The 111,845-nt window shown below is 72.2% G+C and carries 100 protein-coding genes and 1 pseudogene (1 of these 101 running past the window's edge); 38 read left to right on the plus strand and 63 right to left on the minus strand.

What is annotated here, in order from left to right:
- Window positions 1-238: 238 nt before the first annotated feature.
- Window positions 239-385 carry a hypothetical protein gene (locus tag ACZ6Y1_RS22785; protein WP_469632640.1) on the minus strand — a complete coding sequence of 49 codons (147 nt, stop codon included), beginning with the start codon at window positions 383-385 and terminating at the stop codon, window positions 239-241.
- 287 nt (window positions 386-672) lie between these two features.
- Here ACZ6Y1_RS22785 and ACZ6Y1_RS22790 point away from each other — a divergent pair, with 287 nt between their 5' ends.
- On the plus strand, window positions 673-1,884 hold the full coding sequence (locus ACZ6Y1_RS22790; RefSeq protein WP_469632642.1) for a pyridoxal phosphate-dependent aminotransferase: 1,212 nt from the start codon (window positions 673-675) through the stop codon (window positions 1,882-1,884).
- A 142-nt stretch (window positions 1,885-2,026) separates the two neighbouring features.
- Window positions 2,027-2,434 carry an SCO4983 family protein gene (locus ACZ6Y1_RS22795; protein WP_469632645.1) on the plus strand — a complete coding sequence of 136 codons (408 nt, stop codon included), beginning with the start codon at window positions 2,027-2,029 and terminating at the stop codon, window positions 2,432-2,434.
- Window positions 2,435-2,669: 235 nt separating this feature from the next.
- Here ACZ6Y1_RS22795 and ACZ6Y1_RS22800 read toward each other — a convergent pair whose 3' ends face one another.
- Window positions 2,670-3,092, minus strand: a complete 423-nt coding sequence (locus ACZ6Y1_RS22800; protein WP_469632648.1) for a hypothetical protein — start codon at window positions 3,090-3,092, stop codon at window positions 2,670-2,672.
- A 143-nt stretch (window positions 3,093-3,235) separates the two neighbouring features.
- Here ACZ6Y1_RS22800 and ACZ6Y1_RS22805 point away from each other — a divergent pair, with 143 nt between their 5' ends.
- The 4 genes from ACZ6Y1_RS22805 (at window position 3,236) to ACZ6Y1_RS22820 (ending at window position 7,875) form a co-directional block, all read left to right on the plus strand.
- Complete coding sequence (locus ACZ6Y1_RS22805; protein WP_469632651.1) at window positions 3,236-4,321, plus strand: hypothetical protein; 1,086 nt, start codon at window positions 3,236-3,238, stop codon at window positions 4,319-4,321.
- Between the two features lie 23 nt (window positions 4,322-4,344).
- A complete protein-coding gene (locus ACZ6Y1_RS22810; protein WP_469633109.1) occupies window positions 4,345-5,523 on the plus strand; it encodes a toxic anion resistance protein in 1,179 nt (392 codons plus the stop codon).
- Window positions 5,524-5,672: 149 nt separating this feature from the next.
- On the plus strand, window positions 5,673-7,268 hold the full coding sequence (locus ACZ6Y1_RS22815) for a substrate-binding and vWA domain-containing protein (RefSeq protein ID WP_469633112.1): 1,596 nt from the start codon (window positions 5,673-5,675) through the stop codon (window positions 7,266-7,268).
- Entirely contained in the window at window positions 7,255-7,875 is a 621-nt protein-coding gene (locus ACZ6Y1_RS22820; RefSeq protein WP_469632653.1) for a hypothetical protein, read from the plus strand. Before ACZ6Y1_RS22815 ends, ACZ6Y1_RS22820 begins: the two co-directional genes overlap by 14 nt.
- Window positions 7,876-7,988: 113 nt before the next feature.
- Here ACZ6Y1_RS22820 and ACZ6Y1_RS22825 read toward each other — a convergent pair whose 3' ends face one another.
- The gene (locus tag ACZ6Y1_RS22825; protein ID WP_469632656.1) at window positions 7,989-9,830 is read right to left on the minus strand and encodes a phosphoenolpyruvate carboxykinase (GTP); all 1,842 of its coding nucleotides are present in this window, start codon (window positions 9,828-9,830) and stop codon (window positions 7,989-7,991) included.
- A 211-nt stretch (window positions 9,831-10,041) separates the two neighbouring features.
- On the opposite strand from ACZ6Y1_RS22825, the gene trhA reads away from it, so the two are divergent.
- On the plus strand, window positions 10,042-10,719 hold the full coding sequence (trhA, locus tag ACZ6Y1_RS22830) for a PAQR family membrane homeostasis protein TrhA (RefSeq protein WP_469632659.1): 678 nt from the start codon (window positions 10,042-10,044) through the stop codon (window positions 10,717-10,719).
- Between the two features lie 36 nt (window positions 10,720-10,755).
- On the opposite strand, the gene ACZ6Y1_RS22835 is transcribed toward trhA, so the two are convergent.
- The 10 genes from ACZ6Y1_RS22835 to ACZ6Y1_RS22880 all read right to left on the minus strand — a co-directional run bounded on the left by ACZ6Y1_RS22835 (window position 10,756) and on the right by ACZ6Y1_RS22880 (window position 24,419).
- Window positions 10,756-11,520 carry a hypothetical protein gene (locus ACZ6Y1_RS22835; RefSeq protein ID WP_469632662.1) on the minus strand — a complete coding sequence of 255 codons (765 nt, stop codon included), beginning with the start codon at window positions 11,518-11,520 and terminating at the stop codon, window positions 10,756-10,758.
- A gap of 80 nt (window positions 11,521-11,600) precedes the next feature.
- A complete protein-coding gene (locus ACZ6Y1_RS22840) occupies window positions 11,601-11,867 on the minus strand; it encodes a protealysin inhibitor emfourin (protein ID WP_469632665.1) in 267 nt (88 codons plus the stop codon).
- A gap of 3 nt (window positions 11,868-11,870) precedes the next feature.
- Entirely contained in the window at window positions 11,871-12,890 is a 1,020-nt protein-coding gene (locus ACZ6Y1_RS22845) for a M4 family metallopeptidase (protein WP_469633115.1), read from the minus strand.
- 242 nt (window positions 12,891-13,132) lie between these two features.
- Window positions 13,133-15,556 (minus strand): galactose oxidase-like domain-containing protein, encoded by a 2,424-nt coding sequence (locus ACZ6Y1_RS22850; protein ID WP_469632669.1) that lies wholly within the window; start codon window positions 15,554-15,556, stop codon window positions 13,133-13,135.
- Window positions 15,557-15,601: 45 nt separating this feature from the next.
- Window positions 15,602-16,768 (minus strand): glycosyltransferase, encoded by a 1,167-nt coding sequence (locus ACZ6Y1_RS22855; RefSeq protein ID WP_469632672.1) that lies wholly within the window; start codon window positions 16,766-16,768, stop codon window positions 15,602-15,604.
- Between the two features lie 5 nt (window positions 16,769-16,773).
- Entirely contained in the window at window positions 16,774-18,477 is a 1,704-nt protein-coding gene (locus ACZ6Y1_RS22860; RefSeq protein ID WP_469632675.1) for a phospholipid carrier-dependent glycosyltransferase, read from the minus strand.
- Entirely contained in the window at window positions 18,474-19,916 is a 1,443-nt protein-coding gene (locus tag ACZ6Y1_RS22865) for a glycosyltransferase (protein WP_469632679.1), read from the minus strand. The genes ACZ6Y1_RS22860 and ACZ6Y1_RS22865 overlap by 4 nt, the downstream gene beginning before the upstream one ends.
- A 275-nt stretch (window positions 19,917-20,191) precedes the next feature.
- Window positions 20,192-22,246, minus strand: coding sequence for a thioredoxin domain-containing protein (locus ACZ6Y1_RS22870; RefSeq protein WP_469632681.1), 2,055 nt, complete (start codon window positions 22,244-22,246; stop codon window positions 20,192-20,194).
- Window positions 22,247-22,293: 47 nt separating this feature from the next.
- On the minus strand, window positions 22,294-23,604 hold the full coding sequence (locus ACZ6Y1_RS22875) for a recombinase family protein (protein WP_469632684.1): 1,311 nt from the start codon (window positions 23,602-23,604) through the stop codon (window positions 22,294-22,296).
- A 62-nt stretch (window positions 23,605-23,666) separates the two neighbouring features.
- Window positions 23,667-24,419, minus strand: coding sequence for a DUF4344 domain-containing metallopeptidase (locus ACZ6Y1_RS22880; RefSeq protein WP_469632688.1), 753 nt, complete (start codon window positions 24,417-24,419; stop codon window positions 23,667-23,669).
- A gap of 159 nt (window positions 24,420-24,578) precedes the next feature.
- Between ACZ6Y1_RS22880 and ACZ6Y1_RS22885 the strand changes: the two genes are divergently transcribed.
- Window positions 24,579-27,914, plus strand: coding sequence for a tetratricopeptide repeat protein (locus ACZ6Y1_RS22885; protein ID WP_469632691.1), 3,336 nt, complete (start codon window positions 24,579-24,581; stop codon window positions 27,912-27,914).
- Window positions 27,915-28,704: 790 nt separating this feature from the next.
- Here ACZ6Y1_RS22885 and ACZ6Y1_RS22890 read toward each other — a convergent pair.
- Complete coding sequence (locus tag ACZ6Y1_RS22890; protein WP_469632694.1) at window positions 28,705-28,929, minus strand: hypothetical protein; 225 nt, start codon at window positions 28,927-28,929, stop codon at window positions 28,705-28,707.
- A gap of 2 nt (window positions 28,930-28,931) precedes the next feature.
- The gene (gene mca / locus ACZ6Y1_RS22895; protein WP_469632697.1) at window positions 28,932-29,813 is read right to left on the minus strand and encodes a mycothiol conjugate amidase Mca; all 882 of its coding nucleotides are present in this window, start codon (window positions 29,811-29,813) and stop codon (window positions 28,932-28,934) included.
- Window positions 29,814-29,921: 108 nt separating this feature from the next.
- Here mca and ACZ6Y1_RS22900 point away from each other — a divergent pair, with 108 nt between their 5' ends.
- Together ACZ6Y1_RS22900 and greA are read left to right on the plus strand one after the other, a co-directional pair.
- The gene (locus tag ACZ6Y1_RS22900) at window positions 29,922-30,332 is read left to right on the plus strand and encodes a DUF4307 domain-containing protein (RefSeq protein ID WP_469632699.1); all 411 of its coding nucleotides are present in this window, start codon (window positions 29,922-29,924) and stop codon (window positions 30,330-30,332) included.
- 245 nt (window positions 30,333-30,577) lie between these two features.
- A complete protein-coding gene (gene greA, locus ACZ6Y1_RS22905; protein WP_469632702.1) occupies window positions 30,578-31,075 on the plus strand; it encodes a transcription elongation factor GreA in 498 nt (165 codons plus the stop codon).
- Window positions 31,076-31,165: 90 nt separating this feature from the next.
- On the opposite strand, the gene ACZ6Y1_RS22910 is transcribed toward greA, so the two are convergent.
- The 3 genes from ACZ6Y1_RS22910 to ilvA all read right to left on the minus strand — a co-directional run bounded on the left by ACZ6Y1_RS22910 (window position 31,166) and on the right by ilvA (window position 34,461).
- A complete protein-coding gene (locus ACZ6Y1_RS22910) occupies window positions 31,166-32,023 on the minus strand; it encodes an ABC transporter permease (protein WP_469632707.1) in 858 nt (285 codons plus the stop codon).
- Entirely contained in the window at window positions 32,020-33,060 is a 1,041-nt protein-coding gene (locus tag ACZ6Y1_RS22915) for an ATP-binding cassette domain-containing protein (protein ID WP_469632710.1), read from the minus strand. Before ACZ6Y1_RS22915 ends, ACZ6Y1_RS22910 begins: the two co-directional genes overlap by 4 nt.
- Before the next feature lie 168 nt (window positions 33,061-33,228).
- Window positions 33,229-34,461, minus strand: coding sequence for a threonine ammonia-lyase (gene ilvA, locus ACZ6Y1_RS22920; RefSeq protein WP_469632714.1), 1,233 nt, complete (start codon window positions 34,459-34,461; stop codon window positions 33,229-33,231).
- Window positions 34,462-34,677: 216 nt separating this feature from the next.
- On the opposite strand from ilvA, the gene ACZ6Y1_RS22925 reads away from it, so the two are divergent.
- Genes ACZ6Y1_RS22925 through ACZ6Y1_RS22935 form a run of 3 tightly spaced genes read left to right on the plus strand, consistent with a single transcriptional unit; the run spans window position 34,678 to window position 35,911 of the window.
- Window positions 34,678-35,199, plus strand: coding sequence for a MarR family winged helix-turn-helix transcriptional regulator (locus ACZ6Y1_RS22925; RefSeq protein ID WP_469632716.1), 522 nt, complete (start codon window positions 34,678-34,680; stop codon window positions 35,197-35,199).
- A 53-nt stretch (window positions 35,200-35,252) separates the two neighbouring features.
- Window positions 35,253-35,660 (plus strand): sigma factor-like helix-turn-helix DNA-binding protein, encoded by a 408-nt coding sequence (locus ACZ6Y1_RS22930; RefSeq protein ID WP_469632718.1) that lies wholly within the window; start codon window positions 35,253-35,255, stop codon window positions 35,658-35,660.
- Window positions 35,657-35,911, plus strand: a complete 255-nt coding sequence (locus tag ACZ6Y1_RS22935; RefSeq protein WP_469632720.1) for a hypothetical protein — start codon at window positions 35,657-35,659, stop codon at window positions 35,909-35,911. Before ACZ6Y1_RS22930 ends, ACZ6Y1_RS22935 begins: the two co-directional genes overlap by 4 nt.
- 248 nt (window positions 35,912-36,159) lie before the next feature.
- Here the strand turns inward: ACZ6Y1_RS22935 and ACZ6Y1_RS22940 are convergent, their stop codons facing one another.
- The gene (locus tag ACZ6Y1_RS22940) at window positions 36,160-37,317 is read right to left on the minus strand and encodes a cystathionine gamma-synthase (protein ID WP_469632723.1); all 1,158 of its coding nucleotides are present in this window, start codon (window positions 37,315-37,317) and stop codon (window positions 36,160-36,162) included.
- 87 nt (window positions 37,318-37,404) lie between these two features.
- Here ACZ6Y1_RS22940 and ACZ6Y1_RS22945 point away from each other — a divergent pair, with 87 nt between their 5' ends.
- Window positions 37,405-38,514 carry a hypothetical protein gene (locus tag ACZ6Y1_RS22945; RefSeq protein WP_469632726.1) on the plus strand — a complete coding sequence of 370 codons (1,110 nt, stop codon included), beginning with the start codon at window positions 37,405-37,407 and terminating at the stop codon, window positions 38,512-38,514.
- 77 nt (window positions 38,515-38,591) lie between these two features.
- Entirely contained in the window at window positions 38,592-39,254 is a 663-nt protein-coding gene (gene msrA / locus ACZ6Y1_RS22950) for a peptide-methionine (S)-S-oxide reductase MsrA (protein ID WP_469632729.1), read from the plus strand.
- 14 nt (window positions 39,255-39,268) lie between these two features.
- Here msrA and ACZ6Y1_RS22955 read toward each other — a convergent pair whose 3' ends face one another.
- A complete protein-coding gene (locus ACZ6Y1_RS22955) occupies window positions 39,269-41,449 on the minus strand; it encodes a sulfatase-like hydrolase/transferase (RefSeq protein ID WP_469632732.1) in 2,181 nt (726 codons plus the stop codon).
- Window positions 41,450-41,586: 137 nt separating this feature from the next.
- A complete protein-coding gene (locus tag ACZ6Y1_RS22960) occupies window positions 41,587-42,633 on the minus strand; it encodes an NAD(P)-dependent alcohol dehydrogenase (RefSeq protein ID WP_469632735.1) in 1,047 nt (348 codons plus the stop codon).
- Window positions 42,634-42,814: 181 nt separating this feature from the next.
- Between ACZ6Y1_RS22960 and ACZ6Y1_RS22965 the strand changes: the two genes are divergently transcribed.
- Complete coding sequence (locus ACZ6Y1_RS22965) at window positions 42,815-43,702, plus strand: helix-turn-helix transcriptional regulator (protein ID WP_469632738.1); 888 nt, start codon at window positions 42,815-42,817, stop codon at window positions 43,700-43,702.
- On the opposite strand, the gene ACZ6Y1_RS22970 is transcribed toward ACZ6Y1_RS22965, so the two are convergent.
- The 3 genes from ACZ6Y1_RS22970 to ACZ6Y1_RS22980 all read right to left on the minus strand — a co-directional run bounded on the left by ACZ6Y1_RS22970 (window position 43,692) and on the right by ACZ6Y1_RS22980 (window position 46,580).
- Window positions 43,692-44,639, minus strand: a complete 948-nt coding sequence (locus ACZ6Y1_RS22970; RefSeq protein ID WP_469632742.1) for a GNAT family N-acetyltransferase — start codon at window positions 44,637-44,639, stop codon at window positions 43,692-43,694. The genes ACZ6Y1_RS22965 and ACZ6Y1_RS22970 overlap by 11 nt on opposite strands.
- 194 nt (window positions 44,640-44,833) lie before the next feature.
- Window positions 44,834-46,105, minus strand: a complete 1,272-nt coding sequence (locus ACZ6Y1_RS22975) for a L,D-transpeptidase (protein ID WP_469632745.1) — start codon at window positions 46,103-46,105, stop codon at window positions 44,834-44,836.
- A gap of 133 nt (window positions 46,106-46,238) precedes the next feature.
- A complete protein-coding gene (locus ACZ6Y1_RS22980) occupies window positions 46,239-46,580 on the minus strand; it encodes a hypothetical protein (RefSeq protein ID WP_469632748.1) in 342 nt (113 codons plus the stop codon).
- Between the two features lie 107 nt (window positions 46,581-46,687).
- Here ACZ6Y1_RS22980 and ACZ6Y1_RS22985 point away from each other — a divergent pair, with 107 nt between their 5' ends.
- A complete protein-coding gene (locus tag ACZ6Y1_RS22985) occupies window positions 46,688-47,005 on the plus strand; it encodes a hypothetical protein (protein WP_469632750.1) in 318 nt (105 codons plus the stop codon).
- An 82-nt stretch (window positions 47,006-47,087) separates the two neighbouring features.
- Here the strand turns inward: ACZ6Y1_RS22985 and hutH are convergent, their stop codons facing one another.
- The 5 genes from hutH to ACZ6Y1_RS23010 all read right to left on the minus strand — a co-directional run bounded on the left by hutH (window position 47,088) and on the right by ACZ6Y1_RS23010 (window position 53,475).
- The gene (gene hutH, locus ACZ6Y1_RS22990) at window positions 47,088-48,629 is read right to left on the minus strand and encodes a histidine ammonia-lyase (RefSeq protein WP_469633118.1); all 1,542 of its coding nucleotides are present in this window, start codon (window positions 48,627-48,629) and stop codon (window positions 47,088-47,090) included.
- Between the two features lie 156 nt (window positions 48,630-48,785).
- Window positions 48,786-49,901 (minus strand): GGDEF domain-containing protein, encoded by a 1,116-nt coding sequence (locus ACZ6Y1_RS22995; RefSeq protein WP_469632753.1) that lies wholly within the window; start codon window positions 49,899-49,901, stop codon window positions 48,786-48,788.
- A 98-nt stretch (window positions 49,902-49,999) separates the two neighbouring features.
- On the minus strand, window positions 50,000-50,800 hold the full coding sequence (locus ACZ6Y1_RS23000) for an enoyl-CoA hydratase/isomerase family protein (RefSeq protein ID WP_469632756.1): 801 nt from the start codon (window positions 50,798-50,800) through the stop codon (window positions 50,000-50,002).
- Between the two features lie 478 nt (window positions 50,801-51,278).
- A complete protein-coding gene (locus tag ACZ6Y1_RS23005; RefSeq protein WP_469632760.1) occupies window positions 51,279-52,433 on the minus strand; it encodes an adenylate/guanylate cyclase domain-containing protein in 1,155 nt (384 codons plus the stop codon).
- 178 nt (window positions 52,434-52,611) lie between these two features.
- Window positions 52,612-53,475: a biotin--[acetyl-CoA-carboxylase] ligase gene (locus ACZ6Y1_RS23010; RefSeq protein WP_469632763.1), complete on the minus strand. Its 864-nt coding sequence runs from the start codon at window positions 53,473-53,475 to the stop codon at window positions 52,612-52,614.
- Between the two features lie 362 nt (window positions 53,476-53,837).
- Between ACZ6Y1_RS23010 and ACZ6Y1_RS23015 the strand changes: the two genes are divergently transcribed.
- From ACZ6Y1_RS23015 to ACZ6Y1_RS23030, 4 genes are all read left to right on the plus strand, one after another.
- Complete coding sequence (locus ACZ6Y1_RS23015) at window positions 53,838-55,433, plus strand: acyl-CoA carboxylase subunit beta (RefSeq protein WP_469632765.1); 1,596 nt, start codon at window positions 53,838-53,840, stop codon at window positions 55,431-55,433.
- An 18-nt stretch (window positions 55,434-55,451) separates the two neighbouring features.
- Entirely contained in the window at window positions 55,452-55,661 is a 210-nt protein-coding gene (locus tag ACZ6Y1_RS23020; RefSeq protein WP_469632768.1) for an acyl-CoA carboxylase epsilon subunit, read from the plus strand.
- An 81-nt stretch (window positions 55,662-55,742) separates the two neighbouring features.
- Window positions 55,743-55,877 (plus strand): morphogenic membrane protein MmpB, encoded by a 135-nt coding sequence (gene mmpB / locus ACZ6Y1_RS23025; protein WP_376661733.1) that lies wholly within the window; start codon window positions 55,743-55,745, stop codon window positions 55,875-55,877.
- Between the two features lie 22 nt (window positions 55,878-55,899).
- Window positions 55,900-56,517 (plus strand): Maf family protein, encoded by a 618-nt coding sequence (locus tag ACZ6Y1_RS23030; protein WP_469632771.1) that lies wholly within the window; start codon window positions 55,900-55,902, stop codon window positions 56,515-56,517.
- Here ACZ6Y1_RS23030 and ACZ6Y1_RS23035 read toward each other — a convergent pair.
- Window positions 56,498-56,944 carry a hypothetical protein gene (locus ACZ6Y1_RS23035; RefSeq protein ID WP_469632774.1) on the minus strand — a complete coding sequence of 149 codons (447 nt, stop codon included), beginning with the start codon at window positions 56,942-56,944 and terminating at the stop codon, window positions 56,498-56,500. The two genes, ACZ6Y1_RS23030 and ACZ6Y1_RS23035, sit on opposite strands and share 20 nt — an antisense overlap.
- A gap of 374 nt (window positions 56,945-57,318) precedes the next feature.
- Here ACZ6Y1_RS23035 and ACZ6Y1_RS23040 point away from each other — a divergent pair, with 374 nt between their 5' ends.
- The gene (locus ACZ6Y1_RS23040; protein ID WP_469632777.1) at window positions 57,319-59,082 is read left to right on the plus strand and encodes an acetyl/propionyl/methylcrotonyl-CoA carboxylase subunit alpha; all 1,764 of its coding nucleotides are present in this window, start codon (window positions 57,319-57,321) and stop codon (window positions 59,080-59,082) included.
- A 276-nt stretch (window positions 59,083-59,358) separates the two neighbouring features.
- Here the strand turns inward: ACZ6Y1_RS23040 and ACZ6Y1_RS23045 are convergent, their stop codons facing one another.
- Complete coding sequence (locus tag ACZ6Y1_RS23045) at window positions 59,359-60,309, minus strand: DeoR/GlpR family DNA-binding transcription regulator (RefSeq protein ID WP_469632780.1); 951 nt, start codon at window positions 60,307-60,309, stop codon at window positions 59,359-59,361.
- A 177-nt stretch (window positions 60,310-60,486) separates the two neighbouring features.
- Window positions 60,487-61,926, minus strand: a complete 1,440-nt coding sequence (locus tag ACZ6Y1_RS23050; protein ID WP_376662091.1) for an NAD(P)H-quinone dehydrogenase — start codon at window positions 61,924-61,926, stop codon at window positions 60,487-60,489.
- Between the two features lie 239 nt (window positions 61,927-62,165).
- Here ACZ6Y1_RS23050 and ACZ6Y1_RS23055 point away from each other — a divergent pair, with 239 nt between their 5' ends.
- The 3 genes from ACZ6Y1_RS23055 (at window position 62,166) to ACZ6Y1_RS23065 (ending at window position 65,258) form a co-directional block, all read left to right on the plus strand.
- Window positions 62,166-62,603, plus strand: a complete 438-nt coding sequence (locus ACZ6Y1_RS23055; protein ID WP_469632783.1) for a gamma-glutamylcyclotransferase family protein — start codon at window positions 62,166-62,168, stop codon at window positions 62,601-62,603.
- A gap of 143 nt (window positions 62,604-62,746) precedes the next feature.
- The gene (locus ACZ6Y1_RS23060) at window positions 62,747-63,553 is read left to right on the plus strand and encodes a purine-nucleoside phosphorylase (protein WP_469632786.1); all 807 of its coding nucleotides are present in this window, start codon (window positions 62,747-62,749) and stop codon (window positions 63,551-63,553) included.
- Between the two features lie 58 nt (window positions 63,554-63,611).
- Window positions 63,612-65,258: a phospho-sugar mutase gene (locus ACZ6Y1_RS23065; protein ID WP_469632789.1), complete on the plus strand. Its 1,647-nt coding sequence runs from the start codon at window positions 63,612-63,614 to the stop codon at window positions 65,256-65,258.
- 1,728 nt (window positions 65,259-66,986) lie between these two features.
- On the opposite strand, the gene ACZ6Y1_RS23070 is transcribed toward ACZ6Y1_RS23065, so the two are convergent.
- The 3 genes from ACZ6Y1_RS23070 to afsQ1 are packed head-to-tail and all read right to left on the minus strand — an operon-like array spanning window position 66,987 to window position 69,767.
- Window positions 66,987-67,613, minus strand: a complete 627-nt coding sequence (locus ACZ6Y1_RS23070) for a hypothetical protein (RefSeq protein WP_469633120.1) — start codon at window positions 67,611-67,613, stop codon at window positions 66,987-66,989.
- Complete coding sequence (locus tag ACZ6Y1_RS23075) at window positions 67,606-69,093, minus strand: sensor histidine kinase (RefSeq protein WP_469632792.1); 1,488 nt, start codon at window positions 69,091-69,093, stop codon at window positions 67,606-67,608. The genes ACZ6Y1_RS23070 and ACZ6Y1_RS23075 overlap by 8 nt, the downstream gene beginning before the upstream one ends.
- Window positions 69,090-69,767 carry a two-component system response regulator AfsQ1 gene (afsQ1, locus tag ACZ6Y1_RS23080; RefSeq protein WP_469632796.1) on the minus strand — a complete coding sequence of 226 codons (678 nt, stop codon included), beginning with the start codon at window positions 69,765-69,767 and terminating at the stop codon, window positions 69,090-69,092. The genes ACZ6Y1_RS23075 and afsQ1 overlap by 4 nt, the downstream gene beginning before the upstream one ends.
- 184 nt (window positions 69,768-69,951) lie before the next feature.
- Between afsQ1 and ACZ6Y1_RS23085 the strand changes: the two genes are divergently transcribed.
- Window positions 69,952-70,647 carry a SigE family RNA polymerase sigma factor gene (locus ACZ6Y1_RS23085; RefSeq protein ID WP_469632798.1) on the plus strand — a complete coding sequence of 232 codons (696 nt, stop codon included), beginning with the start codon at window positions 69,952-69,954 and terminating at the stop codon, window positions 70,645-70,647.
- A 121-nt stretch (window positions 70,648-70,768) separates the two neighbouring features.
- Here the strand turns inward: ACZ6Y1_RS23085 and ACZ6Y1_RS23090 are convergent, their stop codons facing one another.
- Window positions 70,769-71,557, minus strand: coding sequence for a uridine kinase family protein (locus ACZ6Y1_RS23090; protein WP_469632799.1), 789 nt, complete (start codon window positions 71,555-71,557; stop codon window positions 70,769-70,771).
- On the opposite strand from ACZ6Y1_RS23090, the gene ACZ6Y1_RS23095 reads away from it, so the two are divergent.
- A complete protein-coding gene (locus ACZ6Y1_RS23095; protein WP_469632802.1) occupies window positions 71,556-71,909 on the plus strand; it encodes a hypothetical protein in 354 nt (117 codons plus the stop codon). The two genes, ACZ6Y1_RS23090 and ACZ6Y1_RS23095, sit on opposite strands and share 2 nt — an antisense overlap.
- Window positions 71,910-72,016: 107 nt before the next feature.
- On the opposite strand, the gene ACZ6Y1_RS23100 is transcribed toward ACZ6Y1_RS23095, so the two are convergent.
- The 3 genes from ACZ6Y1_RS23100 to deoC are packed head-to-tail and all read right to left on the minus strand — an operon-like array spanning window position 72,017 to window position 75,313.
- A complete protein-coding gene (locus ACZ6Y1_RS23100) occupies window positions 72,017-72,916 on the minus strand; it encodes an aldehyde dehydrogenase family protein (RefSeq protein WP_469632804.1) in 900 nt (299 codons plus the stop codon).
- Window positions 72,909-74,345: an aldehyde dehydrogenase family protein gene (locus ACZ6Y1_RS23105; RefSeq protein WP_469632805.1), complete on the minus strand. Its 1,437-nt coding sequence runs from the start codon at window positions 74,343-74,345 to the stop codon at window positions 72,909-72,911. Before ACZ6Y1_RS23105 ends, ACZ6Y1_RS23100 begins: the two co-directional genes overlap by 8 nt.
- 5 nt (window positions 74,346-74,350) lie before the next feature.
- Window positions 74,351-75,313 carry a deoxyribose-phosphate aldolase gene (gene deoC, locus ACZ6Y1_RS23110; protein ID WP_469633123.1) on the minus strand — a complete coding sequence of 321 codons (963 nt, stop codon included), beginning with the start codon at window positions 75,311-75,313 and terminating at the stop codon, window positions 74,351-74,353.
- A gap of 294 nt (window positions 75,314-75,607) precedes the next feature.
- Here deoC and ACZ6Y1_RS23115 point away from each other — a divergent pair, with 294 nt between their 5' ends.
- The 3 genes from ACZ6Y1_RS23115 (at window position 75,608) to ACZ6Y1_RS23125 (ending at window position 77,212) form a co-directional block, all read left to right on the plus strand.
- Complete coding sequence (locus ACZ6Y1_RS23115) at window positions 75,608-76,258, plus strand: PH domain-containing protein (protein ID WP_469632807.1); 651 nt, start codon at window positions 75,608-75,610, stop codon at window positions 76,256-76,258.
- 131 nt (window positions 76,259-76,389) lie between these two features.
- On the plus strand, window positions 76,390-76,974 hold the full coding sequence (locus ACZ6Y1_RS23120) for a VanZ family protein (RefSeq protein WP_469632810.1): 585 nt from the start codon (window positions 76,390-76,392) through the stop codon (window positions 76,972-76,974).
- A gap of 37 nt (window positions 76,975-77,011) precedes the next feature.
- A complete protein-coding gene (locus ACZ6Y1_RS23125) occupies window positions 77,012-77,212 on the plus strand; it encodes a PspC domain-containing protein (RefSeq protein ID WP_469632813.1) in 201 nt (66 codons plus the stop codon).
- Window positions 77,213-77,238: 26 nt separating this feature from the next.
- Here ACZ6Y1_RS23125 and ACZ6Y1_RS23130 read toward each other — a convergent pair whose 3' ends face one another.
- From ACZ6Y1_RS23130 to ACZ6Y1_RS23140, 3 genes are all read right to left on the minus strand, one after another.
- Window positions 77,239-77,988 carry a hypothetical protein gene (locus ACZ6Y1_RS23130; protein ID WP_469632816.1) on the minus strand — a complete coding sequence of 250 codons (750 nt, stop codon included), beginning with the start codon at window positions 77,986-77,988 and terminating at the stop codon, window positions 77,239-77,241.
- A 121-nt stretch (window positions 77,989-78,109) separates the two neighbouring features.
- Window positions 78,110-78,376: a hypothetical protein gene (locus ACZ6Y1_RS23135; RefSeq protein ID WP_469632820.1), complete on the minus strand. Its 267-nt coding sequence runs from the start codon at window positions 78,374-78,376 to the stop codon at window positions 78,110-78,112.
- A 139-nt stretch (window positions 78,377-78,515) separates the two neighbouring features.
- Window positions 78,516-79,664: an adenosine deaminase gene (locus tag ACZ6Y1_RS23140; protein ID WP_469632823.1), complete on the minus strand. Its 1,149-nt coding sequence runs from the start codon at window positions 79,662-79,664 to the stop codon at window positions 78,516-78,518.
- A 114-nt stretch (window positions 79,665-79,778) separates the two neighbouring features.
- Between ACZ6Y1_RS23140 and ACZ6Y1_RS23145 the strand changes: the two genes are divergently transcribed.
- Both ACZ6Y1_RS23145 and ACZ6Y1_RS23150 read left to right on the plus strand, forming a co-directional pair.
- The gene (locus ACZ6Y1_RS23145; RefSeq protein ID WP_469632826.1) at window positions 79,779-80,501 is read left to right on the plus strand and encodes an alpha/beta hydrolase; all 723 of its coding nucleotides are present in this window, start codon (window positions 79,779-79,781) and stop codon (window positions 80,499-80,501) included.
- Between the two features lie 74 nt (window positions 80,502-80,575).
- Window positions 80,576-80,947 (plus strand): cupin domain-containing protein, encoded by a 372-nt coding sequence (locus ACZ6Y1_RS23150; protein ID WP_469632829.1) that lies wholly within the window; start codon window positions 80,576-80,578, stop codon window positions 80,945-80,947.
- Here ACZ6Y1_RS23150 and ACZ6Y1_RS23155 read toward each other — a convergent pair.
- Window positions 80,923-82,059 carry an ATP-grasp domain-containing protein gene (locus ACZ6Y1_RS23155; RefSeq protein WP_469632831.1) on the minus strand — a complete coding sequence of 379 codons (1,137 nt, stop codon included), beginning with the start codon at window positions 82,057-82,059 and terminating at the stop codon, window positions 80,923-80,925. The genes ACZ6Y1_RS23150 and ACZ6Y1_RS23155 overlap by 25 nt on opposite strands.
- A gap of 266 nt (window positions 82,060-82,325) precedes the next feature.
- On the opposite strand from ACZ6Y1_RS23155, the gene ACZ6Y1_RS23160 reads away from it, so the two are divergent.
- Complete coding sequence (locus tag ACZ6Y1_RS23160) at window positions 82,326-83,390, plus strand: helix-turn-helix transcriptional regulator (protein ID WP_469632834.1); 1,065 nt, start codon at window positions 82,326-82,328, stop codon at window positions 83,388-83,390.
- On the opposite strand, the gene ACZ6Y1_RS23165 is transcribed toward ACZ6Y1_RS23160, so the two are convergent.
- Together ACZ6Y1_RS23165 and ACZ6Y1_RS23170 are read right to left on the minus strand one after the other, a co-directional pair.
- Complete coding sequence (locus ACZ6Y1_RS23165; protein ID WP_469633126.1) at window positions 83,387-84,424, minus strand: hypothetical protein; 1,038 nt, start codon at window positions 84,422-84,424, stop codon at window positions 83,387-83,389. The genes ACZ6Y1_RS23160 and ACZ6Y1_RS23165 overlap by 4 nt on opposite strands.
- A gap of 68 nt (window positions 84,425-84,492) precedes the next feature.
- Window positions 84,493-85,458 (minus strand): LysR family transcriptional regulator, encoded by a 966-nt coding sequence (locus tag ACZ6Y1_RS23170; protein WP_469632837.1) that lies wholly within the window; start codon window positions 85,456-85,458, stop codon window positions 84,493-84,495.
- Window positions 85,459-85,556: 98 nt separating this feature from the next.
- Here ACZ6Y1_RS23170 and ACZ6Y1_RS23175 point away from each other — a divergent pair, with 98 nt between their 5' ends.
- Window positions 85,557-86,858, plus strand: coding sequence for an MFS transporter (locus ACZ6Y1_RS23175; protein WP_469632840.1), 1,302 nt, complete (start codon window positions 85,557-85,559; stop codon window positions 86,856-86,858).
- Window positions 86,859-86,952: 94 nt separating this feature from the next.
- Window positions 86,953-87,942, plus strand: a complete 990-nt coding sequence (locus ACZ6Y1_RS23180) for a sigma-70 family RNA polymerase sigma factor (protein WP_469632843.1) — start codon at window positions 86,953-86,955, stop codon at window positions 87,940-87,942.
- Between the two features lie 72 nt (window positions 87,943-88,014).
- Here the strand turns inward: ACZ6Y1_RS23180 and ACZ6Y1_RS23185 are convergent, their stop codons facing one another.
- The 14 genes and pseudogenes from ACZ6Y1_RS23185 to ACZ6Y1_RS23250 form a co-directional block, all read right to left on the minus strand.
- Window positions 88,015-89,910, minus strand: coding sequence for an FG-GAP-like repeat-containing protein (locus tag ACZ6Y1_RS23185; RefSeq protein WP_469632846.1), 1,896 nt, complete (start codon window positions 89,908-89,910; stop codon window positions 88,015-88,017).
- A 220-nt stretch (window positions 89,911-90,130) separates the two neighbouring features.
- A complete protein-coding gene (locus ACZ6Y1_RS23190; protein ID WP_469632850.1) occupies window positions 90,131-90,439 on the minus strand; it encodes an STAS domain-containing protein in 309 nt (102 codons plus the stop codon).
- 50 nt (window positions 90,440-90,489) lie between these two features.
- Window positions 90,490-91,083 (minus strand): Uma2 family endonuclease, encoded by a 594-nt coding sequence (locus ACZ6Y1_RS23195; RefSeq protein WP_469632853.1) that lies wholly within the window; start codon window positions 91,081-91,083, stop codon window positions 90,490-90,492.
- A gap of 98 nt (window positions 91,084-91,181) precedes the next feature.
- On the minus strand, window positions 91,182-92,459 hold the full coding sequence (locus ACZ6Y1_RS23200) for a thymidine phosphorylase (protein ID WP_469632855.1): 1,278 nt from the start codon (window positions 92,457-92,459) through the stop codon (window positions 91,182-91,184).
- Window positions 92,460-92,546: 87 nt separating this feature from the next.
- Window positions 92,547-92,936, minus strand: coding sequence for a cytidine deaminase (locus tag ACZ6Y1_RS23205; RefSeq protein WP_469633129.1), 390 nt, complete (start codon window positions 92,934-92,936; stop codon window positions 92,547-92,549).
- A 5-nt stretch (window positions 92,937-92,941) separates the two neighbouring features.
- Window positions 92,942-94,207 carry an ABC transporter permease gene (locus ACZ6Y1_RS23210; protein WP_469632858.1) on the minus strand — a complete coding sequence of 422 codons (1,266 nt, stop codon included), beginning with the start codon at window positions 94,205-94,207 and terminating at the stop codon, window positions 92,942-92,944.
- Complete coding sequence (locus ACZ6Y1_RS23215; protein WP_469632861.1) at window positions 94,204-95,319, minus strand: ABC transporter permease; 1,116 nt, start codon at window positions 95,317-95,319, stop codon at window positions 94,204-94,206. The genes ACZ6Y1_RS23210 and ACZ6Y1_RS23215 overlap by 4 nt, the downstream gene beginning before the upstream one ends.
- Window positions 95,316-96,992 carry an ABC transporter ATP-binding protein gene (locus ACZ6Y1_RS23220; RefSeq protein WP_469632864.1) on the minus strand — a complete coding sequence of 559 codons (1,677 nt, stop codon included), beginning with the start codon at window positions 96,990-96,992 and terminating at the stop codon, window positions 95,316-95,318. The genes ACZ6Y1_RS23215 and ACZ6Y1_RS23220 overlap by 4 nt, the downstream gene beginning before the upstream one ends.
- Before the next feature lie 144 nt (window positions 96,993-97,136).
- A complete protein-coding gene (locus ACZ6Y1_RS23225; protein ID WP_469632867.1) occupies window positions 97,137-98,192 on the minus strand; it encodes a BMP family lipoprotein in 1,056 nt (351 codons plus the stop codon).
- Window positions 98,193-98,435: 243 nt separating this feature from the next.
- Entirely contained in the window at window positions 98,436-99,728 is a 1,293-nt protein-coding gene (locus ACZ6Y1_RS23230) for an amidohydrolase (protein ID WP_469633132.1), read from the minus strand.
- A gap of 137 nt (window positions 99,729-99,865) precedes the next feature.
- Window positions 99,866-101,059: a hypothetical protein gene (locus ACZ6Y1_RS23235; protein WP_469632871.1), complete on the minus strand. Its 1,194-nt coding sequence runs from the start codon at window positions 101,057-101,059 to the stop codon at window positions 99,866-99,868.
- A 65-nt stretch (window positions 101,060-101,124) separates the two neighbouring features.
- Window positions 101,125-102,036 (minus strand): N-acetylneuraminate synthase family protein, encoded by a 912-nt coding sequence (locus ACZ6Y1_RS23240; RefSeq protein ID WP_469633135.1) that lies wholly within the window; start codon window positions 102,034-102,036, stop codon window positions 101,125-101,127.
- Between the two features lie 426 nt (window positions 102,037-102,462).
- Window positions 102,463-102,927: pseudogene (locus ACZ6Y1_RS23245) on the minus strand (acylneuraminate cytidylyltransferase family protein); the annotation flags it as partial.
- On the minus strand, window positions 102,831-104,159 hold the full coding sequence (locus ACZ6Y1_RS23250; protein WP_469632874.1) for a DUF6716 putative glycosyltransferase: 1,329 nt from the start codon (window positions 104,157-104,159) through the stop codon (window positions 102,831-102,833). The gene ACZ6Y1_RS23250 and the pseudogene ACZ6Y1_RS23245, both read right to left, overlap by 97 nt.
- Window positions 104,160-104,335: 176 nt before the next feature.
- Here ACZ6Y1_RS23250 and ACZ6Y1_RS23255 point away from each other — a divergent pair, with 176 nt between their 5' ends.
- On the plus strand, window positions 104,336-105,322 hold the full coding sequence (locus tag ACZ6Y1_RS23255; RefSeq protein WP_469632878.1) for a glycosyltransferase family 2 protein: 987 nt from the start codon (window positions 104,336-104,338) through the stop codon (window positions 105,320-105,322).
- Window positions 105,322-106,671: a polysialyltransferase family glycosyltransferase gene (locus ACZ6Y1_RS23260; protein WP_469632880.1), complete on the plus strand. Its 1,350-nt coding sequence runs from the start codon at window positions 105,322-105,324 to the stop codon at window positions 106,669-106,671. The genes ACZ6Y1_RS23255 and ACZ6Y1_RS23260 overlap by 1 nt, the downstream gene beginning before the upstream one ends.
- A gap of 5 nt (window positions 106,672-106,676) precedes the next feature.
- Here the strand turns inward: ACZ6Y1_RS23260 and leuE are convergent, their stop codons facing one another.
- Window positions 106,677-107,327 carry a leucine efflux protein LeuE gene (gene leuE, locus ACZ6Y1_RS23265; protein WP_469632883.1) on the minus strand — a complete coding sequence of 217 codons (651 nt, stop codon included), beginning with the start codon at window positions 107,325-107,327 and terminating at the stop codon, window positions 106,677-106,679.
- Window positions 107,328-107,372: 45 nt separating this feature from the next.
- On the minus strand, window positions 107,373-108,956 hold the full coding sequence (locus ACZ6Y1_RS23270; RefSeq protein WP_469632886.1) for an acyl-CoA mutase large subunit family protein: 1,584 nt from the start codon (window positions 108,954-108,956) through the stop codon (window positions 107,373-107,375).
- Between the two features lie 418 nt (window positions 108,957-109,374).
- On the opposite strand from ACZ6Y1_RS23270, the gene ACZ6Y1_RS23275 reads away from it, so the two are divergent.
- On the plus strand, window positions 109,375-110,241 hold the full coding sequence (locus tag ACZ6Y1_RS23275) for a L,D-transpeptidase family protein (RefSeq protein ID WP_469632889.1): 867 nt from the start codon (window positions 109,375-109,377) through the stop codon (window positions 110,239-110,241).
- 304 nt (window positions 110,242-110,545) lie between these two features.
- On the opposite strand, the gene ACZ6Y1_RS23280 is transcribed toward ACZ6Y1_RS23275, so the two are convergent.
- Window positions 110,546-111,598 carry a hypothetical protein gene (locus tag ACZ6Y1_RS23280; protein ID WP_469632891.1) on the minus strand — a complete coding sequence of 351 codons (1,053 nt, stop codon included), beginning with the start codon at window positions 111,596-111,598 and terminating at the stop codon, window positions 110,546-110,548.
- Window positions 111,598-111,845, minus strand: partial view of an RNA polymerase sigma factor gene (locus ACZ6Y1_RS23285; RefSeq protein WP_469633138.1) — the 3' end only. The gene runs 493 nt beyond the window's last position; 248 of the gene's 741 nt are visible here — the last part of the coding sequence; its start codon lies off the right edge, out of view — the gene reads right to left on this strand; the stop codon is at window positions 111,598-111,600. Before ACZ6Y1_RS23285 ends, ACZ6Y1_RS23280 begins: the two co-directional genes overlap by 1 nt.

The raw sequence follows: 111,845 nt of genomic DNA on the forward strand, positions 1-111,845 counted from the left end.
CGGGACGGCCTGTCAAGGGTGGAGCGCAGCGACATCGCGAAGCGACGCGACGAAGGAGCGCCCTTGACAGGCCGGCCCGACGCGGAAGGACGATGAGACCGACGGGAAATCCCCAACCCTTCCTCGCTGCCGACCGGCCGGGGCGCCGACACCGCCCCCTTCCGGTCAGCTGTTCTCCCCCGCCCCGCTGATGCCCCCGCCCGCTGCTGCCCCCGCCCCCACCCACCCTCCTCGCCGCTCAGTGGCCGGACCGCAGGACCAGCATCAGGAGCACGAAGCACATCGTCCCCGCCAGCATGAGGCCCCCCGCCAAGGCCATGATCATCGTGCCGATGCGTTCGGCGCGCAGGCCGTGGTCCTCGGGCTTCCACTCATGCTGATTCATGCCCCCCAGCCTCCCGGCGGGAGCCGGCCGCCGCATGAGTGCCCGTACTCAGTCCCCGTACTCAGGGGTGACGAGCGCAGTGACGAGCGCAGTGACGAGCGCAACATCCCGCGCCGTTTCCCACGCCCGCCCACACCCATTCCGCAGGCCGGAACGCGGGCCCGCCCCGGATTCCAAGGGTGTGTGGCATCACCGCCTGCCCATCGTGCCAAACGGGACATATCACCCCTTCGCGTTCGGCCTAAATGGCTCAGCGGGCGACCGTCGGGACCCCGTAAGCTCCCGTCATGCAGGTGATCCAGTCAACGAAACTCGCCAATGTCTGCTACGAGATCCGCGGACCCGTCCTCGAAGAGGCGATGCGGCTCGAAGCAGCAGGTCATCGCATCCTCAAGCTCAACACCGGCAACCCCGCGGCCTTCGGCTTCGAGTGCCCGCCGGAGATCCTTGAGGACATGCTCCGCAACCTGGGCAGCGCCCACGGTTACGGGGACGCGAAGGGGCTGCTCTCCGCGCGCCGCGCGGTCATGCAGCACTACCAGACCAAGGGCATCGAGCTGGACGTCGAGGACATCTACCTCGGCAACGGGGTCTCCGAGCTGATCCAGATGTCGATGCAGGCGCTGCTCGACGACGGTGACGAGGTCCTCGTCCCCGCCCCGGACTACCCGCTGTGGACCGCCTCCGTCTCGCTGGCCGGCGGTACGGCCGTGCACTACCGGTGCGACGAGCAGTCCGACTGGATGCCCGACCTCGCCGACATCGAGCGCAAGGTCACCGACCGCACGCGCGCGATCGTGATCATCAACCCGAACAACCCGACCGGCGCCGTCTACGACGACGAGATGCTGCGCGGGCTCACGGACATCGCCCGCCGCCACAACCTGGTCGTCTGCTCGGACGAGATCTACGACCGGATCCTGTACGACGGAGCCACGCACACGAACACGGCCGCCCTCGCGCCGGACCTGCTGTGCCTGACCTTCAACGGGCTCTCGAAGAACTACCGCGTAGCGGGCTACCGGGCCGGCTGGATGGCGGTCTGCGGCCCGAAGAAGAACGCCGCCTCGTACATCGAGGGCCTCACGATCCTGGCGAACATGCGCCTGTGCGCGAACATGCCCTCGCAGCACGCCATCGCCACCGCCCTCGGCGGCCGGCAGTCGATCGAGGACCTGGTCCTGCCGGGCGGGCGGATCCTGGAGCAGCGCGACGTCGCGTACGACCTGCTCACCCAGATCCCCGGGGTGACGTGCGTGAAGCCGAAGGGCGCGCTGTACGCGTTCCCGCGGCTGGACCCCTCGGTGTACAAGATCAAGGACGACCGGCAGATGGTCCTGGACCTGCTGCGGGCCGAGAAGATCATGGTCGTGCACGGTACGGGCTTCAACTGGCCCGAGCCCGACCACTTCCGGATCGTGACGCTGCCGAACGCCGTGGATCTTGCCGATGCGGTGACGCGTATCGGGAAATTCCTCGACGGCTACAGCCAGCCGTAGGCAAATCGACGCGATCGGCGGACGCGCGGCGGACGCACGGCAGACGCTCGGGACCACGCACCCAAGCGATCAACAGGATTGAGCTCAACTTTAGAACGGATCCAATGTAGGATGGTCTCCTGACACCGCAGGAGGCCACCTCATGTACGAGCCGATCCGCACGAAGTCGTCGGTCGTCCACCGCATGGGCGCCGCCGCCGCCGAACCCAGCACGGACTACCCGCAGCGCAGCCGTGCCGAGGCGCTGGACATCCAGCTCGCCGGGCACCTTGCGGCTCTGCTCGCCGTGACCGACGAGCTCGGCCTCGACGAGAGCGCCGCGGAGATCGCCGCCCAGGTGACGCGGCTGCGCGGCGCCGAGCCGGCGCGGGCCCCGCGGGGCGTCGCGGCGGCCTCGCCGGCGCTGCACCGGCGCGCGCACGACCTCGCGGCGCGCGCGCTCCTCGTCGCCGCGTCCCGCGCCGACACCACCGTCGCGATCCTCGCCGCCGAGCGGATGGACGCGCATGCCGCCGCGCTGGGGTCCCAGGACCTGGCCGGCGCCCTCTGACGGCCCCGGTCCGGGGCCGCGGAGGCTCCGGACCGGGCGCCACGCCCCTGCGGGGGCTTTGCGCCGCTTGCCGGGGCTCGGCCCCCGAACCCGCGCCTCGAACGCCGGCGGGGCTGGAGATGCCGCTGCGCGGCACCCTGGGGCTCCGCCCCAGACCCCGCTCCTCAAACGCCGGAGAGGCTGGATGTGCCCCGGAGGGGCTGGACGCCAGCAGCCCGGCAGGCCAGCCGCGCGGTCAGTCGGTGCGGGTGAATTCCGCTGCGGTGACCCCGCACCACGGGGTCGTCGACGGCGGCCAGACCGGGCCCAGGGCTTCCGCGTACTCCGTCGCGCCCGGGGCGACCCCCGGGATCTTCACCAGGGACTGCGCCGCCCGGCCACCCGCCTCCGCGGCGGCGCGGTCGCGGAACTCCACCGTGACGACGTACGCCCCCGTTCCCTCCGCGCGGCCCGTCGCCTCCACCGACGCCGTGATCCTGCGGCCCGCCGGATCGACGCGGCACCCGGTGACCCGTACGTACTCCAGCGCCTGCCGGGGCGCGGCCTCCCGCTGGCCCCCGCCGCTCGCCCACACGTACAGCCCCAGCGGGGCGAACACCAGCAGGCCCGCCAGTGTCACCAGACCCACCAGCCAGCCCTGCCATTTCAACGCGCTCACGCCCATGCTCCGATCCTCCTCGGCGACCGCCCCGCCCACCAGCACCACCGGGCCCACACAGCATTTCGAAGTGGGACCGCCCCGTCACCTGACGTTCATTCAACTCAACGCGGAATGTGGGTTTCCGCGAGCACGCTGCACCCGTGAGACGCATACTGGGAATCGTCCTGGGCCTCCTCCTGATCGGCGGCGTCGCAGCCGTCGTCCTTCTCAAGGGGCAGGACCCGGAATCCACGGCAACGAAGACCGTGCGTGGCGTCATCGGCTCGGAGAAGTCCGACTTCTTCCGTGACCCGGACGTCGTCAAGGCCCTTGCGGACAAGGGCTACACCGTGAAGGCGGAGTCCTCCGGCTCCTGGGCGATGGACAAACTCGCCCTCAAGGATTTCGACTTCGCCTTCCCCAGCAGCAGTGAGCCCGCCAAGGAGGTCGAGGCCGCCGCGGGGATCCAGGGAGCCCAGGAGGCCAAGCCCTTCTTCTCTCCGCTCGTCGTCATCGCCCGCCCGAGCGCCGCGAAGGTCCTCGCCGACGGCGGCCTGGTGAAGATGAACGGCAAGAACACCGGGACCCTGCTCATGGGCCCCTTCCTCAAGGCGGCCGACGAGGACCGCAACTGGCAGCAGCTCCCCGGCGCCGCCGCCTTCCCCGAACTGGCCGGCAGGGTGTTCATCAAGACGACCGACCCCGCCACCTCCAACTCCGGCGCCCTCTTCCTCGCCCTCGCCTCCAACGTCGCCAACGGCAACACGGTCGTCGCCGACGACGCCGGGATCGAGCGCACCGCGCCGCTGATGCGCAAGCTGATCTCGGTCCAGGGCGCCCTGGAGCCCAGCACCGACGGCCCGTTCCGGGCCTTCGTCAGCGGCAGCGGCGAACCCCTGATCCTGGCGTACGAGTCCCAGGTGGCCTCGATGCTGCTCCAGCACCAAGGAGCGGGTGCCGCCGACAACATGGTGGTGCTGTACCCGGACACCACCGTCAACTCGGCGCACACCTTCGTCCCGCTGAACGAGAAGGCCCGTGACCTCGGCGCCCTCCTCACCACCGACCCCCGGCTGCGCGAGCTCGTCATGCAGCGCGGGTTCCGCCCGCAGGAGGGCGCGGCCCAGTTCGCCGCCGCCACCACGCCGCACTCCGGCCACCTCAACCCGGGCCTGACCGGCATCCGCCAGGTCGGCACGCCCACCGTCAAGATCCTGATGGCGCTGGCACAGCGCGCCAAGGGCTAGGGGGAATCACGACCATGACACTCATGCCTCCCGAGGACGGCACCTTCGTCCTCAGCGCTCCCGAGCCCGTCGCCCCCGTCCGCCGCGAGCAGGCCTCCGGCCTGGTACCGCTCCAGGACGGGGTACGCGAGGAGATGGCCCGCCGCGCCGACGAGTACGTCGGCCGGCTCGCCGGGATCGATGCCCGCTCCCCCGAGTTCGCTACGCGGATCAGCGAGATCACCGGGCTCGGCACGGCCGACATCCGCAGCGCCGCCCAGCAGTCCAACCGGATGCTGGAGCGGGCCGTGCGCTCCCTCGGCGCGGACGGCGGCGGCGACGCCCAGGCCCGGGTCGCCGGGTCCCTCGTCGAGCTGCGGCGCACCGTCGAGGACCTCGATCCGCGGGACGCCCCCGCGAAGGGCCTGGGCAAGCTGTTCTCGAAACTGCCGGGCGGCAACCGGTTCCGCGACCACGTCGCGAAGTACGCCTCCTCGCAGGCCACCCTGAACCGGATCGTCGGCGCCCTGCGCGGCGGCCAGGACGAGCTGCGCCGCGACAACGCGGCACTGCACACCGAGCGGGCCCGGCTGTGGGAGACGATGGGCAAGCTGCAGGAGTACGCGGTGCTCACCGAGGCCCTGGACACGGCCGTCGGGCAGCGGATCGCGGAGACCGAGCCGACGGATCCGGCGCAGGCCGACGCGATGCGGTCGGACGTGCTGTTCCCCGTCCGGCAGAAGCACCAGGACCTGCTGACGCAGCTCGCGGTGTGCGCGCAGGGCTACCTGGCGATGGACGTGGTCCGGCGCAACAACGAGGAACTGATCAAGGGCGTCGACCGGGCCGCGACGACGACGGTGTCGGCGCTGCGGATCGCGGTGATGCTGGCCTCGGCCCTCGACCACCAGAAGAAGGTGGTCGAGCAGGTCAACGCGTTGCGGGGGACGACGGAGGAGCTGATCCGGGGGAACGCGGAGATGCTGTCCTCGCAGAGCGGTGAGATCCAGCGGATCGCGGCGGATCCGGCGGTGGGGGCGGAGACCCTGCGGGTGGCGTTCGCGCAGATCTACAAGACGCTCGATGCGATCGACACGTTCAAGGTGCAGGCGACGGAGAGCATGGCGGCGACGGTGGAGTCGTTGACGGACGAGCTGCGGACCGCTTCCGGTCATCTGGCGCGGGCGCGGACCGCCTCTGGCCTTGAGGGGGGTGCGCGGTGAGCGGCGCCGAGCAGGAGGGGCGGCCGCTGCGCGGGGCTCTCCCCCACCCCGCCCCTTCCCGAAACCGGGGCTCCGCCCCGGACCCCGCTCCTCGAACGCCGGAGGGGCTGGATTTCGCCCCGCAGGGCGGACAGAAGCGGCGAAGCCGGTTGTGGCGGCGGGTGCTGGCGGCGGCGCTGGCGGTCGTCGGGATGGTCGCCGCCTCCGGGTGCAGTTCCGACAAGCCCGACGCGCCGAAGCCCTCGGTCTACAAGGACGGCACGCTGCGCGTGCTGGCCTCCAGTGAGCTCGCCGACATGAAGCCCGTGCTGGAGCAGGCCAGGAAGGCCACCGGGGTCACCGTGGAGCTCAACTGGTCCGGGACGCTCGATGCCGTGGAGCAGGTCGCCTCCGGGAAGGCCGACGGGAAGTACGACGCGATCTGGCTGTCGTCCAACGACTACCTGCGGCTGCGGCCCGAGGCCGCCGGGAAGCTGGCCAACGAGACCCCGGTGATGTCCTCGCCCGTCGCCCTCGGCGTCAAGCCGGAGGCGCTGGCCCGGCTGGGCTGGCAGCCCGGGGAGGTCACCTGGTCCAAAGTGCACGAGGCCGTCGCCGCCGGGAAGCTGACGTACGGGATGACGGACCCGGTGCGTTCCAACTCCGGTTTCGCCGCCCTGGTGTCGGTGGCCTCGGGCCTCTCCGGCGCGCAGGCCGCGCTGACCGACGCGGACGTGAAGGCGGCGCAGCCCAAGCTGAAGGAGTTCTTCTCCGGGCAGAAGCTGACCTCCGGCTCCTCGGGGTGGCTGGCCTCCGCCTACGCCAAGCGCGCGGACGTCGACGCCCTGGTCAACTACGAGTCCGTGCTGCTCTCCATGAACCGGGACTCGAAGACGAACCTGCAGGTGGTCCGGCCCTCGGACGGTGTGGTCACCGCGCACTACCCGCTGACCCTGCTGACTTCGGCCCCGGCCGGGGCCCGCGAGTCGGGGCGGGTGCTGACCGACTACCTGCGCGGGCCCGAGGCGCAGCAGGCGATCACCGGGCAGACCTTCCGCCGCCCGGTCGCCTCCGGGGTGTCCCCGGCGGCGGGGCTGGGCGCGGACAAGCGGCGCGAGCTGCCGTTCCCCGGCTCGCGGCAGGTCGCCGACGGGCTGCTGGCCTCGTACGAGAACGAGCTGCGGCGGCCCTCGCGGACGGTCTACGTGCTCGACACCTCGGGTTCGATGTCGGAGGAGGACCGGATCGGGCGGCTGAAGGCGGCGCTCACCGATCTGACGGGCACGGGGACTTCGGAGACCGGGCACCGGTTCCGGGACCGTGAGGAGGTCACCCTGCTGCCCTTCGGTTCGAAGGTGAAGTCGACCCGTTCCTACGTGGTGGAGCCGGGCAGGCAGCAGACCGCCCTGGACGCGATCCGCGCCGACATCAACGGTCTGAGGCCGGAGGGGGGTACGGCGGTCTACAGCAGTCTGGAGGCCGCGTACGAGCACATCGGCAAGGGCGGCCAGGACGCCTTCACCTCGATCGTGCTGATGACGGACGGGGCGAACACGGAGGGGGCGGGTGCGAAGCACTTCGACTCCTTCTACGCGGGGCTGCCCGAGGCGCGGAAGGGGACGCCGGTCTTCGCGGTCCTCTTCGGGGACTCGGACCGCAAGGAGCTCACCCACATCACCGAACTGACCGGCGGGCGGCTCTTCGACGCCACCGGGGGCAACGGTTCGCTGGACGGAGCGTTCGAGGAGATCCGTGGCTACCAGTAGTGCCCGTGGCGGGAAGCTGCTCCCTTTCCTGGAGTCGAAGAAGAACCTGGCCGGCAGCGCCTGCGGCGTGGCCGGTGTGGGCCTCGCGCTGACCGGGGCGGCCGGCGGGTGGTGGCCGGTGGTGGTGGCCGGGCTGTACGGGGCGGGCGCGCTGATCGCCCCGCCCGAGCGGACGGCGCCGCCGCCCTTCGATCCGGACGCGGAACTCGGCGTACTGCGCGAGGACTTCGCGCTGCTGCGCAGCTACCTGGCCGGGGTGGAGCTGCCGCAGGCGGCCGGGGACCGGCTGACCGGGCTGATGGGCTTCTACGAGGCGCTGCTCGATCCGGGGTGGGTGGCGCAGGTCCTGGCCGCCGATCCGGAGTCGGTGTACGCGGTGTCGCGGGCGGTGCGCCGGGACGTGCCGGAGTGCGTGGACACCTACAACCGGACGCGCTGGTGGGCGCGGCTGACGCCGGGCGGCGAATCGCCCGAGCGTCAGCTGGAGCGGCAGCTGGACCTGCTGCACGCGGAGGCGGAAAGACTGACGGCCGACCTCCGCGAGGCGGAAGCCGGCCGTCAGCAGTCGCACACGGCCTATCTGGAGGAGCGCGGACAACACTCCTGAAGAAGACCGGGTGCTGCGATGGGGGCCGCTTGGTCGGGGGCTCCCACAGCGGTGGGCGCCGCTTGGTCGGGGGCTCCCACGTTCTCGGTCCCGGTGCTACCGGGCTCGGGCTCTCAGCCCAGGCGCTCGACGAGCGCGTGGTACTGGTCCCACAGTTCCTTCGGCGTGTGGTCGCCGTAGGTGTTCAGGTGCTCGGGGACCAGGGCGGCCTCCTCGCGCCAGACGTCCTTGTCGACGGTGAGGAGGAAGTCCAGGTCCTCGGCGGGGAGGTCCAGGCCGTCGAGGTCGAGGGAGTCCTTGGTCGGCAGGATGCCGATGGGGGTCTCGGTGCCCTCGGCGGTGCCGTCGAGGCGGCCGACGATCCACTTCAGGACGCGGCTGTTCTCGCCGAAGCCGGGCCACACGAACTTGCCCGCGTCGTTCTTGCGGAACCAGTTCACGTAGTAGATCTTCGGGAGCTTGGACTGGTCCTTGTCCGCGGCCACCTTGACCCAGTGGGCCATGTAGTCGCCCATGTTGTAGCCGCAGAACGGCAGCATGGCGAAGGGGTCGCGGCGCAGCTCGCCGACCTTGCCCTCGGCGGCGGCGGTCTTCTCGGAGGCGATGTTCGAGCCGATGAAGACGCCGTGGTTCCAGTCGAAGGACTCGGTGACCAGCGGCACTGCGGAGGCGCGGCGGCCGCCGAAGAGGATCGCGGAGATCGGGACGCCCTTGGGGTCCTCCCACTCGGGGGCGATCGTCGGGCACTGCGAGGCCGGGACGGCGAAGCGGGCGTTGGGGTGGGCGGCCGGGGTCTCCGATTCCGGAGTCCAGTCGTTGCCCTTCCAGTCGATGAGGTGCGCGGGCGTCTCCTCGGTCATGCCCTCCCACCACACGTCGCCGTCGTCGGTGAGCGCGACGTTGGTGAAGACGGTGTTGGCGTACATCGTCTTCATGGCGTTGGCGTTGGTGTGCTCGCCGGTGCCGGGGGCGACGCCGAAGAAGCCGGCCTCGGGGTTGATCGCGTAGAGGCGGCCGTCCTCGCCGAAGCGCATCCAGGCGATGTCGTCACCGATGGTCTCGACCGTCCAGCCGGGGATGGTCGGCTCCAGCATGGCCAGGTTGGTCTTGCCGCAGGCGGACGGGAAGGCGGCGGCGACGTACTTCGTCTCGCCCTCGCCGGCCGGCGGGGTGAGCTTGAGGATGAGCATGTGCTCGGCGAGCCAGCCCTCGTCGCGGGCCATGACGGACGCGATGCGCAGGGCGTAGCACTTCTTGCCGAGCAGGGCGTTGCCGCCGTAGCCGGATCCGTAGGACCAGATCTCGCGGGTCTCGGGGAAGTGCGAGATGTACTTGGTGGTGTTGCACGGCCACGGGACGTCCGCCTGGCCCTCTTCCAGGGGGGCGCCGAGGGTGTGCACGGCCTTGACGAAGAAGCCGTCGGTGCCGAGCTCGTCGAGGACGGGCTTGCCCATGCGGGTCATGGTGCGCATGGCGACCGCGACGTAGGCGGAGTCGGTGATCTCGACGCCGATCGCGGAGAGCTCGGAGCCGAGGGGGCCCATGCAGAAGGGGACGACGTACATCGTGCGGCCCTTCATGGAGCCGCGGAAGATGCCCTTCTCTCCCGAGAAGAGGTCCTTCATCTCCGCCGGGGCCTTCCAGTGGTTGGTCGGGCCCGCGTCCTCCTCCTTCTCGGAGCAGATGAAGGTGCGGTCCTCGACGCGCGCGACGTCGGAGGGGTCGGAGGCGGCGTAGTACGAGTTCGGGCGCTTGGTCTCGTCGAGCTTCTTGAACGTGCCCTTGGCGACGAGCTCCTCGCACAGGCGCTCGTACTCGGCCTCGGAGCCGTCGCACCAGACGATGCGGTCGGGCTGGGTCAGGGCAGCGATCTCGTCCACCCAGGAGATCAGCTCTGTGTGGTCGGTGGGGCTTGTCGGACCGGAAGTGGTGGGAGCCGCGTTGTCGCGCGCCACGATTGCTCCTTGTTGAGGGGTTTGTTTGGTGTGTGCCCCGTGGGGGCTGCGACCCGGACGCTTCGCGCTCCGCTCATCCGGTGTCGACCGCACTCATCTGATCATCCGGTGGATGTGCGCATATGTCCAGAGGGCCTCTCACGTGAGCATCGCCACGTCCGTCAATCTTCCGTAAAGAGGACCCAGGGAAAGCTACGGACCCGTAGGTAGCATGTCGTTCATGACTTCTGACGCCGCCGCCGCAATGGCAGAGCCGGAGGCCAAGCCGCTGATGCGCGGCTGGCTGCACACCGGAATGTTTCCCGCAGTGGTGATCGCGGGCCTGGTGCTGATGGCCTTCACCGACTCGACGAAGGCCCGGGTCGCCTGCGGCGTCTACATCCTCACGGCCTGCCTGCTCTTCGGCGTCAGCGCCGTCTACCACCGCGGTACGTGGGGCCCGCGCGGCGAGGCGATCCTGCGCCGGCTCGACCACGCCAACATCTTCCTGATCATCGCGGGCACGTACACGCCGCTGACCGTGCTGCTGCTCCCGCCGTCCACCGGGCGCACGCTGCTGTGGGCGGTGTGGATCGCGGCCGCCGCCGGCATCGCGTTCCGCGTCTTCTGGGTCGGCGCCCCGCGCTGGCTGTACACCCCCTGCTACATAGCGATGGGCTGGGCGGCCGTCTTCTTCCTCCCCGACTTCATGCGCACCGGCGGTATCGCCGTGCTGGTGCTGGTGGTCGTCGGCGGTCTGCTCTACAGCGTGGGAGGGGTCATCTACGGGATGAAGCGGCCCAATCCCTCCCCCCGCTTCTTCGGTTTCCACGAGGTCTTCCACTCGCTGACCCTCGCGGCCTTCGTGGCGCACTACGTCGGCATCTCGCTCGCCGCCTACTCGCACTGACCGGCGCCGGCCCGCCCGGAGCGGCCTCGGCCCCGGTCAGGGCGACAGGTCGCGGGCGAGGGCGGTCAGCACCGTCCGGGTCTTGGTCTCACCGGCCAGTGGCAGGACGAGACCCCGCTCCTTGAGGGCTCCGCCGAGCCGGTCCTGGACCCCAGCCGCCTCGCCGAGGTCCGCGCGCAGCGACACCTCCAGGAACCGCAGCCCGTTGCCGGTGGTCCACTCCTCGATCGCCACGAAGCCGGGCAGTCCGTCCCACTCCTGCTTCCACTTGACGGCGTGCACCGGGCCGAGCGCCGTCAGGCCGTCGAGGTCGTCCACCGCCGTCCCGGCGGCCTCCAGCAGCTCCAGCTGCGGATCGGTGAGCGTCCCGTCCAGCCCGCCCGCCTCGGCGTCGAGCGCCGCCGCGAAGTCCGCCTCTGCCTCCAGCGAGGCCGACAGGACGGGTGTGAAGAGGGGTCCGGCCCGGTCCTCCTCGGCCCTGAACTCCCAGTCCTCCTCCTCACGCTCCTCCTGCCAGTCGTGCGGGAGCGGCGGGCAGGGGCGCAGTTTCACGGTGAGGTCGGCCTTCCGCTTGGAGCCCGGCCCCTCCTCGTCCCGTCGCAGACGCAGGATGAGACCCCGGTCCAGCAGGGGGAGCGAGACTCCGGCGCCCGGCGCCTTCTTCGGTCGGTCCCAGAAGTGGATGACGCGGGCGCGCCCCTCGTCCCGGTCGAGCTCCAGGGCGCCGAACGCCGCCTCCGCCTCCCCTCCGGCAAAGCTGATCTTGATCTCTGCGGCCGTGGCCGTGGGCGACTGCCTCATGATTTCGTTATCCCATGACGGGCCGGGGCCCGCATTCCGGTGGGCCGCCCCTTCGGCGCACCGGAATGCGGGTGGCCCGGCTAGGCGCCGTCGCGCAGGACCCGTTCCACCAGTTCCTCCTGTTCATCGGTGATCTTCGGGTCGGCGAACTCGACCGTACGGTCGTCGACGGTCACGGAGTAGCGGTAACCATCGGGTACGACCGTGGCGGGTCCCGGTCCCGTCTGGGCGAGGACCGCGGTCGCGAGGCGCTCCAGCTCGGCCGCGTCGGACCGGCCCGTCGTCTCCAGCTCGGCCTTGAGCGGGAAGCCCGCGAAGCCGCCGCTCCTGGTCACGCGGATGCGCACGGCTCAGCCATGGTGGTTGCCGTTGACGCCGACGTGGGCCCACGCCTTGAGGACCGCTTCCAGCTCCAGCCCCTGACCGAAGCGCTTCCTCGTGGCCTCGACCGTGGCCTGGGCGAACTGCCGGAAGGTGGCGCGCCTGGGCAGTTCGCCGGAGGTGAGGGTGTCGTACCAGATCTGCCCCGGCTTCTCCCAGGCGAAGCCGCCGATCTGGGTCGCGATCAGGTAGAACGCGTGGTTGGGGATACCGGAGTTGATGTGGACGCCGCCCTCGTCGAAGTCCACCTCCTGGAACTTGTCCATGTGGTCCGGCTGCGGGTCGCCGCCCGGCCAGACGCGGTCGTCGGTGAAGGCGGTCCCGGGCGCCTTCATGGAGCGCAGGGCCTGCCCCTGCACCAGAGGGGTGAAGATGCCGGCGCCGATGAGCCAGTCGGCCTCTTCCGCGTTCTGGCCGCGGGCGAACTGCTTGACCAGGCTGCCGAAGACGTCGGAGACCGACTCGTTGAGGGCTCCGGACTGGCCCTCGTAGACCAGGTCGGCGGTGAACTGCGTGACACCGTGTGTCATCTCGTGGGCGACGACGGCGGGATCGAACGTGAAGTCGTTGTAGACCAGCCCGTCCCCGTCGCCGAAGATCATGGCTTCGCCGTCCCAGAGGGCGTTGTTGAACTTGCGCCGGAAGTGGACGGTCGCGTCCAGCGGCAGGTTGGCGTCGTCGATCGAACGACGGCCGTAGACCTGCTGGAAGAAGTCGAAGGTGAGGCCGAGGATGTTGTAGGCCCGGTTGACCGTGCCGTCCAGCACCGGGTCCTCACCCTCCGCCCTGACCTGATCGCCGGGCAGGATCCTGGTGTTGTGGGTGTCGAAGACGGTCCGCTGGAGGACGGCCGGGCCCGTCGGGACCGCCCCCTCCACCTCTCTGGGCGCGTCCTTCCGCTTCTGGCGGAGTTCGGCGCTGGCCGCGAGGGTCTTCTCGGCGGCCTCGCGGATCCTGGGGTCGTCCCATTCCGTCAGTCTTTCGAGCATGTAGGGCGGCAGGATGCCGCAGACGCAGCGCTCGGATTCCGTTGCTCCGTGTTCCCCGCTGACGGGGATGCGAGTGGTGTCCACGTCGAACGAAGGTGGCGGCCCCGGACCGCGGAGGTCACGCACCGCCCCGGGTTCTCACCCTCACGCGCCGTCCGATTGGCCCGGATGGTCCTGTACGCGGGAGGGCCCGGCCGCCGGATGCGGCCGGGCCCCCGTCCTGCGCGTGCTTCGCGGGCCCGCTAGCAGGTGTAGCCGTCCCGGTCCTGGTCGAGGCGGAGCGGGTCGCTGCCGTTGACCTTCATCCGCTTCGGGTACTGGTGGGCGGCCAGCCAGTCGCAGCGGGCCTTCGTCGTCTCCTTCACCTCGGCCGGGAAACGGGTCGGCACGCACACGTTGACCGTGCCGTAGTGCCGGTCGCAGCCCGCCACGGTCGGCGCCACCGGGGCGGAGTCCCGGGGGGCCGGGTTCTCCTTCGGGGCCGCCAGCTCGTTCGCGAAGGTGTGCTCGTGCGCGGTCGGCTGCTCGGCGGCGGCCGCCGCCGCGAGCGCGGGCGGACCGCCCAGGTGCACCCACTGCGCGATGGAGGGTACGCCGTTCGCGTCGACCGCGAAGAGCATGTACCAGCCGGGCGGCGCCAGGTTCGGGTTGCTGGTGACGTTGAGGTCGACGGTGGTGCCGTTGACGACCGTCATCGGCAGGTCCACGAACCGCTGGTTGGGGTCCGAGGAGTGGGTGACCGCCGCCGGCCGGATCAACTCCGCTTTGGCGACCGCCCGGTTGACGGTGATCCGCTGCGTGTCCCCGTACACCCACTGGTTGTCGATCACCGAAGTGATCTGCGGGCGGGCGCCCTTGAACAGGTACGGCGGGGTGTAGATCGACACGTTGTGGTTGTAGGTGCCGTTGCCCGGGTTGTCGCCCACCGACATGACCCGGCCGTCGGGCAGCAGGAACGAGCCCGAGTGGTAGGTGCGCGGGATCGGGTCGGCGGCCAGGCCCGCCTGGTAGGTGTTGGTGACCGGGTCGAAGAACGAGGCCTCGTAGACCGGGTCGGCCCGGTCGTGCAGCCCGCCGCCCGTCTCCAGCACCTTGCCGTCCGGGAGCAGCACCGCGGACACGAACATCTTGCCCTCGGCGCCGGTCTGCGGCCGCTTGCCCTGGCCCTGGTCGACCTGCCCCTGCGGCAGGTCGGGGCCGGCCGTGTAGGCGGGGCTCGCCGCCTTCAGGTCGATGATGTCGGTGAGGCGGTTGGCGGCCGGGTTGCGCTCGTTGTTGCCGCCGCCGATGGTCAGGACGCGCTGGTCCTGCGCGGGCGGCAGCAGCACGCTCGCCGACTCGTCGCGCTCGTCCTTGTTGCGCAGGCCGGGCACGTCGGTGATGGTGTTGGCGTCGTAGTCGTAGACCGAGGCGCCGGTGCCGGGCGTGCCGTTGCCGAAGGTGTGGCTGCCCGAGTAGAAGAGCCGCCCGTCCTGCATGAGGATCATCGACGGGTACAGACCCCAGTACGACCAGGTCTGGTTGACCTCGTTCATCGGCAGCCACTTGTTCTGCGCCGCCGAGAACTTCTCCGCGGTCACGTTGCCCGTGGAGTCCTCCTTCAGACCGCCGAAGGAGATCACGTCACCGTTGCCGAGGATGGTCGCCGACGGGTACCAGTGCCCGCCGTTCATGTCGTTGGTCTTCGTGTACGTCTCGGTCGCCGGGTCGAAGGTGTACGAGTCCTTCAGCCCCTGGTAGCCGATCTTGCCGTCGGCCGAGGGGTACCCCTTGTTGCCGCTCATCACCAGGACCCGGCCGTCGGACAGCTGGACGTGACCCGAGCAGAACATGTCCACCGGCGTCGGAATCGTCCTGACCGTCCCGTTCACCGGGTCGTAGACGGCGGAGGTGAAGGTGCCCGCGTTGAACTGGGAGATGTCGTTGCCCGACCCGGCGATCAGCAGCACCTTGCCGTTCTTCAGGACGACGGCGTGCATCGAGCGCACCGGGTTCTTGGTGGCCATCACCTCCCACTTGCCCTTGGCGCACTCCTCCGCCGTGCCCGAGCAGGCCGGCTGCGGCGGGACCGCGCCCACCTCCTCCAGCGCGTAGTCGTCGGTGGTGAGCGTGCCCACCCCGTAGACCGATATGCCCCACGCGATCTTGTCGGTGTTGGGCGGGACCGCCGGCGTACGGACCTCCGTTCGCGCCCACGCCGCGCTGACCGGCGGGTTCTGCAGGTCCGTCCAGTACTGCCAGCCCGCCGTCGTGTCGTGGCGGAACACCGTCACCGACACGTCCGGGGTGTCCGACTTGTACCAGGCGGACAGGTCGTACTGCCTGCCCGGCACCACCGTCGGCGCGCACGCGGCGTTCTCGGTGACCAGGGCCTTGCGGTCGCCGGAGACCCGTCGGGTGAGCGTGACCTTCATCGCCTTGGTGCCCGAGTGCGCGTCCGCGACGGTCGCGAAGGTGAAGTCGTTGTCGCCCCAGCCGGACTTGTTCCAGCAGGACGGCATGTCGGAGCCGGGTGCACCGGCCGTCTCGAAACCGGGATTGGAGAGCAGATTGGGCGCACCGGCCGTGGCCTGCTGCGATGCTGTCATCAGCAGGCCCGCGGTCATCGCCCCGACGGTCAGCAGTGCGGCCCGCCGCCCTGCCCTCCGCCGGATCTTCGGACGCATGAAAAGTTCCCTTCTGTGCGGCTCGGCCGGGCTCCTGGAACGCCGCTACGGCTTGGGCGCCTTGCGCGGCAGGTAGACGAGGGCCTCCGTCGCCGCGAACCGCAGGACGAAGGTGGTGACCAGCGCGAGGGCCGTGGCCGGCAGCACAGCCATCCCCAGCTTCGCGACGAACACCGCGATCAGCGGGATGCGCAGCAGCAGGTCCGCGTTGGCCAGCAGCGCGAACCGGCCGACCCGGTCCGCCCAGTGCCGGTGCCGCCTGCGGTCACGGAAGAGCAGCACCTCGATGAGTACGAAGTTCCACAGCACTCCCGCCTGGTTGGCGAGGATCTCCGCCGGGAGGTAGTGCATGCCCGCGTGCGTCAGCAGCCACAGCGCCGCCAGGTTCGGCACGAACCCGGAGAGCCCGATCAGACCGAAGCCGATCATCCGGGCCAGCGGTGTCGCCGAGCGCAGCGAGGCCAGGTGCGCCAGGAAGCGCATGCCCTCACGGGCGGTGGACTTGGACTCGCCGGAGAAGCGGTCCTGGAAGACGAACGGCACCTCGGCGACCTTGCCGGGGCGGCAGCGCACGGCCAGCTCCAGCAGGATCTTGTAGCCGAGGGGCCTCAGGGCGTCCGCGGTGACGACGGAGCGCCGCATCGCGAAGAAGCCGCTCATCGGGTCGCTGATCCCGCGCAGGGCGCGCGGGAAGAGACCCTTGGTCAGCCAGGTCGCGCCCCGCGAGACGGCGATCCGGTAGCTCCCGGCCAGTCCGGCCCGGCTGCCGCCGCTGATGTAGCGGGAGGCGACGACGAGGTCCGCGCCGGTGCGCTCGCCCTCGCCGACGAGTTCGGGCACCAGGTGGGGCGGGTGCTGGAGGTCGGCGTCCATGACGACGATCCAGTCGGTGTCCGCCCGCCGGATCCCCTCGACGACGGCGCCGCCGAGGCCGCCGTCGGGCACCTCGCGGTGCAGGACCGACACCCGGAAGGGGTGGTCGGCGGCCGCCTTCTCGATGACGGCCGGTGTGTCGTCCGTGGAGTCGTCCACGAACAGCACGTCGCAGGGCAGGTGTTCGGGGAGTGCGTCGCCGAGCCGGCGCAGCAGCTCCGCGACGTTCCCCGACTCGTTGAAGGTCGGGACGATGAGGGTGACGCTGCCCGTCGCGGTCCCCGCAGCGGTGAGATCCGCTGCGACCGGGGCGGGCAGGGACCGCAGGTCCTCGGTCATGGTGGTCAGCTCCCGGTCGGGTGGTCGGCGGAGGCGGTTCCCGCGGCACGGCCGGCGGCGTCCGTCCTGCGGATCTCGATGCGGTCCTCGCCCTCGCCGAAGACGGCCACGACGGTCGAGTGCTCCAGCGCCGCCTTCACGTTCGGCAGGTCCGCGGCGTCACGGCGCACCGTCGGCGAGGAGACGACGTAGTCGATGTCCCGCCAGCCCCGCGGCATCGTCCGGGTCACGGCCGGGTCGAGGTCGGCCTTGTAGAACCAGATGGCCCCGACCCCCGGCTCGAAGCCGCGGTGCACGGCGTCCAGCCAGAGGGCGTCATCGAGCAGGACCCGGGTGTGCTCGGGGTCGGGCACCTCGCGGCCCAGCCAGGCCGCGGCCTGCCGGTACGGGGCGTTCGCGTCGGCGGTGAGCGCGGTGCGGTTGCCCTCGTACCAGCGTGGCAGCACGTACACCACGGCGGAGACCGCGAGCACGACGGTCAGCGCCCAGCGGGCCCACAGCAGTTCACGCCGCTCCTGCGGTGCCCGGCGGCGGCGCAGCACGGCGTGCGTGACGCTGGCGGCGCCGCCGGCGAGGACGAGCGCGAGGAACGGCAGGGCCTGGATCACGTACATCGCCGGGAGGTAGCCGGAGCCCCGCATGGCGACGAGCGCCAGGATCACGCAGGCCAGTGCGGGGCCGGCGAGCGCCCGGGCGGTCACGGACCAGCGGACGGTGACGATCAGCAGCACGGCGCCGGCCAGCCCGCCGAGCGGCAGGACCGTGTCGTAGTACAGCCAGGACCGGAACACGCCGTTCGAGCCGGTACCCGGGGTGAGGATGAAGCCGGAGCCCGGCCGGCTCATCTGGTAGGTGATGCCGTCGATCAGCGAGACGTGCCCGGCGCCGGGCAGCAGCTCGCTGTTGAGGAGGGCGTACAGCGGATAGGAGAGGCCGATCAGCGCGCAGGCGGTGATGGCGCCGGTGACGGCGAACTTGCGGGTGTCGCGGTGGCTGTGGCGCCACATCGTCACCAGCAGCGCCGGCAGCACCACCAGCATCGTCTCCTTGGTGAGGACGGCGGTGGCCGCGGCCAGCCCGGAGGCGAAGTGGTGCCACAGGTGCCGGCTCGGGGACGCGGCCAGGCAGAAGGCCAGCAGCATCCACATCACGGCGAGGTTGTCGAGGAAGATCTCGCGCTGGAGCACCACGGAGAGCGGCGACAGCCCGAACAGGCCCATCGCCAGCCCGGCCGCCCAGCGCGGCAGCCACAGCCGGCGCGCCAGCACGTACATCAGCACGGCACTGGCCGCCGAAACCGCGAGCATCGCGAACCGCATCGTCGCGACGGTCATCGAGTCGGGCGCGAAGAGGGACGGCAGGTACGTCAGCGCCGCCAGCTGTATCCAGCCGAGCGGCGGGTGGTCGTACCAGTACGTGTAGTGCGCCAGCCCGTCGCCCTGCTGGACGGCCCACGCCTGGGCGAGGTAGGTGCCCTCGTCGTCGCTGAGCGTCGGGAAGTCGGTGATGTTCCAGCCCTGTACGAGGACGATCACCAGCAGCAGCACGCCGCACAGCAGCAGATCGGGGCGGGAGGAACGGAAACGCACCATCGGCCGGAGCGGCGCGGGCCGCACCCCGAGGCCGCCGGCCGGGCCGCGCCGCTGCGCGGGGACGGTGGCACCGGCCGGGGACCGGGGGTCGGTGGCCGTGGGCAGGGTGGCGGTCACTGGCGGCCGTCCTCTCGGATCGCGGTGGCGGTGGCGGTGGCGGCGGCGGCCGGGGCGGTGGCGGCGCCGGCGGCCGGGGCGGCGGTGGAGCCGGCCCCGACGGCGGCCGGGGCGGCGGCGCGCCGGCCGGGGGCGGTCACCGGCGCGGTGTCCGCGGTGGCCACGGCGTCCGCGGTGGCCGCGGCGTCCGCGGTGGCCGCGGCGTCCAGATGCGCGCCCGTGTGGCTCGTCAGCTCCCACTCGTTGCGGCCCCGGTGCTCGCGCCAGACCGCGCGGATCGCCGCGCCCGCCAGCATCACCTGGTAGAAGGGGCCGCCGACGACGAGCTTGACGTAGTGCACGAAGCGCACGGGCAGCCCGTACTGGCGGCCGAAGTCGTGCAGTCCGACGACCTCGAAGACGAAGGTCACCATCGCCGCGAGCATCGGGAGGAAGGTGACGAACGCGATCCCGACCGGCACGTCCAGGAAGACCGCGACGGCGAAGTTCACCGGGATGATCACCCCGGACGCGGCCTGCATGAAGGGGGTCATCAGCGTGTAGCGGGCCAGCCAGCGCCGGCCGCGGCCGGGCAGCTGACGCCAGTCCTTCTTCCGGTAGACCTGCAGGAAGCCCTGGTTCCAGCGGGTGCGCTGCTTGAGCAGGCTCATCAGCGAGCCGGGCGTCTCCTCGCGGGTGACCATGTCGGAGTCGTAGGCGACGACCACCTTCTTGCCGACGGACGACAGCCGCACGCCCAGGTCGCAGTCCTCGGCGAGGCAGTTCGGATCCCATCCGTCGGCCTCGCGCAGCACATCGGTGCGGACGAAGACGGTGTTGCCGCCGAGCGGGATGAAGCCCTTCTCGGCGTGCAGGTGGAGGCGGGAGCGGAACCAGAAGAAGTACTCCAGGCAGTTGCGCAGGCTGTACCAGCTGGAGTGGAAGTTGATGAGCTGCACCCCGCCCTGGACCACGTCGGCGCCGGTGGATCGGAAGGCGTGGTCGACGTGGGCGAGCAGCTCGGGGTGGACCTGGTCCTCGGCGTCGAAGACCCCGACGATGTCGCCGCGGCAGTGCGGGAGTGCGGTGTTGAGCGCTTTGGGCTTGTTCTTGGTCTCGTGGTGGTCGACGACGACCCGCACCCGGTCGGGTGCACGGCCCGCGGCGCGTTCCGCGACCTCCGCGGTCTCCGGGTCGTCGTGCCCGACGATCACGATGATCTCGTAGTCGGTGTGGCTCGACTCCAGCAGCCGCTCGATGGTGTGCTCCAGGACCGCCTGCTCGTGGCGGGCCGGCAGCAGCAGCGAGAAGGACAGGCCGCCGCCCCCGTCGGGGCGGTCGAAGCGGGTCGAGGCGAGCACCTCGGGGGTGCGCCACGCGTGCATCTGCCACCAGAGCGTGAACGCGGCGATCCCGAAGAGCGCAAGCGAAATGACCGAAATGAACACAGCGGTGAACAAAACGTCCCCCCACAGGCGTGCCGCAACCCCGAGCGGCGATCGTCAACCCCCCGGAAGCTCACGGCGGGCCCCCATGCCCGCCGCCCCCAGCTTCCGCTTGCCCCTCGCGTGCGCGCCCCCCAGCGCGCCGTCACAGTGGCCGTTCCGGCCACACTCCAGCAACCCTCGAAGGGATGAGATTAGGCGGTGAACATGACACTCAGGTGCTGGCTGGATAAAAAAGGGGTTACCGAACTCCGGTACACACAAACGGAATTGGCGCTACTCCCGCCACTTCAGGGACGAACCGTACCCAACTGCTGCCCCAGTTCGGCCGGATCGGTCGTAGGCCGCGCGCAGACGAAGTGCCGGCACACGTACGCCGTCGGCAGGTCGCGCACAAGTGTGCGCTCGGCCAGCAGGGGGAACTCGCCGCCGCTCCCGTCCGCCACCCGCGGCAGCCCGACCGCAACCACCGCCCCGGGAGCCGTCCCCAGCAACGCCGCACGGTGCAGGGCCGCCCGGGCCGGGTCCTCCGGATGGCCGACGACCGCCACCTCGCGCGGCCCGTCCAGCAGCGCCTCGGCGACCGCCAGGCCGTGCCCGATGAACCGCGGCGCCCGCGGCCCGAGCGCGTGCACCACGCCCAGCGCCCGCTCGGCCGCCGTACGGTGGGCCTCCGAACCGGTGTGCGCGGCGTACGACAGCAGCGCACCGGCGGCGGCGGTCCAGCCCGACGGGGCCGCGGTGTCGGTCGGGTCCTGGGGGCGGCGGATCAGCTGCTCCGCGTCGTGCGCGGTGTCGTACAGCGACCCGTCCTCGGCGGTGAACCCGTCCAGGACCAGGTCGAGGAGGAAACCGGCGAACTCCAGCCACACCCCCTCGCCGGTGACCGCCGCGAGCGCCAGGAAACCGTCGGCGACGTCGCCGTAGTCCTCCAGCACCCCCGCGTTGGCGCCGACCTGCCCGTCCTTGCTGGTCCGCGCGAGGCGCGCGCGACCATCCATGTGCACCCGCACCAGCAGATCGGCGGCCTCGGTGGCCCGCTCGACGAGGTCGGGCCGCTCGAAGTACGCCCCGCACTCGGCGAGGGCGGCGATGGCCAGCCCGTTCCAGGCCGCCACGACCTTGTCGTCCCGCCCGGGCGCCGGCCGCCGGTCCCGCGCGGCGAGCAGCCGCCGCCTGATCCCCTCCACCCGGACGGCGTCCACCACGGGCCCGTCCTGCGGGAGTTGCAGCACCGACTTCCCGTGCTCGAAGGTCCCCTCCTCGGTCACCCCGAAGTATGCGGCGGCCAGGTCCCCGTCCTCCTCGCCCAGCACCTCGCGCAACTGGGCACCGGTCCAGGCGTAGTAGGCCCCTTCCACGTGCTCGCCGCTGTCCGGGTCCTCACTGTCGGCATCGAGCGCTGAGGCGAAGCCGCCGTGTTCCGTGCGCAGTTCACGCACCATGAAGTCCGCGGTCTCCAGCGCGACACGGCGGGCGAGATCGGAACCGGTGGCCCGCCACAGGTGCGCGTAGACCCGACAGAGCAGCGCATTGTCGTACAACATCTTCTCGAAGTGCGGGACGACCCACTCCCGGTCCACGGAGTACCGCGCGAACCCTCCCCCGAGCTGGTCGTAGATCCCGCCCCGCGCCATGGCCTCACAGGTGTCCGCGGCCATCTGCAGCGCACCCTCCGACCCGGTGCGCGCGTGGTGCCGCAGCAGGAACTCCAGCACCATGGACGGCGGGAACTTCGGCGCCCCGCCGAACCCGCCGCGCACGGCGTCGTACTCCCGCGTCAGCCCGAGCAGCGCCTGCCCGAGCTCCTCGGGCCCGGGCGTGCCGGCCTTCCCGTAGTCCAGCTGCCGCCCGGCCAGGTCCCGCGCGATCTTCCGCGCGACCTCGTCGACCTCCGCGCGCCGCCCCTCCCAGGCGGTACGCACCCCTTCGAGGACCTGCAGGAAGGAGGGCATCCCGTGCCGCGGCTCGGGCGGGAAGTAGGTCCCGAAGTAGAAGGGCTCGGCGTCGGCGGTGAGGAAGACGGTCATCGGCCACCCGCCCTGCCCGGTGGCGGCCTGGACGGCTTCCATGTAGACGGCGTCGATGTCGGGGCGCTCTTCGCGGTCGACCTTGATGTTGACGAAGTGCTCGTTCATGTAGGCGGCGGTCACTTCGTCTTCAAAGCTTTCGAAGCTGAACCGATGGCACCAGTGGCACGAAGAGTAGCCAACACTCAGCAGTACGGGCACTCCCCGCTCCCGCGCCTCCGCGAATGCCTCCGGCGACCAGGGCCACCAGTCGACGGGGTTGTCGGCGTGCTGGAGCAGGTACGGCGAGGTCTCGTTCGCGAGGCGGTTCGGCATACTCCCATCCTGCCGCACCTCCCGACGCCCGGCCCATGACGGGGCCATCAGGCCGCCGGTTCGGCGGCCCCTGTGCGATCAGCCCACTTCCATACCGGAACCACGCGCGAGTAGTCCCAGCTCCGGCAGCCCTTCCTCCCGGGCTTGACCACGAGGTGCGAGAAAACCGAGGCGATCACCTTCCGCTTCTCCTCGAACCCCATCCCGCCCGACTGCCATCGGAGCCGAATCGGCTCCGGCAGTCGTACCCGACCCTGTCCGTCGTCGGGAAAGAGCAGCTTCCCAATCGCATCCTCCGCGAGGGGACCGCTAATGGCGCATCGCCCGCAGCCACGGCCCGACACACAGATGTAGTTGTACGGGCTCTTCAGACTGCGGGTGCTCTTGCCGCCTCCCATGAGCTGATCACACCGGCCGCCACCCACAAGCTCCGCCCCGCAGCGCAGGAACCCGCTCGCGAGATACTTCGGACCCGCCTTGCGATCGGTCAATCTCGGGCTGAGTGGCCCCCGGTGCATGTACAAGCTCCCAGCCGAGAACGTCGAACAGACAGCCTTCCACCGCTCAGGCGGGACAATGGCCTGCCACCCCCCGACCAGCGGACTCCCCGTGGCCGGATCGATCAACAGCGTCCCTCGGTTGGCACGGAAGCCGCACACCCTCGGTGCCGTGATGATCTGTGTGACCGCCGCCGGATTCGGGCGACCACCGCGCGTTCCCCTGACACCCAGAGCAGCCCACTCTCGGGCCACCTCGCCCATGGAGCCACCGGCGATGCGGTGCTCGATCGCCTTGCGGACGAGCTCCGACTCCACCGGGTGCAGTGTCTGCCGGTCCTCCAGCCACCCGAAGGGCCGCGGCCCGCTGTGCGGCAATCCGTCCATGGCGCGGGACCAGTGCCAGTCCTTGACCCGGCGGCTGCGCACCTCCCCCTCGGCGACGGCACCCTGAAGGCATTCCGCGCCCTTCAGGAGACCGGCCTTCGTGTACGGGTCCCGCAAGCCGTCCCTGTCGACGTACACCCGCCCCGGCGCCGAGGTGAGCGCCGCCATGAAGCGAATGAAGTCCTCCGGCTTCCGGTACAACCTGTCATCCGCGACGGCCACGACCCCGTGCAGTGGACCCGCGGTGAAGGCGTGCCCTCGATGCAGGTCGGCGAGGAGGTGATCGAAGCCGGGTCGCTCCCGGTCTTCCTTGGTCGCGCTGCACGCGTTGTCCGTATAGGTGGCGACCACGACGCAGCCGTGCTCACGGGCCGTGCGTTCGTTGATGCGGTGCTGGTGACGCACGCCGCGCGCGTCGCGTTGAGGGGTGTCCTGCGACGTCCGGGCGTACGAGGCGACTGGTATCCGGTCCATGGTGCGCTCCCCCATCGAGAGTTGTTGCGATACTCGCTCAAACTCACGAACCGACGATCGGGTTACGCCCTGATAAGTCGGTTCAGATCCCTGACCCAAGCGTCACGGCTCGCGGCCCACGTCGCCGCGCAGTGGGCGCGGGGTGGGGTGGTCAGGTCCGGGTGGCGGGTGGGGGTGGCGCCCTGGACCGCGCAGCGGTGGGATTCGGCGCGGGTGGCCGGTGGGGCGTGTTCGTCCGAGGGGTCCGGGCCGGGGCCGGCCGCGGCGGCGAGGTCGTAGGCGCGGGCGGCGGTCAGGAGGGTGGTGTCGCCCCCGGGGGTGCGCAGGAGCATCAGCTGGGCGAAGCGGTCGGCGGCGTCCTCCTCGGCCCGGTCGTCGAGTGCCAGGTCCAGGGCGTCGGCGAGGGCGTGACCCGCCTCGTGGTGGATCGTCTCGCGGACGACTTCGGCGAGGTCCCCGTCCGGGTCCGGTGATCCGGCGCGCTCGAACAGTTCGCGGTCCTCGGCGAGGTCGTCGTAGCAGAGTTCCACGAGGTGCTCGGCCGGGTCGTAGCCGGTGCCGTCGCCCGCGCAGGAGCGGACGGCGACGGTGACCCGGTACGGGAGGCGGAGGTAGGCGTTGAGGTCGGACAGCACGGGCTCGACGAGTTTCCGGTCGCGCAGCCAGCGGGCCGCGGCCCCGTCGGCGGGGGCCGGCTCCTCGTAGCGGATCGCGAACTCCGCGCCGGGGTGCGGCTGTCCGGTGCATCCGGGCAGGGGCAGGAGGAGCGCCGCGAGTGCCGTCGCCGCCGCCGTACGGGTGTTCCGTGCCGTCATCAGGTCCCCCGTTCCTGCCCGCCCCATCGACGCGGGGCGACCGCGGGTCGGTTCCGGAAGTGGCCAACTCCCTCTGATCTAGCTCAAGTTCCCTCGCGCAATCGACCGTACCGGCGGACACTTGTGGCACGTTGCCGGAGCTCTCTCAGGGGGATGCCGATGCGGGACAGCCATCGCGGTGAGGCCGAGCGGCTGTTGGTGCGGGCCGTCGACGAGGAGGCCCGGCGGGTGGGTGCGGGAGCGCCGGCCGTCGATCGGGCGGCTCTGCTGGCACGGGGCAGGGAGGCGCTGGACGCGCTCGCCGCGAGTGCGGCGCCCGAGTACGAGGCGTACGTGCGGGCCCTGGACGAGGCCGCGGCCGGGGACGAGTCCCTCGGGGAGGCCTTCCGGCGGGGGAACACCTCGACGGCGGTGCTGGTGACGGCCGTCGCCGCGGCCACGGCCGTCGGGACGGACCTCGCCCTCGGGGTCGCCGCCGGGACCGCGCTGACCACCGGGGCCGTCGTGGGTATCGCCGGGGCGGTGGCGACCGTGGCGAAGGTGACGGCCCTGCACCTGCCGGCCGCGAACCGGCGGGCCGGTGAGCTGGGCCGGCCGGGCGGGCCGGAGCAGTTGCGGCTGCAGTGGCTGTCGGCGCTGGAAGTGCGCGGGATCCGGCCGTTCCTGGAGGCCCAGCGGAAGGTGTCCGCGGCGGCGGCCCGGGCCCCCCGACCCGCGGCGCCGCAGCTGCGCGGCACCGACCGCAGTGCGGAGGCCCGGCGGCGCAGTGCGCTGGAGCAGTCGTTCGGGCAGCTGCCGGATCCGTCGGGGGTGTTCGCGGGCCGGCGGGCGGAGCTGACCCGGATCGCGCAGTGGGTGCAGGCGGCGCGGGCCAGCACGGAGACCCGGCCGGTGGTCGTGGTGCTGCACGGCGAACCGGGGGTGGGCCGCACGGCCCTGGCGCTGCGGGCGGCGCACGGTCTGCGGGACCAGTTCAAGGGCGCGTGTGTGGTGGACCTGCGGGGCGGCGGCGGGGCGACGGGCGCGGGCGGGGGCACGGAGGCGCCGCTGTCGACGCGGGAGGCGCTGCTGCACCTGCTGAACCGGTTGGGCGCGCCCCGTGAGCAGTTGCTGTTCCGTGAGGGCGCTTCGGCGGAGCAGCAGGTGCGGCGCCTCGGCGAGCTGTACCACCAGCATCTGCAGGGGCTGGCGGTGACGGTGGTCCTGGACGACGCGGTGGACGCGGAACAGGTGCGGGTGCTGGTGCCGGAGCGTTCGGAGAGCCTGGTGCTGGTGACGGCGCGGGAGCCGCTGGAGCTGCCCGCGGACCTTCCCGCCTGGGTGCACCAGCTTCCGGTGGAGCGGCTGGGGCCGCAGGACGCGGCGGAGCTGGTGCGGGCGGTGCCCGCGGCGGAGGGTGCGGGCGGGGCGGCGGGTGAGGCGGCCCCGGAGGCCGTCGCGGCGGTCGTGCGGCTGAGCGGCGGGTTGCCGCTGGCGCTGCGGCTGCTGGGCCCGTCGGTACGTGCGGGCGTGCTCCCCGGAGCCGAGGCCGGGGGCGAGGTCGAAGCCGGAGCCGGGGCCGGGGCCGGGGCCGGGGCCGGCGGTGCGCATCCGGTGGAGACCGCGCTGCGGGTCGCCGACGCCCGGCTCGCGGAGCCGGCGCGGCAGTTGCTGCGGCGGCTCCCGCTGGCCGGGCGGGCGTCCCTCGGCGGTGCGGCGGCGGCCGCGCTGGCCGACGTACCGGAGCAGGCGGCGCTGCGGCTGCTGGAGGAGCTGTGGGAGGCGGGGCTGATCGAGCGGGTGCGCGGTCAGCGGTTCCGGATGCACGACGCGGTACGCGCGTACGCGGCGGCGCGGCTGGCCGCGGACGAGGACCGGGAGTCGGCGGTGGCGGCGCACGAGCGGCTGATCCGCGTGTACGCGCAGCTCGCGGACTCGGTGATCCGGATGGTGGACGGGAAGATGTCGACGCGGGCCAACCAGTTCGGGGTGCACGGTTTCACCTCGCTGGACGCGGCGCTGCGCTGGCTGGACGACGAGTCGAGCTTCATCACGGCGGCGCTGCGGCATTCCGAGGGCGTGGACCAGCAGGCGGTGCTGGATCTGCTGGGCGCGCTGTGCGACTTCTGCCTGCTGCGCGGGGACCTGTACCGGCTGGGTGAGATCGACGAGCTGACGCAGGCCGTGGCGGCGGCCGGCCGGGCCGGGGACGCGAGCGCGGAGGAGGGCGGGGCCGGGGACGGCGGGGACCGGCAGGGGCGGCTGGTGCGGTCGGTGCAGTGGCGTACCGGTATCGCGGCCCGGCAGCTGGGCGAGCTGGACAAGGCCCGTACGACGCTGACCTCGGTGGTCGACCAGTACATGGAGGCGCACCAGGAGGCGGGGGCCGCGATGGCGCTGGTCTCGCTGGGCATCACGCTGCACCACCAGGGCAATCTGCCGGAGGCGGCGGCCCGCATCCGCGAGGCCCTCGTCCTGCAGGAGCCGGCGGAGCTGGCGGGCGACCGGGCGTGGGGTCTGCACGCGCTGGCGGCGGTCGAGCGGGACCTGGGGCGGCTGGCGGAGGCGACGGCGCTGCTGGAGCGGTCGCTGGCCCTGCACCGGGAGAGCGAGAGCGTGCACGGCGAGGCGTGGGCGCACTTCCAGCTGGGTCAGGTGCGCCTGCGGTTCGGCGACGTGGCGCGGGCGGAGTCGGAGCTGCGGCTGGCGCTGGACCTGTACGGGCGCACCCGCGACGACCGCGGTGAGGCCTGGGCGCTGACGCAGCTGGGCCGGGCCCGGGTGGTGGACGGGGATCCGGGGGCTGCGCTGGAGCGGCTGCGGGACGCGCTGGCGCGGCACCGGGAGGCGGAGGACGCGCGCGGTGAGGCGTGGACGCTGTACCACCTCGGACAGGCGCTGGAGGAGGCGGGCGAGCGGGACCAGGCGGTACGGGAGCTGGAACGGGCCCGCACGATGTTCTCGCGGATGCGGGACGTGTACGGGCTGGCGCACGCGCGGCACCACTCGGGCCGGGTGACGCGGGACCAGCGGGCGGCGCAGACGGGCAACCTGCGCAACTCCGGCTTCGCGCGGCAGCTGCTGGTGGACGCGCGGGCGGACTTCCGGCGGATCGGGCTGGCCCACGGCGAGGCGTGGACCTGTCTGGAGCTGGCCGTGGTGGACGCGGGCAACGGGCGGGTCTCGCAGGCGCTGGGGCTGTGCGAGGAGGCGGTACGGCTGTTCATCTCGTACGGGGACCGGCGCGGGGAGGACTGGGCGCGGTTCCTGCGGTGCACGATGCTGCCGTACGCGGTGCCGGCCGCGCCGGAGGAGGCGCGGGCGGAGCTGGCCCGCCTGTCGGCTGCGCCGCATGGCGCGCGGGACGGGCGGCTGGAGGACTGCCTGGAGACGTACGGGGTGATCCTGGGCCGGGGCGCGGACCCGGCGGAGGGCTGGCAGGCGTGGCGCCTGGGCCTGGTCCCGGACCTCGTGGCCCGCGAAATCATGGGCGTCCCGGGCCCGACCCCACCGTAAGCCCGACCCTTGCCTATGCACCCCGCCGGCGCTTGAGGCCCGGGGCCGGGGCGGAGCCCGATCCAGCCCCGCCCGGCGTCCGAGGCGCGGGCCCAGGCGGAGCCCGATCCAGCCCCGCCGGCGCTTGAGGCGCGTGCCCGGGGCGGGGCCCAATCCAGCCCCGCCCGGCGTCCGAGGCGCGGGCCCGGGCGGAGCCCGATCCAGCCCCGCCCGGCGTTCGAGGGCCGGCCCGGGGCGGAGCCCAATCCAACCCCGCCCGGCGTCCGAGGCGCGGGTCCAGGCGGGGCCCGATCCAGCCCCGCCGGCGCTTGAGGCGCGGGGTCTGAGGCGGAGCCCAATCCAGCCCCGCCCCGCGTTCGAGGCGCGGGGCCGGGCGGGCCCGATCCAGCCCCGCCGGCGTTTGAGGCGCGGGGTCTGGGGCGGAGCCCCAGGGAACGGTGGAAGGGCGGGTAGGGGACCGGCTCCGCGCAGCGGCACCCCGGCCCGGCCCGCCGGCATCGGCACCCCGGCCCGGCCCGCACGCAGGGACCGCCGGGCCCGGCCGCGCGCCGGGGCACCTCCTCGGGCGTCGAACCTGCAGAGGCACCGGCAAGCAGGGCGTGGTTGCGTTCGACGCCCTGCGGGGGCACCCCGCCGCACACCCGACCCCGACGGCGGGGGGGGGGTAGCAGCGGGGCCGACCCCGACGAGCAACCGCGTTCACGCCTTGCGGGAGCCGGCCGGGCACGCGTACGGCGCCCCGCGAGCCGCACCCCGCCGCGCCGCCGGGCGTGAAGCGCGGGCCGGGGTTCTACGGGGTCCGGGGGGACTCCGCCGGCGCGGAGGCCGGTTCCGGGGTCTCCTCGAAGTTCACCCGGCCCATGTGCCGGTTCATCGACTTCATCAGGGCCCACGTCCCAAGGGCGAGGACCGCGAACACGATGAACCCCAGGATTCCGGGGGTCACCTTGTTCTTGTCGAACGTGTCGGCCGCCAGCGGAAGGAACTGGGTGATTGCTGCCTGGGTAGCGCTCATGGCTATGCATTCTCCCGGATGCCGGCGAAGAGGTCGGACTCGGGGAGGGAAGTGTCGACGAGCGACTTGGCCAGCTCGTACTCCTCCGTCGGCCAGACCTCCTTCTGGATGTCCATCGGGACGCGGAACCAGCCGCCGTCCGGGTCGATCTGCGTGGCGTGCGCGATGAGCGCCTTGTCGCGGATCTCGAAGAAGTCGGCGCAGGGGATGTGGGTGGTCAGGGTCCGCTCCTTGCGCTCGAACTCCTTCCACCGCTCCAGCCACTCGCCGTAGGGGGACTCCATGCCGCGGGCGAGGAGGGCCTCGTGCAGGGCGACGGTGCGGGGCTTGTTGAAGCCCTGGTTGTAGTAGAGCTTCTGCGGCTGGTACGCCGGGCCGAACTCGGCCTCCGGGTACTTCTCGGTGTCGGCCGCGCCCTCGAAGGCCACCATGGAGATCTTGTGGGTCATGATGTGGTCGGGGTGCGGGTAGCCGCCGTTCTCGTCGTACGTCGTGACGACCTGCGGCTTGAACGCGCGGATCTTCTTCACCAGCGCGCCGGCGGCCTCGTCGACGTCCGCGAGGGCGAAGCAGCCCTCGGGCAGCGGCGGCAGCGGGTCGCCCTCCGGCAGGCCGGAGTCCACGTATCCGAGCCATTCCTGTTCGATGCCGAGGATCTGGCGGGCCTCGTCCATCTCCTTGGCGCGCACCTCGTGGATGTTCTCCTCGATGTACTTGTCGCCCTGGAGCTTGGGGTTCAGTACGGATCCGCGCTCGCCACCGGTGCAGGTGACGACCATCACGGGGATCCCTTCGGACACGTACTTGGCCATGGTGGCCGCGCCCTTGCTCGACTCGTCGTCGGGGTGGGCGTGGACGGCCATCAGTCGAAGCTGCTCGGTCAAGACAGGATCCTCTGTGATTCGGCGCGACGGTCGGCTTCTATAGTGACCGAACCGGGGGACGGAAAATTCCGGGGGTGCCTCACCCTTCCCCAGCGAGAGGAATCGATCATGAGCGGCGTGCGCGAGGGGCTGCCCGAGGGCCGGTACGGCCGGTCGGCGGACGAGCGTGCGGACCGGAAGCTCAAGATCGTCGGGTCGGTCCTGGGCGTCGTGCTGCTGGGTGTGATCGGCTGGATCGGCTGGGACTACATGGCCGGTCAGAGCGTCAGCGCCGAGGTGATCAAGTTCCAGGTGGTCTCCGACACCGAGGTGAAGGTGCACCTGGAGGTGCGCAAGGACGCCTCGCGGACCGGGGTGTGCACGCTGACCTCGCAGGACAAGGAGCACGCCGAGGTGGGCCGTGCCGACTTCACGTTCGCGCAGTCCGCGTCGCGGGTGGACGAGGTCGTGTCGCTGAAGACCACCGGGCGGGCTGCGGTGATCGAGCTGGTCGGCTGCCAGCCCGCCGCCGGGGGCTGACGGGTCCGCTCGCCGCGTCCGGGCGTCGGGTTCGTCACTCCGGCTCGTCCGCCACGCCCGGGTGGGTCATCCTGGAAGTGCGGGAGCCGCCGAGCCGCCCGCCCGGGCGAGGACGGCCCGGCCGGGCCTTCCCCGGACATCACGGAGGCGCTCGGGTCCTCCCCCTTTTCTTCCCGAATTGTTAGGCTCGTGGTTTCGCCCGCCGCTGGCGGCCATGTAGTCCCCTGTACCGACGAGGAGCACCCGTGACCCAGACGAGCGAGAGCGTCACCTGGCTGACCCAGGCGGCGTACGACCAGCTGAAGGCAGAGCTGGACTACCTCTCTGGTCCCGCACGCACGGAGATCGCCACGAAGATCGCAGCCGCCCGCGAGGAGGGCGACCTGCGCGAGAACGGCGGTTACCACGCGGCCAAGGAGGAGCAGGGCAAGCAGGAACTGCGCGTCCGCCAGCTCACGCAGCTCCTGGAGAACGCCAAGGTCGGCACCGCCCCGGCGTCCGACGGCGTGGTGGCCCCCGGCACCGTCGTGAAGATCGCCTTCGACGGCGACGAGGACGACACGATGGAGTTCCTGCTGGCGTCGCGCGAGTACGCGTCCGCGGACTTCGAGACGTACTCCCCGCAGTCCCCGCTGGGCAGCGGTGTGATGGGCAAGGCGGTCGGCGAGGACGCCGAGTACGAGCTGCCGAACGGCAAGACGGCCTCGGTCCGGATCCTCGACGTCAAGCCCTTCACCGGCTGATCACCCTGCCTCTTGCGCCGATGCCCGGCCGGACAGCTGACTGTTCCGGCCGGGCATCGGCGTTCGCGCGTGCGGTACGTGGCCCGTGCGCTACGCCGTCGCCGAGCGGTACTTGCGCACGGCCAGGGTGCGGAAGGCCGCGATGATCAGCACCGACCAGAGGATCGAGGCGATCACCGGGTGCTGCATGGGCCAGGCGTCCGGGACGGGGTAGCCCTCCGGGAGGTTGCCGAAGAGCACGCGGGCGGCCTGGACGGTGGCGCTGAAGGGGTTCCACTCCGCGATGGTCTGGAGGAAGGACGGCATGTTCTCGGACGGCACGAAGGCGTTCGAGATGAACGTCAGCGGGAAGAGCCAGATCAGCCCGCCCGAGGTGGCCGCCTCCGGGGTGCGCACCGACAGGCCGATGAGGGCGCCGATCCAGGAGAAGGCGTAGCCGAGCAGGAGCAGCAGGGCGAAGCCGGCGAGGACCTCTCCGAAGCTGGTGTGGGTGCGCCAGCCGACGAGCAGCGCGACGACGGCCAGGACGACGAGGGTGACCGAGGTCTGGACGAGGTCGGCCAGGGTGCGCCCGGTCAGGACCGCGCCGCGGGCCATGGGCAGGGAGCGGAAGCGGTCGATGAGGCCCTTGTGCATGTCGTCCGCGATGCCCGCGCCCGCGCCGGCGGTGGCGAAGGTGACGGTCTGGGCGAAGATGCCCGCCATCAGGAACTCGCGGTAGGCCTGCGGCGAGGTGCTGCCGCCGACGCTGATCGAGCCGCCGAAGACGTAGCTGAAGAGCACGACGAACATGACCGGCTGGATCAGCCCGAAGATGATCATCTCGGGGATCCGGGACATGCGGATCAGGTTCCGCTTGGCGATCACCAGGGAGTCGGCCGCGCTCTGGACGACGCCGCCGCGCGGGCGCGGTGCGGTCAGTTCCGGGGTGCGGGAGGTGAGGGTCACTTCGCCATCTCCTTCCGCGCCGCCCTGCGGCCCTGGGCGCCGGCCGCGCCGCTCTCGCCCGCGCTCGCGTGGTCGTCGCCGTTCTCGTCCGCCTCGCGTTCGGCGGCGTGACCGGTCAGGGATATGAACACGTCGTCGAGGGTGGGGCGGCGCAGGCCGATGTCGTCGATCTCGATGCCCCGGCCGTCGAGTTCGCGGATGACCTCGGCGAGCAGCTTGGCCCCGCCGGAGACCGGCACGGTCAGCTTGCGGGTGTGCTCCTCGACCGTGGTCTCGCCCTTGCCGAAGGCGGCGAGGACCTCGCGGGCGGTGGTGATGTGGTCGCGTTCGTGGACGACGACCTCCACGCGCTCGCCTCCGGTACGGGCCTTGAGCTGGTCGGACGTACCGCGGGCGATGACCTTGCCGTGGTCGACCACGCAGATGTCGTGCGCGAGGTGGTCGGCCTCCTCCAGGTACTGGGTGGTGAGGAGCAGGGTGGTGCCGCCCGCGACCAGCTCCTTGATGATCCCCCACAGCCGCTGCCGGTTGCGGGGGTCGAGGCCGGTGGTCGGCTCGTCCATGAACATCACGGGCGGGCTGACGACGAGGGCCGCGGCGAGGTCGAGCCGTCGGCGCATGCCGCCGGAGTAGGTCTTGGCGGGGCGGTCGGCCGCGTCGGAGAGCTGGAAGCGTTCGAGCAGTTCCTCGGCCCGGGCCTTCGCCGCCCTGGCCCTCATCTGGTAGAGCTGCCCGACCATCTGGAGGTTCTCGCGGCCGGTGAGGTATTCGTCGACGGCGGCGAACTGGCCGGAGAGACCGATGGCCCGCCGTACCTCGTTGGGGTGTTTGAGCACGTCGATCCCGGCGACGACGGCCTTGCCGCTGTCGGGCCGGAGGAGGGTGGTCAGGACGCGTACGGTCGTGGTCTTGCCCGCGCCGTTCGGGCCGAGCAGACCCAGGACGGTGCCTTCGGGGACATCGAGGTCCACGCCGTCCAGAGCCCGTACATCACCGAAGGTCTTGACCAGACCCTCGGCGTAGATGGCGCCTGGCATACGGATTCTCCCAGTGCGATTCGGGCCAGCAGAATCAGTGCAATCGGTGCAATCAGCGGGTTACTACGCAGATCATATGGGTGCCGCGCAGCCTCCGCCCGGCCGAACGGGGGATTTCCCCGTTCACCCGAGCGCACGCTATCGCGTCATATCGCGTACTACCAGTGGTCAGTCCATCACCGTGTAACCGGCGCTGTGCAGCGAGCGCGCGACCTCCGCGCAGTGCTCCGGCCCCTTCGTCTCCAGCTGCAGCTCCACCTCCACCTCCGTGAGGCCCAGCCGCGGGTCGGTCCGCACGTGACTCACGTCCAGCACGTTCGCGTCCACCCCCGACAGCACCCCCAGGAGTCCGGCCAGGGCCCCCGGCCGGTCGGCCACCCGCAGCCGCAGCGACAGGTACCGGCCCGCCGCGGCCATGCCGTGCCGCAGGATCCGCTGGAGCAGCAGCGGATCGACGTTGCCGCCGGACAGGACGGCCACCACCGGCCCGTCGTCGTACCGTTCGGGTTCGCTCAGCAGCGCGGCGACCGGACTGCACCCGGCCGGCTCGACCACCAGCTTCGCCCGCTCCAGGCAGAGCAGCAGGGCGCTGGAGAGCGCGTCCTCCGACACCGTGCGGACGTCGTCGAGGAGCTCGCCGATGATCCTGAAGGGGACGTCCCCGGGGCGGCCGACCTTGATGCCGTCCGCCATCGTCGTCGGGTTGTCGATGGACACCGGGTGCCCGACCAGCAGCGAGGGCGGGTACGCGGCCGCGCCCGCCGCCTGGACGCCGATGACCTTCACGTCGGGCCGCAGCGCCTTCACCGCCACCGCGACACCGGCCGCGAGACCGCCGCCCCCGATGCCGACGAGGATGGTCCGCACCTCCGGGCACTGCTCCAGGACCTCCAGGCCCACCGTGCCCTGGCCCGCGATGATGTCCCGGTGGTCGAAGGGGTGGATGAACACCGCCCCCGTGCGGTCGGCGTAGTCCTGGGCGGCCGCGAGGGTCTCGTCGACGACCTGCCCGTGCAGGCGCACCTCCGCGCCGTACTCCCGCGTCGCCGCCACCTTCGGCAGCGGCGCCCCGACCGGCATGAACACCGTCGAACGCACCCCGAGCAGGGAGGACGCCAGCGCCACGCCCTGCGCGTGGTTGCCCGCACTGGCCGCCACGACACCGGCCGCCCGCTGCTCCGGGCGCAGACCCGAGATGCGCACGTACGCGCCGCGCAGCTTGAAGGAACCGGTGCGCTGGAGGTTCTCGCACTTGAGGTGGACCGGTGAGCGCGTGAGGGAGGAGAGGTACCGGCTGCCCTCCATCGGGGTGATCCGGGAGACGCCGGACAGCATCTTCTGGGCTCCGCGGACGTCGTCGAGGATGACCTGCGGAACGGGATGGGGCACTCGGTAGACCATGCCGCCAGTCTCCCAGCCCGCGGACGGCCCGGCTCCGGCCGCGGACCGCTCCCGGCAGGGGTCCCGACAAGGGGCGAAATCTCGCCATCCGGGACACCTCCGGGCGGTCGTCCCGGACCGGCCGTATCAGTTCTCGTACGGGGCGTACGAGCCGCCGCACGGCCGCGTACTCTGTCCCCCATCCTTGTCGGACCCACGCGAAGAGAGCCCACGGCCATGCCTTCCTACCCGGCCAATTCCGACCTGCCCGCGGCGCCGGACGCGCCCGCCGGAGCGGGTCTCCTCGACGCGCTCCAGCACCAGGTCGCCGTCTTCGCGCGCCGCGCCGAGCAGACCCGCCTGGGCGGCGTCGGCCAGGCCCGCAACTCCATGGACCGGGCCGCGTACCTGCTGCTGAACCGGCTCGACCTGGAAGGCCCGATGGGCGTCAAGGCGCTCGCCGGCGGCATGGGCATCGACTCCTCCACCGTCACCCGGCAAGTCGCGCCGCTCGTCGACAGCGGCCTGGTCAAGCGGACTTCGCACCCGGAGGACGGGCGGGCCGTGGTCCTCGCGCTGTCCCCGCGGGGGCTCGCGCGGCTGGAGGAGGTCCGTTCCTCGCGGCGCGAGCTGATGGCACGGGTCACGGAGGGATGGAGCGAGGGGGAGCGCGAGTCGTTCACGACGCTGCTGACGCGCTTCAACCTGTCGCTGTCCGAGCTGATGGCCGCCGTGGCCGACGCCGGCCCGGCCTCCTGACGTACGTCATACCCCTTGACCTGGACGGTCCCGCTGCCCGCACTATGTGACCCATGCGGGCGGTGGAGCAACGCTTGGGCCCCTACGCGGAGTTCGAGGCCTTCGTCGCGGGTGCGGCGGGGCGGCTCCTGCACGTCGCGGTCCTGCTGACCGGTGAACCGGAGGCGGCCCGACGGCTGCTGGCGGGCGCGCTGGCCCGGACGTACGCCGACTGGCGGCGCGTGCGCGGGGACGACCCGTACGACTTCACCCGCCGGGAACTGTGCGCCGCGTTCGCCCGTACCGGCCGGCGCCACGTCCGGGGCACGGGGCTGCTGGCCCGGCTGAGCCCGCTGGAGCGGCTCGTACTGGTGCTGCGGATCTACGAAGGGGTCGCGGAGGAGGTCACCGCGGCGCAGCTGGGGCTGCCGCCCGAGCGGGTCCGCGTGCTGTGCAACCGGGCCGTGGCGGAGCTGCGGTGAGCGGCTTCCCGGACCGCAGGGAGGCCCGGGTGCGGGACCTGATGGAGGGCCCGTACCCGGTGGTCCCGCCGGGCCTCGCCGCGGGCGCGGCGGCGCGCGGGGGCCGCATCCTGCGCCGCCGGCGGGCCCTGCGGCGCGTCGGCTGGGCCGTCCTGCTGGCGGCGCTGGCCGCCTTCACGATCTGGGCCGCCGCGACCCGGCCGTGGGCCCTCCCCCCGAGCGACATCTCCCCGCCGCTGGAGGGCTGGTAGAACCCCGAGGCCCCGCCGGCGTTTGAGGCGCGGGGCCCGGGGCAGCGCCCCGGCAGCGGCGCCGCACGGGCTCCAGCCGCCGCCATTTCAGGCCCAGGGGCCCGGGGACAGCGGCCCCGCACGCCTCCAGCCCCGCCGGCGTTTGAGGCGCGGGGCCCGGGGCAGCGCCCCGGCAGCGGCGCCGCACGGCGACACCGCGCCCACCCCCGCCGGGCAGCCGGGGCGGAGCCCGGCGGGGGTGCGGGGCGTCAGCCCAGGGCCTGGGTCAGGTCCGCGAGGAGGTCGTCCGCGTTCTCGATGCCCACCGACAGCCGCACCAGGTCCGCCGGAACCTCCAGCGCCGACCCCGCCACCGACGCGTGCGTCATCCGCCCCGGGTGCTCGATCAGCGACTCGACGCCGCCCAGCGACTCACCGAGCGTGAACAGCTTCGCCCGGTTGCAGACCTCGACCGCCGCTTCCTCGCCGCCGACGACCTGGAACGACACCATGCCGCCGAAGTTCCGCATCTGCTTGGCCGCCACCTCGTGCCCCGGGTGCTCCGGCAGGCCCGGGTAGAGGACCTTGTGCACCTTCGGGTGCCGCTTCAGCAGCTCGACGACCTTCGCCGCGTTCTCCGCGTGCCGGTCCATCCGGACCGCCAGCGTCTTGATGCCGCGCAGCACGATCCACGAGTCGAAGGGCCCGGCCACCGCGCCCATCGCGTTCTGGTGGTAGGCCAGTTCCTCACCGAGCGCCGCGTCCGCCGTGACCAGCGCGCCGCCGACGACGTCCGAGTGCCCGCCCATGTACTTCGTCAGCGAGTGCACGACCACGTCCGCGCCGAGCGCGAGGGGCTGCTGGAGGTAGGGGGAGGCGAAGGTGTTGTCCACGACCAGCTTGGCGCCGGCCGTCCGCGCGATGTCGGCGACGACCGCGATGTCGGTGATGCCGAGGAGCGGGTTGGAGGGGGTCTCGACCCAGATGACCTTGGTCTTCGGGGTCAGGGCCGCGCGCACGGACTCCGCGTCGGAGGTGTCGGCCACCGACCACTCCACGCCCCAGCGGGAGACGACCTTCGCGAAGAGGCGGAAGGTGCCGCCGTACGCGTCGTTCGGGATGACCACGTGGTCGCCCGGGGAGAGCAGCGTACGCAGCAGGCAGTCCTCCGCGGCGAGGCCGGAGGCGAAGGCGAGCCCGCGCCGGCCGCCCTCCAGCGCCGCGAGGTTCTCCTCCAGCGCGGTGCGGGTCGGGTTCGCGCTGCGGCTGTACTCGTAGCCGCCGCGAAGTCCGCCGACGCCGTCCTGCTTGTACGTGGAAACCTGGTAGATCGGGGGTACGACCGCGCCGGTCAGCGGGTCCGCCGTGTTGCCCGCGTGGATCGCGCGGGTCTCGAAGCTCTGGTGCTCGTGGCTGTCGTCGCTCATGGTCAGATGCTATGCCCCGGCGCGGGGTACGGCCCCAGGTCAGCCCCCTGTTGGCATCCGGCCATGTCGGTCTGGTTCGCTTGTGGCATGGAGATTCTGTGGTTCCTGTTCGCGGTCGGCTGGCTCGCGGTCATCGTCGCTGTGTTCGTACGGCGCAAGCGCGGCGGCGGCTTGCGCCTCGTCGAGCCGGGCAGCCCTGACGCTGCGGATCCGGCGGACTACGGTTTCGACCGGCAGGAGGACCTCGACATCCGGGTCCCCGGGCCCGACCAGGACCTGATGGACGCCCTCGACAACGTGCAGCGCACCGGCCAGTGGCAGGCGGCCTCCCAGCTGCTCGCCGGGACCCCGGTCGAGGGCGAGCAGCGCTGGCAGCGCGTGCAGGCCTTCGGCGGGGCCGCGGCGCTGGAGCTGGTGCGGGAGCCGGGTGTGGGCGCGCAGTGGCTGAAGGGCTGGCGGCTGGAGGCGGAGAAGGACGCGGGCGGCGCGCAGGTGCACGCGGAGCTGCTGGTGCAGCAGGCGTGGCGGGCCTCGGGCGGGGTCGGCTCCGACGACCACCGGATCATCCTGGAGGAGGCCCGCGAGGCGTGCCGCAAGGCCGCCCTGCTGGCGCCGGGCGACCCCGTCCCGTACATCACGGAGCTGGCGATCGCGCGGGGCCTCGGCTACTCGGAGGCCGAGTTCGACGCGCTGTGGGCGAAGGTCATCGACCGGGCGCCGGCGCACATGGGCGCGCACCTGGCGGCGCTGCACTACTGGTGCGAGAAGTGGCACGGCTCGCGGGAGAAGGCGGACGCGTTCGCGCACGCGGCGGCGGCGCGCGCCCCGCAGGGCTCGCTGCTGGCGGCGCTGCCGCTGTTCTCTGTGTACGAAAACCTCCCGGACGTGGTTCTGACCGGCGGTTTCTACCAGAGCGCGGTGGTGACCCGGGCCGTGGAGGGCGCGCTGTACGCGGTGCACCAGGCGCGGCCGGACGACCCGATGCTGGCGCACGTGCGGCACATGCTGCTGTCGTTCCTGGTGAACATGGAGCGGTGGGCGGAGGCGATGGAGCAGGTCCGGCACGTGGACGGCTACGTGGGCGCCCTCCCGTGGTCCGCCTCGCCGGACCCGGCGGCGCACTACGCGGTCTTCCGCGCCCTGGCGGTGGCGGGCTACGAGGCGAACGGCGGCTCCCCGGCCACTCTTCCCCAGTAGGTGCGGATGACGGGGCGTGCGGCGCGGGAATCCCGGCACGCCCCGGTCCGTTGAGGGGGTACCGAAGGAGGCGACCCATGTTCTCGTACCGCCGCACGCCCGAGCTCCCCACCCGCGAGGAGGCCCTGACGGGCCGCGCGGAGCCGCTGTTCACGCTCCCCGACCGGCACACGGTCCTCGGCAACCCGCTGGCCGGCCCCTACCCCGCCCACCTCGAAGTGGCCGACTTCGGCCTGGGCTGTTTCTGGGGCGCGGAGCGCAAGTTCTGGCAGACCCCGGGGGTGTGGACCACCCTGGTCGGCTACCAGGGCGGCTTCACCGAGAACCCGACGTACGAAGAGGTCTGCTCGGGTCTGACCGGCCACACCGAGGTCGTCCGGGTCGTCTTCGACCCGTCCCTCGTCTCCTACGAGACGCTCCTGAAGGTCTTCTGGGAGTCCCACGACCCCACCCAGGGCTTCCGCCAGGGCAACGACGTCGGCACCCAGTACCGCTCGGCGGTCTACACCCACTCCCCCGCCCACCAGAAGACGGCGGAGGCCTCCCGCGACGCCTACCAGAAGGTCCTGACGGGTTCGGGCTACGGCCAGATCACCACGGCCGTCCTCCCGGCGTCGGAGCGCCCCTTCTGGAACGCGGAGGCGTACCACCAGCAGTACCTGGACAAGAACCCCGGCGGCTACTGCGGCATCGGCGGCACGGGTGTGAGCTGCCCGATCGGTGTGGCCGCCGCGGAGTGATTGACGCCCTGTGACTAGACCACCGTCACGTACGGCAGCGCCCAGGACGTGTGGTCGTAGGAGGTGCGGGCGTTGGCGTCCTCCACCACCAGGTGGAGGACGCGGACGCCCGTCACGTCCAGGTCGATGCGGGCCGGGCCGCCGGCGCCCGTGAGGGTGGCGGTGGTGTGGAGGGTGCGGCCGTCGCCCCGGACGATGGCGCGGGTGGCGCCGACGGAGGACTGCTTCGTCGAGAAGTCGTCGATGCCGACGAGCGCGGTGAAGCGGGACACTCGCCCGCCCAGGTGGTAGACGATCTCCGAGGGGGCGTGGACGCCGAGGCCCTTGGGGTACGTCACGCCGCCGAAGGCGATCGGGGTGCCGTCGCCCGCCGCCTGCTTGCCGTTGGAGCGGTCGATCTCGACCGGCCCCCAGCCGTTGGTGGCCGAGACCCACGGGAGGTCGCTGAGGTAGCCGTCCCGCGCGGGCGGGGCCGGGAGCGGGGCGTAGCGGGTGGGGGCCGTGAAGGCGAGGGCGGACGAGGTGGTGGCCCGCGGGGTGAGCAGCGCGGCCGTCGTCGAGGGGGCGGTCACCCGCCAGGTCGTGGTCAGCGCCTCGCCGGGTGCCAGGGAGGTCGCGGTGGCCGGTGAGGCCGGGGTGGCCGTCCAGCCCGCGGGGGCCGGAAGGGTCACGGCGACGTCCGGCCAGGGGCGGGCGGTGCCGTTCGAGACGGTCGTGGTGACGGTGCCGGCCGAGGCGTCCGCGAGCGCCGTCAGGCCCCACGCGCGGCGCACGTAGGTGTCCGCCCACGAGGCGCGCAGGAGGGTAGTCAGGGCCGAGACCACCGACGGGTTCGCCGCGGCCACGTCGTTCTTCTCGGCGAGGTCCGTCTTCAGGTCGTACAGCTCGAACGCCCACTGGGCGTCCGGCACGGTGCGGTCCCGCGCCGGGGCGAACCGTACGGCCTTCCACTGGTCCTTGCGGATGGCCTCGGCCACCTGCTTCGCGCGGCCACCGTCCTGGGTGTTGGCCCGGCTGGTGACGCCCTGCTCGTCCCGGTACCAGTACAGGTGGTTGTGGAGCGGTGCCAGATCCGGCCGGCCGGTCAGGACCGCGGCCGCCGAGAGGCCGTCGATGTCGGAGGGGGCCGGTGCGCCGCCCGCGAGTTCGGCGAGGGTGGGCAGGACGTCGTGGAGCGGGGTGGGGCGGGCGCTCGTGGTGCCCGCAGCGATCCGGCCGGGGGCCCAGGCGATGAGCGGGACGCGTACGCCGCCCTCGTACAGGTTGCGCTTGTAGCCGCGCAGCGGGCCGTTGGCGTCGAAGAGGTCGGGGTTGACGCCGCCCTCCTCGTGCGGGCCGTTGTCGGAGGCGATCAGGACCACGGTGCGCTCGGCGATGCCGAGGGCCTTCAGCCGGTCGACGACCGCGCCGACCTGCGCGTCGAGGTGGCTGATCTGCGCCGCGTGCGCCTTGTTGGCCTGGGTCCAGGACTGCGAGGCGTACGCGCCGGTGTCGGGGATCTCGCTGGGGGCGTGCGGGAGGTTCGGGGCGAGGAAGAGGAGGAAGGGGTCGGTGCCGGCCGCGTGGGCGTCGATGAAGGCGAAGGCGCGTTCGGCGATGGCGTCGGGGGCGAAGGTGCCCGCCGGGACGGTCTCCTTGGCGCCGTTGTGCCACAGGTACGCCGGGTAGTACTCGTGGGCGTGGCTGTGGTCGATGTACCCGTAGAACTCCTCGAAGCCGCGCGCTCCCGGGTGGCTGGGCTGGTCCGCGACCTCGGGGCCGAAGCCCCACTTGCCGAACAGGCCCGTACGGTAGCCCCGCGCGCGCAGCACCTCCGCGAAGGTGGTGTCCCCGGGGCCGAGGCTGCCCTGGCCGCCGCTGGACGGGTTGGCGCGGACGGCGCAGTGGCCGGTGTGCAGGCCGGTGAGCAGGGCGGCGCGGGAGGGCGCGCAGACGGCGGCCGCGGAGTAGGCGTCGGTGAACCGGAGTCCCTCGGCGGCGAGCCGGTCGATGCGCGGGGTGCTGATCAGCTTCTGCCCGTACGCGCCCAGGTCGCCGTAGCCGAGGTCGTCGGCCAGGACCACCACCAGGTGGGGGAGACCGGCGGGGGCGGTGCCGTCCGCCGCGGCCGCCGGGGCCGCCGCCGGGAGCTGCGGAAGGGTGGCGAGGCCGACGGCGGCCGCGGAGCCGGCGAGGAAATTGCGGCGGCTGGGCATGGGAACTCCTCGGCGGTGGAAGGGCGTTGGAGTGATCATCCGCGGCGCGCGGCGCCGGGACCATGCACGGGGCATGAAGAGCGTGTGACACCGGGCGCGGGCGCCGCCGCACCCCGCCCGGCCGGGCCGGTCCCGGGTCAGATCGTGGAGGTGTCGATCACGAAGCGGTAGCGGACGTCGCTCGCCTCCACCCGCTCGTACGCCTCGTTGATCTGCTCGGCGGCGATCACCTCGATCTCCGCACCCAGCCCGTGCTCCGCGCAGAAGTCCAGCATTTCCTGGGTCTCGGCGATCCCCCCGATCATCGACCCGGCGAGGGTCCTGTTGCCGCTGATGACGGAGAACAGGCTGAGGGAGACGGGCTCCTCCGGGGCGCCGACGTTGACGAGCGCGCCGTCGACCTTCAGCAGGCCGAGGTAGGCGTCCAGGCGCAGCGGCGCGGAGACCGTGGACAGGACCAGGTCGAAGGTGCCGGCCAGCTTCTCGAAGGTGGTCTCGTCGCCGGTGGCGTAGTAGTGGGAGGCGCCCAGCCTGAGACCGTCCTCCTGCTTGCGCAGCGACTGCGACAGGACGGTGACCTCCGCGCCCAGGGCCGCGGCGATCTTCACGCCCATGTGGCCGAGGCCGCCGAGGCCGACGATCGCGACCTTCTTGCCGGGGCCCGCCTGCCAGCGCCTGAGCGGGGAGTAGAGGGTGATGCCGGCGCACAGCAGCGGGGCGGCGGCGTCGAGGGCGAGGCCGTCGGGGATGCGGACGGCGTAGTTCTCGTCGACGACGAGATGGGTGGAGTAGCCGCCGTACGTGGGCTCGCCGTTCCTGTCGCGGGCGTTGTACGTGCCGGTCGCGCCCTGGACGCAGAACTGCTCCTGCCCGCCCAGGCAGTACGCGCACTCCCGGCAGGAGTCGACGAAGCAGCCGACGCCCACCCGGTCCCCGACCGCGAACCTGGTGACGCCCGGGCCGGCTTCGGTGACGACACCGGCGATCTCGTGGCCGGGGACCATGGGGTAGATGCCCTCGCCCCAGCCGTCGCGGGCCTGGTGGATGTCGGAGTGGCAGATGCCGGCGTACTTGATGTCGATGAGGACGTCGTGCTCGCCGACGGGGCGGCGCGGGACGGTGGTGCGCTCCAGCGGGGCCTTGGGGGCCGGGGCCGCGTAGGCGGCGACCTGGGTGACGGACATGGGTGGGGTGCTCCTCGTCGGCGGTGGGGATCGGGGTGTCGCTCCCCGGTGACGTCGTCCACACTGCCCGCCGGGGCGGCGGACACCCAGCACCCTGCTCTTCCTAGGACTGGCGTGCCTACCAATGGCGGGGTCAGGCTCGGCCCCGCACCCGCATCCGCCCTCCCGGGATACTGGCGGCATGGACCAGCTTGATCAGCGTGCCGAGCTCGGTGAGTTCCTCCGCTCCCGGCGGGCTCGGCTGCGCCCTGCGGATGTGGGCCTGCCGGACTACGGGCGTCACCGGCGGGTGCCGGGGCTGCGCCGCGAGGAGCTCGCGCAATTGGCGGGGGTGTCCGTCGCGTACTACACGCGGCTGGAGCAGGGCGCCGGGCACAACGTGTCGGCGGAGGTGCTGGACGCGATCGCGCGCGCCCTGCGGCTGGACGGCACCGAGCGGGCGCACCTGACCCATCTGGCGCGCCCGAGGGCGCGCAGGCGCCGCCAGGGGCACCGCCCGCAGCAGGTGCGGCCGGAGCTGCGGACGCTGCTGGACGCGATGGACGGCGTACCGGCGTATCTGGTGGGGCACCGGCAGGACGTCATCGGCTGGAACCGGCTGGCGGCGGCGGTCTTCGGAGACTTCGGGAGGCTGCCGGCGGCGGAACGGAACCTGGTGCGGCTGGTGTTCCTGGACGAGTCGACCGCCGAGCTGTACCGGGACTGGGAGTGCCGGGCGTGCGAGGTCGTCAGCAATCTGCGGATGTACGCCGGGCGCAACCCGGACGACGAGCAGCTGTCGGCGCTGGTCGGGGAACTGTCGGTGAAGAACGAGGAGTTCAGGCGGCTGTGGGCGGCGCACACCGTGGCGGACAAGACGCACGGGGTGAAGGTGCTGCGGCATCCGCTGGTGGGTGAGCTGCGGCTGTCCTTCGAGACGCTGCGACTCCCGGACGACCCGGGGCAGTCGCTGGTGGCCTTCCACGCGGCGCCGGGCTCCCCGTCCGCGGACGCGCTGCGGCTCCTGGCGTCCTGGTCTGCCCCCGGGGAGGGGGCCGACCAGGACCGGGACCCCGCTGCTACAGCTTGAGCTGGTAGTAGGCCGTACCGCGTTCGCGCCGGTAGCCGAGGGCCTCGTTCACCCGGCGCATGGGGGTGTTCTCGTCGGCGACCGTCGTGGCGATCTGCCGCAGGGCGGGATGGCGGTGCACGGCCAGCGTCTGCATGTGCCGCTTCACGGCCCGGCCGAGGCCGCGGCCCCGGTGGGCGGGGACGACGACGGTGTCGTACTGGAGTGCCCGCGGGCCGGCCGGGTCGGGCAGGACCAGTTCCGTGTAGGCCGCGACCTCGCCTTCCGGGGTCACGGCCGCGACGGTGGTCAGCTCGCCGCCGCGGTCGAGGATCAGCTGCTGCGCCGCGTGGAGCCTGCTCGCCGTCCAGGTCTCCGTCCGCTCGTCCACGTCGCCGGTGGGCGCGTCCTCCATCGCCCCGTGGGCGTGGGCGAGCGGCCCGGCCCAGTCGTCCGGGGCGAGGCCGTGCCAGACCTTCAGCTCGTACCCGGGGACGGGCTCCTCCCGCACCTGGGGCCGCGTCACTTCCTGTACGTACCAGGCCATCGGCAGGACGTTCTCGAAGCCGAGGGACTCCGCGAAGGCCTGCCCCGGGCCTCCCAGGTCCACCATCGTGGAGACCGAGGTGCGGCCGTCGGCGAGGAGTTCCTCCCGGACCCGCTGCCACAGGGCCGTGCCGGTGCCCCGGCGGCGGGCGTCGGGGTGTACGGCCAGCACGTCGAGGAACGCGGTCTTGGCGTTGGCCTCGTCGCTGAACAGGAGCAGCCCCGCCACGGCGGCGCCGTCCGCGGACGCCCATCGTGCGGCGCGCCCGCGCGCCGGTGCCACGCGCAGCCGGCCGCCGACCTCGACGCGGGAGGGCGGTGGCAGGTCGGTGGCCGCGGCGGCGGCCAGGACGGCGAGCCAGGCGTCCACTTCGGGGTCGGTCGGGGGCACGGCGAGGGATCGGATCGTCATGCCGGGACCCTAGAACGGCGCCCGCCCCGCCGGCCGGGGATTTTCCGCCGCCGGGCGCGCCGCGCCGCCTGAGCCTGGGCGACGGCCACGGCCACGGCCACGGCCACGGCCACGGCCACGACAACAAGGAAGGCGGGGACCCCGTTCGGGATCCCCGCCTTCCTCGGCGGTTCATTTCGGGCGGATCACGGTCGTCAGACCGCGGAGCCCGCCTTCCAGTCGGCCCAGCTCATGTTCCAGCCGTTGAGGCCGTTGTCGGGCGTGATGGTCTTGTCCGGGGAGTTGATCACCGTCACCACGTCGCCGATGAGCGAGTTGTCGTAGAACCACGCCGCCGGCTGGTTGGGGTCGTTCGCGCCCTTGGCGTCGTTCAGGCCGACACAGCCGTGGCTGGTGTTGACGCTGCCGAAGACCGAGTCCGCTCCCCAGTAGTTGCCGTGGATGAAGGTGCCGGAGGTCGACAGCCGCATCGCGTGCGGGACGTCCTTGATGTCGTACTCGCCCTTGCCCTCCTCGTTCTTGAAGCCGACGGTCGAGCCGTCCATCCGGGTCTCCTTGAACTTCTCGGAGATGACCATCTGGCCGTTGTAGGTCGGGTTCTGCGGGGAGCCCGCCGAGATCGGGATGGTCTTGAGGACCGCGTCGTCCCGGGTGACCGTCATCTTCTTGGTCTTCGTGTCGACCGTGGAGACCTGCTTGCGGCCGATCTTGAAGGTGACGGTCTTGTTCTGGACGCCCTGGACGCCGGGCGCGCCCTGCACGCCTTCGAGCGCGAGCTTCATCGTGACGGTGGAGTTCGCCTGCCAGTAGTTCTCGGGGCGGAAGTCCAGGCGCTGCGGGTTGAACCAGTGGCCGACGACTTCCTGGCCGCTGCTGGACGTGACCGTGATCGCCGACTGGACGGCCTTCTTGTCCTTGATCGGCTTGTTGAAGGTGATCGAGACCGGCATGCCGACGCCGACCGTCTGGCCCTCGTCCGGGATGAACGAGCCGACGAAGCTGTTCTCCGGGGAGACCGTGGTGAACGAGGCGTTCTCGTGGGCCTCGCGGCCCGCCTCGTCCTTCGCGGTCGCCGACAGGGCGTACTTCGTCGAACGCTTCAGCGCGCCGTCGGGCTTCCAGCTCTTGCCGTCGGCGGCGATCTTGCCGGCGACGGCGGTGCCCTCGGAGGTCTTGAGCTCGACGGCCGTGAGCGTGCCGTCACTGACGGCGACGGTGGTCGCGTCGTTGAGACCGACGTTGGTGGCGCCGTCCTTGGGCGTGATCGTTATCTTGGCCTTGGAGGCGTCCTTCGCCGCCGCGGCGTCGACGTCCGCCTGGGACTTGCTGCTCTCGCCCGCGTTCGGCTTGTCACCGCCCCCGCCGTCGTTGCACGCCGAGAGCACCAGTACGCCACCGAGCACGGCGGATATGGCCATCAAAGACCTTCTCCGCCGCTTGCTGTCCGTCCTCACACGCCACTCCATCGTTGCCGGAGACCCCGGGGCTGCCGTCCCGGGGTTGGGCCGGGCAGGGGGAGATCACCCCTGCCCCGCCCTGACAACGCGCTAACTCCGCGGATCGGTTCCACATTCCCTTCGGATGTGGGCAACCACACGGTCAGACGTTGTCGGGTTGTTCGTCGAAGTCCCCATCTTCCTCGTCGATGTCCCACTCCATGGACTCGGGGTCGTATTCGACGGGCTCGCTGCTCCAGGAGGCCTGCGCGAGCTCCACCCCCGGGATGTCCGCGACCAGGTCAGTGGGGTCGACGAGGTAGGCCAGGGCCTCCGATTCGTCCTCCCGTACGGCGGCTTCGGCGTGGCCGCGCTCCTCGTCCGGCATGAACTCGTCGGCCTCGATGTGGGCGAGCGCGGCTCCGGTCAGTGCCTGGGCGTCCGGCACCTCCAGCACCAGATCGACCCGAAGCCGTACATAGCGTGATGTCTCAGTGGGGTTCATACGACGGAGAGTAAGCCCGCGGAACCCCCGGCTTTCCCACGACCCGCCCCTTTCCGTAGCATCACCGCACACGGCCAATTCGCTGCTTCCACAAGGGGGATCGCACCGTGTCCGCACGCCGTCCGCTGCTCACCGCTCTCGGAGCGACCACCCTCCTCGGCGCCCTGTGGTTCGTGCCCTCCGCGGGCGCCGCCGCACCCGGGCCCGCGACGGGCCGCTCCGGCGCGCCGACCGCCGCCAACGCCCCTACCACCGCCCCGCCGGCCGCGCGCCGGGATTCCGCTACGGCTCCGCAGCTGGAGTCCGTCTCGCTCGCCGACACCGGCTCCGTCGACACCACGCCGTACCTCCTGGGCGGCACGCTGTTCCTCGGCGCCGGGGCCGGCTTCGTGGCCTTCTCCGTGCGCCGCTCCCGCACCTTCTGACCCGGCCCGCTCACGTACGCGAAGAGCCGCCCGGGCAACACCCGGGCGGCTCTCACGCTCGTCCTCGTACGCTCACGCGTCCTCAGGCCAGCGGACCGGTCTCCGTCTCCACGGCGGCGACGAGCGCGCCGCTGCGGACGAACGCGTCGGCGGCGGCCAGGTCCGGGGCGAGGAAACGATCCGGCCCGGGGCCCTGCACACCCGCCGCACGGGCGGCCGCGATCGCCGCCCGGCTGGCCGGGGCGGCGGTGAGCCCGTAACGCAGCTCGATGGCCCGGGTGGCCGCGTACAGCTCGATCGCGATGATCCGCGTCAGGTTGTCGACGGCGGTACGGAGCTTGCGCGCGGCCGACCAGCCCATCGAGACGTGGTCCTCCTGCATGGCGGAGGACGGGATCGAGTCGGCCGAGGCCGGCACCGCGAGCCGCTTCATCTCGCTGACCAGGGCGGCCTGCGTGTACTGGGCGATCATCAGACCGGAGTCCACGCCGGCGTCGTCCGCGAGGAACGGCGGCAGGCCGTGCGAGCGGTTCTTGTCGAGGAGCCGGTCGGTGCGCCGTTCGGCGATCGACCCCAGGTCCGCGGCGGCGATGGCCAGGAAGTCCAGGACGTAGGCCACTGGCGCGCCGTGGAAGTTGCCGTTCGACTCCACGCGCCCGTCGGGCAGCACGACCGGGTTGTCGACGGCGGAGGCGAGCTCGCGGGAGGCCACCAGGGCGGCGTGCGCCATGGTGTCGCGGCCGGCGCCGGCCACCTGCGGGGCGCAGCGCACGGAGTACGCGTCCTGCACGCGCGGGGCGGACTCCTCCTGGAAGTGCCCGGTGAGCCCGGAGCCCTTCAGTACGGCCAGCATGTTGGCGGCGGAGGCGCCCTGGCCGGGGTGCGGGCGGATGGCGTGCAGCTCGGGCCGGAGCACCTTCTCGGTGCCGAGCAGCGCCTCCAGGGTGAGCGCGGCGGTGATGTCGGCGGAGGTGTAGAGCTTGCGCAGGTCGGCGAGGGCCATGACGAGCATGCCGAGCATGCCGTCGGTGCCGTTGAGGAGGGCGAGGCCCTCCTTCTCGCGGAGCTCGACCGGCTCGATGCCGGCCTCGGCCAGCAGTTCGCCGGCGGGGCGGACGGTCCCGTCCGGGCCCTCCGCGTCGCCCTCGCCCATGAGCGCGAGCGCGCAGTGGGAGAGCGGCGCGAGGTCGCCGGAGCAGCCGAGGGAGCCGTACTCGTGGACGACGGGGGTGATGCCGGCGTTCAGCAGGTCGGCCATGGTCTGGGCGACGGAGGGCCGCACGCCGGTGTGGCCGGAGGCGACGGTCTTGAGCCGGAGGAACATCAGCGCCCGGACGACCTCCCGCTCGACGCGCGGGCCCATGCCGGCGGCGTGCGAGCGGACGATGTTGCGCTGGAGCTGGGCGCGCAGCTCGGGGCTGATGTGCCGGGAGGCGAGTGCACCGAAGCCGGTGGACACGCCGTAGACCGGCTCGGGCTTGGCGGCGAGGCCCTCGACGATCTCGCGGGCGCGGGCGAGCGCGTCGAGCGCCTCCGCGGACAGCTCGACGCGGGCGTTGCCCCGGGCTACGGCGATGACGTCCTCGGCGGTGGTCCCGGACGTCCCCACCACGACAGTGTGCATATCCATATTCAGCAGCGTACGGACTGAATCGCGCCATGTCACTAGTGACTTCCACCAGGACCCCTTACGGCCGCAGCCGGCGAAGTCCGGCCCCTCCGGTGTCTGAGGAGCGGGCTCCGGGGGCGGAGCCCCAGGGCCCGGGCGCGGCCCGGGGGGTTAGGGACGGCCCCGGAAGCGGCGGCGTTCGCCCGAGGCGGCCTCCGCGGCGGCGTCCGCCAGGGGGACCACCGCGGTGTCGCGCCCCGCGACGACCGGCTTCGCGGAGCGCGCCGCCTTCGCCTTGTACTGGGCGGCGTCCGCCAGCCGGAACAGCCGCCGGGAGGACTTCACCGGCCCGATCGGATCCCCGGTGGAGGCCACCCCGCACGCCACCCCCTCCCCGAGCTCCAGCTCCGCCGCCCGCGCGCACAGCTCGTCCGTGACCCGTACGACCTCGTCCGCGCTCGGCCCCACCCCCACGAGGCAGAACTCGTCCCCGCCCAGCCGCGCCGCCAGCGCGCCGGGGAGTATGGCCCCGCACAGGCTCAGCACCGACCCGAACCGCTCCAGCAGCCGGTCGCCCATCGCGTGGCCCAGGGTGTCGTTGACCTTCTTCAGCCCGTTCAGGTCGCACACGACGAGGCTCACCACCACCCCCGTGCGCCGGTGCTCCTCCAGCGCCTCGTCGAGCCGCATGTCGACGGCCCGCCGGTTCGCGAGACCGGTCAGCGGGTCCGTGAAGGCCAGGCGCCGGGCCTCCTCCAGCCGCTCGTTCTGGGCCAGCCCGGCCGCCACGACGGCCGCCAGTACGGTCGCGAACTCCGCGTCGTCCGCGTCGAAGCCGGGCAGCCCCTCGTCCCGGGCCACGTACAGCTCGCCCCAGGCCCGCCCGCTGAGGACGACGGGCGCGACCACGCAGGTCCCGCGCCCCCGGCGGCGCAGGGCGGCGCCCCGGCGCCCCGGGCGGTCGCCGGCTGCGCTCTCGACCCAGGCGTGGGGGCCGCCGCCGCCCGCCCAGCGTTCGTGCAGGAACTCGGTGATCTCGGGGAAGTCGTGCACGGGGTAGGACTCGTCCTCGGGGAACTCCTCCTCCCCCTCCCGCCGCTCCCCCTCGTTCACGAGCACCCGCAGGCGCCCCCGCTCCCGCTCCCACGCGGAGATCGCGGCGAACGACCCGTCCAGCGCCACCCGCGCGCCCCGCGCGGCCGCCCGCACACTGTCCCGCGGCGTCGAGGCCGCGGCCATCGCCTGAGCGAGGCCCACCACTGCTCGCAGCCGCCCGTCAACTCCCATCACCACAGGTTAGGGACTTTTGTCCGATTAGTAACAGTCGGCGCGACGTGAGGTGCCGGGAAGATCACGAACACTGGAGGGGCGCGGTCAGTCGGCTCTCACTCCCCCGGCCAGTTCGGCTTGCGCTTCTCGTTGAACGCCGCCACGCCCTCGGCCCGGTCCCCGGAGAAGGCCACCGTCCGCCAGGCCGCGTCCTCGATCTCCAGGCCCGCCGACAGGTCCATCCCGTGCCCCAGCCGCAGCGCCCGCTTGGCCGCGCGCAGGCCCACCGGGGAGTTCGCCGCCATCCGCGCACCCAGGGCGAGGGCCTCGGCCCTGTCGCTCCCGGCTTCGACGACCGAGTCCACCAGACCCAGCGACAGCGCCTCGGCCGCCTCCACCCGGCGCGCAGTGAAGATCAGCTCGGCCGCCCGCGCCGCCCCGACCCGGCGCGGCAGCAGCTGCGTACCGCCGCCGCCCGGGATCACGCCCACCGACACCTCGGGCAGGCCCACCACGGCCGTCTCGTCGGCCACGATCACGTCGCAGGCCAGGGCCAGCTCGAAGCCGCCGCCCAGCGCGAAGCCGTGCACGGCGGCGATCGTCGGCATCGGCAGCTCCAGCACGCCCCCGTACGCGCCGCGGGTGGTGGGGCGCTGGCGCACGAGCTCGGCGTCGGACAGCGAGTTGCGCTCCTTGAGGTCCGCGCCGACACAGAAGGCCCGCTCGGCGGTGGAGGTGAGCACGACGACCCGCACGGACGGGTCCGCCGCGAGGGCGGCGCAGGCCGCGCCGATGGACCGGGCCATCTCCGTGGACACGGCGTTCATCGCCTTGGGCCGGTCCATGGCGAGCTCCGCGACGTGCCCGTCGCCTTCCCGCCGTACCGCGACGAACTCTCCGAAGCGCTGCTCAGACATGCCTGCGACCCTCCCGGTTAACGAGCGTTATCACCGCACTGTAGTCCGCGTTCCCACCCCCTTCCAGCCCCACCGGCCCTCAAGGCGCGGGATCGACCCGGCCTCGCCGACGCCCGAGGCGCGGGCCCGATCCAGCCCCACCGGCGTCCGAGGGGCGGGGCCTATCCAGCCTCGCCGGCGTTTGAGGCGCGGGGTCTGGGGCGGAGCCCCAGGGAACGGTGGAAGGGCGGGTAGGGGACCGGCTCCGCGCAGCGGCACCCCGGCCCGGCCCGCCGGCATCGGCACCCCGGCCCGGCCCGCACGCAGGGACCGCCGGGCCCGGCCGCGCGCCGGGGCACCTCCTCGGGCGTCGAACCTGCAGAGGCACCGGCAAGCAGGGCGTGGTTGCGTTCGACGCCCTGCGGGGGCACCCCGCCGCACACCCGACCCCGCCGGCGCGCGGTAGGAGACCGGCACCCGCCACGCAGCCGGGGACGACTCAGCCCCGCGTCCGCGGCTTCCTGCGGCTCAGGGACCACGGCTCCACCACACCCAGCCCCCGCACCGGCCGCTGCCACATCGGCTGGAGCGCGAACCGGTAGGACCCGCCGCCCTCCTCGGCCTCGGCCTCCTTCTCCGAGACCGGCGCCGCCCCGGTGCGGCCCAGTTCCTCGGCCATCGCCCCGTCCACCAGCACCGCGTCCTTCGGCGCTATCGAGGTCAGCCGGCTCGCCAGGTTCACGGTGGTCCCGAAGACGTCGCCCATGCGGGTCGTCACCGTGCCGAAGGCGATCCCGACCCGCAGCTCCGGCATCTGCGGGTCGACTTCCATCGTCTCGATCAGCCGCAGCGCGATCTCCGCCGCCGTCGCGGCGTCGTCGGCGGCGTACAGGACCTCGTCACCGAGGGTCTTGATCAGCCGGCCGCCGTACGCGGCCACCAGGTCCGCCGAGGTCGTCTCGAAGGACTCGACCAGCTCGCCGAGCTCCTCCTCCTCCAGGCGCCGCGTCAGGCGGGTGAAGCCCACCAGGTCGGCGAAGCCCACCGCGAGGCGCCGGTCGACCATCTCCTCGTCGTCCGCCACCTGCACCACCCGCCCCGTCGCGGCCGCCAGCTGGCGCCGCCACACGTAGACGAGGAACTCCTCCAGCTCCGGCAGCAGCAGCTCGACCAGCGGGTACGTGACCTCCGTACGGGTCATCCCCGGCTCCGGCGGCTCCGTGAGCCCTTCCAGGAAGGAGTCGATCTGCCATTCGGCCAAGCGGGCGGTGGTCTGCCCGGTGGACCGCGCCACCTGCACCGCCATCGGCTCGGACAGCAACCCGGCCTCCACCAGACCGGCGAGCCGGCGCAGCGCCAGTACGTCCGCCTCGGTCAGGGCCTTGGCCTGACCGATGTCGGCGAAGCCCATGGCCCGCCAGAAGCGCGACGCCAGTTCCATCGACACGCCCGCGCTGCGGGCCGCCTGGAAGGGCGTGTACCGGCGCTCGGCGCCCAGGATCAGCTGTTCCAGCCGGATGGCGAGCGGATCCGCCGTCGGCTGGACCGTGTGGTCGACCTCGTGGTGCGGGGTGTGCTGGTCCCGCCCGATCGGGGTGCCGTGGCCCGAGGGCCCGGGGGCGGGCGCGCTGGACGTAGAGTCGTCGACGGTCAAGGGCCGCCTCCTGTCCATTCCGTACGCACTGCCCTGCCGAACCGGTGGTCACCACGAGTACCGGGATCGCCTAAACCATACGGCAGGTGTGCCGTAGCTCACTCCCCGGTCGGCGGGGAATTCCGCGCCACGGGCGCGAGCGGCCCGCGCCCGCGCCCGAGCGGGAAGAACCCCGAGGTCAGTGGACGGACCGGAGGTGCACCACATCACCCGCGGTGACCGCCTCGTGGCGGTCCTCGGAGGTGCGGATGACCAGGCGTCCCTCCGCGTCGACCGCTTCGGCCGTTCCGGTGAGGGTGCGCCCGCCCGGGAGCTCCGCCCGGACGTGTCGGCCGAGCGTCGCGCAGCCCGCCGCGTAGGTCTCCTGGAGCCCGCTGGCCGCCGGGTCGCCGCCGGCCGCGCGCCAGTTTCCGTACCACTGCTCCAGCGAGCGCAGTACGGCCCTCAGCAGCGGGTCCCGGTCGGTGACGGCCGCCTTGGCCAGTGCCAGCGAGCCGGCCTCCGGCACCGGCAGCTCGTCCTCGGTCAGCGTCACGTTGAGCCCGATGCCGATGACGACCCCGTCGGCGACCCGCTCGGCGAGGATCCCGGCGGTCTTGCGCTCCTCCCCCTCCACGGTGACGAGCAGGTCGTTGGGCCACTTGAGTGCGGTGTCCACGCCCGCCGCCCGGGACAGCCCCGTCGCGGTGGCCACCCCGGCGAGCAGGGTCAGCCACCCCCAGCGCTCCTGCGGCACCGCGTCGCCCGGCTTGAGCAGTACGGAGAAGAACAGCCCCGACCGGGCCGGCGCGACCCAGCTCCGGTCGAGCCGCCCGCGGCCCGCGGTCTGCTCCTCTGCGACGAGCACGGCCCCGTCGGCGAGCTGCGCCGCCCGGGCCGCGAGATCGGAGTTGGTCGACCCGGTGGCCGCGACGACCTCCAGGGAGGACCACAGCCCCCCGTCGGTGACGAGGGCCCGCCGCAGGGCCTCTGCGTTCAGCGGCGGCCGGTCGAGGCTCGACCAGCGTCCGCCGGGAGCTCCTGCTGATGCGTCTGACGGCATGATCGGACTCCAAATGTCACTGTGTGCAACCCGTTGACCCGAGATCGCGTTCGGATCTTGACCGACCCTAGCTTCCGGCCTGTAGGGAATTCTCCGGCAAAGCGGGCTTCCGCGTTCCGTTTCTACCTCGACGACACACGAGCGCCTCGTTCCGGGCCCCGGAGGAAGCGACACGAGGCCCCGGCCGGCGATGGCGGGATCGCCTTCCCCTAGGGAAGGGAGCGGGGCCAAGCAAGCCAATGCAGGTGTGTCAAACGCCGCACTGCCGAGCGCCATGCCCGCCGATACGCTACGCACCAGTAGCCAGCAGTAGTCAATCAATTGACCAGGCCGTTGACACCACGCAGGGAGCCGCGACCCCGATGCCAGAACCGTCAGAGCCGATCGACATGCACACCACCGCGGGCAAGATCGCGGATCTGCAGCGCCGTATCGAGGAAGCCACTCATGCCGGTTCCGCCCGTGCGGTGGAGAAGCAGCACGCCAAGGGCAAGCTGACGGCTCGTGAGCGAGTGGCCCTGCTGCTCGACGAAGGGTCCTTCGTCGAGCTCGACGAGCTCGCCCGGCACCGTTCCACCAACTTCGGGCTGGAGAAGACCCGTCCGTACGGCGACGGCGTCGTCACCGGCTACGGCACGGTGGACGGCCGCCCGGTGGCCGTGTTCTCGCAGGACTTCACCGTCTTCGGCGGGGCCCTCGGCGAGGTGTTCGGCCAGAAGATCATGAAGGTCATGGACTTCGCGCTGAAGACCGGCTGCCCGCTCGTCGGCATCAACGACTCCGGCGGCGCCCGCATCCAGGAAGGCGTCAGCGCGCTCGGCATGTACGGCGAGATCTTCCGCCGCAACGTGCACGCCTCCGGTGTCATCCCGCAGATCAGCCTGGTCGTCGGGCCCTGCGCCGGCGGCGCCGTCTACTCCCCCGCCATCACCGACTTCACGGTCATGGTCGACCAGACCTCGCACATGTTCATCACCGGCCCGGACGTCATCAAGACGGTCACCGGCGAGGACGTCGGCTTCGAGGAGCTCGGCGGGGCGCGGACCCACAACAGCACGTCCGGCGTCGCCCACCACATGGCGGGTGACGAGAAGGACGCCATCGAGTACGTGAAGTCCCTGCTCGCGTACCTGCCGTCGAACAACCTCTCCGAGCCGCCCGCCTTCCCCGAGGAGGCGGACACCGAGGTCAGCGACCTCGACCGCGAGCTGGACGTGCTGATCCCCGACAGTGCGAACCAGCCGTACGACATGCACACTGTGATTGAGCACGTGCTGGACGACGCGGAGTTCCTGGAGACCCAGTCGCTCTTCGCGCCGAACATCCTGACCGGCTTCGGCCGGGTCGAGGGCCACCCGGTGGGCATCGTCGCCAACCAGCCGATGCAGTTCGCCGGATGCCTGGACATCAACGCCTCCGAGAAGGCCGCGCGCTTCGTGCGGACCTGCGACGCCTTCAACATCCCGGTGCTGACGTTCGTCGACGTACCGGGCTTCCTCCCGGGCACGGACCAGGAGTACAACGGAATCATCCGGCGCGGCGCGAAGCTGATCTACGCCTACGCCGAGGCCACCGTCCCCCTGATCACCGTCATCACCCGCAAGGCCTTCGGCGGCGCCTACGACGTCATGGGCTCCAAGCACCTCGGCGCGGACCTCAACCTGGCCTGGCCGACCGCCCAGATCGCCGTCATGGGCGCGCAGGGCGCGGTGAACATCCTGCACCGCCGCACCATCGCCGAGGCGGAGGCCAACGGCGACGCGGAGGCGACCCGGGCCCGGCTGATCGCCGAGTACGAGGACACGCTGCTGAACCCGTACACGGCGGCCGAGCGCGGTTATATCGACGCGGTGACCATGCCGTCCGAGACCCGGGCGCACGTGGTGAAGGGACTGCGGCAGCTGCGCACCAAGCGGGAGTCCCTGCCGCCGAAGAAGCACGGGAACATCCCCCTCTAGGACCGGGAGGCAAGTCCAGTGGTCATCAAGGTCGTCAAGGGGAACCCCACCCCGGAGGAGCTGGCCGCCGCACTGGCGGTGGTCCAAGCGCGCGCGGCGGTGCTGGCTTCGGCACCGTCGGGCGCTCCCCGGGTCGCGGACGAATGGTCGCGGCCGGCCCGGGTGGCGCGCCGCCGCGTGCCGCACCCGGGGCCGCGCGCCTGGGGCCGTACGTACTGGCCCGCGTGAGCGGATCTGATGCGAAAGGACGGTGGCGCCTGAGTACCCGTACTCAGGCGCCCCGCCCGTCCGCGGGGCCAGGATCGGGGCATGCTCTGGTCCGACCCTGAGAACGAGCCGCCCAAGGACATGCGCGACGCGCAGGCGATGGTCCGGCGGATGACGGTGGTGCTGCTCCTCGCCATGCTCGTGGCGGTCTACGTCCTGGGCGTAGGACCTTTCTGAGGGCTGTCCCCGTCGGCCTACGATGGCGGGCATGACGACGCCTTCCCCCCGCCAGCTCGTGCTCGCCTCCGCCTCCCCCGCCCGTCTGAACCTGCTGCGGCAGGCGGGGCTCGCCCCGCACGTGATCGTCAGCGGTTTCGACGAGGACACCCTGAACCACGACGAGCCCGCGGCGCTGGCACTGGCGCTGGCCGAGGCCAAGGCGGCGGTCGTGGCGGGCCTGGACGAGGCCTCGGGCGCGCTGGTCATCGGCTGCGACTCGGTGCTGGAGCTGGACGGCGAGGCGCTGGGCAAGCCGGCGGACGCCGAGGAGGCCACCGCGCGCTGGAAGTCGATGCGCGGGCGGTCGGGCGTACTGCGCACCGGGCACTGCGTGATCGACACGGTGAGCGGCCGTCAGGTGTCGGCGACGGCCTCCACGACGGTCCACTTCGGCGAGCCGACGGACGCGGAGGTCGCGGCGTACGTGGCCAGCGGCGAGCCGCTGCACGTGGCGGGGGCGTTCACCCTGGACGGTCTGTCGTCGCCGTTCATCGAGGGCATCGACGGGGACCACGGCAACGTGATCGGGCTGTCCATGCCGATGCTGCGCTCGCTGCTGGGCGAACTGGGTGTATCCATCACGGATTTGTGGGCCTGAGCTCCCCGGGCGCCGCGCCCCGTCCGGCCTGCGGCGCCCGGTCCTCGTAGAGGAGCAGGGTCAGCACCAGCAGGCACAGGATCAGCATCATCGCCGCGAAGGCGGTCCAGCCGACCAGTACGACGGTGAGGATGCCGAGCACTCCGTGGGTGACGGCGGCGGCGACGATCACGATGCGCGCGAAGCGGCCGGGCCTCCGGTCGCGGATCGCGGCGGAGGCGGCGAACACCGCGCACAGCAGGAGGAAGGCGCCCATGCCCGCCCCCAGCCCGTAGGTTGCCTTGGACATGACATCCGGGTCGCTGCCCGCGATGGACATCGACTGGTTCTCCGTGGTCCGGCCCAACACGAGGTGGACGAGTACCAGCACTGCCGCTTCCGCGACCAGTACGATCGCGGCCAGTCCGGCCACGAGTCTGCGCAGCACCCCGCCCCCACCCCCACGCGTCACGAGCCCGTTCGACGCCTGGAGGCTACTAACGGGTAAACGTGCGGACAAGGGGTCCGGGCCGCTTCGTTACGCGAGTGCCCCGGCACAGCGATCAAGCAAAGAAAAGATGGACCGTTCGTAGGGACTCGACAAAGAATCACCCGGGGCGGCTGACCCGCAGGACAGAGACCTCGGCTACTCGACGGGGTTACTGTGCAGTCGGGGATCCCCCTGACCTGGGGCGCCACAAGGGTTCTCCAGCGGGACGCTGCTCGCATCACACTCTGTGTGGGCAAGCTCACCACTGGGGAAGGGTCGAAAGGCCGTGTGGGCTGTCCCTAAACTCAGCTTGTTTCAAGGAGGGAGCCATCGTGCGCAAGGTGCTCATCGCCAACCGTGGCGAAATCGCTGTCCGCGTTGCCCGGGCCTGCCGGGACGCCGGGATCGCGAGCGTAGCCGTCTACGCCGATCCGGACCGGGACGCTCTGCACGTCCGCGCGGCCGACGAAGCGTTCGCGTTGGGCGGTGACACCCCGGCCGCGAGCTACCTGGACATCTCCAAGGTCCTGCAGGCCGCCGCCGACTCCGGTGCGGACGCCATCCACCCGGGCTACGGATTCCTGTCCGAGAACGCCGACTTCGCGCAGGCCGTCATCGACGCGGGCCTGACCTGGATCGGCCCGCCCCCGCAGGCCATCCGCGACCTCGGCGACAAGGTCGCCGCCCGCCACATCGCCCAGCGCGCCGGCGCCCCGCTCGTCGCGGGCACCCCGGACCCGGTCTCGGGTGCCGAGGAGGTCGTGGCGTTCGCCAAGGAACACGGCCTGCCCATCGCGATCAAGGCCGCCTTCGGCGGCGGCGGACGCGGCCTGAAGGTCGCCCGCACCCTCGAGGAGATCCCCGAGCTCTACGACTCCGCCGTCCGCGAGGCGGTGGCCGCGTTCGGCCGCGGAGAGTGCTTCGTCGAGCGCTACCTCGACAAGCCGCGCCACGTCGAGACCCAGTGCCTGGCCGACTCCCACGGCAACGTGGTCGTCGTCTCCACCCGCGACTGCTCGCTCCAGCGCCGCCACCAGAAGCTCGTCGAGGAGGCGCCCGCGCCGTTCCTGAGCGACGCTCAGAACGCCGAGCTGTACGCCGCCTCCAAGGCCATCCTGAAGGAAGCCGGCTACGTCGGCGCCGGCACGGTGGAGTTCCTGGTCTCCGCGGACGGCCTGATCTCCTTCCTGGAGGTCAACACCCGCCTGCAGGTCGAGCACCCCGTCACCGAAGAGGTCGCCGGCATCGACCTGGTGCGCGAGATGTTCCGCATCGCCGACGGCGAGGAGCTCGGCTACGGCGACCCGGTCCTGCGCGGTCACTCCTTCGAGTTCCGCATCAACGGCGAGGACCCGGGCCGCGGCTTCCTCCCGGCCCCGGGAACGGTCACCAAGTTCTCCCCGCCCACCGGCCCCGGCGTCCGCCTGGACACCGGCGTGGAGTCCGGCAGCGTCATCGGCCCCGCCTGGGACTCCCTGCTCGCGAAGCTGATCGTCACCGGCGCCACCCGCGAGCAGGCCCTGCAGCGCGCGGCGCGCGCCCTGGCGGAGTTCGAGGTCGAGGGCATGGCCACGGCCATCCCGTTCCACCGCGCGGTCGTCACCGACCCCGCGTTCGCGCCGACCGACGGCAACCCGTTCACGGTCTACACCCGCTGGATCGAGACCGAGTTCGTCAACGAGATCCCGGCGTTCACGGCCCCGGCCGCGGAGGACACCGAGGACGAGCCGGGCCGCGAGACGGTGGTCGTCGAGGTCGGCGGCAAGCGCCTCGAGGTCTCCCTGCCGTCGTCCCTGGGCATGACCCTGGCCCGCACGGCCGCCGCGGGCGGAGCCAAGCCCAAGCGCCGCGCGGCCAAGAAGTCCGGCCCGGCCGCCTCCGGCGACACCCTCGCGTCCCCGATGCAGGGCACGATCGTCAAGGTCGCCGTCGAGGAGGGCCAGCGCGTCGAGGAGGGCGAGCTGATCGTCGTACTCGAAGCCATGAAGATGGAGCAGCCGCTGAACGCGCACCGCTCGGGCACCATCGTCGGCCTGACGGCCGAGGTCGGCGCGTCCCTCACCTCGGGCGCGACGATCTGCGAGATCAAGGACTGACGCCCTTGGCCCACGGGTGAGGCCCGGGACCCCTTCGGGGGTGCCGGGCCTCACCCGTGCTCGGACACCGCCGTACGCAAGCGCGCCACCCCTCCGGGGGCTCCGCCCCGCGCCCCCCGCGCCTCAAACGCCGGTGAGGCCGGGACATGCCGCAACGCGGCCGGCTCCAGCCCTGCAGGGGCAAGCCCAGCGCCTCGCGGCGATTGAGGCGCGGGGTCCGGGGCAGAGCCCCGGCAGCGAGGCCGCACCCGCGACCCGGGGCCGGTCACACCGCGGCTAGCGGCGCCGCATGTCCGCCACCCGTGCCCGCTCCGTCCCCGGCTGGGGTTCCGGGAGCAGGCCCGCCGTGCGGAGCTGGGCCGTCGGGCCGCCGCGGCGCTGGACCGGGAGGGGGGACTCCCGGCGGGGGCGGCGCGTCGGCATGCCGTCCACCGGGGCCCCCGCGGAGGCGCCCGCCACCGTGATCTGGACCCCCTGGTCCGCCAGGGCCTGGAGTTCCGTGGCCGCCCGGTCGTCGTGCGGCGGGGGCTCGTCCGTCACCAGGCGGGTCATCACGTCCGTCGGCACCGTCTGGAACATGGTGTCGGTGCCCAGCTTGGTGTGGTCCGCGAGGACCACCACCTCCGACGCCGCCTGGACCAGCGCGCGGTCCACGCTCGCCGACAGCATGTTGGAGGTGGAGAGGCCGCGCTCCGCCGTCAGGCCGCTGCCCGACAGGAAGGCGCGGGAGACCCGCAGGCCCTGCAGCGACTGTTCCGCACCACTGCCGACCAGCGCGTAGTTGGAGCCGCGCAGGGTGCCGCCGGTCATGACGACCTCCACCCGGTTGGCGTGCGCCAGCGCCTGGGCGACGAGCAGCGAGTTGGTCACGACGGTGAGGCCGGGCACCCGCGCGAGCCGGCGGGCCAGCTCCTGGGTCGTGGTGCCCGCTCCGACGACGACGGCCTCGCCCTCTTCGACGAGGGAGGCCGCGACATCGGCGATGGCGGTCTTCTCCGCCGTCGCGAGATGGGACTTTTGCGGGAAGCCGGATTCACGGGTGAAACCGCCCGGCAGCACCGCACCGCCGTGCCGGCGGTCGAGGAGTCCTTCTGCCTCCAGTGCCCGCACGTCCCGCCGTACGGTCACTTCGGAGGTCTGGACGACGCGGGCGAGCTCCCGGAGCGACACCGCTCCGTTGGCCCGCACCATTTCGAGGATCAATTGGCGACGTTCTGCAGCGAACACGAAACTGACAGTAACCCCAACGACCGTCTGGTTTCAGCTCCTTGCGCCGGAATACCGAAGTTGTCCATATGGCGGGGCGACTAGTGGTATACGCAGCCCGAGACTTGGGTGAACGTCCGGCCACGCCACTGCGCCCCGCCCTCAACTTCCCTGTGGTGTGCGGTGGTTGGAGGCGAATCAGGCCTCCCCGGCGGCCTTCCGCGTGTGCAGCTGGCGGGCCACCTCGGCGATCGACCCCGACAACGAGGGGTACACCGTGAACGCGTTTGCGATCTGCTCGACCGTCAGGTTGTTGTCGACCGCGATCGAGATCGGGTGGATCAGCTCGCTGGCGCGCGGCGAGACGACCACGCCGCCCACCACGATCCCGGTGCCCGGACGGCAGAACAGCTTCACGAAGCCGTCCCGGATGCCCTGCATCTTCGCGCGCGGGTTGCGCAGCAGCGGGAGCTTGACGACCCGGGCGTCGATCTTGCCGGCGTCCACGTCCGCCTGCGTGTAGCCGACGGTGGCGATCTCGGGGTCGGTGAAGACGTTCGAGGAGACCGTCTTCAGGTTCAGCGGGGCCACCGCGTCGCCGAGGAAGTGGTACATCGCGATGCGGCCCTGCATGGCGGCGACGGAGGCCAGCGCGAAGATGCCGGTCACGTCGCCCGCCGCGTACACGCCGGGCGAGGAGGTGCGGGACACCTTGTCGGTCCAGATGTGACCGGACTCCTTGAGCCGGACCCCGGACTCCTCCAGGTTCATGTCCTTGGTGTTCGGGATCGCGCCGACGGCCATCAGGCAGTGCGTGCCGGTCAGCACGCGGCCGTCCGAGAGGGTGACCTCGACGCGGTCGCCCACCCGCTTGGCGGACTCGGCGCGGGAGCGTCCGACGACGTTCATGCCGCGGCGGCGGAAGACGTCCTCCAGCACGGCGGCCGCGTCGGGGTCCTCGCCCGGCAGCACCCGGTCGCGCGAGGACACCAGGGTCACCCGGGAGCCGAGGGCCTGGTACGCACCGGCGAACTCGGCGCCGGTGACGCCGGAACCGACCACGATGAGCTCCTCGGGGAGCTCCTCCAGGTCGTAGACCTGGGTCCAGTTCAGGATGCGCTCCCCGTCGGGCATCGCGTCGGGGATCTCGCGCGGGGTGCCGCCGGTCGCGATCAGTACGGCGTCGGCGGTCAGGATCGTCTCGGTGCCGTCGGCGGCGGTGACGATGACGTCCCGCGTGCCGTCGATGCCCTGCGGGCCGCCGAGCTTGCCGCGGCCGCGGATGACGCGGGCGCCGGCCCGGGTGACGGAGGCGGTGATGTCGTGGGACTGGGCGAGCGCGAGGCGCTTGACGCGCCGGTTCACCTTGCCGAGGTCGACGCCGACGACCCGCGCGGCCTGCTCCAGCGGCGGGGTGTCGTCCGCGACGACGATGCCGAGCTCCTCGTACGACGAGTCGAAGGTCGTCATGACCTCGGCGGTCGCGATGAGCGTCTTGGAGGGCACGCAGTCGGTCAGGACCGACGCCCCTCCCAGACCGTCGCAGTCCACGACGGTCACCTCCGCACCGAGTTGGGCGCCCACCAGGGCTGCCTCATACCCGCCGGGTCCGCCGCCGATGATCACGATCCGGGTCACGAAAAGTCCGCCTCACGTCTACCCGGCCGGCTGCCGCCCCGGCCGGTGTTCCGGGGGGTCTCCCCGGGGGATGCATTCCGTGCTCCATTGTCCCGCACGCATCAAGGTGCTTCGCGCCCGGTCCCTCTCCGGGACTCCATCCGGGGTACCCCCGCGCCGCGACGGGCCCGGGCAGCGGTACCCCGCCGGGACGGCAGCCGGAACGCGTCCACCGGCGCCCCTCCCGTACCCTCGGACTCATGTCGCTCTACGCCGCGTACGCCGGCAACCTCGACCCGCGGCTGATGACGCGCCGCGCCCCGCATTCGCCGCTGCGCGGCACGGGCTGGATCAACGGCTGGCGGCTGACCTTCGGCGGCGAGCAGATGGGCTGGGAGGGCGCACTCGCCACGATCGTGGAGGCGCCGCGCCAGCAGGTCTTCGTGGCCCTGTACGACATCGCCCCGCTGGACGAGGACTCGATGGACCGCTGGGAGGGTGTCGGCCTCGACATCTACCGCCGCATGCGCATCCGCGTCCACACACTGGACGGCGAGGAGGCCGCCTGGTGCTACGTCCTCAACGGGTACGAGGGCGGACTGCCCTCCGCCCGCTACCTGGGCGAGATCGCCGACGCGGCCGAGTCCGCGGGCGCCCCCCACGACTACGTGATGGAACTCCGCAAGCGCCCCTGCTGACGCCCCTGCCCGCGCCTCCCCCCTCCTGACCAGGCACGCAGGGCCACCCGGGGACGATTCGGCGGAAACGACAAGGCAACGATCCGAACACCGTGAGCTGTGCCATCTACGCGCGTAGGCCGGAAGCGGCTACGCTCGTCAGCGTGAACGCATCTGTTACCGACCCCTTCGCCGCCGCCGACGCCGCCGCCGCCCGCCTGAGCGAGCTCACCGGCGTCGAATCCCACGATGTCGCCCTCGTCATGGGCTCCGGCTGGGCCCCCGCCGCCGAGGCCCTGGGCGCGCCCGAGGCCGAATTCCCGGTCACCGAGCTGCCCGGCTTCCCGCCGCCCGCCGTCGAGGGCCACGGCGGCAAGATCCGCTCGTACAAGATCGGCGACAAGCGCGCGCTGCTCTTCCTCGGCCGGACCCACTACTACGAGGGCCGCGGCGTCGCCGCCGTCGCCCACGGCGTCCGCACGGCCGTCGCGGCCGGCTGCAAGACCGTCGTCCTGACCAACGGCTGCGGCGGCCTGCGCGAGGGCATGAAGCCCGGCCAGCCGGTCCTGATCAGCGACCACCTGAACCTCACGGCCACCTCGCCGATCGTCGGCGCGAACTTCGTGGACCTCACCGACCTCTACTCGCCGCGCCTGCGCGCGATGTGCAAGGAGATCGACGAGACCCTCGAAGAGGGCGTCTACGTCCAGTTCCCCGGCCCGCACTACGAGACCCCGGCCGAGATCAACATGATCCGCGTCATGGGCGCCGACCTGGTCGGCATGTCCACCGTGCTGGAGGCCATCGCCGCCCGTGAGGCCGGCGCCGAGGTGCTCGGCATCTCCCTGGTCACCAACCTGGCGGCGGGCCTGTCCGGCGAGCCGCTGAACCACGAAGAGGTCCTCCAGGCCGGCCGCGACTCGGCCGCCCGCATGGGCACGCTCCTCACGCAGGTCCTCGCCCGCATCTGATCGACTGGTCGACGTACGAGGCAGACCACGGAAGGTCACGAGAGGTAAGGCGGAAGCAGTGCAGGAACAGGACGACCTGATCACCCGGGCCCAGGCCTGGCTGGCGGAGGACCCGGACCCGGAGACCGCGGCCGAACTCGCCGCGCTCATCGAGGCGGGCGACACCGCGGAGCTCGCGGACCGGTTCTCCGGCACCCTGCAGTTCGGCACGGCCGGGCTGCGCGGTGAGATCGGCGCGGGTCCGATGCGGATGAACCGCTCGGTGGTCATCCGGGCCGCGGCGGGCCTCGCGGCCTACCTGAAGGCACAGGGCCACGACGGCGGCCTCGTCGTCGTCGGCTACGACGCCCGCTACAAGTCCGAGGACTTCGCGCGCGACACCGCGGCCGTGATGACCGGCGCCGGGCTGCGTGCGGCCATCCTGCCCCGCCCGCTGCCGACGCCCGTCCTCGCGTACGCCATAAGGCACCTGGGCGCCGTCGCCGGCGTCGAGGTCACCGCGAGCCACAACCCGCCCCGGGACAACGGCTACAAGGTCTACCTCGGCGACGGCTCTCAGATCGTCTCCCCCGCGGACGCCGAGATCGCGGGCCACATCGCCCGCGTGACGACGCTCGACTCGGTCGACCGCCCCAAGGACGGCTGGCTGCAGCTCGACGAAGAGGTCCTGGAGGCCTACCTGGCCCGCACGGACGCCGTCCTGACCCCCGGCTCCCCCCGGGGCGTGCGGACCGTCTACACGGCCATGCACGGCGTCGGCAAGGAGGTCGTCCTCGCGGCCTTCGCCCGCGCCGGCTTCCCCGACCCGGTCCTCGTGGCCGAGCAGGCCGAGCCCGACCCTGCCTTCCCCACCGTCGCCTTCCCCAACCCGGAGGAACCGGGCGCGATGGACCTGGCCTTTGCGAAGGCCGCAGAGGTCGGCCCGGACATCGTGATCGCCAACGACCCGGACGCCGACCGCTGCGCGGTGGCCGTCCCGGACAACGGCGGCTGGCGCATGCTGCGCGGCGACGAGGTCGGCGCGCTCCTGGCGTCCCACCTGGTCCACAAGGGCGCGCAGGGCACGTTCGCGGAGTCGATCGTCTCCTCCTCCCTGCTCGGCCGTATCGCGGAGGCCGCGGGCCTGCCGTACGAGGAGACCCTCACGGGCTTCAAGTGGATCTCCCGCGTGGAGGGCCTGCGCTACGGCTACGAGGAGGCCCTCGGCTACTGCGTGGACCCCGAGGGGGTCCGCGACAAGGACGGCATCACGGCCGCGCTGCTCGTCGCCGAGCTGGCCTCGGAGCTCAAGGAGCAGGGCCGCACCCTGACCGACCTGCTGGACGACCTGGCCATGGCCCACGGCCTGCACGCCACCGACCAGCTCTCGGTCCGCGTCTCGGACCTGTCGGTCATCGCCTCGGCGATGGCGGCCCTGCGCGCCGAGCCGCCGACGTCCCTGGCGGGCCTGCGGGTCGTCTCGGCGGAGGACCTCGCGGTCGGCTCGCCGGCCCTTCCGCCGACCGACGGCCTGCGTTACTACCTCGAGGGCGACTACAAGGCCCGCGTGATCGTCCGCCCGTCGGGCACGGAGCCGAAGCTGAAGTGCTACCTGGAGGTGGTCGTCCCGGTGGCCGAGGCCTCCGACCTCGCCCCGTCCCGCACCCGCGGCCAGGAAGTCCTGGACGCCATCAAGAAGGACCTGGCGGCAGCAGCGGGCATCTGACCCTGCCCGCAAGCCCCAACAGCGGCCCCCTGAGCCTTCGGACTCGGGGGGCCGTTGGCGTGGGGGGCGTCGGCGGGGGGCGTCGGCGGGGGGCGGGCGTACGCCGCCCATCGCGCGGCCCGCCCATCACCCCCTCGACCCCGCGCCCCGGATCGGCGCCTGCCCACCCACCCCCCGGTGCGGGGTGGTGGCCCGGCGGCCCTCACCGGGCCGGAGGCGAACAGCCGACCGGCACCGGGCGACGGCGGTGCCCCGCCCGGTCGGCAGCGAGGAAGGGTTGGGGGTTTCCCGTCAGTCCCATCGTCCTTCCGCGTCGGGCCGGCCTGTCAAGGGCGCTCCTTCGTCGCGTCGCTTCGCGATGTCGCTGCGCTCCACCCTTGACAGGCCGTCCCGCCACGGAAAGACAAGGACTGTCGGGAAACCCCCAAAAGAACGGGCCGGGCGGAAGAGGCCATAAGCGGCCCAGCCAGAGATGCGCGAGGCGGTCGAGGTGGGGGCGCGCTCCCCCTCGGGCCGTCTGTCCGGGCCTCGGGGCCGGGCAGACGGCCGAGACCCCTCCCCACCTCGGCCACAAGAGCCTGACCGGCAGGAAGGGCGCGTCAAATCGCTACGCGCTCCTCACGTCTCGGCGTCTGACCCCCGTCCGGGGCTGGTCACGCCCCAGATCGCTACGCGCTCCTCTTCGACGGCGTCCGACGACCGCCTGGGGCCGGACATAGGCCGCAAAAGGCCCCTTCAGGCCCTCAATGACGGCGCCTGCGAGCAGCCTTGGGTGGAAAACGCCCCAAACAGCGGCCAGACCGAGGTGTACTCGGGTCAGACACCCGAGTGCACGGAAAGACCCATCGAAATGCCCCAATTGAGGCGATATGGGGATGGGTTTGCGGTGACGGCCTCGCCCTGTGGCGGATTCAGCTCGGCCAGGCCGAGGTTCCTCCCTGCTGCCCCCTTCCCGGGCCCCTTTTGCCTCCTCTTGCGTCCCCCTCGTCCCCCTCAGCCCCAGACGGGGGCCGGACGCCGTCGTCGAGAAGCGCGTAGCGATCTGGGGCGGCCTATGTCCGGCCCAAGACGACCGTGGACGCCGTCAAGGAGGAGCGCGTAGCGATCTGGGGCGAGATCAGCCCCGGACGGGGGCCAGACGCTGAGAAATGAGGAGCGCGTAGCGATCTGGTGCGCCCTTCCTGCCGGTCAGGCTCTTGTGGTCGAGGTGGGGAGGGGTGCCGGCCGTCTGCCCGGCCCGCAGGGCGAACAGGCGGCCCGAGGGGCCGCGCCCCCCCTGGACCGCCTCGCGCATCGCTGGCCGGGCCGCTTATGAGTTGTTCCGCCCGGCCCGTTCTTTTGGGGGTTTCCCGGCAGTCCTTGTCTTTCCGTGGCGGGACGGCCTGTCAAGGGTCGCCGCAGGCGATCGCGAAGCGACGCGACCGCAGGGAGCGCCCTTGACAGGACGGCCCGACGCGGAAGGACTATGGGACTGACGGGAAACCCCCAACCCTTCCTCGCTCCCGACCGGCCGGGGCACCGCCGTCGCCCGGTGCCGGTCGGCTGTTCGCCTCCGGCCCGGTGAGGGCCGCCGGACCACCACCCCGCACCGGGGGGTGGGTGGGCAGGCGCCGATCCGGGGCGCGGGGTCGAGGGGGTGATGGGCGGGCCGCGCTACGGGCGGGCCCGCACATGGCGGCCCGCCCCCTGCGCGGCGTACGACGCCCCGGCCCCCGCCGCCCCCGCCCCTCACCCCGCCGTGGCGGGCGTGCGGGCGATTTCGCCCAGCGTCGGGACCGACTCCGGGCGGGAGCGGACGGCGTCCGTGCATTCCCACGTGCGGGGCGGGTCCGCGTCCGGGCCGCCCAGGGTGACCGGCCGGCCCGGGCCCGCCGAGACCGTCTCGTTGCCCGCCAGCGTGCACACCAGCTGCGACAGCGCCACCGGCGGGAGGTCCTCCGGCTTGCGGCTCAGCCGTACCGTGCCCGCCGGGTCCCCGGCCCTCGGGACGGTGGCCGTCAGCTGGTCCGGGACACCGGTCGTGAAGCCGGCGTCCCGTTCCTGCGCGGACAGCGGCTTCTCCAGCGCCTCCAGCAGCGCCTGCGCGATGATCGACACCTGGTCCTTCAGCGCTCCGCGCTTCTCCGGCACCGCCACGACCCGTTCCACTCCGACGAGCTGCGATCCGCAGACCAGTTCCACCGTGGCCCGGAAGCCCTGCGCCCCGCCCTGCGCGCTCGGCTGCGCCGGGGTGTCGCAGGACACCCGGGAGGGCGCCGGGCCGACGTCCACGGGCACGGTCGTCGCCCGGATCCCGCATCCCGACAGCGTCACGGCGGCGAGCACGGCCGAAGCCACCGGCAGCGCCCTACGCATCCTGCTCACCCGCCAGTACCTTCCCCACGTCCATGGGCAGCCGCAGCGTGAACAGCGCGCCTCCCCCGGCCACGTTGGCGGCGGTGATGTCGCCGCCGTGAATGTGCGCGTTCTCCATGGCGATGGACAGGCCGAGACCGCTGCCGTCCGACTTGGGGCGGGACGCGCTCGCCTTGTAGAAGCGGTCGAAGACGTGCGGCAGGACCTCCTCTGGGATGCCCGGGCCGTTGTCCTGGACCGCGATGACCAGCCACTCCTCCTCCACCGACACCGACACCCGCACCGGCGAGCCGCCGTGCTTGAGCGCGTTGCCGATGAGGTTGGCCAGGATGACGTCGAGGCGGCGCGGGTCGAGGCGCGCCACGATGTCGCGTCCCGCGTCGAGTTCGACCGCGTCGAGCCAGGCCCGGGCGTCGATGCAGGCCGTGACCTGGTCGGCGACGTTGACGTCGTCCAGTACCAGCTTGGCCGTTCCCGCGTCGAAGCGGGTGACCTCCATCAGGTTCTCCACCAGGTCGTTGAGACGGCGCGTCTCGCTGACGACCAGCGCCACCGCCGGCGCGATCATGGGGTCGAGGTCGTCGACCTCCTCCTCCAGCACCTCGGCGACGGCGGTCAACGCGGTCAGCGGCGTCCGCAGTTCGTGGGACATGTCCGCGACGAAGCGCCTGCTCGCCTCCTCCCGCGCGCTCATGTCGGCGACCTTCTTCTCCAGCGCCTCCGCCGTCTTGTTGAAGGTGTGGGAGAGGTCGGCGAGTTCGTCCGTGCCGCGCACGTCGAGCCGGGTGTCGAGTTCGCCCTCGCCGAGCCGTCGCGCCGCGTCGCCGAGGCGCTGTACGGGCTTGAGCACGGTCCTGGCCGCGGCCTGCGCGAGCAGCGCCGAGCCGAGCAGGGCGACGATCGTCGCGATCGTGAGGGACCAGCCGAGCGCGTTGAGGTCGTCGCGTTCCTGCGCGAGCGACTTGTACATGTAGCCGGTCGGCCCGCCGCCCACGACCCGCGTCCCGCCGACCAGGTAGGGGTTGCCGTTGGGCTTCGTGCGCTGCCAGTACATGTGGTACTCGGCGTCGTTGGCCGAGGTGGTCTTCTGACGGTCGTTCACCGCGTGCTGGAGCGACTTCGGTACGTCCTCCAGCCCGAAGGAGTCGGAGCCCGCGGAGCCGGTCACCTGGCGGTGGTCCTTGGTCTCGTCGACCAGCAGCACGCTGTAGCCGGGGCTCTTGCCCGCCATGAGTTCCGCGGTGCGCTGGAGCTCGTCGGCCGTGGGGTCGGCGGGCAGGGCGGCGGCCCGGTCCTGCATCTCCCGCCGGAAGTCGCCGAGGGCGGCGTCCTGGGTGCGGGTGAGGACCGCCTCGCGGTTGAGCCAGTACGCGATCCCGGAGGCGGAGACCGCGGCGGTGAGTGCGACCAGCGCGAAGACGATGAGGAGCCGCAGCCGCAGGCTGGTCCAGCGCCGGCCCGCGAGCAGCGCGCGGATCACTGCGGGGAGTCCAGGCGGTATCCGACGCCCCGGACCGTGCGGATCAGGGTGGGCGAGGACGGTACGTCCTCGACCTTGGCGCGCAGCCTCTGCACGCACGCGTCGACGAGCCGCGAGTCGCCGAGGTAGTCGTGTTCCCAGACGAGGCGCAGCAGTTGCTGGCGTGACAGTGCCTGTCCGGGCCTGCGGCTGAGCTCCAGCAGCAGGCGCAGCTCGGTCGGGGTGAGCTGGAGGTCCTCGCCGTTCTTGGTGACCGTCATGGCGGCGCGGTCGATGACGAGGGAGCCGAAGCTCGCGGAGTCGCTGGACTCGCGCTCGCCACGGCGCAGCACGGCCCGGATGCGGGCGTCGAGGACCCGCCCCTGGACGGGCTTGACCACGTAGTCGTCGGCACCGGACTCCAGCCCGACGACCACGTCGATGTCGTCGCTGCGCGCGGTGAGCAGGATGATCGGCAGCTGGTCGGTGCGGCGGATCCGCCGGCACACCTCGAAGCCGTCGATCCCGGGCAGCATGACGTCCAGCACGATCAGGTCCGGCCGCTGCTCGCGCAGCAGTTTCAGGCCGTCCTCGCCCGTCGCCGCGGTGACCACACGGTGGCCCTGGCGTGACAGGGAGAGTTCGAGGGCCGTGCGGATGGCGTCGTCGTCCTCGATCAGCAACAGGAAAGGCACGGGCTCATTCTGTCCCATCGGCCGTCGGGAGTTCGACCGTCGGGAGGACGTGATCTGCGCGGAGGCGCTGTGACAGTGCTGTGACAGTCGACGGACACCCCGGTTAAGTCGGCCGGGCAGGCTTCTGTCAACGCACCGAGCACAACGGTCCGAAGCAGACACACTCCACGACGGGGGGCGCGAGATGAACACGCTGCACAGCACCACGACCAGCGCGGTTGTCACGCGGCTGCACGATGTGAACCGCCGGGCGGGTGTCCGATCGGTGGCGGTCGCCCGTCCCCGGCCGGCGCACGTCGTAGCCATTGACGCTCAGAAGTACGAGGCGGTTCCCGCGCAGCGCACCCCGTCCTCGACGTCCGAGGCGGAGTTCACGGCGTACGTCCAGGAGCGGCGTGCCGCCCTGTACGCGACGGCCTTCCACCTGACCGGTGACCGGCACGAGGCCGAGGACCTGCTGCAGAGTGCGCTGTTCTCGACGTACCGCGCCTGGGACCGGATCAGTGACAAGGCGGCGGTCGGCGGCTACCTGCGGCGGACCATGACGAACCTGCACATCAGTGCCTGGCGCCGGCGCAAGCTGAACGAGTACCCGACGGAGGAGCTGCCGGAGACGGCCTCCGACACGGACGCGATGCGCGGTACGGAGCTGCGTGCGGTGCTGTGGCAGGCGCTGGCCCGGATCCCGGAGCCGCAGCGCACGATGCTGGTGCTGCGCTACTACGAGGGCCGTACGGACCCGGAGATCGCGGAGATCCTCGGGATCAGCGTCGGCACGGTGAAGTCCAGCATCTGGCGCTCGCTGCGGCGGCTGCGCGAGGACGAGGCGCTGAGCTTCGGCGCCGACGAGGCGGAGTCCTTCGAGGAGCTCGTCGCCTGAGAGACCAACGGCCGGGGGGCCGTCCTGCGGGGGTGGGACGGCGGCCATGGGGGGAGAGCGCGGGATCGGTCGGACGGGGGTCCGATCGGTCCCGCGCTTCCATGTGTGCGGCCGGGGCCGCTCAGGCGGCCTGTGCGGCGGCGCTCGGTGCGCGGTGGCGGCCGGCGGCGGCTGCGGCGAGGCGGCCGAGTGCCTCGTCGGGGCCGCAGGCGTGGGCGCCGAGGGCGGTGTGCCGGGCCACGATGCCGCGCTCGGCGCGCATCAGGCGCCAGCCCCTGCGCAGCAGGAACGGCAGGGACTTGCGGCCTTCGCGCAGGTCGCGGGCGAGGCGGCGGCGGAAGGTGGTGGAGGGCCGGCCGCGCAGGCAGATCGCGTCGGCGAGGAGGCCGAGTTCCTGGCAGCGTGCGGCGATGTCGGCGGCGAAGATGCCCTCCGCGATGAACAGCGGGGTGCGGGAGATGTCCAGGGTCTCGGCGCCGGTGCGGGAGCTGGTCGCGATGTCGTAGACCGGGACCTCGGTGCGGCCGGTGCGGCACAGTTCGGCGACGGCCGCGACGGCGACGTCGGCGTCCCACGAGCGCGGGGAGTCCCAGTCGATGTCGGAGCTGCCTTCGACCAGGGGCAGGGTCGGGTCGTCGCCCTCCTTGTAGAAGTCGTCCAGGCGCAGCACCGGCAGGCCCGAACGGGCGGCCAGCGAGGACTTGCCGGAGCCCGAGGGCCCGGTCAGCAGTACGACGCGTGTGGGAAGGGGAGATGAACAGCTCACGGGAGACCAGTGTGAGGCATGACCGGGCGTATCGACACACTGCCGACAGCCCCTGCGACCCGTCTCACATGGCGGGTTGGAATCCGGGAAGCCGCCTCGACTACTCTGTGTGCGCACGCGACTACGACCACAGGCGGGAACCATGGCACGTCACGCAGCTTCCGACCCATCGCCGAAGCGGCTCCGCTCCGCCGGGCTGACCCTCTCCATGGCCGGTGCGGCCCTGGCGATGGCCGCCGGCGGGGCGCAGGCCGGTGAGCTCGACGTCCCGGCCGCGCTGGCCGGGGTCGCGAACCCGGTCTCCCATCTCAAGGTCAACCCGCTCGCCAACACCGGAGTGGACCCGCTCGACAACGGGGTGGCCACGCAGGTCGCGGACTTCCCCGCGGTCGGCACGGACATGGTCACCGGCAGCCTGACCCGCGGGTCCTCGGTCGGCGAGCTGCCGACGGCCGCGGTGTCCTCGCTGCTGGGGCCGGTGCTGCCGAAGGCGTAGCCGGACACGGGAAGGCCCCGGCAGGCGGGGGAACACTGCCGGGGCCGGTCTCGGGGGGCGCCGTACCAGGAGGACGGTCCTGGTACGGCGGTCCCGGTGGGGCGGTCCTAGTACGAGGATCCGCCCGAGCCCAGCGACCCCGTGGGGTGCCAGACGGTCTTGGTCTCCAGGAAGGCCGTCATGCGCGCAGTGCCCGGGTCCGCGTTCCAGTCGTCCACAGGCTGTGGACGCAGGACGCGCTTGAGGTTGTCCGCGGCGGCGATCTCCAGCTCCTTGGCCAGGGCCGTGTCGGCGCCGGCCAGGTCGATCGCGTTGACGTCCTGGTGGGAGGCCAGGTGGGGGCCCATCTCGGCGGCCTTGCCGGACAGGATGTTGACCACGCCGCCCGGCAGGTCGGAGGTGGCGAGCACCTCGCCCAGGGAGAGCGCGGGGAGCGGGGCCTTCTCGCTCGCGATGACGACGGCCGTGTTGCCGGTCGCGATCACGGGGGCGATGACCGAGACCAGGCCCAGGAAGGACGAGGCCTGGGGGGCGACGACGGTGACGACGCCGGTCGGCTCGGGGGTGGAGAGGTTGAAGAACGGGCCGGCGACCGGGTTGGCGCCGCCAACGACCTGGCCGATCTTGTCGGTCCAGCCCGCGTACCAGACCCAGCGGTCGATGGCCGCGTCCACGACGGCGCCGGCCTTCGACTTGGACAGGCCCTCTGCCTCGCCGACCTCGCGGACGAACTGCTCGCGGCGGCCCTCCAGCATCTCGGCGATGCGGTAGAGGATCTGGCCCCGGTTGTAGGCGGTCGCGCCCGACCAGCCGCCGAAGGCCTTGCGGGCCGCGACGACGGCGTCACGCGCGTCCTTGCGGGACGACAGCGGGGCGTTGGCCAGCCAGTTGCCCTTGGAGTCGCTCACCTCGTACACCCGGCCGCTCTCGGAGCGGGGGAACTTGCCCCCGACGTACAGCTTGTAGGTCTTGAAGACGTTCAGACGGTTCGCAGCAGACTCAGACATCGAGGTAGCCCTCCAGGCCGTGGCGGCCGCCCTCGCGGCCGAAGCCCGATTCCTTGTAGCCGCCGAACGGCGAGGTCGGGTCGAACTTGTTGAACGTGTTGGCCCAGACGACGCCCGCGCGGAGCTTGCCCGCGACCGCGAGGATGCGGCTGCCCTTCTCCGTCCAGATGCCGGCGGACAGGCCGTACTGGCTGTTGTTGGCCTTGGCGACGGCCTCGTCGGGCGTGCGGAAGGTCAGTACGGACAGCACGGGGCCGAAGATCTCGTCGCGGGCGACGGTGTGCGCCTGGGTGACGTTCGTGAAGAGCGTCGGGGCGAACCAGTAGCCGGCGGACGGCAGCTCGCAGGCCGGGGACCAGCGCTCCGCGCCCTCGGCCTCGCCGGTGTCCGCGAGCGCGGTGATCCGGGCGAGCTGCTCGGCGGAGTTGATCGCGCCGATGTCGGTGTTCTTGTCGAGCGGGTCGCCCAGGCGCAGGGTGCTCAGGCGGCGCTTGAGGGAGTCCAGCAGCTCGTCGTGGATCGACTCCTGGACCAGGAGGCGGGATCCGGCGCAGCAGACCTGGCCCTGGTTGAAGAAGATGCCGTTGACGATGCCCTCGACGGCCTGGTCCACGGGTGCGTCGTCGAAGACGATGTTGGCGCCCTTGCCGCCCAGTTCGAGGGTGACCTTCTTGTCGGTGCCGGCGACGTGGCGGGCGATCTTCTTGCCCACGGCCGTCGAGCCGGTGAAGGCGACCTTGTTGACGTCCGGGTGCTCGACGAGGGCCGCGCCCGCGTCGCCGTAGCCGGTGAGGATGTTGACGACGCCCTTGGGCAGGCCCGCCTGGCGGCAGATGTCCGCGAAGAACAGGGCGGAGAGCGGGGTCGTCTCGGCCGGCTTCAGCACGACCGTGTTGCCGGTGGCGAGCGCCGGGGCGATCTTCCACGCGAGCATGAGCAGCGGGAAGTTCCACGGGATGACCTGGCCGGCCACACCGAGGGGGCGCGGGTTCGGGCCGTAGCCGGCGTGGTCGAGCTTGTCGGCCCAGCCCGCGTAGTAGAAGAAGTGCGCGGCGACCAGCGGGAGGTCCGCGTCGCGGGTCTCCTTGATCGGTTTGCCGTTGTCCAGGGTCTCCAGGACGGCCAGCTCGCGGCTGCGCTCCTGGATGATCCGGGCGATGCGGAAGAGGTACTTGGCGCGCTCGGAGCCGGGCAGCGCGGACCACTTCTCGAAGGCCTTGCGGGCGGCCCTGACGGCGCGGTCCACGTCGGCGGCACCGGCCTGGGCGACCTCGGAGAGGACCTCCTCGGAGGACGGCGAGACGGTCTTGAAGACCTTGCCGTCGGCGGCGTCGGTGAACTCGCCGTCGATGAAGAGCCCGTAGGAGGGGGCGATGTCGACGACCGAGCGGGACTCGGGTGCCGGTGCGTAGTCGAAAACAGATGCCATGGTGATCAGTCCACCGTCACGTAGTCGGGACCGGAGTAACGGCCGGTGCTCAGCTTCTGGCGCTGCATCAGCAGGTCGTTGAGCAGGCTGGAGGCGCCGAAGCGGAACCAGTGGTTGGTCAGCCAGTCCTCGCCCACGGTCTCGTTGACCAGGACGAGGAACTTGATCGCGTCCTTGGTGGTGCGGATGCCGCCGGCCGGCTTCACGCCGATCTGGATTCCGGTCTGCGCCCGGAAGTCGCGTACGGCTTCGAGCATGAGCAGGGTGTTGGCCGGGGTGGCGTTGACCCCCACCTTGCCGGTCGACGTCTTGATGAAGTCGGCGCCGGCGAGCATGCCGATCCAGGAGGCACGGCGGATGTTGTCGTAGGTCGACAGCTCGCCGGTCTCGAAGATGACCTTCAGGCGGGCGGCGCTGCCGTCCTCCCGGACGCAGGCCTCCTTGACCGCCTTGATCAGCTCGTACGTCTCCAGGTAGCGGCCGGCGAGGAAGGCGCCACGGTCGATGACCATGTCGATCTCGTCGGCTCCGGCGGCGACGGCGTCACGGGTGTCCGCGAGCTTGACGGGCAGCGCGGCGCGGCCGGCCGGGAACGCGGTGGCGACGGAGGCGACCTTGACGTCGGCGCCGTTCAGGGCGGCCTTCGCGGTGGCCACCATGTCGGGATAGACGCAGACGGCGGCCGTCATCGGGGTCGTGCGGTCGGTCGGGTCGGGATTGACGGCCTTGGCGGAGAGCGCCCGGACCTTGCCCGGGGTGTCCGCGCCTTCCAGCGTCGTCAGGTCGATCATCGAGATGGCCAGGTCGATGGCGTACGCCTTGGCCGTCGTCTTGATCGAACGGGTTCCGAGCGAGGCCGCGCGGGCCTCCAGGCCGACAGGGTCTACGCCGGGCAGCCCGTGCAGGAAGCGGCGCAGCGCACTGTCGGACGTCGTCACGTCGGCGAATGCGGAGAGGGTGGTGGGCATGGTCACCACATGAGCATATCTACGCGCGTAGCGGCCTGTCACCCCCCACCGCTGCACATCTGCGCGGACCCGGCCCCATCCGGGCGCGGCGGGGGTCCCGGCCGCGCCCGGTCGGCGGACCGCTGACCTCCGCTTTTCCCGTCGCGCGGCACGGCCGGGAACCCGGTCGTGCGGCGCGGACAGGATCCGTGAATTTCTCTTCGGCAGTCCGCCGGACCCGGGTCCACCGGCCCCGCGGCGTCATCCTGTACGCCGATCTCGTCAGCTGAGACGGCGTGGGGCAGAATCGACCGCATGAGCAGCCAGCAGCCCCCTGATGAGCCTGTGTACGCGGACCGGGTCTACCGCTCCCCCATGGCCGTGGTCACCGGCGTGCTGCTGCTGGCGCTCACCGCCTGGCTGTGCGGGGACGCGGTGGTGCGCGGCACGGGGAACACCCCGTGGATCGCGCTGGCCCTCGCGCTGTGCGCCGTCCCCCTGATCGTGGCGTTCACGATCCGCCCGGCCGTCTTCGCCAATGCCGACCGGCTGCGCGTGCGGAACCCCTTCCGGGTCATCGAGCTGCCCTGGGCGTCCGTGGACGCCGTGCGCGCCGGGTACTCGGCGGAGGTGCTGGCCGAGGGTTCGAAGTTCCAGCTGTGGTCGGTGCCCGTCTCCCTGCGGGAGCGCAAGAAGGCGAACCGGCAGCAGCTCAGCCGCCGCGGCGGGCTCACCGGGCGGGGGCTGAACGCCTCCGACGACAAGGACAAGACCACCGCCGCCGCCTCCGAGGGCCCGCAGCGGGCCCGGGCCGACCAGGTGGTGGACGAGCTGCGGGAGCTGGCGGAGCGCGGCGCCTCACGGGCCGGTGCGCAGGGTTCCGTGCGGGTGCAGTGGTCGTACGAGATCATCGCTCCGGCCGTGGCCGGAGCGGTGCTGCTGATCGTCCTGATCGCCCTGCGCTGAGCCCGGCGCGGCTGCGCAGGGGTGCGCCGGTGCGGTCGCCGGCGTGCGTTCTCAGCGGATTCTCATACATTCCCCGGCGAGCCCGCCCGGCCGGCGGAACCGGCGCCGCCGCATGGCGCGTCCTCGCAGGTGTGCAGCGCAATGAGGCCGGCGAAAGCACCGGCACCGCCCCCGCCGTCTCCCTTCGGCTCCGGCTCCTGGCCGCGGCCCTGCTGGCCGCGCACCTCCTGGTCGTCGGCTGGCTGACCCTCCGCCCCCTCGACGTGCCGTGGGCCGCGGCCGCCAATCTGACCCCGCTGGAGGGGATCAGGGCGGCCTTCGCGGCCGGGCCCCTCGAAGGTGCCCGGCGGCTCGGGGAGGGGCTGGCCCTGCTGGCCCCGCTCGGGGTGCTGTTGCCGCTGGTCAGCGGGAGGCTCGCGCCGTCGGCGCTGTCGGCGTGGTCCTCGCTGGTGCGGACCGCCGCCGCGGGCGCGCTGGTCTCGGCGAGCATCGTGATGTTCCAGACCGCCGTCCCCGGGCAGGTGGTCGACGTGGACTCGGTGCTGCTGAACACCGTCGGCGTGGTGCTCGCCCACGTGGCCGTCGTGCCGGCACTGCGGGCCCGGGCGCGGGTGCGCCGCTCACGCGCCGCTTATCAGGGGGCGACCCCGAAAATTACCAGGGTCGGGCTCGGCCCCTGGACCGACGTCCTGTCAGCGGTTCCCCGGGAGTATTGAGACATCGCAATCGAGCGATCCCGACGAAGGAGAACCCATGAGCGCCATTGTCCGCCCCCGTGACGGCCGAATGATCGGTGGAGTGTGCGCGGGGCTGGCGCGCCGCTTCGGAATCTCGGCGAACACGATGCGCGTCATATTCGTGGCCTCGTGCCTGCTGCCCGGTCCGCAGTTCCTGATCTACCTGGCGCTCTGGCTGCTGCTGCCGAACGAGAAGCCCGCGTCCACCGCCTGGTAGCGGACGCGGGGTGACCCGGGGAGGGGTCAGGCGGCTCGCTTGATCTTCTCCAGTTGCTTGTCCGCCACTTCCTGGGGCACCCGCACCTGCTTCTGGCCGGAGGCCACGTCGAGGGCCATCAGCCGCACGACGGTGTCGCCCTCGCGCACGACGACGAGGTGGACCTGGGCGGAGACGCCCTGGCCGGCCGCGGTCGTGGTCCAGCTGACGCTCTCGTCGCCCGCCGTGCGGTAGTCGGCGGCGCGGACGTCGCGGTAGCCGGCGGTCTGCTTCTCGACGGTGGCGGAGAAGCCCGTGCCGCAAGCGGCCACGGCGGCCTTGAGCCGGGAGATGAGCGCCTTGGCATCGCTCTCGGCGTAGGAGCTGACGGAGGCGGAGACGGCGAGGCCGAGCTGCTTCTGGGAGCCGATGCCCCGGTTGACGGTCTCGCGCGCCGCAGGGTCCGGCTTGTCGCCCATGATGTCGGCGAGCGGCTGGCAGGCCTTCTTGTCGGCCTGCGGCTGGCCGTCCGGGGCGTTGGGGTTCTTGCCCTGGGCGGAGATCTGGTAGCCCGCGAGATCGCCCTGTTGCAGCGCGGACCGTTCCAGCCTGCTGCCGGCGCCCTCGGCCGGGGCGGAGCCCGCCGGGGCCGGTGCGGAGGCCGATGCGGCGGGCGTGCCCGGGGACCCCTTCGGGTCCGGGGTCCTGCCGCCCGCGGGGGCGTCCGTACTGCTGCATCCCACGGCCGCGAACAGCAGGGCGGGGAGCAGCGCGACCGTCGTCGCTCGTGCCTTCATGCGCATGACCGGAACCTCATACCCCGTACCTGGATGGGCAGTTGGCGATGATCGTGGCATACGACGCGGCGTGGCGCCCACCCGCTCAGACGGGTGTGCGCCACGGGTACGCGCGTACGGATCAGGCGCCGAGACCGCTGGTCGGCAGACCGCCGAGCAGGCCGGTCACCGGACCGAGCGCGGCCGCCGGGTCGCTGGACTGCTGGCCTTCCTCGGCGCCCATGTGCTGCTGGCTGGTGAGGCCCTGGACAGCGGTGGTGGCGGTGCCCAGCGTGTCGGTGAGGCCGACGGCCGGCACGGCGGCGGCCGAGGCGGTGCCCGCGGCGACGGCGGCGAAGGCGGCACCGAGGGCGGCGACACCGAGGGTCTTGGCAGCTGACTGCTTCATGAAGGATCGTCCTTGCGACGGGGAATTGGGCGGCTCCGCAAACTAGTCACTTCAAACCCCGGCCCGCAAACATCCGTAAATACGAGAAAGCGCCCGGGAATTGCTCCTCCCGGGCGCTTTCAGTACGTCAAGCCGTGGCCTACGCCGAGACGGAACCGCTGGTGGAGGCGGTCTGCTGGAAGAGCCACTCGGACTTCAGCTCCGCATAACCCGGCTTGATCACCTCGTTGATCATGGCGAGTCGTTCATCGAAAGGAATGAACGCGGACTTCATCGCATTGACGGTGAACCACTGGATGTCGTCCAGGGAGTACCCGAAGGCGTCGACCAGGTGCTCGAACTCGCGACTCATGCTGGTGCCGCTCATCAGGCGGTTGTCGGTGTTGACCGTGAGCCTGAAGTGCAGCTTCCGCAGCAGACCGATCGGGTGCTCGCCGTACGAGGTGGCCGCGGCCGTCTGCAGGTTCGAGGTCGGGCACATCTCCAGCGGGATGCGCTTGTCCCGGACGTACGAGGCCAGCCGGCCCAGCGTCACGGAGCCGCCCTCGGCGACCTCGATGTCGTCGATGATGCGCACGCCGTGACCGAGGCGGTCGGCGCCGCACCACTGCAGGGCCTGCCAGATCGACGGCAGACCGAAGGCCTCGCCCGCGTGGATGGTGAAGTGGTTGTTCTCGCGCTTGAGGTACTCGAAGGCGTCGAGGTGGCGGGTGGGAGGGAACCCGGCCTCGGCGCCGGCGATGTCGAAGCCGACGACGCCGTGGTCGCGGTAGCGGTTGGCCAGCTCCGCGATCTCCAGCGCGCGGGCGGCGTGGCGCATCGCGGTCAGGAGGGCGCCGACGCGGATGCGGTGGCCGTTGGCCTTCGCGCGGCGCTCGCCCTCGCGGAAGCCCTCGTTCACGGCCTCGACGACCTCTTCGAGGGTCAGCCCCTTCTCCAGGTGCTGCTCGGGGGCGTAGCGGATCTCGGCGTACACGACGCCGTCCTCGGCCAGGTCCTCGGCGCATTCCGCGGCAACCCGGTACAGGGCCTCCTTGGTCTGCATGACCGCGCAGGTGTGCGCGAAGGTCTCGAGGTAGCGGGGCAGGGAGCCGGAGTCGGCGGCTTCGCGGAACCAGATGCCGAGCTTGTCGGCGTCGGCCTCCGGCAGGTTCTCGTAGCCGACCTCGCGGGCCAGCTCGATGATGGTCCCGGGGCGCAGGCCGCCGTCGAGGTGATCGTGCAGGAGCACCTTCGGGGAGCGGCGGATCTGGTCCGGGGTCGGCAGGGTGGGGGTGTCGCTCGTCATCTGGGCACTCTAGCTCCTACGCGCGTAGAGCGGGATGCCGACGGCGTCCGCCGATATGTAACAGTGACCGCGCGGACGGATGGCGTACACCTCCGCGTCTGAGACTGTTCCGCCATGGCACAGCATGCGCCGCCGGCGCGCGGGGCCCGTCTGGGACGGGTGGCCGGCGCGAACGGCTCGGTATCGACGGTCAGTGGTGTGGTGCTCCTGCTCCCCGGGGCGTCCAGATGGTTCCCCGGTCCGCTGCGCCCGCTCGGGCGGGCCCTGGCCCGGGCGGGCGCGGCGGACGGGCTGGTGGCGCACACCGTCGTGCACGGCGGGCAGGCCTCCCGGGAGGAAGAGGCGCGGTGGGCCGCGGAGGAGGTGGGGCGGCGGTACGGGGACGTGCCGGTGTGCCTGGCCGGATACGACGCGGGAGGGCTGACGGCGCTGCGGGCGGCGGGGCACGGGGCCGTCAACTCCGTTCTGCTGATGGCCCCTTCGTTAGGGGACGCGGCCGGCGCCGACTCCCCTGAACCGGTGAAACAGCTGTCGGGGCGGCAGGTGCTGATCGTCCACGGCACCAACGACGCGCGCAGCGACCCCGAGGGGTCGTTCCGGCTGGCGGCGCGGGCGAAGAAGGCGAATCGTTCTACCTGCCGGTTCGAGGTGCATTCGGACGGGCACCGGCTGGACGGGCACCGGGCGGAAGTGGTGGCGCTGGCCGTGGACTTCGTCCTGGGCGCCCTGGGTTCGGGCCACTACTCCCGCCCGGTGACGGACGCCTTCGCCGCTCCCCCGCCGCTGGGTCTGCGGATGCCGCTGGCCTCCGGGTTCGGGCGGTCGCTGAGGGGGTGAGCGGAGGGGGTGCCCCGGGCGTACCGTGAGGAATGGACTCGGGGTGCTGTTCCTCTCCCGGAGGGCGATGGGCCATGAGCGGACTGCGGTACACGAACTTCGACAAGCCGGACGAGACGCGGCCTTTCGAGGCGGGCACGGGCAGGCTGGACCTGTTCAACACCGAGGGCGGCGCCGTGGGGCGCGCGGTCTTCGAGCCCGGCTGGCGCTGGTCGACGCACGTCAAGCCGATCGCGGGCACGGACAGCTGCCAGTCCGCCCACACCGGCTACGTGGTCAGCGGCCGGATGAAGGTCGTCATGGACGACGGGGAGAGCGGCGAGATCGGCCCCGGAGACTTCATCCAGATCGCGCCCGGGCACGACGCCTGGGTGCTGGGCGACGAGCCGTGCGTCGCGCTGGACTGGACCGGATACGTCGACTACGCGAAGCCGGCGTCCGGCTGAGGCGCCCGCCGGGCCGGCAGGCCCTGGCCGCGGCTCCGCCCGAGGAGCGCGACCGCGCGGTCCAGGGTGCGGGCGAGGCCTATCGCCGTGGGGCCGGCCGCGAGGACGTACGCGTGGTGCAGCGCGCCCGTCGGGGCGCGGTGGACCACGGCGCCCGGCGGGATCTCCAGCTGCACCCGGACCACGCCCGGCACCCGCCGGGCCGCGGCGAGCCCGGGGTGTACGCCGCCGGGCAGCGGGCCGGGCGGGAAGTCCACGTACCGCAGTCCGGCGTGGGTGGCGCGCGGGCTGCGCACCGGGTCGGGCAGGCCCAGCCCGGCGGCGAGGGCCAGGCCGAGGACGTCGGTGCCGTTCCCGAGGCGGAGCAGCCGGGCGAGTTCCTCGCCGCCGGGGCGGGCGTGGGCCTCGACCAGGCGGGGGCCGTGCGCGGTGAGGATGACCTCGGTGTGGGAGGGGCCGTCGCGGTGCCCGGCGAGGTCGAGGACCGCGCGTACGAAGGTGCGTACGGCCTGCGCGGTCGCGGGGTCGAGGGCGACGGGCAGGTCGTGGCCGGCGGCGGTCAGGCAGGGGCCCGGGCCGGTGCGGCGGCGGGCCCAGCCGAGGATGCGGTGGCAGCCGTGGCGGGAGAGGGCTTCGACGGTGAGCTCGGGGCCTTCGAGGTACTCCTCGACGAGGAGGTCGGTGACCTCGGGGTAGCCGTGGGCGGCGGCGCGGGCCTCGGTCTCGTCGTGGACGAGCCGGACCCCCTCGCCGTCGGCGCCCGCGCGGGGCTTGATGACGCAGGGGTAGCCGATGAGGGTGGTGATGAAGGGGAGGGTGTCGGAGCGGCCGCAGCGGGCGAAGGAGACGGGCCGGGTGGGGTGCAGGGCGTTGGAGCGGGCGCGCAGGGCGGCCTTGTCCATGAGGGCGGTGACGGCCGCGGTGGGGGTGCCCGGGAGTCCGAGTTCCTCGTTGGCGCGGGCCGCGGCGAGGGCCCCGGCGGCGTCGAAGCCGAACACGGCGGCGCGGCCCCGGCGGACGGCCTCCATGCTGCCTAACGCCCCGATGAGGCGGCGGTGGTCGCGCCAGTCCGTCCGTACCCGCCGCTCCGCCCCCTCACGGTCGGAAGACACCGATGGAACCGGCGCGACCACCACGGTGTGCGCACCCGCACGGCGGGCGGCCGCCACCACGGCTGGTCGCGGGCTCAGCAGGACGGCAACGGGCCCCCGTCCCCCGTCGGGTGTCCCTTGCTGCCGCATACCGCGCTCCCCCCTCACGCCGTCCTGCCACTGTGCCTCTTCGGCATATGCCGAATGCGTCGGGGCAGGGGTCGTCTTGCCGCCTTGCGGGAACACGAGGGGTTTACAGATCATCGCGTACAGGGACGAATACGCATATGCGACCCGATGAAACTGGAGCGGCCGGGGAAGCCCGAGCGACCGGGGAACCCGGGGAACTGAGCCCCGCCGCGCGGCGCCTGTACGCGTACGCGGTCGAGCGGCATTCGTTCGACGTCTGCGAGGCCACGGAGGCGCTGGGCGTGCGCGCGGCCACCGCGGTCACCGAGCTGGCCGCCGCGCACCTGCTCCAGCGCGCCCCCGGCGCCGGTCCCGAGCGGTGGAGCGCGGTGGCCCCGCGCGCGGCGGCCGCCCGCGCGCTGGCCCCGCTGGCGCTGCTCGTACGGGAGACCCACGACGAGATGGACCGGCTGCGGGGGCGGCTGGAGGCACTGGTGCCCGAGTACGAGGCGGGGACCGCGCACCGGGACCTGAGCGCCTCGGGACGCCTGGAGCTGGTCACGGACCTCGGGGCGGTGCGGGGGCTGATCACGGAGCTGGTCGCGGCGTGCGAGCAGGAGCTGCTGACCTCGCAGCCGGGCGGGGGCCGCCCGCTGGAGACCCTGGAGGAGGCGATCGGGCGGGACGAGTCGCTGCTGGCGCGCGGGGTCCGGATGCGGACGATCTACCAGCACACGGCGCGCTACTCACGGCCGACGGCGGCGTACGTGGAACGGGTGACGGCGCTGGGCGCGCAGGTGCGGACGCTGGGCGACGGGCTGATGCGGATGCTGGTCTTCGACGGGCACACCGGCCTGATGGCGGTGCCGGACCGCAGCGGGGCGGCGCTGGTGGTGCGGGAGCCGAGCGTCGTCCACTTCATGACGGCGGCGTTCGAGCGCTCCTGGCTGGGCGCGGAGCCCTTCCTCACGTCGGTGAGCCCGGACGCGGCCCGGTCCATCTCGGACGAGCTGCGGCAGACGATCGTACGGCTGCTGTCGGAGGGCCTGGAGGACAAGGTGATCGCGCGCCGGCTGGGCATGTCGGAGCGGACCTGCCAGCGGCACATCGCCGAGATCATGCGCGCGGTGGGCGCGAAGTCCCGCTTCCAGGCGGGGTACTTGCTGGGTCCGCCCGCCCCCTCGTCCCCCGCCCCGCCGGACCTGGGGGACACGTCCCGCTAGGGCCGGTCGTACCGGTCGTAGTAGGCGCGCAGCTCCGGGCGTCGGATGCCGGGGAGCTGCGCCAAGGTGTCACCGAACGCCCGGTGGTGGGGCAGGAATCCGCGCCGGGGGCGCGGCGGCAGGGGGTAGTCGTCGCGCAGGACGCCTTCCGGCACTCTGCCGGAGGCGGGCAGTGGCGAGGTCTCCCCCGGGAGTGCCAGGTGGGCCCAGACCCCGATGTCCAGCGGCACCACGGTCGCCGAGCCGTGCGGGGGCCGCCACGGCTCCCCCGTGACCGGGTGGCGGGGAACGAGCAGGACGTCGTCACCGGCCGGGAGCGGGGGCGCCCCCGGCCCGGCGAGCCTCGTGGTGAGGACCGGGGGCCCGGCCGGCAGGCAACCGGCGACGGCGTCGCCGAGCAACCCGGCGAGAGGGCCGGGCAGCGCCACCGGGCGGCCCTGGACGGCCACCACCAGGTGCGCGAGGGCCACCGGAACCGCGGCCTCCCAGCGGAAGCTCCAGGAACCGTCGGGTTCGACGGGCGGCACGGCGTACGAGTCCAGGTCCAGCTCGTCCCAGCCGGGGACCGGGACGGCCGGCAGGCCCGAGGGCACGCGCCGCACGGCGTCGGGCTCCAGCCACACCGTCTGCCACAGCCCGCAGTCGTCCATCCGCGTCGCCACCGCGCGCCCGCAGCCCTCGCACGCCAGGTTGGGTCCGTCCCTGCCGTCGATGCCCCTGCAGTAGCCCGCGCACTTCTCGGGGATCAGGACCATGCCCCGGGAGTCGCCGGGCGCGATGACGACCCTGTTCCGCGGCCCGAAGGAGACGGCGTACTGCGGCACGTACACACCCTGCTCAGCCGCCAGGTCCTCCCCCACCTCGTCCCACGGCCGCCAGGGCGGTCCGGTGGGCCGGGGGTCGACGGCGTACGTGGCCGGCTCCATCAGCGGGGGGTGCAGTTGCTCCCACGCCCCGTAGTCGGTGTGGACGGGGAGGGCGGCCCGGGAGACCGGCGCCGTCAGCTCCGCACCGCACCCGGCGCACGTGAACACGTCCAAACAGCTTCCCCCTCGACCGCGGCAACCCCGGTGATTCTGCTTGCCGGAGCCGTGGACGGCCATCAGTTTTCGGGCCGGCGGCCCTCCCGCGCCGCGGGCGGTTCCAGTTCCGGGATCAGGCGTCCGCGGCGGGAGAGGAGGAAGCGTTTGAACTCCGCCACCGGGGGGGTGTCCGGGTGGCCGTCGAGCCAGGCGACGCCGATCTCGCGGACCGCGCGCGGGGCGGTGACCGTCAGTTCCACCACGCCGGGGCGGGCCACCGCCGGCGGGGGCAGGAGGGCCACGCCCAGGCCCGCGGCGACCAGGCCGCGCAGGGTTTCCGCCTCCTCGCCCTCGAAGGCGACGCGGGGGGTGAAGCCGGCCTCCGCGCACAGGTTGTCGGTGATGCGGCGCAGGCCGTAGCCCGGTTCCAGGGTGACGAAGGTTTCCTCGGCGGCCTCGGCGAGGCGGATGCGCTTGCGGACGGCGAGGCGGTGGTCGTCGGGGACGACGAGGCGAAGGCGCTGTTCGTCGAGGCGGCGGGCGACGAGGTCGGGGGCGTCGGGGACGGGTGAGGTGAGGCAGAGGTCGAGTTCGCCTGAGCGCAGCTTCTCCAGCATGGCCTCGCCGTAGTTCTGGACGAGGGAGAAGCGGATGCGGGGGTGGTCGGCGCGGAAGGCGCGGATCAGGCCGGGTACGGTCTCGGAGCCCAGGGTGTGCAGGAAGCCGAAGGCGACTTTGCCGTAGGCCGGGTCGGCGTCCTGCTGGACGGATTCGGCGGCGCGGGCGATGCCGTCGAGGGCCTGTTCGGCGGAGGCCAGGAAGGTGCGGCCGGCCGGGGTGAGGGCGACGGTACGGCCCTTGCGGGCGAACAGCGTGACGCCCAGGTCCTGTTCGAGGCGGACCATCGCCCGCGAGAGGGTGGACTGCGGGACGCCCAGTTCGTGGGCGGCGCGGGTGACGTGCTCGTGCCGGGCGACGGCCGCGAAGTACGCGAGGCGCGGGGCCAGCAGTTGTGTCACGGACAAGTCTTCTTCGTAACGGTTCATCGACGTGCGCCGCCCTGAGCTGTGCTGATGCATGAGTGGATCGATTATCGCGATTCTGTGCATTGGACGCATGAAAAGGACCGGCCTACCGTCGAAGCATGCCTCCCGCTCATACCGGGGCATCCGTCACCACGGGTGCCTCCACCCCGTCGTCCCCGGCCACTCCGGCTCACACCCGCGAAGCCCTCTCGCCCGGCCGCCCCGGCTACCGCCGGATGAGCATCGCGCTCTTCGCCGCCGGACTGGCGACCTTCGCCCTCCTCTACTCCACCCAGGCGCTGCTGCCCGCGATCTCCGCCGGTTTCGGCGTGACGGCGGGTCAGGCCAGCTGGACGGTGTCCGCGGCCACCGGTGCGCTCGCCATGTTCGTCCTGCCGCTCAGCGCGCTGTCCGAGCGCTTCGGGCGGACCCGGATGATGACCTGCTCGATGGTCGTGGCCGTGGGCGTCGCCCTGCTGATCCCCCTCGCGCCGAACCTGGAGTGGCTGATCGGGCTGCGCGCCGTCCAGGGCGCGGCGATCGCCGGCATCCCGGCCTCCGCGATGGCGTACCTGGCGGAGGAGGTCAAGCCGAAGGCGCTGGTCGCCGCGATCGGCCTGTTCGTGGCGGGCAATTCCATCGGCGGCATGAGCGGCCGTCTCGTCACCGGCTGGGCCGCGCAGCTGTGGGGCTGGCGGGCCGGGCTGGGGGCCGTCGCGCTGATGTCGCTGGTCTGCGCGGTGGCGTTCCTGGTGCTGCTGCCCCGGGCGCGGTTCTTCCGGCCGGCGTCGCTGAACCCGCGCGCGGTGGGCCGTACCGTCGCCGGCCATCTGCGCGATCCGCTGCTGCTGCGGCTGTACGGGATCGGCGCGCTGTTCATGACCGTCTTCGGCGCGGTGTACACCGTCATCGGCTACCGCCTGGTCGAGGAGCCGTTCTCCCTCGGGCAGGGCGTGATCGGCTCGATCTTCCTGATCTACCTGGTCGGTACGGTCTCCTCGGCGGCCGCCGGCCAGCTGGTGGCCCGGACGGGACGGCGCGGTGCGCTGTACCTGGCGGTGACCACGACCGCGCTGGGGCTGCTGCTGTCGCTGTCGGATTCCCTGGCCGCGATCCTGGCCGGGCTGATTCTGATCACGGCGGGCTTCTTCGCGGGCCACGCGGTGGCCTCCTCGGCGGTGAGCCGGACGGCGAAGACGGGCCGGGCGCAGGCCTCCGCCCTCTACCAGTCGGCGTACTACCTGGGCTCCAGCGCGGGCGGCACCCTGGGTGCGCTCGCCTACCACTCGGCGGGCTGGGCGGCCACCGTCGGCATCGCGCTGCTGGCGGTGCTCGGCGTCGTGTCGATCACCCTGTACGGGTCGCACGCGGCCCGTACGGAGCGGCGCCTGCCGGCCGGGGCGGCGGCGGCCGCGCGCTGAGACACGCCCGGACGGCCCTTGGGCCGTTCGGGCTGCCGTTGTCAGAGGCCTCCGGTAGTTTCCGAAGTATCGGATCCGTCTGGGGGAAGGCACCATGAGCGAGCTCGCGACGACACCACAGGACCTCGACCTCGACGCGGCGATGGACCGGTACCGGGTGGAGCTCACCGGCTACTGCTACCGGATGCTGGGCTCCTCCTTCGACGCCGAGGACGCCGTGCAGGACACCTACGTCCGGGCCTGGCGCAGCTACGAGAAGTTCGAGGGCCGCTCCTCGCTGCGGTCGTGGCTGTACCGGATCGCGACGAACGTGTGCCTGGACCTGCTGAACGCGGGGAACAAGCGGGCCCGCCCGATGGACCTGACCGCGCCGCAGCACCAGGCCTCGGCCGTGCTGAACGAGCGCTCCGAGGTGACCTGGCTGGAGCCGGTACCGGACGGCCGGGTGCTGCCGCAGACCGCCGACCCGGCGGAGATGGCCCTCGCGAGGGAATCGGTGCGCCTGGCGTTCGTGGCGGCGCTGCAGCACCTGCCGGCGAAGCAGCGGGCGGTGCTGATCCTGCGCGAGGTGCTGGCCTGGAAGGCGGACGAGGTCGCCGTACTGCTGGAGACCACGGTGGCGTCGGTGAACAGTGCGCTGCAGCGGGCGCGGGCCACGCTGGCCTCGCACGGGATCCGTGACAGCGATCCGGCGGACCCGCTGGACGCGGACCAGGCGAAGCTGCTGGAGCAGTACCTGTCCGCCTTCGAGGCCTACGACATCACGCGGCTGACCACCCTGCTGCACGAGGACGCGGTGCTGTCGATGCCGCCGTTCGACCTGTGGCTGCGGGGCCACGCCGACATCGCGGCGTGGCACCTGAACCAGGGCATCGGCTGCAAGGGCTCCCGCCTGGTCCCGACCACGGCGAACGGCATGCCGGCCTTCGGCCAGTACCGTCCGCGGCCCGACGGGGAGCCGGGGCACGTGCCGTGGGCGCTGCAGGTCCTGGAGATCTCGGAGGGCAAGATCGTCGGTCTCAACGCCTTCCTGGACACCGCCCGCTGGTTCCCGCTGTTCGGCCTGCCGGAGGAACTGGCGTAGGCGCCCCGCCGCTGCGCAGGCGTGAGCCCCCTGGAGGTGTCCAGGGGGCTCACGTGTGTGGGTGGCTTGCCGTCAGACGGTGCAGCCGGTTCCGGTGGTGGGGTTGGTGCAGGTGTTCCTGCCGGGGCCGCCGTTGTTGGTGTTGGTGCCGGTGCCGCCGTCGAGGGTGTCGTTGCCCGCCTCGCCGAACAGCGAGTCGTTGCCGGCGTTGCCGCTGATGGTGTCCTTGCCGTCGCCGCCGAGGAGGGTGTCGTCGTTGTCGTTGCCGCTGATGGTGTCGTTGCCGTCGGCGCCCTCGATGCGGTCGTTCCCGGTGCCGCCCATCAGGACGTCGTTGCCCGGGCCGCCGCAGATGAGGTCGTCGCCGCCGAGTCCGTTGACCGTGTCGTTGCCGCGGAGGGCGAAGATCACGTCGTTGCCGGGGGTGCCCACGAGGTTGTCCGCGCGGTCGGTGCCGACGATCGTGGGGGTGGCGTTGCCGCAGGTCAGCGGGTTCACGACCTGGTTGACGGTGTTGCTGGTGGAGGGTGCGTACGTGGTGTTCCCGCCGTACTCGGCGGTGATGGCGTGGGTGCCGGCGGTCAGGGTGCTGACGGGGAGCGAGGCCGTGCCTGTGCCGTCGAGGGCGTCGATGCCCAGGGTGGTGGCGCCGTCCTTGAAGGTGACCGTGCCGGTCGGGGTGCCCTCGGCACCGCTGACCGTGGCGGTGAAGGTCACCGTCTGGCCGACCACGGACGGGTTGACCGACGAGACCAGAGCGGTGGTCGTCGGGGCCCTGACGCCCAGCAGCACCGACACGTCGTTGCCGTTGGCGTTCGCGGTGGCCAGGTCGAGGCGGCCGTCGCCGTCCAGGTCGCCGACCGCGAGCCCGGTCGGCGCATCGCCCGCGGCGTGGTTCTCGGCGGGGCCGAAGACGGCGCCCCCGGTGTTCGGCAGCACCGACACGTTGTCGCTGCCCTCGTTCGTCACGACGATGTCGGAGTCGCCGGCGCCGTCGAGCTGGGCCACCGCCACGGTGAACGGCATGTCGCCGCCGGCGGGGAGAGGGCTCCCGGCCGCCGGGGCGAACGTGCCCGAGCCGTTGTTCAGGAGCACCGACACCGTGTCGTCGCCGAGGTTCGCGACGGCCAGGTCGGGACTGCCGCCGTTGAGGTCGCCCACCGCCACCGAGAACGGGTTGTCGCCCACCGGATAGTTGACGGCCGGGGCGAACGCGGCGGACCCGGTGTTCAGCAGCACCGACACGTTGTCGCTGCCCGAGTTCGCGACGGCGAGGTCCTGGCCGGCGTCGCCGTTGAGATCGCCCACCGCCACCCAGAACGGGTTGTCGCCGACGGCGACAGGGCTCCCGGCCGCATTGGTGAACGTACCGGTCCCGTTGTTCAGCAGCACCGACACGCTGTCGCCGCCGGCGTTCGCGACGGCCAGGTCGGGACCGTTGGCACCGTCGAAGTCGCCGACCGCCACCGAGACCGGTACGTCGCCCACGGCGAAGTCCGTGCGCGTCGGGAAGGCACCGGACCCGTCGCCCAGCAGCACCGACACGTCGTCGTCGAGCGCGTTCGCGACGATGAGGTCGGCCTTGTTGTCGCCGTTGACGTCCGCCACGGCCACGCCGACCGGCAGGTCGCCCACCGCGGTGTTCGTGGCCGCGCCGTACGTGCCCGAGCCCGTGTTCAGCAGCACCGAGACGTTGTCGCTGTTGGGATTCGCGGTGACCAGGTCGAGGCCGTTGACGCCGTCGAAGTCACCCGTCGCCACCGACTGCGGGGCGAGGCCGGCGGGGTAGTTGACCGGCGGGGCGAAGTCCTGGGCGTGCGCCGCCGGGGCGCCGACCAGCGCCGTGAGGAACAGCGCGCCGGTCACGCCGGCCAGGACGCCCCTGCGTCTGCGCCGTACGGCGTGGGCGCCGTCCGGTGCCCGGGATCCGGTGGTTCTGGTTGCGCGGCAGACCGACAGATGGAACACGCGACACCCTCATTCACGGCTGACCGGCCGGGAACACCAGAGCATGAGCACCACACCGTGCACCCGACACCTGGACATTGCGGCGGCGGGCGTGCGGAGGCGGACGGGCGTGAACCGCCGCCCTCTCCCGCAGCCCGGCAAGGCAGCACTCTGACAGCCCCGCCAGGCCGGGGAGCACGGCACCACGGCGCCCGCGCTCGGATCCACTCAGAAGGCCCTTCTACTCCCTGCGACCGAGCGGTGGTTCCCGCTCTCCGGACTCCCCGAGCAGCTCGACGAGGCCCACGAGGTCCAGCAGCGCGCGCAGCGCGGGGCCGGCGCCGGTCACCCGCAGCGGGCGGCCACGGGCGGTGAGCCGCAGCCGGGCCAGCACCTCGACGGTGCCGAGGCCCGGCGCGGTGACCGCCCGCGCATCGCATTCCACCGCCCGCGCCCCGTCGTCGTACAGCCGGGCCAGGCGTGCGCACAGCCGCGCGGTGTCCTGTGCGGTCGGGGCGGGTCCGGGCAGCACGAGTCGTCTGATCGTCACGAGAGGGTGACTCCCCGGGCCGCCCGAACTCATCGGCGCCGCGCGAGCCCTCAGGGCGTCGGGAAGGCGGAGGTGTCCAGCTTCATGTCGAAGGGCGCGGGCAAGTGGAAGGTCTCGCCGAACTTGCCTGCCTGAAGGATCCGGTAAACGCCGTCGCTGGGCTCGCCGTAGAGGGTGATGGTCGCGCCACCAGGCGCATGAGCGTCGATGAGCAGGTAGAGCGGGATGCCTGCCTGGGCATACCCAGCCGCCTTGGCGATGCGGTCGTGCGAAGCATTCGACTTCGAGGTGATCTCGACGGCCAGCTCGGCAGCAGCGGCGGGGATGAAGTTGCCGTCATCCTCGAGGACCAGATCCTCTGGGACGACCACCACATCCGGGATGTACAAGCCACTGCGAGACGGAACCGCCACGTTGAGGGTCTGGAAGATCTCCCAGTCCTCGGGAATCGCGGCCAGCAGGCACCGATGCACCTTGGCCGCGATGAAGTTGTGGTGGTTGGCAGGCGGTGGCGCCACGGTGATGATCCCCTCGATGATCTCCACCTTGCAGCCCTCCGGCCCGTCCGTCGCCTCCCAGAGGCGGACGAGATCGTCCCAGCCGTCGCCACCGCGTGGCTCGTGCTGGACGGTGAGTGCGCTCATGGTGTGCTCCTCAAGCTCTTGGCACCGAGCCCAGCATGACGAACGGGACCGGTGGGCGTCCACCGGTCCCGTTCAGCCGTACGAGTGAGCGTGCGGGGCTACGCGATGCGGTCCAGCACGATCGGCGTGGCGGTGAAGGCCGTGCCCGCCGGGGCGATGTCGTACGTGCCCTCCAGGGAGGCCAGGGCGTAGTCGAACTTCTCCGGGGTGTCCGTGTGCAGCGTCATCAGCGGCTGGCCGGCCGTCACGGTGTCACCCGGCTTCGCGTGGAGCTCGATGCCCGCGCCCGCCTGCACCGGGTCCTCCTTGCGCGCGCGGCCGGCGCCCAGGCGCCAGGCGCCGACGCCCACCCCGTAGGCGTCCAGGCGGGTCAGCACGCCGGACTCGGGGGCCGTGACCACGTGCTGCTCGCGGGCGACCGGCAGGGCCGCGTCGGGGTCGCCGCCCTGGGCCGCGATCATCCGGCGCCAGTGGTCCATCGCGGAGCCGTCGGCCAGGGCCTTCGCCGGGTCGGCGTCCTTGATGCCGGCGGCGTCCAGCATCTCCTTGGCCAGGGCGATGGTCAGCTCGACGACGTCCGCGGGGCCGCCGCCGGCCAGGACCTCGACCGACTCGCGGACTTCGAGGGCGTTGCCGGCCGTCAGGCCGAGCGGGGTCGACATGTCGGTGAGCAGGGCGACCGTCCTGACGCCGGAGTCGGTGCCGAGGCCGACCATGGTGCGGGCGAGCTCGCGGGCGTCCTCGATGTTCTTCATGAAGGCGCCGGAGCCGACCTTCACGTCCAGGACGAGCGAGCCCGTGCCCTCGGCGATCTTCTTGGACATGATCGAGGAGGCGATGAGCGGGATCGCCTCGACCGTCCCGGTGACGTCGCGCAGGGCGTACAGCTTCTTGTCCGCCGGGGCCAGGCCGTCGCCCGCCGCGCAGATGACCGCGCCGGTGGTGTCGAGGACGTGCATCATCTCCTCGTTGGACAGCAGCGCACGCCAGCCGGGGATGGACTCCAGCTTGTCCAGGGTGCCGCCGGTGTGGCCGAGGCCGCGGCCGGAGAGCTGCGGTACGGCCGCGCCGCAGGCGGCGACGAGCGGGGCCAGCGGCAGGGTGATCTTGTCGCCGACGCCGCCGGTGGAGTGCTTGTCGGCGGTGGGGCGGGAGAGCGCGTCGAAGTTCATGCGCTCGCCGGAGGCGATCATCGCGGCGGTCCAGCGGGCGATCTCGGTGCGGTTCATGCCGTTGAGCAGGATGGCCATCGCCAGCGCGGACATCTGCTCGTCGGCGACGATTCCGCGCGTGTACGCGTCGATGACCCAGTCGATCTGCTCGGGGCTCAGCTCGCCGCGGTCCCGCTTGGTCCGGATGACGGAGATGACGTCCATGTGGTGCTTCCTTCTACGCGCATAGAGAGAGGGGTTTGCGGAAGTACGACGGCCCTCCGCCCAGGGGGTGGAGGGCCGTCGGCACGGTTATCTCAAGTGGTCGGGCCCGAAGGCCTGCGGCAGCATCTCCGCCAGCGGGAGGATCCCCTTCGGGGTTTCCACCAGCAGGTCCGGTCCGCCGAATTCGAAGAGCAGTTGCCGGCAGCGGCCGCACGGGACGAGGATCTCGCCCCGGCCGTCGACGCAGGTGAAGTGCGTCAGCCGGCCGCCGCCGGTCGCCTGGAGGGAGGAGACCAGTCCGCACTCGGCACACAGGCCGAGGCCGTAGCTCGCGTTCTCGACGTTGCAGCCGACGACCGTCCTGCCGTCGTCGACCCGTGCGGCGACGCCGACCGGGAAGCCCGAGTAGGGGGCGTACGCCCGGGACATGGCGTCCCGGGCCGCCTCGCGCAGGGCCTCCCAGTCGACGGCGGGCACCGACGTCACTTGCCCTCGCCCTTGCGGTACGGCATGCCGTCCGCCTTCGGCATCCGCAGTCGCTGCGAGGACAGCGCGAGGACCAGCAGCGTGGTCACGTACGGGGCCGCGTCCACGAACTGGCTGGGCACCTGGTCGGTCAGCGCGTACCAGACGAACAGCCCGCCGGCGCAGGCCAGCGCGATGGCGGCCTGGAAGTGCTTGCGCTTGTACAGCTGCCAGACGCACACCAGCACCAGCACGATCGCGAGGAGCAGCAGCATCGCGTGGACGTTGGTGGCGCCGCCGCGCAGCTTGAGGCCGTCGATGTAGCCGAACATGCCCGCGCCCAGCGCCATGCCGCCCGGCATCCAGTTACCGAAGATCATCGCGGCGAGACCGATGTAGCCGCGGCCGCCGGTCTGGCCCTCCTGGTAGATCGGGCTGGCGACGATCGACAGGAACGCGCCGCCGAGGCCAGCGAGGCCGCCGGAGACGATCACGGCGATGTACTTGTACTTGTACACGTTGACGCCGAGGGACTCCGCGGCGGTGGGGTTCTCACCGCAGGAGCGCAGCCGCAGGCCGAAGGCGGTGCGCCACAGGATCCACCAGGTGCCCGGGATCAGCAGCAGGGCGACGACGGTCAGCAGCGACAGCTCGGTGACCAGGCCGCCGATGACGCCGGCGAGGTCCGAGACGAAGAACCAGTGCTTGGCCTGGAGGTCGGACATCCAGTCGGACAGCCCCGGCACCGTGATCTTGTAGATCGGCTCGACCTGCGGCGACTGCTTCGAGGAGCCGCCCGGCATCTCGTCGAAGGTGAAGTTCGACAGGTACTGGGTGAAGCCCAGGGCGAGGATGTTGACCGCCACACCGGAGACGATGTGGTTGACGTTGAAGGTGACCGTCATGATGGCGTGCAGCAGGCCGCCGATGGCGCCGCCGACGATGCCGGCGATGACGCCCGTCCACGGGCCCCACTGGTAGCCGGCCCAGGCACCGAACCAGGTGCCGAGGATCATCATGCCTTCGAGGCCGATGTTGACGACGCCCGCCCGCTCGGCCCACAGACCGCCGAGACCGGCGAGGCCGATCGGCACGGCGAGCGAGAGGGCGCCGGAGACCTGGCCGACGGAGGTCAGGTCGTTCGCGCCGCTGATCAGGCGGACCACCGAGACCAGCGCGAGGCCGCCGGCGATGATCAGCATGATCCACGGGAGGGTGAGCTTCTTGCGGCCGGCCGACTTCTTCGGGGCGGCGGCCGTCGCGGAAACGGTGCTGGTGCTCACGCCGCGACCTCCTTCTCGGTCTTGATGGCGTGGCCCGCGGCCAGTTCCTCGCCGACCTTCTGCTGCTGGCGGCGGATGCCGTAACGGCGGATGAGCTCGTACGAGACGACGACCGCGATCACGATCAGGCCCTTCATGATCGTGCCGATCTCCTTCGCGTACCCGGCCTGGTCGAGCGAGGCCGAGGCCTTGTCGATGAAGGCCATCAGGAACGCGGCGAAGAAGATGCCGACCGGGTTGTTGCGGCCGAGCAGCGCGATGGTGATGCCGGTGAAGCCGACACCGGTCGGGAAGGCCAGGTTGTACGTGTGGGTCTCGCCCAGGAGCTGCGGCATGCCCGCGAGGCCGGCGACCGCACCGGAGATGAGCATCGCGGTGATGATCATCTTCTTGGCGTCGACGCCGGAGGCCTGCGCGGCGGACTCGCTGGCGCCGGTGGCGCGCAGGTCGAAGCCGAAGCGGGTCCGGTTGAGCGTGAACCAGTAGACGATGCCGAGGGCGAAGGCCACGAAGGTGAAGCCGTAGATCTCCAGTCCCTCGCCGAGGTCGACGGCCGGGAACCAGCCGGACTCGGCGATGTCGCCGGTCGTCAGGTCGTTGGAGCCGGCCGGCTGGACGCCGAGGTTCTTCGTCAGCATCAGCCAGGCGATCAGGGCGGTCGCGATGGCGTTCAGCATGATCGTGGAGACGACCTCGCTCACGCCCCGCTTGGCCTTGAGGACACCGGCGATGCCGGACCAGAAGGCACCGACGAGCATCGCCACGAGGATGATCACCAGCAGGTGCAGCGGGCCCGGGAGGGTCACGGCCGCACCGACCACGGCGGACAGCATCGCCGCGAGGCGGTACTGGCCGTCGACGCCGATGTTGAAGAGGTTCATGCGGAAGCCGATGGCCACGGCCATGGCCGCCAGGTAGTACGTACCGGCCTGGTTCACGATGAGGACCTGGACGTCCTCGTAGCCGGCGTTCTCCACCATCAGGCGCAGCGGCTCGATCGGGTCGATGCCCGTCGCGGCCAGCACGATCATGGTCAGGAGGAAGGCGCTGACCAGCGCCGCCACGGGTCCGGCGATGCCGAGGATCAGCCGGTCCTTGTCGAATTTCTTCATCGGGCCTCGTCCTCCGGGGCATCGGTACCGGTCTCGGTACCGGCGGCGGAGTGGTTGTCGGTTGCTTCCAGGTGCCCGGACGCGGCACCCGTCATGGCGGTACCGAGGGCCTCCGGGGTGATGGTGGCCGGGTCGGCCTCCGCCACCAGACGGCCCCGGTAGATCACGCGCAGGGTGTCGGACAGGCCGATGAGCTCGTCCAGGTCGGCGGAGATCAGCAGGACGGCCAGGCCCTCGCGGCGGGCCTCGCGGATCGCGTCCCAGATCTGTGCCTGCGCGCCGACGTCCACACCGCGGGTGGGGTGGGCGGCGATGAGGAACTTCGGGTTGTGGCTCATCTCGCGGCCGACGATCAGCTTCTGCTGGTTGCCGCCGGAGAGCGAGGCCGCGGTCACGTCGATGCCGGGCGTGCGGACGTCGTACTCGACGACGATGCGCGCGGTGTCCTTGCGGGCGGCCTTCGTGTCGAGGATGCCGCGCTTGGAGTTGGGCGCCTCGGTGACGTGGCCGAGGATGCGGTTCTCCCACAGCGGGGAGTCCAGCAGCAGGCCGTGGCGGTGGCGGTCCTCGGGGATGTAACCGATGCCGTCGACCCGGCGCTTGCGGGTCGGGGCGGTGGAGATGTCGGTGCCGTCCAGAGTGATCGTTCCGCCATCGGGGATGCTCATGCCCATGAGGGCCTCGATGAGCTCCGTCTGGCCGTTGCCCTCGACGCCGGCGATGCCGAGCACCTCACCCTTGTGGATGGTGAAGTCGATGCCGGCGAGCACCTCGCGGACGACGCCGTCCGGGTCGGTGGCGGCCAGCCGCAGGCCCTCGACCGCGAGCATCGGCGTGGTGGTCACCGTGGACTCGCGGGTCTCGGGCGAGGGAAGCTCGGAGCCGACCATCAGCTCGGCGAGCTGCTTGGTGGTGGCCGTCTTCGGGTCGGCGGTGCCGACGGTGGTGCCGCGCCGGATGACGGTGATGTCGTCGGCGACCTTCAGGACCTCGCCCAGCTTGTGCGAGATGAAGATGACGGTCAGGCCTTCGGCCTTGAGCTCGCGCAGGTTGTCGAAGAGCGCGTCCACTTCCTGCGGCACGAGCACGGCGGTCGGCTCGTCGAGGATCAGGATCCGGGCGCCGCGGTAGAGGACCTTGAGGATCTCCACGCGCTGCCGGTCGGCCACACCGAGGTCCTCGACCAGGGCGTCGGGGCGTACGCCGAGGCCGTACGCGTCCGAGATCTCCTTGATCTTCTTACGGGCCTTGGCACCGATGCCGTACAGCTTCTCGCCGCCGAGGACCACGTTCTCCAGGACGGTGAGGTTGTCGGCGAGCATGAAGTGCTGGTGCACCATGCCGATGCCGCGGGCGATGGCGTCGCCGGGGCTGGCGAAGGAGACCTGCTCCCCGTCGATGGCGATGGTGCCCTCGTCCGGCTTCTGCATGCCGTAGAGGATCTTCATCAGGGTCGACTTGCCGGCGCCGTTCTCGCCGATCAAGGCATGGACCGTGCCCTTGCGGACGGTGATCGCGATGTCCTTGTTGGCGACGACGCCGGGGAAGCGCTTGGTGATGCCGTGCAGTTCTACGGCGGGGGGCGGGCTGGACGCGTTGATGACGCACTCTCCTTGGCGCGGAAGGAGCGGAAGGCAGGGGGACAGGGCGGGGAGTGAAAGTATCGCGTCCACGATGCTTCTACGCGCGTAGCACTGTCGGAAGTGAAAACTTGCGGCCAACTGGCCACGAGCCCCACAGAACGCGGCTCGGGGCCCGGGAGCGGATGAGACCACTGCCCGGACCCCGGAGACCACGACTACATGTCAGGAACGGCCTTACGGGGCGGTCTTGACGTTGATCTTCTTGGCGATGATGTCGGCCTTGGCCTTCTCCACCGCGGCGACGACGTCCGTCATCTCCTTGTACTTCGGGTTGGAGTCGGCCAGGCCGACGCCGTCCTTGTCCAGGCCGTAGCGGATCTCACCGGTGGTCGGCTTGCCGTCCTTGACCGACTTGATCAGGTTGTAGACGGAGTCCGAGACGTCCTTGGTGACCGAGGTCAGGATGGCGTCCTTGTACTTCGCCAGACCGGCCTGGTTGTACTGGTCGGAGTCGACGCCGATGGCCCACTTGCCCTTGGCCGAAGCGGCCTCGATGGCACCGGAACCCGCGAGACCGGCGGCGGCGTAGACCACGTCGGCGCCCTGGTCGATCTGGCCCTGCGCGGCGGCCTTGCCGAGGTCGGGCTTCGAGAAGCCGTCGAAGTTCGGCGGCTGGGTCAGGTACTGGACCAGGACCTTGGCGTTCGGGTTGGTGTCCTTGACGCCCTGCGCGAAGCCCGCCTCGAACTTCTTGATCAGCGGAACCTCGACACCGCCGATGAAGCCGACCGTGCCGGTCTTGGACGCCTTGGCGGCGGCGACGCCGGCCAGGTAGGAGCCCTGCTCCTCGTTGAAGACGAGGTTGGCGATGTTCGCGCCGGTCACCGAGGTGTCGTCGATGATGCCGAAGGTGGTCTTCGGGAACTTCGGCGCGACCTTCTTGATGGCCGGGGCGTAGGAGAAGCCGACGCCGATGACCGGGTTGTTGCCCTTGCGGGCCAGCTCGGTGAGGCGCTGGACCTTGTCGGCCTCGCCCTCGCCGTCGGTGGGCTCGGCTTCGGAGGTGGTGACCTTGAGGTCGGTCTTCGCCTTCTCCATACCGGCGTAGGCGGCGTCGTTGAACGACTGGTCGCCGCGGCCGCCGATGTCGTACGCGATGGCGACGCTCTCGGCCTTCGACGTGCTGTCGGAGGAGGTGTCAGACGACTTCTTACCGCCACAGGCGGTGGCCGAGAGGGCCAGCGCCGCGGACGCGATGCCCACGGTGGCGATCCTGGTGATCCGGCGCAAGGGGAGGCTCCTTCAAAACCTGACCGAAGCGCCACGACCGGCGCTGGTTTCGCGGCGATCGTAACGCGCGTAGATGTCAGTTAAAGGCCCGTTCATGAGTCGTTATCGGATCGTCGCGAATCAGACAGTGACCGATCGGTAACGAGTCACACGCCCAACCCTTGTGTACCAAGGGCTGGACGCGTGCGCCGGGAGGCTCGCCGATGGGGTAGGAATTTCGGTTCGGCCCGGCCCGGATCCCGGCTAGCCGGACGGCCTGGCCCGCCGCGCGTCGAGCAGCGCGGCCGCCGTGAAGAACTCGACACCGACCGCGATCGCGGACTCGTCGACGTCGAAATCGCCCCGGTGCAGGTCCCGCTTGGCGAGGTCACCGGGGGTGCGGACACCCAGCCGGGCCATCGCGCCGGGGACGTGCTCCAGGTACCAGGAGAAGTCCTCCCCGCCCAGGCTCTGCTCGGTGTCCTCGACCGACCCGGGCCCGCAGCGGGCCGTCATCGCCTCGCGGAGCAGCTCGGTGACCATCGGGTCGTTGACCACCGGCGGCACCCCGCGCACGTGGTTGATCTCGAACTTCGCCCCGTACATCGTGGCGACCTCGTCGATCGCCGCGTGGATCATGTCCGGGGCCTCGTGCCAGGCGGCGAGGTCGAGGCACCGTACGGTCCCGGACAGCTCCGCGTGCATCGGGATGACGTTGCAGGCGTGCCCGGCCTCGATCCGGCCCCAGGTGACGGACATGCCCGAGCGGGCGTCCATGCGGCGGGCCAGCAGCGCCGGTACGTCGACGGCCACGCGCGCGGCGGCCGTCACCAGGTCGGTGGTCAGGTGCGGGCGCGCGGTGTGCCCGCCGGGGCCGGAGAGCGCGACCTCCAGCCGGTCGCAGGCCGAGGTGATGGGCCCCGGCCGCAGACCGATCTTCCCGGCGTCCACCCGGGGGTCGCAGTGGACGGCGATGATCTTGCCGACGCCGTCCAGCACGCCGGAGTCGATGGCCTCGGTCGCCCCGCCGGGGAGCACCTCCTCGGCGGGCTGGAAGAGCAGCCGCACGGGGTGGGGCAGCAGGCCCTGGCGGTCGAGCTCGGCGAGGACCAGGCCGGCGCCGAGGACGACGGAGGTGTGCACGTCGTGGCCGCAGGCGTGGGCGCGGTCCGGGAAGGTCGAGCGGTACGAGACGTGCGTCTTGGCATCCGGGATGGGCAGGGCGTCGATGTCCGCGCGCAACGCCAGCATGGGACGAACCCCGCCCGCCCGTCGCCCGCCGCCACCCTCGAAGGAGCTTCGCGCCCCCTCTTCTTCGGTGCCGACGTCACAGATGAGTCCCGTGCCCGACTTCAGTACCCGTGGTCGCAGGCCGGCTTTCTCCAGGCGGGCCTTGATGGCGGCCGTGGTCCGGAACTCCTGGTGCCCGAGCTCGGGATGCATGTGCAAGTCCCGGCGGAAGGCGATCAGTTCGGCACGCAGGTGGTCCGGAAGCTTGCCGGGCAGCTCGGACCGGTCGGACGCGGCGGGCTGGGCGGTCTGGGACTCGCGGGACATCAACTGGTTCACCCGTTGAAGCCTAGGCGCACGGATAGGTCAACTGACGGGGGATCCACAAAAGTTCATGCCGTTAGGGGAAAGATTCCCGGCCTCTGGACGCATGACCGGGTCGGCCCGCGGGTACACTCGCGCGCTCATCCGGCCGCGGGTGCCGCCTGAGCAGGAAGTCTGTGGACGTCGCGGGCCGTGTCGGTGACTCCCGCGAGGAATCCGCGGGCCCGGGGCGAGGCGGCGGCGGTCAGCCAGTCCGGGTCCACATCGCATACGGCCACGGTGACGCCGGTCCCGGCCAGGGCGTACGGCAGCGTGTGCACGACCGTGGAGGGGAAGCTGACGACGGTCCGGCCGACGGGGCCGCGCCGGGCGATCAGCTCCAGCGGCAGGTCCGGCCGTACGATCTCCAGCCCGGTCGCCTCGCTCAGCGCGCGCAGCTTCTGCGCGGACTCCCTGCGGTGGGCGAAGTAGCGGGTGGCGCCGTGCTCGCGGGTCAGGGCGCGCACCGCCTCCAGGTAGCGGTCCGGGTCCACCACGCCGGTCTCCACCAGGGAGGTGCCGACCAGGTCGGTGCCCCTGGTCAGGCGCGGCGGGCCGAACCGGGCGCGGGTCCAGGCGAAGTCGTTGAGCCGCAGCGTCATGCCGCCGTGCGGGGTGACGGGCATCGAGCTGAACACCTCGACGGTGCGGCCGCTGCCCGCGGCCGGGGTGAAGCGGCGCCGCGCGGTGGCCGAGACCGGCGCGTACGCCAGCTCGCGCACGCGGGCCGGCAGTCCGCCGCCGCCGACGCGGTGCCAGCGGACAAGGCGTTCGCCGCGGGCGGTCTGGGCGATGAACTCCATGGTGGCGGTGCCGTCGTCGACCACCACGAGCTCCTCGGCCCGTACGAGGGTGAGCAGCAGCTGCACGTAGCGCGAGAACGGGTCGCCGACGACGACCGTGCGGGCGGCGCGGACGTCGCGGGCCAGTGCCGCGAGCGCCTTGAAGGGGGCGAGACGGCCGCCGCGCGCCTCCTGCCAGCGGACCTCGTACCCCTCGTCCCGGGCCAGCGCCGCCATCCGGCGCAGCTGGCCGCGGGACATGGGGTCGGTGGGGGGCAGGACGACGATCCGCGTTCGCGCCGCGCCGGCCGTACCCGGATCGGGCCCGGACGCGGCGGACCCGGCGTCGGGTCCGCCCCGCGGCGTGCCCCCGCTCCGCGACTGGCGCGGGACGCCGTCGAGCAGCGGTCGTCCGTCGGCCGGGGCGGCGCCCCGCGCATGGGCCCACTCCAGCACGTTCAGCAGCTGGACCGGGCTCTCTACGAACGCCAGGGTGGAGGCGGAACGGGGCACGGCGTACTCCTCGTCAGGGGGCGGAACCTCTTCGCGGCGGACCGGGCGGACCGGGCGGAGCGGAGTCAGACGGTGGCCAGGGCTCCCTGGACGCGGCGGAGCTTCTTCATGGGGCCGAGCTCGGACTCGTAGACGCGCTTGACGCCGTCGCCGAGGGCGGTCTCGATGGTGCGGATGTCGCGGACCAGGCGGGTGAGGCCGCCGGGCTCCACGGAGGCGGCCTGGTCGGAGCCCCACATCGCGCGGTCGAGGGTGATGTGGCGCTCGACGAAGGTGGCGCCGAGGGCGACGGCGGCGAGGGTGGTCTGCAGGCCCGTCTCGTGGCCGGAGTAGCCGATCGGGACGTTGGGGTACTCCTCGCGCAGGGTGTTGATCACCCGCAGGTTGAGCTCCTCGGCCTTGGCCGGGTAGGTGGAAGTGGCGTGGCAGAGCAGGATGTTGTCGCTGCCGAGCACCTCGACCGCGTGACGGATCTGCCTCGGGGTGGACATGCCGGTGGAGAGGACGACGGTGCGGCCGGTCGCGCGCAGGGCGCGCAGCAGTTCGTCGTCGGTGAGGGAGGCGGAGGCCACCTTGTGGGCGGGTACGTCGAACTTCTCCAGGAAGGCGACGGCCTCGGTGTCCCACGGGGAGGCGAACCAGTCGATACCGCGCTTGGCACAGTGTTCGTCGATGGCTCGGTACTCGGTCTCGCCGAACTCGACCTTGTGGCGGTAGTCGATGTACGTCATCCGGCCCCAGGGAGTGTCGCGCTCGATGTCCCACTGGTCGCGCGGGGTGCAGATCTCCGGGGTGCGCTTCTGGAACTTGACGGCGTCGCAGCCGGCTTCGGCGGCGGCGTCGATGAGGGCGAAGGCGTTGCCGAGGTCGCCGTTGTGGTTGATGCCGATCTCACCGACGACGTAGACGGGGCGGCCGGGGCCGGCGGTGCGCGGGCCGAAGCTGCGGTGGCGGGGGTCGGCGAGGGTGGAGGTCATGGCAGGGGGCGTCCTTCGGTGCGGGGGTGTCGGGTGGTGCGGGGGTGTCGGGTGGTGCGGGGTTCGGGGTGCGGGCTGCGGGTCGGGTCGTGCTGCGCCGTCGCCCGCGGGTACGCCTTCGTCGAAGAGGGGCGCGAGGAGGCGGGCGCGGGCCAGGTCGTGCGGATCGTCGATCTCCAGGACCCGGGCGGGGTCGGTGGCGACGGGCAGGGTCCGGCCGAAGAAACGGTGGCGGGCGGCGCGGAAGCCGGCGGCGTCCATCGCGTAGGCGGCTCCGGTCTCCAGCAGGTCCTGGGGGCGGTCCTGGCGGCGGGGGCGGTACGCCTCGTCGTGGTTGACGCCGACCACGGAGCCGTCGGCGGCCGCGCGCCACAGGAAGCCGTGGAAGGGGGCCGCGGTCAGGGCCGAGTCGGCGGCGCCCGCGGCCACGGCGGCGGCGACGGACTCCACCTCGGCGGGGGTCAGGAAGGGGCTGGTGCACTGGACGAGGAGGACCACGTCCACGGTGAGGGAGTGCAGTTCCTCGAAGGCGTCGAGGGCGTGCAGGACGGCGGCCTCGCTGCTCGCGGTGTCGCCGGAGATCGCGGTGGGGCGGGCGATGACGTCGGCGCCGGCCGCGCGGGCGGCGGCGGCGATCGCCGCGGAGTCGGTGGAGACGACCACGTCGGTGACGCTGGGGGCGGAGCGGCAGGCGCGCACGGCGCGGGCCACGAGCGGCACCCCGCCGACGGGGGCGGTGTTCTTCCCGGGGACTCCCTTGGAGCCGCCGCGTGCCGGGATCACCGCGAGGACCCTCACAGCTCGCCCAGCCGGCGGATCACCGGCGCCACGCGCTGCACCCCGTGGCGGTACGCCCCGCGGGCGGCCTCGCGCAGGTGCGAGCGGGCCCACCGGCGCAGCCGAGACTCCCCCGCCGCCTCCCGCACGGCGCCGGGAAGCGGGGTGCCGTCGGGCCCGAGGTGCTGGCGCGCGAGGATCCCGGGCAGGTAGCCGGGGGCGGTTTCCAGCGTGTAGTACGGCGCGGGCGCGGGCAGCAGCGGCTCGGCGAGCAGCGCGCCGAGCCGCTCCCGCGCGGCGGCGTACGCGTCGTACGGCTCGCCTCCGGCGAAGTCGGCCGGGGCGCGGACGCCCTGGGCCCGGAGCCAGGCCGGGTCGCCCTGCGGGAGCAGGCCGGCGTCGAGCTGGTCCCAGGAGGCCAGGCAGCCCGAGCCGAGGAAGTGGTGGTTGCCGAGGGCCTCGCGGATGCCGAGGTCGGTGAGGACGGCCGTCGGGATGCCGCGGTGGAGGGATTCGAGGGCGGCGGTGGAGGAGACGGTGACCAGCAGGTCGGTGCCGTCCAGGACCTCGCCCATGTTCCCGTAGACCAGGCGGCAGTTGGCCGGCAGTCCGCCGGGGATCCGCTCCGCGAGCCGCTGGTAGGGCTGCTCCTCCAGATGTGTGGTGTGCTCCCCGGGCTTGCTGCGCAGCTTGATCAGCACCTCGCGCCCCGGGTGTTTGCGCGCGTGCCGGGCGGCGCGTTCCAGCAGGTACACGCGGTCGGCGCGGCTGTCGGGGACGGAGGGCTGCACGGCGAAGACCACCGTGCGGGCCCGGCTCCCGGCCCGCTCGTACGGGGCTCCGCCGAGGAACGGCAGCGCGGTCTCGGTGACGGCGGCGGCGTCCGCGCCGACCCCCTCGTACACGGCGCGGAACCGCTCCGCGTCATGGCGGGAGTTGGCCAGTACGAGGTCCGCACCGTGCCGCAGCAGCAGCCCGTCGGCGAGCTTCTCGTACACGACGCCCACGTAGCCGGTGACGAACACGGGCCGCCGCGACGGGTCCGGCCACAGGGCGCGGGCCCCGTGCAGGACGGCCTGGACGGCCCCGCCGACCAGGGCGAGGACGACCACGTCGTACCGTTCGCGCCCGGTCTCCGCGAGGAACTCGGCGCAGGTCACCTCGGACAGCCGGTCGGCCCGTACCCCCACCTCACCGAGCTGGCGCGCGGTGGGCGTGGCCCGGCCGCGCAGCAGGTATCCGGTGAGGTCGTGGTCCTCGGGTACGAGACGGCGGGCGGTGAGCGCGCCCCATTTCCATCGCGTATCGGAATCGGCGAGTACGGCGACGCGTTTGCGGATCGACACGCCGCAGAAGCTATTCCGCGAATTGAGTGATCGGCCCAACGAACGCACAACAGCGGGTTAACAACGCCTCGACTGAATGCGAAACCGGACGGGTTAACACGCCTGCCGTGCGTCGTTCACATGGAATACGCGTCCGGGCCATGATGAATGCGGGGCGCCGCCCTAATGTCTCGGAGGTGCCCAAGCTCTCTGTTGTCGTGCCGTTCTACAACGTGCAGACATACGCCCCGGACGCCCTGCGGAGCCTCGCCCTCAACGCCCGGGACGATTTCGAGTTCGTCCTGGTCGACGACTGCTCCACGGACGGCACCCCCGCCCTGCTGGAGCGGGCGGCGCGCGAGCTGCCCGGTGCGGTGCACCTCAGACACGAGCGGAACGGCGGCCTGGCCACCGCGCGCAACACCGGGCTGGACGCGGCGCGCGGCGAGTACCTCGCGTTCCTGGACGGGGACGACTGGCTGGCCCCCGGTCACCTGGCCCGGACGCTGGCCGCCATCGAGGCTCTGAGCTGCGACTTCATCCGCACGGACCATGTGAAGTGCACCGGCAGGGCGCGCAGCGTGCAGCGGGTTCCCTACGGGCCGCAGGGGGTGGTCGCCGACCCCCGTACCGCGATCCTGCCCGCCGACCGCGCCACGTCGGTGGACTATCCCTTCGCCTGGGCCGGGATGTACCACCGGCGGCTGCTGGACAGCGGCCTGCTGCGGTTCACCGACGGGCTGCGGACGGCGGAGGACCGGCCGTGGATCTGGCGGCTGCACCGGGAGGCGGAGTCGTTCGCCGCGGTGGGACTCCCGGGGATCTTCTACCGGCGCGGAGTTTCCACCTCGTTGACACAGATCGGCGACGAACGGCAGCTCGATTTCATCAAGGCATTCGACGAAGTCCTGTCGAACGTGCGGGACGACCGGGAATCCGGGCTTCTTCTCCCGAAAGCCGTACGAACATATTGCGCCATTATCGCGCACCATTTCGGTTCCATCGGGAGGTTCGAACCGGCCGTGGCCAGGAAACTCCGTTCGATGAGCGCGGCCGCGCTCGGACGCATGCCCCAGGACGTGCTCGACCTGGTCCTGGACTCGATGGACGCCGAACGCGCCGCCGTCCTGCGCCGCGTCCGCGGCGGAGGCCGCCGCCGCGCCCTGGCGGGGGCGGCCGCCTGATGCCCACGCAGATCTTCCTGGCCTCCACCCTCTACGGCACCGCCACGCTCGCCGCGGGCGTCGACGCCGGCTCCTTCCCGCCCGCCGGCCGGCGGATCCTGCTGACCAGCAACCACGCCGTGGCCGCCGAGGTCACCCCCGGGGTGGCCGGCATGCCGGGCTTCACCGCCCTGCGCTCCCGCTTCGACGAGGTGCTCGACTGGAACGAGGTCGTCGCACCGCAGCACCCGAGCACCTGGGCCCCGCGCCCGGAGGACGTCCCGCTGTGGGAGCGGCAGCTGCGGGCGCTGTGGGGGCTGGGCGAGGAGCGCGTCGAGCTGATCGTGGAGTCCCTCCAGGTGCCGCCCGCGCAGAGCCTGTGCCGGCTCTTCCCCGGCGCGGCCGTCGACGTCTACGCCGACGGGCTGATGAGTTACGGGCCCACGCGTTTCCGGCTCGACCCGCAGCTCGGGATGCGCGTACGGCGGGTGCTGCATCTGGACCTCGTACCGGGGCTGGCGCCGCTGCTGCTGACGGAGTTCGGGGTGCGGGCGGAGCTGGTGCCGGCGGAGGCCTTCCACAAGGTGCTGGCCGAACTGGCCGAGTCGGCCGAGCCGGCAGCGGCATCGCCGTCGGCGCCGCCGGGAGCCCCGCCCGCCCTGCTCCTGGGCCAGTACCTCTCCGCGCTCGACCTGATGAGCCCGGACGAGGAGGAGGAGCTGCACGTCTCGATGGTCCGGGGCGCCTACGCCCTGGGCCACACGGAGCTGGTCTTCAAGCCGCATCCCAGCGCCCCGGCCGCCTACGCGCGCCGCGCCGAGGCGGAGGCCGGGCGGCTGGGCGCCCGGATCACCGTGGTCGACACCCCGGTCCTGGCCGAGACCCTCTACCAGCGGCTGCGCCCGGCGCTGGTCGTCGGCTGCTTCTCCACCGGGCTGCTGTCCGCCGCCACGCTGTACGGGCTGCCGGTGGCCCGCACCGGCACGGACGCCGTACTGGCCCGGCTGACCCCGTACCCGAACAGCAACCGCGTCCCGCTCGCGCTCGTGGACGCCCTGCTGCCGGACCTCGCGGACGCCGACGCGGTGCGCTCCTGGACCTTCCCGGCGCCCGAGCGGGTGCGGGAGGAGACGGCCGGGCTGCTCACGGCCGTCGGCTTCACGATGCAGCCGCAGATGCTGGCCGGGCGCCGGGCCGACGCGGAGGCCTACCTGGCCCGGCACCTGACCCCCCGCACCCGGCGCTACTTCACCCGCCGCCGGCTGACCGGCCTGGGCCTGCCCGGCGGCATCCCCGCCCGGCTGGCGTTCCTGCCGCGGAGCCGGGCGGTGCGCCGGGTGGCCCGGAGGGTGAGGCGCGCGCTGGGCTGACGGCCTCAGCCGGTCGCGAGCTTGGCTGCGAAACCGAGGAACAGCACGCCCGCCGCCGAGGTGGCCCCGGCCGACAGCCGCTTGCGGCGGCGGAAGGCGTCCGAGAGACGGGTGCCGCCGAATATCAGCAGCGTCAGGTAGAGGAGGCTGCCGGTCTGCAGCAGGCCGCCGAGCAGCAGGAACGACAGGGCCGGGTAGGCGTAGGACGGGTCCACGAACTGCACGAAGAAGGACATCAGGAAGAGGATGGCCTTCGGGTTGAGCAGGCTGATCAGCAGCGCCCGCCGGTAGGGCCGCTCGTGCTCGCCCGCCTCGGCGGGGGTCTCCTCCAGCGCCTCGGCCCGCTCCGCGCGGGAGCGCCACAGCGCCCACGCGCCGCGCATCATGCCCGCGGCCAGCCACGCCAGGTACCCGGCGCCGAGGAACTTCACCACGGTGAACACCAGCGGGCTCGCCTTGAGCAGCGCCCCCGCACCCAGGGCCGTCAGCAGCATCAGCACGGCGTCGCCGGTGAACACGCCGGCGGCGGCCTTGTAGCCGGTGCGCACCCCGCGGCGGGCGGCCACGGAGAGCACGTAGAGCGAGTTCGGGCCCGGCAGCAGAATGATCAGTACCAGGCCGGCGAGATAAGTCGGAAGATCTGTCACACCCAGCATGTGCAGGAGTGTCCCATAGGAACGCACCTGTCGGTCCACCCTGTTTCACCACGTGGAATCGACCGGTTCGTACGTGCCCCAGACGTCCCTCAGCGCCCCGCACACCTCACCCACCGTGGCCCGCGCCCGCAGCGCCTCCTTCATCGGGGGGAGCACGTTCGCCGTCCCGGCCGCCGCCTCCCGCAGGGCGGCGAGCGCCGCCTCCACCGCCGCCCCGTCCCGCTCCGCGCGCAACCGGGCGAGGGCCTCGCACTGCCGCGCCTCGATCGCCGGGTCCACGCGCAACGGCTCGTACGGCTCCTCCCGCTCCAGCGCGAAGCGGTTGACCCCGACGACCACGCGCTCGCCGTGCTCGGTCTCCTGCGCGATGCGGTAGGCGTTCTTCTCGATCTCGGCCTTCTGGAAACCGTTCTCGATCGCGGCCACCGCCCCGCCCTGGTCCTCGACCCGTCGCATCAGCGCGAGCGCCGCCGCCTCCAGTTCGTCCGTCATCCGCTCCACCGCGTACGACCCGGCGAAGGGGTCCACGGTGTGCGGCACGTCCGTCTCGTACGCGAGGACCTGCTGGGTGCGCAGCGCGAGGCGGGCGGACTTCTCGGTGGGCAGCGCGATCGCCTCGTCGAAGGAGTTGGTGTGCAGCGACTGGGTGCCGCCGAGGACCGCGGCCAGTGCCTGCACGGCCACCCGTACGAGGTTCAGTTCGGGCTGCTGCGCCGTCAGCTGGACCCCGGCCGTCTGGGTGTGGAAGCGCAGCATGAGCGACTTGGGGTCCCGGGCCCCGAACTCCTCGCGCATGACGCGCGCCCAGATCCGCCGGGCCGCGCGGAACTTCGCGACCTCCTCCAGGAGGGTGGTGCGGGCGACGAAGAAGAAGGAGAGCCGGGGCGCGAACTCGTCCACGGCCATCCCGGCGGCCAGGGCCGTACGGACGTACGCGATCCCGTCCGCGAGGGTGAAGGCCACTTCCTGCGCGGGCGAGGCCCCCGCTTCGGCCATGTGGTAGCCGGAGATGGAGATGGTGTTCCACTTGGGGATCTCGGTCCGGCAGTAGCGGAAGGTGTCGGCGGTCAGCCGCAGCGAGGGACCGGGCGGGAAGATGTACGTTCCGCGTGCGATGTACTCCTTGAGCACATCGTTCTGGACGGTCCCCGTCAGCTGCGCGCCCGAGATGCCCTGTTCCTCCGCGACCAGCTGGTAGAGCAGCAGGAGCAGTGCGGCGGGCGCGTTGATGGTCATCGAGGTGGAGACCCGGTCGAGCGGGATCCCGTCGAACAGGACCCGCATGTCGTCGAGGGAGTCGACGGCGACGCCGACCTTGCCCACCTCGCCGTGCGCGAGCGGGGCGTCGGAGTCGTGCCCCATCTGCGTCGGCAGGTCGAAGGCGACGGACAGCCCGGTGCCGCCGCCCGCGATGAGCTGCCGGTACCGGGCGTTGGACTCGGCGGCCGTGCCGAAGCCGGCGTACTGCCGCATCGTCCAGGGCCGGCCGGTGTACATGTTCGGGTAGACCCCGCGCGTGTAGGGGAACCCGCCGGGCTCCCCCAGGGCCTGCGCCGGGTCCCACCCCGTCAGGTCGCCGGGACCGTAGACGGGTTCGATGGGGATTCCGCTCTCGGTGTGCGCCGCCACGACGATCCTCCTTGAAGTGCTCCCCGTCGGAGCAGGGAGATTCCTGCTTACCTCGCGGTAGCGGGCTCGACGCGCTCGGCGCGCCTGACGACTGCCCTTCCGGCAGCCGGAATGAGCGCGGTGCACGAACTGGCGCATTTCCCGGCACGCGTTCGCCGCTCAAGCGCTCAACACTCAAGCGCTCAATGAAGCGCAAATACTCGTATATGCATATTGCTCACCTGGTGCGGTGACGCACAACGCAGGACCAGAGGTAGAACCGCCGTCGACGGGACTGGTACAACCGTCCCGCACATGTCCTCGAAAGGCTGCGGACGGCTCCTGGTCACAATGGCGCAACATCCCCCGGCCCAGTGCAACTCTCCACGCGCGCGAGGCATCACCTAGATACACGACGTAGAAACCGGGGGACCGCTTCATGCACCGCCAGAGAGTCATAATCCGCACGCTCGGGATCGCCACCGCCGTCGCGCTCGCCGCGACCGCCTGCGGACCGCAGAAGTCGGAGTCGGCAGGCTCCTCTTCTTCCGTTTCGTCCACGCCCACGGCGGGCGCGACCCCTGAAACCTCTCCTTCCACGGACAACAAGCCGGGCGATGCCTCGCCGTCGGCGTCCGCTTCCGCCTCTCCCTCGCCGTCCGCCACGCCCTCCGTGAAGGCGATCATGGCCAACGGTGACGAGAGCGAGCAGGTGCGCGAGCTCCAGGCGCGGCTGAAGCAGCTCAAGCTGATGTCGGTCGCACCGACCGGCTTCTACGGCTCGAAGACGACCGCCGCGGTCAAGTCCTTCCAGTCGAAGAACGCCCTGACCGCGAGCGGTTCGGTCGACGAGGAGACCTGGAAGAAGATCCAGAAGCTGACGAAGAAGCCCACCGACGACGAGCTGCGCCCGCCGACCGTCAACGAGGTCGACGCTCCGGACCCGCGCTGCATGACCGGCCGTGTGATGTGCATCAGCAAGGAGAGCCGCACCCTCGCCTGGATGATCGACGGCAAGATCATCTCCACCATGGACGTGCGCTTCGGCTCGGAGAACACTCCGACCCGCGAGGGCGAGTTCAAGGTGGACCGCAAGGAGAAGGACTGGGTGTCGACGCTCTACCACACGCCCATGCCGTACGCGATGTTCTTCAGCGGCGGCCAGGCGGTGCACTACTCGGCCGACTTCGCGGCCCGCGGCTACGCCGGCGCCTCGCACGGATGTGTGAACGTCCGGGACAAGGGCAAGCTGTCGGCGCTCTTCGCCCAGGTGCAGACCGGCGACAAGGTCGTCGTCTACTGGTGAGTCCCGGGGGCGTCCGGTGGTCCGGACGCCCGGACGTCTGCCTGACGCCGACCGTTCGACTCCGACGCGGCCCGGCCGGGTGATCCCGGCCGGGTCTTCGCGTGTGCGCCGGGCCGGAAGGCCGGGCGTGACGGTCGGAAGCAGAGGGCGCGGGCGGGGCCGGGGGAACGTGCCCCGCCCGCGCCGGTTGCGCAGAGCCCAGGGGTACGGGGGGAACCCCGGCTCATGCGCGGCCGATGACCAGTCGGCTCGTTATGTACTGCGCCGCCGCCTCGAAAAGTGTTACAGCGGGACGGTACGAGTTTCAGCCGATGCCGCGGGAGCCACCGGCGGGGCGTGCGGGGGCCGGGGTCCGGGGCTGCGCCGGGGTGTCCTGGGCGGGCGCCTCACCGCGCGGGCCGCCCACGGTGACCCCGCTCAGCAGCGACTCGCAGTAGGCCGGGATGCGGGAGACCCCGCGGGCCAGCAGCGAGAGCCGGTCGCGGCGCTCGATGGTGAGGCGGCCCGCCCGGTACTCCTTGCACAGGTCGGCGGCCTTGAGGCGGATGTCGTCCTGCCCCTGGCCTTCCCCGCTCTTGTCCCGGTCCTTGGCACCGGCCTCGGGGCCCCGCGTCTCCCGGCCTCCGGTCGTGCCACCGATCTCGCCGTCCCGGGTGCCCCGGGTCTCCCGGGAGTCGCGTCCCGAGCCTCCGGCCGTGGATCCGTCCGACGAATTTCCGCCAATCGCGGAGCCGCCCCAGAAAGTGCTTCCGTCCGTTCCCGGGAGCTGCGTTTCGTCCGGGTCGGGCCCCGGGACCGCGCCGTCGCCCCGGTGCGGGGTGGTCCGGCTCTGCGGGGAGCGGGTCGGCGCGCCGGTGCCGGCGCCCTTCGCCGGGTCCTCGTCGAGGCTGACGGACACGGCCGGTCCCGGCCCCGCCACGTCGTACCGGTCCTGGCCCAGCAGTCCCGCGGCCGCCGCGGCGGCCAGTCCGCCGACGGTGACGCTCGCCAGGGCCGCCGCCAGGCCGAAGCGCACGGCCCTGCCGCGCCGTACGCCCTGAGGGCCCGCGTGCCGGCCGAGCTCGACGAGCGGTTCGACGGTGATCGGCCGCACCGCGGCGGACCCGATCGTGCCGACGGCACCCGCGGCGCGCGCGGCGCGCGCCGCGCGGAAGGCGGCCATCGCCGCGGCTTCGCCGGAGTGGGCGCCCTGCGGGGCCTGCGGCCGGGAGAGCGAGTCGAGCGCGGCCCGCAGCCGGGCGGCTTCGGCCCGGGCGCGGGGGTCGACGGCCTCTCCGACGGGTTCCAGCGGTTCACCGCGCAGCAGTTTTTCGGCCGCGGCTTCGTCGAGCCACCGCCTGTCGCGCTCGTCGGCCATCACATGTCCTTCTGCGTCCGCCAACGTGAATGCGTCACACCGGTTTGCTCCACGAGGCCCCCACTGTGGCCGCGTTGCGCGGGAACGGCGTCGAGATCCCTCCTGCCCCCGCCGCCCCGTGGCCGGCCACCGGCATTATGGCCGACGGGGATCCCGAGGTCGCCGTCGGGAGGGCCCCCGCCCTCGCCGTCCTGGGCGCCGAGCAGCTCGGCGAGCTTCTTGAGCCCCCGGTGCGCCGCGGTGCGCA

The sequence above is a fragment of the Streptomyces sp. NPDC053432 genome, assembly GCF_055585365.1.

Bases quoted from the DNA above. Each gene is read 5' to 3' on its own strand.
- ACZ6Y1_RS22785 (WP_469632640.1), bottom strand. From the start codon at position 385: ATGAATCAGCATGAGTGGAAGCCCGAGGACCACGGCCTGCGCGCCGAA.
- ACZ6Y1_RS22790 (WP_469632642.1), top strand. From the start codon at position 673: ATGCAGGTGATCCAGTCAACGAAACTCGCCAATGTCTGCTACGAGATC.
- ACZ6Y1_RS22795 (WP_469632645.1), top strand. From the start codon at position 2,027: ATGTACGAGCCGATCCGCACGAAGTCGTCGGTCGTCCACCGCATGGGC.
- ACZ6Y1_RS22810 (WP_469633109.1), top strand. From the start codon at position 4,345: ATGCCTCCCGAGGACGGCACCTTCGTCCTCAGCGCTCCCGAGCCCGTC.
- trhA (WP_469632659.1), top strand. From the start codon at position 10,042: ATGTCGTTCATGACTTCTGACGCCGCCGCCGCAATGGCAGAGCCGGAG.
- ACZ6Y1_RS22835 (WP_469632662.1), bottom strand. From the start codon at position 11,520: ATGAGGCAGTCGCCCACGGCCACGGCCGCAGAGATCAAGATCAGCTTT.
- ACZ6Y1_RS22845 (WP_469633115.1), bottom strand. From the start codon at position 12,890: ATGCTCGAAAGACTGACGGAATGGGACGACCCCAGGATCCGCGAGGCC.
- ACZ6Y1_RS22850 (WP_469632669.1), bottom strand. From the start codon at position 15,556: ATGCGTCCGAAGATCCGGCGGAGGGCAGGGCGGCGGGCCGCACTGCTG.
- ACZ6Y1_RS22855 (WP_469632672.1), bottom strand. From the start codon at position 16,768: ATGACCGAGGACCTGCGGTCCCTGCCCGCCCCGGTCGCAGCGGATCTC.
- ACZ6Y1_RS22870 (WP_469632681.1), bottom strand. From the start codon at position 22,246: ATGCCGAACCGCCTCGCGAACGAGACCTCGCCGTACCTGCTCCAGCAC.
- ACZ6Y1_RS22875 (WP_469632684.1), bottom strand. From the start codon at position 23,604: ATGGACCGGATACCAGTCGCCTCGTACGCCCGGACGTCGCAGGACACC.
- ACZ6Y1_RS22880 (WP_469632688.1), bottom strand. From the start codon at position 24,419: ATGACGGCACGGAACACCCGTACGGCGGCGGCGACGGCACTCGCGGCG.
- ACZ6Y1_RS22885 (WP_469632691.1), top strand. From the start codon at position 24,579: ATGCGGGACAGCCATCGCGGTGAGGCCGAGCGGCTGTTGGTGCGGGCC.
- ACZ6Y1_RS22890 (WP_469632694.1), bottom strand. From the start codon at position 28,929: ATGAGCGCTACCCAGGCAGCAATCACCCAGTTCCTTCCGCTGGCGGCC.
- ACZ6Y1_RS22900 (WP_469632699.1), top strand. From the start codon at position 29,922: ATGAGCGGCGTGCGCGAGGGGCTGCCCGAGGGCCGGTACGGCCGGTCG.
- ACZ6Y1_RS22915 (WP_469632710.1), bottom strand. From the start codon at position 33,060: ATGCCAGGCGCCATCTACGCCGAGGGTCTGGTCAAGACCTTCGGTGAT.
- ilvA (WP_469632714.1), bottom strand. From the start codon at position 34,461: ATGGTCTACCGAGTGCCCCATCCCGTTCCGCAGGTCATCCTCGACGAC.
- ACZ6Y1_RS22925 (WP_469632716.1), top strand. From the start codon at position 34,678: ATGCCTTCCTACCCGGCCAATTCCGACCTGCCCGCGGCGCCGGACGCG.
- ACZ6Y1_RS22930 (WP_469632718.1), top strand. From the start codon at position 35,253: ATGCGGGCGGTGGAGCAACGCTTGGGCCCCTACGCGGAGTTCGAGGCC.
- ACZ6Y1_RS22940 (WP_469632723.1), bottom strand. From the start codon at position 37,317: ATGAGCGACGACAGCCACGAGCACCAGAGCTTCGAGACCCGCGCGATC.
- ACZ6Y1_RS22945 (WP_469632726.1), top strand. From the start codon at position 37,405: ATGGAGATTCTGTGGTTCCTGTTCGCGGTCGGCTGGCTCGCGGTCATC.
- msrA (WP_469632729.1), top strand. From the start codon at position 38,592: ATGTTCTCGTACCGCCGCACGCCCGAGCTCCCCACCCGCGAGGAGGCC.
- ACZ6Y1_RS22955 (WP_469632732.1), bottom strand. From the start codon at position 41,449: ATGCCCAGCCGCCGCAATTTCCTCGCCGGCTCCGCGGCCGCCGTCGGC.
- ACZ6Y1_RS22960 (WP_469632735.1), bottom strand. From the start codon at position 42,633: ATGTCCGTCACCCAGGTCGCCGCCTACGCGGCCCCGGCCCCCAAGGCC.
- ACZ6Y1_RS22965 (WP_469632738.1), top strand. From the start codon at position 42,815: ATGGACCAGCTTGATCAGCGTGCCGAGCTCGGTGAGTTCCTCCGCTCC.
- ACZ6Y1_RS22970 (WP_469632742.1), bottom strand. From the start codon at position 44,639: ATGACGATCCGATCCCTCGCCGTGCCCCCGACCGACCCCGAAGTGGAC.
- ACZ6Y1_RS22975 (WP_469632745.1), bottom strand. From the start codon at position 46,105: ATGGAGTGGCGTGTGAGGACGGACAGCAAGCGGCGGAGAAGGTCTTTG.
- ACZ6Y1_RS22980 (WP_469632748.1), bottom strand. From the start codon at position 46,580: ATGAACCCCACTGAGACATCACGCTATGTACGGCTTCGGGTCGATCTG.
- hutH (WP_469633118.1), bottom strand. From the start codon at position 48,629: ATGCACACTGTCGTGGTGGGGACGTCCGGGACCACCGCCGAGGACGTC.
- ACZ6Y1_RS22995 (WP_469632753.1), bottom strand. From the start codon at position 49,901: ATGGGAGTTGACGGGCGGCTGCGAGCAGTGGTGGGCCTCGCTCAGGCG.
- ACZ6Y1_RS23000 (WP_469632756.1), bottom strand. From the start codon at position 50,800: ATGTCTGAGCAGCGCTTCGGAGAGTTCGTCGCGGTACGGCGGGAAGGC.
- ACZ6Y1_RS23010 (WP_469632763.1), bottom strand. From the start codon at position 53,475: ATGCCGTCAGACGCATCAGCAGGAGCTCCCGGCGGACGCTGGTCGAGC.
- ACZ6Y1_RS23015 (WP_469632765.1), top strand. From the start codon at position 53,838: ATGCCAGAACCGTCAGAGCCGATCGACATGCACACCACCGCGGGCAAG.
- mmpB (WP_376661733.1), top strand. From the start codon at position 55,743: ATGCTCTGGTCCGACCCTGAGAACGAGCCGCCCAAGGACATGCGCGAC.
- ACZ6Y1_RS23030 (WP_469632771.1), top strand. From the start codon at position 55,900: ATGGCGGGCATGACGACGCCTTCCCCCCGCCAGCTCGTGCTCGCCTCC.
- ACZ6Y1_RS23055 (WP_469632783.1), top strand. From the start codon at position 62,166: ATGTCGCTCTACGCCGCGTACGCCGGCAACCTCGACCCGCGGCTGATG.
- ACZ6Y1_RS23070 (WP_469633120.1), bottom strand. From the start codon at position 67,613: ATGCGTAGGGCGCTGCCGGTGGCTTCGGCCGTGCTCGCCGCCGTGACG.
- ACZ6Y1_RS23085 (WP_469632798.1), top strand. From the start codon at position 69,952: ATGAACACGCTGCACAGCACCACGACCAGCGCGGTTGTCACGCGGCTG.
- ACZ6Y1_RS23095 (WP_469632802.1), top strand. From the start codon at position 71,556: ATGGCACGTCACGCAGCTTCCGACCCATCGCCGAAGCGGCTCCGCTCC.
- ACZ6Y1_RS23090 (WP_469632799.1), bottom strand. From the start codon at position 71,557: ATGGTTCCCGCCTGTGGTCGTAGTCGCGTGCGCACACAGAGTAGTCGA.
- ACZ6Y1_RS23100 (WP_469632804.1), bottom strand. From the start codon at position 72,916: ATGTCTGAGTCTGCTGCGAACCGTCTGAACGTCTTCAAGACCTACAAG.
- ACZ6Y1_RS23105 (WP_469632805.1), bottom strand. From the start codon at position 74,345: ATGGCATCTGTTTTCGACTACGCACCGGCACCCGAGTCCCGCTCGGTC.
- deoC (WP_469633123.1), bottom strand. From the start codon at position 75,313: ATGCCCACCACCCTCTCCGCATTCGCCGACGTGACGACGTCCGACAGT.
- ACZ6Y1_RS23115 (WP_469632807.1), top strand. From the start codon at position 75,608: ATGAGCAGCCAGCAGCCCCCTGATGAGCCTGTGTACGCGGACCGGGTC.
- ACZ6Y1_RS23125 (WP_469632813.1), top strand. From the start codon at position 77,012: ATGAGCGCCATTGTCCGCCCCCGTGACGGCCGAATGATCGGTGGAGTG.
- ACZ6Y1_RS23130 (WP_469632816.1), bottom strand. From the start codon at position 77,988: ATGAAGGCACGAGCGACGACGGTCGCGCTGCTCCCCGCCCTGCTGTTC.
- ACZ6Y1_RS23135 (WP_469632820.1), bottom strand. From the start codon at position 78,376: ATGAAGCAGTCAGCTGCCAAGACCCTCGGTGTCGCCGCCCTCGGTGCC.
- ACZ6Y1_RS23140 (WP_469632823.1), bottom strand. From the start codon at position 79,664: ATGACGAGCGACACCCCCACCCTGCCGACCCCGGACCAGATCCGCCGC.
- ACZ6Y1_RS23145 (WP_469632826.1), top strand. From the start codon at position 79,779: ATGGCACAGCATGCGCCGCCGGCGCGCGGGGCCCGTCTGGGACGGGTG.
- ACZ6Y1_RS23150 (WP_469632829.1), top strand. From the start codon at position 80,576: ATGAGCGGACTGCGGTACACGAACTTCGACAAGCCGGACGAGACGCGG.
- ACZ6Y1_RS23160 (WP_469632834.1), top strand. From the start codon at position 82,326: ATGCGACCCGATGAAACTGGAGCGGCCGGGGAAGCCCGAGCGACCGGG.
- ACZ6Y1_RS23170 (WP_469632837.1), bottom strand. From the start codon at position 85,458: ATGAACCGTTACGAAGAAGACTTGTCCGTGACACAACTGCTGGCCCCG.
- ACZ6Y1_RS23175 (WP_469632840.1), top strand. From the start codon at position 85,557: ATGCCTCCCGCTCATACCGGGGCATCCGTCACCACGGGTGCCTCCACC.
- ACZ6Y1_RS23180 (WP_469632843.1), top strand. From the start codon at position 86,953: ATGAGCGAGCTCGCGACGACACCACAGGACCTCGACCTCGACGCGGCG.
- ACZ6Y1_RS23195 (WP_469632853.1), bottom strand. From the start codon at position 91,083: ATGAGCGCACTCACCGTCCAGCACGAGCCACGCGGTGGCGACGGCTGG.
- ACZ6Y1_RS23200 (WP_469632855.1), bottom strand. From the start codon at position 92,459: ATGGACGTCATCTCCGTCATCCGGACCAAGCGGGACCGCGGCGAGCTG.
- ACZ6Y1_RS23215 (WP_469632861.1), bottom strand. From the start codon at position 95,319: ATGAAGAAATTCGACAAGGACCGGCTGATCCTCGGCATCGCCGGACCC.
- ACZ6Y1_RS23230 (WP_469633132.1), bottom strand. From the start codon at position 99,728: ATGTCCCGCGAGTCCCAGACCGCCCAGCCCGCCGCGTCCGACCGGTCC.
- ACZ6Y1_RS23240 (WP_469633135.1), bottom strand. From the start codon at position 102,036: ATGACCTCCACCCTCGCCGACCCCCGCCACCGCAGCTTCGGCCCGCGC.
- ACZ6Y1_RS23260 (WP_469632880.1), top strand. From the start codon at position 105,322: ATGCCCACGCAGATCTTCCTGGCCTCCACCCTCTACGGCACCGCCACG.
- leuE (WP_469632883.1), bottom strand. From the start codon at position 107,327: ATGCTGGGTGTGACAGATCTTCCGACTTATCTCGCCGGCCTGGTACTG.
- ACZ6Y1_RS23275 (WP_469632889.1), top strand. From the start codon at position 109,375: ATGCACCGCCAGAGAGTCATAATCCGCACGCTCGGGATCGCCACCGCC.
- ACZ6Y1_RS23280 (WP_469632891.1), bottom strand. From the start codon at position 111,598: ATGGCCGACGAGCGCGACAGGCGGTGGCTCGACGAAGCCGCGGCCGAA.